The organism is Kitasatospora sp. NPDC051984, assembly GCF_044593455.1.
GTDB lineage: Bacteria > Actinomycetota > Actinomycetes > Streptomycetales > Streptomycetaceae > Kitasatospora.
In genome coordinates, this window is record NZ_JBIUCB010000006.1 from 1 (window position 1) to 111,638 (window position 111,638).

107 protein-coding genes are annotated in these 111,638 nt (G+C 72.1%); 63 read left to right on the forward strand and 44 right to left on the reverse strand.

Going from position 1 to position 111,638, the window contains the following annotated elements; genetic code table 11:
- Positions 1-129: 129 nt before the first annotated feature.
- Positions 130-1,746: an MDR family MFS transporter gene (locus tag ACIHEI_RS13600; protein ID WP_392949772.1), complete on the reverse strand. Its 1,617-nt coding sequence runs from the start codon at positions 1,744-1,746 to the stop codon at positions 130-132.
- A 210-nt stretch (positions 1,747-1,956) separates the two neighbouring features.
- Here ACIHEI_RS13600 and ACIHEI_RS13605 point away from each other — a divergent pair, with 210 nt between their 5' ends.
- The gene (locus ACIHEI_RS13605; RefSeq protein ID WP_396606759.1) at positions 1,957-2,565 is read left to right on the forward strand and encodes a TetR/AcrR family transcriptional regulator; all 609 of its coding nucleotides are present in this window, start codon (positions 1,957-1,959) and stop codon (positions 2,563-2,565) included.
- Positions 2,566-2,612: 47 nt separating this feature from the next.
- On the opposite strand, the gene ACIHEI_RS13610 is transcribed toward ACIHEI_RS13605, so the two are convergent.
- The gene (locus tag ACIHEI_RS13610; protein ID WP_396606760.1) at positions 2,613-3,572 is read right to left on the reverse strand and encodes a M23 family metallopeptidase; all 960 of its coding nucleotides are present in this window, start codon (positions 3,570-3,572) and stop codon (positions 2,613-2,615) included.
- Between the two features lie 341 nt (positions 3,573-3,913).
- On the opposite strand from ACIHEI_RS13610, the gene ACIHEI_RS13615 reads away from it, so the two are divergent.
- Positions 3,914-5,023, forward strand: a complete 1,110-nt coding sequence (locus ACIHEI_RS13615) for a threonine aldolase family protein (protein ID WP_396606761.1) — start codon at positions 3,914-3,916, stop codon at positions 5,021-5,023.
- Between the two features lie 104 nt (positions 5,024-5,127).
- Here ACIHEI_RS13615 and ACIHEI_RS13620 read toward each other — a convergent pair whose 3' ends face one another.
- Both ACIHEI_RS13620 and ACIHEI_RS13625 read right to left on the reverse strand, forming a co-directional pair.
- Positions 5,128-7,461 carry an immune inhibitor A domain-containing protein gene (locus ACIHEI_RS13620; RefSeq protein ID WP_392950018.1) on the reverse strand — a complete coding sequence of 778 codons (2,334 nt, stop codon included), beginning with the start codon at positions 7,459-7,461 and terminating at the stop codon, positions 5,128-5,130.
- 375 nt (positions 7,462-7,836) lie between these two features.
- On the reverse strand, positions 7,837-10,356 hold the full coding sequence (locus ACIHEI_RS13625; protein WP_387644068.1) for an ATP-dependent Clp protease ATP-binding subunit: 2,520 nt from the start codon (positions 10,354-10,356) through the stop codon (positions 7,837-7,839).
- Positions 10,357-10,822: 466 nt separating this feature from the next.
- On the opposite strand from ACIHEI_RS13625, the gene ACIHEI_RS13630 reads away from it, so the two are divergent.
- On the forward strand, positions 10,823-11,269 hold the full coding sequence (locus ACIHEI_RS13630; RefSeq protein WP_396606762.1) for a hypothetical protein: 447 nt from the start codon (positions 10,823-10,825) through the stop codon (positions 11,267-11,269).
- A 10-nt stretch (positions 11,270-11,279) separates the two neighbouring features.
- On the opposite strand, the gene ACIHEI_RS13635 is transcribed toward ACIHEI_RS13630, so the two are convergent.
- The 16 genes from ACIHEI_RS13635 to ACIHEI_RS13710 all read right to left on the reverse strand — a co-directional run bounded on the left by ACIHEI_RS13635 (position 11,280) and on the right by ACIHEI_RS13710 (position 26,713).
- A complete protein-coding gene (locus ACIHEI_RS13635) occupies positions 11,280-11,639 on the reverse strand; it encodes an Lsr2 family protein (protein WP_387644074.1) in 360 nt (119 codons plus the stop codon).
- A 104-nt stretch (positions 11,640-11,743) separates the two neighbouring features.
- On the reverse strand, positions 11,744-12,271 hold the full coding sequence (locus ACIHEI_RS13640) for an amino-acid N-acetyltransferase (protein WP_387644077.1): 528 nt from the start codon (positions 12,269-12,271) through the stop codon (positions 11,744-11,746).
- Between the two features lie 11 nt (positions 12,272-12,282).
- Complete coding sequence (locus ACIHEI_RS13645) at positions 12,283-12,675, reverse strand: BlaI/MecI/CopY family transcriptional regulator (protein ID WP_387644080.1); 393 nt, start codon at positions 12,673-12,675, stop codon at positions 12,283-12,285.
- A gap of 105 nt (positions 12,676-12,780) precedes the next feature.
- Positions 12,781-12,933: a hypothetical protein gene (locus ACIHEI_RS13650; RefSeq protein WP_387644082.1), complete on the reverse strand. Its 153-nt coding sequence runs from the start codon at positions 12,931-12,933 to the stop codon at positions 12,781-12,783.
- A gap of 4 nt (positions 12,934-12,937) precedes the next feature.
- Positions 12,938-14,503, reverse strand: coding sequence for a bifunctional lysylphosphatidylglycerol synthetase/lysine--tRNA ligase LysX (gene lysX / locus ACIHEI_RS13655; protein ID WP_387644084.1), 1,566 nt, complete (start codon positions 14,501-14,503; stop codon positions 12,938-12,940).
- 114 nt (positions 14,504-14,617) lie between these two features.
- Positions 14,618-15,895: a hypothetical protein gene (locus ACIHEI_RS13660; RefSeq protein WP_396606763.1), complete on the reverse strand. Its 1,278-nt coding sequence runs from the start codon at positions 15,893-15,895 to the stop codon at positions 14,618-14,620.
- A gap of 139 nt (positions 15,896-16,034) precedes the next feature.
- The gene (locus ACIHEI_RS13665) at positions 16,035-17,750 is read right to left on the reverse strand and encodes an LPXTG cell wall anchor domain-containing protein (protein WP_396606764.1); all 1,716 of its coding nucleotides are present in this window, start codon (positions 17,748-17,750) and stop codon (positions 16,035-16,037) included.
- A gap of 230 nt (positions 17,751-17,980) precedes the next feature.
- Entirely contained in the window at positions 17,981-18,673 is a 693-nt protein-coding gene (locus tag ACIHEI_RS13670) for a hypothetical protein (protein WP_392949752.1), read from the reverse strand.
- Between the two features lie 130 nt (positions 18,674-18,803).
- Complete coding sequence (locus tag ACIHEI_RS13675) at positions 18,804-19,598, reverse strand: type III pantothenate kinase (protein WP_035863765.1); 795 nt, start codon at positions 19,596-19,598, stop codon at positions 18,804-18,806.
- A gap of 23 nt (positions 19,599-19,621) precedes the next feature.
- Complete coding sequence (nadC, locus tag ACIHEI_RS13680) at positions 19,622-20,599, reverse strand: carboxylating nicotinate-nucleotide diphosphorylase (RefSeq protein ID WP_387644090.1); 978 nt, start codon at positions 20,597-20,599, stop codon at positions 19,622-19,624.
- Between the two features lie 53 nt (positions 20,600-20,652).
- Positions 20,653-22,266 carry an L-aspartate oxidase gene (locus ACIHEI_RS13685; protein WP_392949747.1) on the reverse strand — a complete coding sequence of 538 codons (1,614 nt, stop codon included), beginning with the start codon at positions 22,264-22,266 and terminating at the stop codon, positions 20,653-20,655.
- A gap of 16 nt (positions 22,267-22,282) precedes the next feature.
- Positions 22,283-22,732, reverse strand: coding sequence for an aspartate 1-decarboxylase (gene panD, locus ACIHEI_RS13690; RefSeq protein ID WP_396606765.1), 450 nt, complete (start codon positions 22,730-22,732; stop codon positions 22,283-22,285).
- A 43-nt stretch (positions 22,733-22,775) separates the two neighbouring features.
- Complete coding sequence (panC, locus tag ACIHEI_RS13695) at positions 22,776-23,681, reverse strand: pantoate--beta-alanine ligase (RefSeq protein WP_396606766.1); 906 nt, start codon at positions 23,679-23,681, stop codon at positions 22,776-22,778.
- Positions 23,681-24,595, reverse strand: a complete 915-nt coding sequence (locus ACIHEI_RS13700; protein ID WP_392949741.1) for a Rossmann-like and DUF2520 domain-containing protein — start codon at positions 24,593-24,595, stop codon at positions 23,681-23,683. Before ACIHEI_RS13700 ends, panC begins: the two co-directional genes overlap by 1 nt.
- Before the next feature lie 190 nt (positions 24,596-24,785).
- On the reverse strand, positions 24,786-25,475 hold the full coding sequence (locus ACIHEI_RS13705) for a response regulator (RefSeq protein WP_392949738.1): 690 nt from the start codon (positions 25,473-25,475) through the stop codon (positions 24,786-24,788).
- A 14-nt stretch (positions 25,476-25,489) separates the two neighbouring features.
- Entirely contained in the window at positions 25,490-26,713 is a 1,224-nt protein-coding gene (locus ACIHEI_RS13710; RefSeq protein ID WP_396606767.1) for a sensor histidine kinase, read from the reverse strand.
- A 105-nt stretch (positions 26,714-26,818) separates the two neighbouring features.
- Here ACIHEI_RS13710 and ACIHEI_RS13715 point away from each other — a divergent pair, with 105 nt between their 5' ends.
- Positions 26,819-27,820, forward strand: a complete 1,002-nt coding sequence (locus tag ACIHEI_RS13715; protein WP_396606768.1) for an SAM-dependent methyltransferase — start codon at positions 26,819-26,821, stop codon at positions 27,818-27,820.
- Between the two features lie 14 nt (positions 27,821-27,834).
- On the forward strand, positions 27,835-28,998 hold the full coding sequence (locus tag ACIHEI_RS13720; RefSeq protein ID WP_392949730.1) for an NADH-quinone oxidoreductase subunit D: 1,164 nt from the start codon (positions 27,835-27,837) through the stop codon (positions 28,996-28,998).
- 191 nt (positions 28,999-29,189) lie between these two features.
- Here the strand turns inward: ACIHEI_RS13720 and ACIHEI_RS13725 are convergent, their stop codons facing one another.
- The gene (locus ACIHEI_RS13725) at positions 29,190-30,089 is read right to left on the reverse strand and encodes a hypothetical protein (RefSeq protein ID WP_396606769.1); all 900 of its coding nucleotides are present in this window, start codon (positions 30,087-30,089) and stop codon (positions 29,190-29,192) included.
- Positions 30,090-30,268: 179 nt separating this feature from the next.
- On the opposite strand from ACIHEI_RS13725, the gene ACIHEI_RS13730 reads away from it, so the two are divergent.
- The 10 genes from ACIHEI_RS13730 to ACIHEI_RS13775 all read left to right on the forward strand — a co-directional run bounded on the left by ACIHEI_RS13730 (position 30,269) and on the right by ACIHEI_RS13775 (position 44,043).
- Positions 30,269-30,613 carry a WXG100 family type VII secretion target gene (locus ACIHEI_RS13730; RefSeq protein ID WP_392949725.1) on the forward strand — a complete coding sequence of 115 codons (345 nt, stop codon included), beginning with the start codon at positions 30,269-30,271 and terminating at the stop codon, positions 30,611-30,613.
- Between the two features lie 65 nt (positions 30,614-30,678).
- The gene (locus ACIHEI_RS13735) at positions 30,679-33,936 is read left to right on the forward strand and encodes a toxin glutamine deamidase domain-containing protein (RefSeq protein ID WP_396606770.1); all 3,258 of its coding nucleotides are present in this window, start codon (positions 30,679-30,681) and stop codon (positions 33,934-33,936) included.
- On the forward strand, positions 33,933-35,210 hold the full coding sequence (locus ACIHEI_RS13740; RefSeq protein ID WP_396606771.1) for an SUKH-4 family immunity protein: 1,278 nt from the start codon (positions 33,933-33,935) through the stop codon (positions 35,208-35,210). Before ACIHEI_RS13735 ends, ACIHEI_RS13740 begins: the two co-directional genes overlap by 4 nt.
- A gap of 49 nt (positions 35,211-35,259) precedes the next feature.
- Positions 35,260-36,213: a Ppx/GppA family phosphatase gene (locus ACIHEI_RS13745; RefSeq protein WP_396606772.1), complete on the forward strand. Its 954-nt coding sequence runs from the start codon at positions 35,260-35,262 to the stop codon at positions 36,211-36,213.
- Positions 36,214-36,346: 133 nt separating this feature from the next.
- Positions 36,347-39,256, forward strand: a complete 2,910-nt coding sequence (locus ACIHEI_RS13750) for a hypothetical protein (RefSeq protein WP_396606773.1) — start codon at positions 36,347-36,349, stop codon at positions 39,254-39,256.
- 217 nt (positions 39,257-39,473) lie between these two features.
- Positions 39,474-40,277, forward strand: a complete 804-nt coding sequence (locus ACIHEI_RS13755; RefSeq protein ID WP_396606960.1) for a sugar phosphate isomerase/epimerase family protein — start codon at positions 39,474-39,476, stop codon at positions 40,275-40,277.
- A gap of 89 nt (positions 40,278-40,366) precedes the next feature.
- Positions 40,367-40,765 (forward strand): VOC family protein, encoded by a 399-nt coding sequence (locus tag ACIHEI_RS13760; protein WP_396606774.1) that lies wholly within the window; start codon positions 40,367-40,369, stop codon positions 40,763-40,765.
- Between the two features lie 14 nt (positions 40,766-40,779).
- The gene (locus ACIHEI_RS13765; protein WP_396606775.1) at positions 40,780-41,535 is read left to right on the forward strand and encodes a class I SAM-dependent methyltransferase; all 756 of its coding nucleotides are present in this window, start codon (positions 40,780-40,782) and stop codon (positions 41,533-41,535) included.
- A 118-nt stretch (positions 41,536-41,653) separates the two neighbouring features.
- On the forward strand, positions 41,654-43,498 hold the full coding sequence (gene ilvD / locus ACIHEI_RS13770; RefSeq protein ID WP_396606776.1) for a dihydroxy-acid dehydratase: 1,845 nt from the start codon (positions 41,654-41,656) through the stop codon (positions 43,496-43,498).
- A gap of 47 nt (positions 43,499-43,545) precedes the next feature.
- A complete protein-coding gene (locus ACIHEI_RS13775; RefSeq protein ID WP_396606777.1) occupies positions 43,546-44,043 on the forward strand; it encodes a hypothetical protein in 498 nt (165 codons plus the stop codon).
- Between the two features lie 7 nt (positions 44,044-44,050).
- On the opposite strand, the gene ACIHEI_RS13780 is transcribed toward ACIHEI_RS13775, so the two are convergent.
- The gene (locus ACIHEI_RS13780) at positions 44,051-45,151 is read right to left on the reverse strand and encodes a hypothetical protein (RefSeq protein WP_396606778.1); all 1,101 of its coding nucleotides are present in this window, start codon (positions 45,149-45,151) and stop codon (positions 44,051-44,053) included.
- A gap of 55 nt (positions 45,152-45,206) precedes the next feature.
- Complete coding sequence (locus ACIHEI_RS13785) at positions 45,207-45,635, reverse strand: hypothetical protein (RefSeq protein WP_396606779.1); 429 nt, start codon at positions 45,633-45,635, stop codon at positions 45,207-45,209.
- A gap of 144 nt (positions 45,636-45,779) precedes the next feature.
- Here ACIHEI_RS13785 and ACIHEI_RS13790 point away from each other — a divergent pair, with 144 nt between their 5' ends.
- The 10 genes from ACIHEI_RS13790 (at position 45,780) to ACIHEI_RS13835 (ending at position 54,311) form a co-directional block, all read left to right on the forward strand.
- Complete coding sequence (locus tag ACIHEI_RS13790; RefSeq protein ID WP_396606780.1) at positions 45,780-46,406, forward strand: DUF6461 domain-containing protein; 627 nt, start codon at positions 45,780-45,782, stop codon at positions 46,404-46,406.
- Between the two features lie 88 nt (positions 46,407-46,494).
- Positions 46,495-47,322: a pyrroline-5-carboxylate reductase gene (proC, locus tag ACIHEI_RS13795; RefSeq protein ID WP_387644147.1), complete on the forward strand. Its 828-nt coding sequence runs from the start codon at positions 46,495-46,497 to the stop codon at positions 47,320-47,322.
- Between the two features lie 11 nt (positions 47,323-47,333).
- The gene (locus tag ACIHEI_RS13800; protein ID WP_387644150.1) at positions 47,334-47,984 is read left to right on the forward strand and encodes an HAD family hydrolase; all 651 of its coding nucleotides are present in this window, start codon (positions 47,334-47,336) and stop codon (positions 47,982-47,984) included.
- A 97-nt stretch (positions 47,985-48,081) separates the two neighbouring features.
- The gene (locus ACIHEI_RS13805; RefSeq protein ID WP_396606781.1) at positions 48,082-49,347 is read left to right on the forward strand and encodes an MFS transporter; all 1,266 of its coding nucleotides are present in this window, start codon (positions 48,082-48,084) and stop codon (positions 49,345-49,347) included.
- A gap of 124 nt (positions 49,348-49,471) precedes the next feature.
- The gene (locus tag ACIHEI_RS13810; RefSeq protein ID WP_396606782.1) at positions 49,472-50,656 is read left to right on the forward strand and encodes an acetoin utilization protein AcuC; all 1,185 of its coding nucleotides are present in this window, start codon (positions 49,472-49,474) and stop codon (positions 50,654-50,656) included.
- Positions 50,653-51,501: a phosphatase gene (locus ACIHEI_RS13815; RefSeq protein WP_396606783.1), complete on the forward strand. Its 849-nt coding sequence runs from the start codon at positions 50,653-50,655 to the stop codon at positions 51,499-51,501. Before ACIHEI_RS13810 ends, ACIHEI_RS13815 begins: the two co-directional genes overlap by 4 nt.
- A 117-nt stretch (positions 51,502-51,618) precedes the next feature.
- On the forward strand, positions 51,619-51,822 hold the full coding sequence (locus ACIHEI_RS13820) for a helix-turn-helix domain-containing protein (protein WP_035863710.1): 204 nt from the start codon (positions 51,619-51,621) through the stop codon (positions 51,820-51,822).
- A 123-nt stretch (positions 51,823-51,945) separates the two neighbouring features.
- Positions 51,946-52,044 carry a 30S ribosomal protein bS22 gene (locus ACIHEI_RS13825; protein ID WP_003948845.1) on the forward strand — a complete coding sequence of 33 codons (99 nt, stop codon included), beginning with the start codon at positions 51,946-51,948 and terminating at the stop codon, positions 52,042-52,044.
- Between the two features lie 210 nt (positions 52,045-52,254).
- Positions 52,255-53,310, forward strand: coding sequence for an NAD-dependent epimerase/dehydratase family protein (locus ACIHEI_RS13830; RefSeq protein ID WP_387644160.1), 1,056 nt, complete (start codon positions 52,255-52,257; stop codon positions 53,308-53,310).
- On the forward strand, positions 53,307-54,311 hold the full coding sequence (locus tag ACIHEI_RS13835; protein ID WP_396606784.1) for a lysophospholipid acyltransferase family protein: 1,005 nt from the start codon (positions 53,307-53,309) through the stop codon (positions 54,309-54,311). The genes ACIHEI_RS13830 and ACIHEI_RS13835 overlap by 4 nt, the downstream gene beginning before the upstream one ends.
- A gap of 108 nt (positions 54,312-54,419) precedes the next feature.
- Here ACIHEI_RS13835 and ACIHEI_RS13840 read toward each other — a convergent pair whose 3' ends face one another.
- From ACIHEI_RS13840 to ACIHEI_RS13850, 3 genes are all read right to left on the reverse strand, one after another.
- Positions 54,420-55,577: a DUF5667 domain-containing protein gene (locus tag ACIHEI_RS13840; protein WP_396606785.1), complete on the reverse strand. Its 1,158-nt coding sequence runs from the start codon at positions 55,575-55,577 to the stop codon at positions 54,420-54,422.
- Positions 55,578-56,000: 423 nt separating this feature from the next.
- A complete protein-coding gene (locus tag ACIHEI_RS13845) occupies positions 56,001-56,849 on the reverse strand; it encodes an ECF subfamily RNA polymerase sigma factor, BldN family (RefSeq protein WP_392949688.1) in 849 nt (282 codons plus the stop codon).
- A 465-nt stretch (positions 56,850-57,314) separates the two neighbouring features.
- Positions 57,315-58,253, reverse strand: a complete 939-nt coding sequence (locus ACIHEI_RS13850; protein ID WP_392949685.1) for an HAD family hydrolase — start codon at positions 58,251-58,253, stop codon at positions 57,315-57,317.
- Positions 58,254-58,352: 99 nt separating this feature from the next.
- On the opposite strand from ACIHEI_RS13850, the gene ACIHEI_RS13855 reads away from it, so the two are divergent.
- The 7 genes from ACIHEI_RS13855 to hemB all read left to right on the forward strand — a co-directional run bounded on the left by ACIHEI_RS13855 (position 58,353) and on the right by hemB (position 65,534).
- Positions 58,353-58,631: a glutaredoxin family protein gene (locus ACIHEI_RS13855; protein WP_387644174.1), complete on the forward strand. Its 279-nt coding sequence runs from the start codon at positions 58,353-58,355 to the stop codon at positions 58,629-58,631.
- 145 nt (positions 58,632-58,776) lie between these two features.
- Positions 58,777-59,463, forward strand: coding sequence for an exonuclease domain-containing protein (locus tag ACIHEI_RS13860; protein WP_396606786.1), 687 nt, complete (start codon positions 58,777-58,779; stop codon positions 59,461-59,463).
- A 101-nt stretch (positions 59,464-59,564) separates the two neighbouring features.
- On the forward strand, positions 59,565-60,437 hold the full coding sequence (locus ACIHEI_RS13865) for a redox-sensing transcriptional repressor Rex (protein ID WP_387644179.1): 873 nt from the start codon (positions 59,565-59,567) through the stop codon (positions 60,435-60,437).
- 31 nt (positions 60,438-60,468) lie between these two features.
- Positions 60,469-61,854 (forward strand): glutamyl-tRNA reductase, encoded by a 1,386-nt coding sequence (locus tag ACIHEI_RS13870; RefSeq protein ID WP_387644182.1) that lies wholly within the window; start codon positions 60,469-60,471, stop codon positions 61,852-61,854.
- A gap of 41 nt (positions 61,855-61,895) precedes the next feature.
- On the forward strand, positions 61,896-62,870 hold the full coding sequence (gene hemC / locus ACIHEI_RS13875) for a hydroxymethylbilane synthase (RefSeq protein ID WP_387644185.1): 975 nt from the start codon (positions 61,896-61,898) through the stop codon (positions 62,868-62,870).
- On the forward strand, positions 62,867-64,486 hold the full coding sequence (locus ACIHEI_RS13880; RefSeq protein WP_396606787.1) for a uroporphyrinogen-III synthase: 1,620 nt from the start codon (positions 62,867-62,869) through the stop codon (positions 64,484-64,486). The genes hemC and ACIHEI_RS13880 overlap by 4 nt, the downstream gene beginning before the upstream one ends.
- A 67-nt stretch (positions 64,487-64,553) precedes the next feature.
- On the forward strand, positions 64,554-65,534 hold the full coding sequence (gene hemB, locus ACIHEI_RS13885) for a porphobilinogen synthase (protein ID WP_392949676.1): 981 nt from the start codon (positions 64,554-64,556) through the stop codon (positions 65,532-65,534).
- Between the two features lie 196 nt (positions 65,535-65,730).
- Here hemB and ACIHEI_RS13890 read toward each other — a convergent pair whose 3' ends face one another.
- The 3 genes from ACIHEI_RS13890 to ACIHEI_RS13900 form a co-directional block, all read right to left on the reverse strand.
- The gene (locus tag ACIHEI_RS13890) at positions 65,731-65,988 is read right to left on the reverse strand and encodes a hypothetical protein (protein ID WP_387644194.1); all 258 of its coding nucleotides are present in this window, start codon (positions 65,986-65,988) and stop codon (positions 65,731-65,733) included.
- 194 nt (positions 65,989-66,182) lie between these two features.
- The gene (locus ACIHEI_RS13895) at positions 66,183-66,530 is read right to left on the reverse strand and encodes a rodlet layer protein (RefSeq protein WP_387644197.1); all 348 of its coding nucleotides are present in this window, start codon (positions 66,528-66,530) and stop codon (positions 66,183-66,185) included.
- Between the two features lie 146 nt (positions 66,531-66,676).
- Positions 66,677-67,021 (reverse strand): rodlet layer protein, encoded by a 345-nt coding sequence (locus ACIHEI_RS13900; protein ID WP_387644199.1) that lies wholly within the window; start codon positions 67,019-67,021, stop codon positions 66,677-66,679.
- 255 nt (positions 67,022-67,276) lie between these two features.
- On the opposite strand from ACIHEI_RS13900, the gene ACIHEI_RS13905 reads away from it, so the two are divergent.
- Positions 67,277-68,032 carry a hypothetical protein gene (locus ACIHEI_RS13905; RefSeq protein WP_396606788.1) on the forward strand — a complete coding sequence of 252 codons (756 nt, stop codon included), beginning with the start codon at positions 67,277-67,279 and terminating at the stop codon, positions 68,030-68,032.
- A 93-nt stretch (positions 68,033-68,125) separates the two neighbouring features.
- Here the strand turns inward: ACIHEI_RS13905 and ACIHEI_RS13910 are convergent, their stop codons facing one another.
- The 3 genes from ACIHEI_RS13910 to ACIHEI_RS13920 form a co-directional block, all read right to left on the reverse strand.
- A complete protein-coding gene (locus ACIHEI_RS13910; protein WP_387644205.1) occupies positions 68,126-68,509 on the reverse strand; it encodes a hypothetical protein in 384 nt (127 codons plus the stop codon).
- A 173-nt stretch (positions 68,510-68,682) separates the two neighbouring features.
- Positions 68,683-69,075 (reverse strand): chaplin, encoded by a 393-nt coding sequence (locus ACIHEI_RS13915; protein ID WP_392949670.1) that lies wholly within the window; start codon positions 69,073-69,075, stop codon positions 68,683-68,685.
- An 82-nt stretch (positions 69,076-69,157) separates the two neighbouring features.
- On the reverse strand, positions 69,158-69,400 hold the full coding sequence (locus ACIHEI_RS13920) for a chaplin (RefSeq protein WP_396606789.1): 243 nt from the start codon (positions 69,398-69,400) through the stop codon (positions 69,158-69,160).
- 408 nt (positions 69,401-69,808) lie between these two features.
- Between ACIHEI_RS13920 and ACIHEI_RS13925 the strand changes: the two genes are divergently transcribed.
- Both ACIHEI_RS13925 and ACIHEI_RS13930 read left to right on the forward strand, forming a co-directional pair.
- The gene (locus ACIHEI_RS13925) at positions 69,809-70,048 is read left to right on the forward strand and encodes a chaplin (protein ID WP_380471543.1); all 240 of its coding nucleotides are present in this window, start codon (positions 69,809-69,811) and stop codon (positions 70,046-70,048) included.
- A gap of 260 nt (positions 70,049-70,308) precedes the next feature.
- Entirely contained in the window at positions 70,309-71,958 is a 1,650-nt protein-coding gene (locus ACIHEI_RS13930) for an RICIN domain-containing protein (protein ID WP_396606790.1), read from the forward strand.
- Positions 71,959-71,985: 27 nt separating this feature from the next.
- On the opposite strand, the gene ACIHEI_RS13935 is transcribed toward ACIHEI_RS13930, so the two are convergent.
- Positions 71,986-72,564, reverse strand: a complete 579-nt coding sequence (locus ACIHEI_RS13935; RefSeq protein ID WP_387644218.1) for a DUF4291 domain-containing protein — start codon at positions 72,562-72,564, stop codon at positions 71,986-71,988.
- A 194-nt stretch (positions 72,565-72,758) separates the two neighbouring features.
- Between ACIHEI_RS13935 and ACIHEI_RS13940 the strand changes: the two genes are divergently transcribed.
- From ACIHEI_RS13940 to ACIHEI_RS13955, 4 genes are all read left to right on the forward strand, one after another.
- Complete coding sequence (locus ACIHEI_RS13940; RefSeq protein ID WP_396606791.1) at positions 72,759-72,881, forward strand: hypothetical protein; 123 nt, start codon at positions 72,759-72,761, stop codon at positions 72,879-72,881.
- A gap of 9 nt (positions 72,882-72,890) precedes the next feature.
- Positions 72,891-73,742: a hypothetical protein gene (locus tag ACIHEI_RS13945; RefSeq protein WP_396606792.1), complete on the forward strand. Its 852-nt coding sequence runs from the start codon at positions 72,891-72,893 to the stop codon at positions 73,740-73,742.
- A 107-nt stretch (positions 73,743-73,849) separates the two neighbouring features.
- Positions 73,850-74,605: a sugar isomerase domain-containing protein gene (locus tag ACIHEI_RS13950; RefSeq protein WP_387861052.1), complete on the forward strand. Its 756-nt coding sequence runs from the start codon at positions 73,850-73,852 to the stop codon at positions 74,603-74,605.
- Positions 74,602-75,573, forward strand: a complete 972-nt coding sequence (locus tag ACIHEI_RS13955) for an N-acetylglucosamine kinase (protein ID WP_392949658.1) — start codon at positions 74,602-74,604, stop codon at positions 75,571-75,573. The genes ACIHEI_RS13950 and ACIHEI_RS13955 overlap by 4 nt, the downstream gene beginning before the upstream one ends.
- Before the next feature lie 15 nt (positions 75,574-75,588).
- On the opposite strand, the gene ACIHEI_RS13960 is transcribed toward ACIHEI_RS13955, so the two are convergent.
- Entirely contained in the window at positions 75,589-76,128 is a 540-nt protein-coding gene (locus ACIHEI_RS13960; protein WP_396606793.1) for an ATP-binding protein, read from the reverse strand.
- Between the two features lie 189 nt (positions 76,129-76,317).
- Between ACIHEI_RS13960 and ACIHEI_RS13965 the strand changes: the two genes are divergently transcribed.
- Positions 76,318-77,076: a GntR family transcriptional regulator gene (locus tag ACIHEI_RS13965; RefSeq protein WP_387861058.1), complete on the forward strand. Its 759-nt coding sequence runs from the start codon at positions 76,318-76,320 to the stop codon at positions 77,074-77,076.
- A gap of 98 nt (positions 77,077-77,174) precedes the next feature.
- Here ACIHEI_RS13965 and ACIHEI_RS13970 read toward each other — a convergent pair whose 3' ends face one another.
- Positions 77,175-77,993 (reverse strand): NAD(P)-dependent oxidoreductase, encoded by an 819-nt coding sequence (locus tag ACIHEI_RS13970; RefSeq protein ID WP_396606794.1) that lies wholly within the window; start codon positions 77,991-77,993, stop codon positions 77,175-77,177.
- A gap of 65 nt (positions 77,994-78,058) precedes the next feature.
- Here ACIHEI_RS13970 and ACIHEI_RS13975 point away from each other — a divergent pair, with 65 nt between their 5' ends.
- Complete coding sequence (locus tag ACIHEI_RS13975; protein ID WP_396606795.1) at positions 78,059-78,949, forward strand: LysR family transcriptional regulator; 891 nt, start codon at positions 78,059-78,061, stop codon at positions 78,947-78,949.
- A 127-nt stretch (positions 78,950-79,076) separates the two neighbouring features.
- A complete protein-coding gene (locus tag ACIHEI_RS13980; protein WP_396606796.1) occupies positions 79,077-80,960 on the forward strand; it encodes a DUF4419 domain-containing protein in 1,884 nt (627 codons plus the stop codon).
- A gap of 36 nt (positions 80,961-80,996) precedes the next feature.
- Here ACIHEI_RS13980 and ACIHEI_RS13985 read toward each other — a convergent pair whose 3' ends face one another.
- Positions 80,997-81,602 carry a hypothetical protein gene (locus ACIHEI_RS13985; RefSeq protein WP_387644982.1) on the reverse strand — a complete coding sequence of 202 codons (606 nt, stop codon included), beginning with the start codon at positions 81,600-81,602 and terminating at the stop codon, positions 80,997-80,999.
- A 250-nt stretch (positions 81,603-81,852) separates the two neighbouring features.
- On the opposite strand from ACIHEI_RS13985, the gene hemL reads away from it, so the two are divergent.
- The 7 genes from hemL (at position 81,853) to ACIHEI_RS14020 (ending at position 88,762) form a co-directional block, all read left to right on the forward strand.
- Positions 81,853-83,193 carry a glutamate-1-semialdehyde 2,1-aminomutase gene (gene hemL / locus ACIHEI_RS13990; RefSeq protein WP_387861067.1) on the forward strand — a complete coding sequence of 447 codons (1,341 nt, stop codon included), beginning with the start codon at positions 81,853-81,855 and terminating at the stop codon, positions 83,191-83,193.
- Positions 83,194-83,225: 32 nt separating this feature from the next.
- The gene (locus ACIHEI_RS13995) at positions 83,226-83,876 is read left to right on the forward strand and encodes a histidine phosphatase family protein (protein WP_380484498.1); all 651 of its coding nucleotides are present in this window, start codon (positions 83,226-83,228) and stop codon (positions 83,874-83,876) included.
- Positions 83,877-84,028: 152 nt separating this feature from the next.
- Positions 84,029-84,619, forward strand: a complete 591-nt coding sequence (locus tag ACIHEI_RS14000; protein WP_396606797.1) for a TlpA family protein disulfide reductase — start codon at positions 84,029-84,031, stop codon at positions 84,617-84,619.
- Positions 84,616-85,395, forward strand: a complete 780-nt coding sequence (locus ACIHEI_RS14005; RefSeq protein ID WP_387861070.1) for a cytochrome c biogenesis CcdA family protein — start codon at positions 84,616-84,618, stop codon at positions 85,393-85,395. Before ACIHEI_RS14000 ends, ACIHEI_RS14005 begins: the two co-directional genes overlap by 4 nt.
- A 3-nt stretch (positions 85,396-85,398) precedes the next feature.
- Positions 85,399-87,159 carry a cytochrome c biogenesis protein ResB gene (locus ACIHEI_RS14010; RefSeq protein ID WP_396606798.1) on the forward strand — a complete coding sequence of 587 codons (1,761 nt, stop codon included), beginning with the start codon at positions 85,399-85,401 and terminating at the stop codon, positions 87,157-87,159.
- A 3-nt stretch (positions 87,160-87,162) separates the two neighbouring features.
- On the forward strand, positions 87,163-88,284 hold the full coding sequence (gene ccsB, locus ACIHEI_RS14015) for a c-type cytochrome biogenesis protein CcsB (protein WP_392949632.1): 1,122 nt from the start codon (positions 87,163-87,165) through the stop codon (positions 88,282-88,284).
- Between the two features lie 73 nt (positions 88,285-88,357).
- A complete protein-coding gene (locus tag ACIHEI_RS14020) occupies positions 88,358-88,762 on the forward strand; it encodes a hypothetical protein (RefSeq protein ID WP_043914717.1) in 405 nt (134 codons plus the stop codon).
- Positions 88,763-88,824: 62 nt separating this feature from the next.
- On the opposite strand, the gene ACIHEI_RS14025 is transcribed toward ACIHEI_RS14020, so the two are convergent.
- From ACIHEI_RS14025 to ACIHEI_RS14035, 3 genes are all read right to left on the reverse strand, one after another.
- Entirely contained in the window at positions 88,825-89,028 is a 204-nt protein-coding gene (locus tag ACIHEI_RS14025) for an acyl-CoA carboxylase epsilon subunit (protein WP_387644255.1), read from the reverse strand.
- A gap of 59 nt (positions 89,029-89,087) precedes the next feature.
- Positions 89,088-90,680 (reverse strand): acyl-CoA carboxylase subunit beta, encoded by a 1,593-nt coding sequence (locus ACIHEI_RS14030; protein WP_387644985.1) that lies wholly within the window; start codon positions 90,678-90,680, stop codon positions 89,088-89,090.
- Positions 90,681-91,028: 348 nt separating this feature from the next.
- Positions 91,029-91,442 (reverse strand): PLD nuclease N-terminal domain-containing protein, encoded by a 414-nt coding sequence (locus ACIHEI_RS14035; RefSeq protein ID WP_387644258.1) that lies wholly within the window; start codon positions 91,440-91,442, stop codon positions 91,029-91,031.
- Positions 91,443-91,517: 75 nt separating this feature from the next.
- Between ACIHEI_RS14035 and ACIHEI_RS14040 the strand changes: the two genes are divergently transcribed.
- The 3 genes from ACIHEI_RS14040 (at position 91,518) to ACIHEI_RS14050 (ending at position 94,497) form a co-directional block, all read left to right on the forward strand.
- Positions 91,518-92,975, forward strand: a complete 1,458-nt coding sequence (locus tag ACIHEI_RS14040) for a menaquinone biosynthesis decarboxylase (RefSeq protein WP_387644261.1) — start codon at positions 91,518-91,520, stop codon at positions 92,973-92,975.
- Entirely contained in the window at positions 92,972-93,871 is a 900-nt protein-coding gene (gene mqnP, locus ACIHEI_RS14045) for a menaquinone biosynthesis prenyltransferase MqnP (protein WP_396606799.1), read from the forward strand. The genes ACIHEI_RS14040 and mqnP overlap by 4 nt, the downstream gene beginning before the upstream one ends.
- A gap of 248 nt (positions 93,872-94,119) precedes the next feature.
- Entirely contained in the window at positions 94,120-94,497 is a 378-nt protein-coding gene (locus ACIHEI_RS14050) for a VOC family protein (RefSeq protein ID WP_387644267.1), read from the forward strand.
- A gap of 5 nt (positions 94,498-94,502) precedes the next feature.
- Here the strand turns inward: ACIHEI_RS14050 and ACIHEI_RS14055 are convergent, their stop codons facing one another.
- The gene (locus ACIHEI_RS14055; RefSeq protein ID WP_387644270.1) at positions 94,503-95,213 is read right to left on the reverse strand and encodes an MOSC domain-containing protein; all 711 of its coding nucleotides are present in this window, start codon (positions 95,211-95,213) and stop codon (positions 94,503-94,505) included.
- A 63-nt stretch (positions 95,214-95,276) separates the two neighbouring features.
- Positions 95,277-96,017, reverse strand: coding sequence for a cyclase family protein (locus ACIHEI_RS14060; protein WP_396606800.1), 741 nt, complete (start codon positions 96,015-96,017; stop codon positions 95,277-95,279).
- Between the two features lie 124 nt (positions 96,018-96,141).
- Here ACIHEI_RS14060 and ACIHEI_RS14065 point away from each other — a divergent pair, with 124 nt between their 5' ends.
- The 6 genes from ACIHEI_RS14065 to ACIHEI_RS14090 all read left to right on the forward strand — a co-directional run bounded on the left by ACIHEI_RS14065 (position 96,142) and on the right by ACIHEI_RS14090 (position 101,767).
- On the forward strand, positions 96,142-96,819 hold the full coding sequence (locus tag ACIHEI_RS14065) for a UbiX family flavin prenyltransferase (protein WP_396606801.1): 678 nt from the start codon (positions 96,142-96,144) through the stop codon (positions 96,817-96,819).
- A 118-nt stretch (positions 96,820-96,937) separates the two neighbouring features.
- Entirely contained in the window at positions 96,938-97,399 is a 462-nt protein-coding gene (locus tag ACIHEI_RS14070) for an Lrp/AsnC family transcriptional regulator (protein ID WP_030462120.1), read from the forward strand.
- Positions 97,400-97,442: 43 nt separating this feature from the next.
- On the forward strand, positions 97,443-98,408 hold the full coding sequence (locus ACIHEI_RS14075; RefSeq protein ID WP_396606802.1) for a threonine/serine dehydratase: 966 nt from the start codon (positions 97,443-97,445) through the stop codon (positions 98,406-98,408).
- A 51-nt stretch (positions 98,409-98,459) separates the two neighbouring features.
- The gene (gene mqnE, locus ACIHEI_RS14080; protein ID WP_387644281.1) at positions 98,460-99,623 is read left to right on the forward strand and encodes an aminofutalosine synthase MqnE; all 1,164 of its coding nucleotides are present in this window, start codon (positions 98,460-98,462) and stop codon (positions 99,621-99,623) included.
- A gap of 195 nt (positions 99,624-99,818) precedes the next feature.
- Positions 99,819-100,727 (forward strand): L,D-transpeptidase family protein, encoded by a 909-nt coding sequence (locus ACIHEI_RS14085; protein WP_396606803.1) that lies wholly within the window; start codon positions 99,819-99,821, stop codon positions 100,725-100,727.
- A 95-nt stretch (positions 100,728-100,822) separates the two neighbouring features.
- A complete protein-coding gene (locus tag ACIHEI_RS14090; RefSeq protein ID WP_396606804.1) occupies positions 100,823-101,767 on the forward strand; it encodes a beta-ketoacyl-ACP synthase III in 945 nt (314 codons plus the stop codon).
- A 185-nt stretch (positions 101,768-101,952) separates the two neighbouring features.
- On the opposite strand, the gene ACIHEI_RS14095 is transcribed toward ACIHEI_RS14090, so the two are convergent.
- On the reverse strand, positions 101,953-102,594 hold the full coding sequence (locus ACIHEI_RS14095) for a TetR family transcriptional regulator (RefSeq protein WP_387644289.1): 642 nt from the start codon (positions 102,592-102,594) through the stop codon (positions 101,953-101,955).
- 307 nt (positions 102,595-102,901) lie between these two features.
- Here ACIHEI_RS14095 and ACIHEI_RS14100 point away from each other — a divergent pair, with 307 nt between their 5' ends.
- Positions 102,902-105,193 carry a PQQ-binding-like beta-propeller repeat protein gene (locus ACIHEI_RS14100; RefSeq protein WP_396606805.1) on the forward strand — a complete coding sequence of 764 codons (2,292 nt, stop codon included), beginning with the start codon at positions 102,902-102,904 and terminating at the stop codon, positions 105,191-105,193.
- A gap of 191 nt (positions 105,194-105,384) precedes the next feature.
- Here the strand turns inward: ACIHEI_RS14100 and galE are convergent, their stop codons facing one another.
- Positions 105,385-106,359: a UDP-glucose 4-epimerase GalE gene (gene galE, locus ACIHEI_RS14105; RefSeq protein ID WP_396606806.1), complete on the reverse strand. Its 975-nt coding sequence runs from the start codon at positions 106,357-106,359 to the stop codon at positions 105,385-105,387.
- Between the two features lie 113 nt (positions 106,360-106,472).
- Between galE and ACIHEI_RS14110 the strand changes: the two genes are divergently transcribed.
- Positions 106,473-107,588 (forward strand): S1C family serine protease, encoded by a 1,116-nt coding sequence (locus ACIHEI_RS14110; protein ID WP_396606807.1) that lies wholly within the window; start codon positions 106,473-106,475, stop codon positions 107,586-107,588.
- Positions 107,589-107,667: 79 nt separating this feature from the next.
- Here the strand turns inward: ACIHEI_RS14110 and ACIHEI_RS14115 are convergent, their stop codons facing one another.
- Positions 107,668-108,819, reverse strand: coding sequence for a sensor histidine kinase (locus ACIHEI_RS14115; RefSeq protein ID WP_396606808.1), 1,152 nt, complete (start codon positions 108,817-108,819; stop codon positions 107,668-107,670).
- Positions 108,820-109,095: 276 nt separating this feature from the next.
- Between ACIHEI_RS14115 and ACIHEI_RS14120 the strand changes: the two genes are divergently transcribed.
- From ACIHEI_RS14120 to ACIHEI_RS14130, 3 genes are all read left to right on the forward strand, one after another.
- Positions 109,096-109,503, forward strand: coding sequence for an NADH-quinone oxidoreductase subunit A (locus ACIHEI_RS14120; RefSeq protein WP_380484421.1), 408 nt, complete (start codon positions 109,096-109,098; stop codon positions 109,501-109,503).
- On the forward strand, positions 109,494-110,138 hold the full coding sequence (locus ACIHEI_RS14125) for an NADH-quinone oxidoreductase subunit B (protein ID WP_392949599.1): 645 nt from the start codon (positions 109,494-109,496) through the stop codon (positions 110,136-110,138). Before ACIHEI_RS14120 ends, ACIHEI_RS14125 begins: the two co-directional genes overlap by 10 nt.
- Positions 110,135-111,638, forward strand: a 1,504-nt coding sequence (locus ACIHEI_RS14130; protein WP_396606809.1) for an NADH-quinone oxidoreductase subunit C, incomplete at its 3' end; no start/stop codon positions are given. The genes ACIHEI_RS14125 and ACIHEI_RS14130, both read left to right, overlap by 4 nt.

The window sequence follows — 111,638 nt, forward strand, 5'->3', positions numbered from 1 at the left end:
GCGCCCGGCACCCCCGGTTCACAGACCGGTCCCGGATCTCGAAGTCCATCGCTCCCCCTGCACTGGGGTGTTGCGACGATCTCTAGAACCTAAGGTCGGTCCCGGGCCGTCGTCATGCCTGGACGGGCGTTACATCGCGCCTTCCAGCGCGGCGTCGGCCTTCGCCTCGGCGGCGTCCGCGCCACCGCGCAGCTTGACCTCGCGGAGGAACAGCGAGGCGACGACGGCGACCAGGCTGATCACCGCGCCCCACAGGAAGACGGTGTGCATGCCGTTGGAGATGCCGTGCTGGTAGGCGTCCAGCACGTTGGCCGGGAGCTTGCTCAGGGTGGCCGGGTTCATCGCCGACATGCCCTCGCCGCCACCACCCTGCTGCATGTGCTGCAGGACCTCCGGCGGGAGCTTCTTGATGGCGTCGTTGACCTGGTTGATGTACAGGGTGCCGAACAGGGCCACACCGAAGGAGCCGCCGATGGTGCGGAACAGGGTGGCGGAGGACGAGGCGACGCCCATGTCCTTCATCTCCACGCTGTTCTGCGCGACCAGCATGGTGACCTGCATCAGGAAGCCCATGCCGGCGCCGAGCACCACCATGTAGCAGGACGAGGCGAAGCTGGAGGTGTCCACGGACAGCGTGGACAGCAGCAGCGAGCCGCCACCCATCACCACGGTGCCGATGATCGGGTAGATCCGGTACTTGCCGGTCTTGGTGATGGCCTGGCCGACCACCAGCGAGATCACCAGCATGCCGAACATCATCGGCATCAGCAGCAGGCCGGAGTTGGTCGCCGAGGCGCCCTGGACGATCTGCTGGTAGGTGGGCAGGAAGGTGACCGCGCCGAACATCGCGAAACCGACGATGAAGCCGATGATCGAGACCATGGTGAAGTTGCGGTTGCGGAACAGCGCCAGCGGGATGATCGGCTCGGCGACCCGCTGCTCGACGTAGCAGAAGCCGATGATCGAGGCGACGGACAGCGCGCCCAGGCCGAGGATCTGCTTGGAGCTCCAGGCGTACTCGTGGCCGCCCCAGGTGGTGATCAGCACCATCGAGACGATGCCGATGGTGAGCAGCGCCGCGCCGAGGTAGTCGATCTTGGCGTTGGAGCGGACCTTGGGCAGCTTCAGCACCACGACGATGAAGACCAGCGCGATCGCGCCCAGCGGCAGGTTGACGTAGAACGTCCAGCGCCAGTTCAGGTGGTCGGTGATGAAGCCGCCGATCAGCGGGCCGCCGATGGTGGCCAGCGCCATGACGGCGGCGAACATGCCCTGGTACTTGCCGCGGTCGCGGGGGAGCACCAGTGCGCCCATGATCGACATCACGCCGACCATCAGACCGCCGGCGCCCAGGCCCTGGACGGCGCGGAAGGCGATCAGCTGGGTCATGGTCTGCGACATGCCGGACAGCGCCGAGCCGAGCAGGAAGATCGCGATCGAGACCAGGAACGAACCCTTGCGGCCGTACAGATCGCCGACCTTGCCCCAGATCGGGGTGGAGGCGGCGGTCGCCAGGGTGTAGGCCGTGACCACCCAGGACATGTGCTCCGCGCCGTTCAGCTCACCGACGATGGTGGGCATCGCGGTGCCGACGATCAGGTTGTCGAGCATGGCGAGCAGCATGGTGATCACCAGGCCGATCATCACCAGGCGCACCTCACGGTGCGGCCGCTGCTCGAATCCGTCGTCCTTGCCGAGGGCGACGGCAGGCTCCTCCGGAGCCGCCTCGGACTGCTGAGTTGTCATGGTGCGTCTCTCCCGGGGCGCAGTGCCGCGGTGCTGTCCGCGACGGTACTTACTTGACGACCGGCTAGTTAATTGCCGTTCGGCACGGTAAGTTGTTCCCTAGCCGGTCGTCAAGCCAGTTTCGATGCATCCCCCCTGGGCAGGGAGAATGCGAACAAGAAACGGACTTTGACACCCGTCCGCACCGCTTCATGAGGCAGGCCGCCAGCGATGACCACACCCCAGAGCCCCCGCAGCGACACCAGAGCGCGGATCATCGACGTGGCGCTGGAGCTGTTCGCCGAGCACGGCTACGAGAAGACCTCGCTGCGCGAGATCGCCGACCGCCTCGGCGTCACCAAGGCCGCCCTGTACTACCACTTCAAGACGAAGGACGACATCGTCCGCGGCATCGTCGAGAAGATGGCCGCTCCGCTGGACGACGCCATCGCGTTCGGTGAGGACAAGGACTGGTCGCCCGAGCTGCGCGACGAACTGATCCGCCGGTTCGCCGCCGGCATGGGCGAGCGGGCGCCGCTGCTGCGCTTCTTCCACGAGAACCAGCCCGCGCTGCGGGAGTCCGAGGCCGGGCTGGCGTTCAAGGAGCGGATGATCAAGATGATCACCCTGCTGCACGGGCCGGAGCCGAGCTTCCGCGACAAGCTGCGCGCCACCGTCGCGCTGACCGCCATGCACTCGGCGATGTTCCTGCTCAGGACCGACCTGTGCGAGCGCGGCCAGGAGCCGGCCGAGCCGACCAGCAGCCTGGAGGAGGCGACGGAGGCGGCCCTGGAGGTCGCCCTGGAGGTCGCCGCACACATCGAGCCGCCCGCGCACTGACGCGGACGGCTCGAGGGGCCCCGGCGACGGGGCGGGGGTGCGGCGGATCAGAAGTTGTTCGCGCCGTGGCCCTTCAGGTAACCGATCGGGTCGGTCACCTTCGCGTACTGGTTGACGGTACGGATCTCGAAGTGCAGGTGCGGGCCGGTCGAGTTGCCGGTGCTGCCGGACTTGCCGATCTGGTCACCGGCATTCACGTGCTGCCCGGCCTTCACCCCGAGCTGCGACAGGTGCGCGTACTGGGCGAAGCGGCCGTCGGACAGCTTCAGCACGACCTGGTTGCCGTATGCGCCGGCCCAGCCGGACGACACCACGGTCGAGTTGCCGACCGCCACCAGCGGGGTGCCCACGGACACCGCGAAGTCGGTGCCGGTGTGGTAGCCGGCCGCGTACGACGGGTTGGTCTTGTGGTACGGGTTGCTGATCGGCGCGCCCGGGGCCGGGGAGGACCAGTCGACCTTGGCCGGCGCGGGGGCCGGGGCGGGCTCGGGCGCGGGAGCGGGCTCCGGCGCGGGCTGCTCGGCCGGGGCGGCGGGCTGCTCGGCCTGCGGCGCCTGGTCCTGGTGCCCGTCGGCGGGGTGCGCGTCGGCCGTGTGCTCGTCCGCGGGGTGCGCGTCGGCCGGGTGCTCGTTCGCGGCGTGCTCGTCGGCGGGGTGCTCGTCGGTCGGGATCGCGAGGTGTTCCAGGTTGTTGGCCACCACGGCCAGCGGGCTGGCGTCGTCCTGGTGGGCCACCGGCGCGGACAGATCGAGGGCGCCGCCCTCCAGGTGGGTGTCCGCCGCGAACGGGGAGCTGGCGAGGGTGTCCGGCACGGTCTGCGCGGAGGCGTGTCCGGCGGGGATCAGCATGGCGCCGAAGGCGACCACGGCGATGCCGGCGGCGGCCTTGGCGGGGGTCCGGCGGGCCGGGGCCGCAGCGGCGGTGGAGTCGGAAGCGGTGACGGCGTGGACGTGGCGGGTGCTGATCGCCTGGAGAATCCGGCGGCCGGTGGCGGGGAAAGAACGCATCGGGAGTCGGTACCTCACGGACGGGGCCAGAGCGGGGCCGAGCCGGTGTGGCTCGCCGAACTGGTGGAACGACTCCAGGTGTAAACGAGCCCCGGGGGCAGGCCCAAAGGTGTGACGTACGACGGTGGGTAGTGGATGAAGCTCACGAAATAGCGACCTCGGGTGTCGGACAAACAGGCAGATAAGCCCGTAAACCTCCTACTGTCGGTCGTAGGTCGTCGAAGCCCTGTGAGCATCGCCACCGGCAAGCGGCCGGTTTGATCCCGAACCGCCCCGGGTAAAACCGGCTTTCGAACCAGCTGCGCCATCCGATCCACCCAGCCGTCGGAGATGATCAGCTGATGAACGACACCCCGGTGCAGGATCGCCGCTTCGCCGCCCGCCGCCAGGCCCACCGACTGCTGTCCGGCGGCCGCCCGCAGACCGTCCGCGAGTCGCTCGCCGAACTCGCCGCACTGGCCGACGGCCCCTACCCGCTGGACGAGCCCACCGACCTGTACGGCGACGGCATCGTCCGCACCCTGGAGCGCCGCACCGCAGACCTGCTCGGCAAGCCCGACGCCGCCTACTTCCCCACCGGCACGATGGCCCAGCAGGCCGCCCTGAAGACCTGGGCCGACACCCACGGACCGGTGGTCGCGATGCACCCGCTCGCCCACCCCGAAGTGCACGAACGCCGCGCCCACCAGGTGCTCAGCGGTCTGCGCTCCGTCCCGCAGGCCACAGGCCCGCGTCAGCCCACCGCTGCGGGCCTGGCCGCCCTGGACGAGCCGTTCGACGTGCTGATGCTGGAACTCCCGCTGCGCGACGCCGGCTTCCTGCTGCCCAGCTGGGAGGAACTGTCCGCGCTCTACGACTTCGCCGCCGACCGCGGCCTGCCCGTCCACCTGGACGGCGCCCGGCTGTGGGAGTCCGCCCCACACCTGGGCCGGAGCCTGCCGGAGATCTGCGCCCGTGCCGGGTCGGTGTACGTCTCCTGCTACAAGTCGCTGGGCGGACACAGCGGCGCCCTGGTCGCCGGCGAGGAGGAGTTCGTCCGCCGGATCAAGGTCTGGCGGCACCGCTTCGGCGGCAAGCTGTGGCAGCAGTGGCCCGCGGTGCTGTCCGCCCTGGCCGGCCTGGACCGCGAGCTGCCCCGGCTGCCCGACTACGTGGCGCACGCCAAGGTGGTCGCCGCCGCGCTCGCCGAGACCCCCGGCGCCCGGATCAACCCGGAGCCGCCGCACACCCACCAGTTCCAGCTCTGGCTGCCGCACCCGGCCGAACAGCTGATCGAGGCCGGCCATCGGCAGGCCAAGGAGCAGGGCGTGTCGCTGTTCGGCGGCTGGTTCGAGCCCGGCCCGCAGCCCGGCGCGGCGATGACCGAGGTGACGGTGGCCGCCGCCGCCCTGGAGTGGAGCGCCGAGGAGATCACCGAGGCGATGACGGATTTCCTCGCCCTGCTCCGATAACGCCCTCCGACAACACCCTCCGACAACGACAAAGAGCCCCGGCGGTCCGAAAACCGCCGGGGCTCTTCGCTCAGTCCTGCTGTTCAGCCGTCCTCAGACAAGCGTCACTTGGAGCGCTTGACCTGGATCAGGGCCTCCAGCTCGTTGTGCGACTGCCACAGCACCTCGATCTGGGTACCGGTGTTCGGCACCTGGACAGAGCTGTACTTGTTGCTCTCGTCCCAGTACTTGTTGGTGCGGTCGTTGAAGACCGTCACGCCGCGCTCGCTGGGGATCTTGGTGAGCGCGTCGGCCCGGTGCAGCTGCAGACCGGTGGTGCGGTCGAAGCGGAAGGTGGAGTCGTAGCCCTGGAAGCGCGGGCGCATCAGGGTGCCGTCGTTCCACTTCAGCGGGGCCGGGTGAGCGTCGATCGGGAGGATCAGGCCCTGGCCGGGGTGGTTGGCGACGTTGTTGTCGGACTGCGAGGAGTCCCACAGCCAGATCAGGATGCCGTTCTGGTTGGCGTAGTGCTCGACCCAGTCGGGGCGGGCGGCCGAACCGAAGTTGTACGGGCCGGTCTTCAGCGTGCTGTCGAAGGACACGTACTGACGGTTCTCGACCAGGTAGTGCTGGTCGTAGTCCTTGTTGAACTTGCCGGAGATCCGGGAGAAGCCCGACGCGGTCCAGCCGTTGTCACCGTTCTCGGCCCCGTCGGTGAAGATCGTCGCACCGTTCGCGGTGATCGCGATCTCGTCCAGGGCCAGGCCCTTCATGTGGACGCCCGGGTCGGTGGTGTTGTGGAAGCGCAGCTTGATCGCCTTGCCGGCGTACGCGTCCAGCGAGAACGCCAGGTCGCCCCAGCCGGCCGAGTTGCCGGTGATGGAGTTCTCCGGCAGCGCCTTGCCGTTGAAGGTGCCGGCCAGCGAGGACCAGTTCTTGCCGCCGTCGGTGGAGACCTCGGCGTACGCGAAGTCGTAGTCCTGCTCCAGGTCGTACCAGGCCTTCGCGGTGAGCGAGGCCGAGGTCTTCCCGGTGAGGTCGACGTCACGGGTCAGGGAGACGTTCAGGTTGTCGGCGCTGCCGCTCCACCACTCGTTGCCACCCGCGAACGGGGTGTTGATCTCGGTGGTGACGGTCTTCGCCGGCAGGTCGACGACCAGACCCTGCTTGCGCTTGTTGTTGTACTCGGCCGGGCCGAGCAGGCTGACAGCGTTCTTGCCGGCCTTGGCGGTGTCGTAGTCCAGCCAGCCGAGCTTCAGCTTCGACCAGATGTCCAGGTCGTTCGGCATGTCGCCGATCTCGTTGCGGCCCTCGCCCAGCCAGGAGCCCGAGGACATCAGGGACCAGAAGCCGACCGAGTTGTCGATGCCGGTGCCGGAGGTGTCGTACAGGTCCGGCAGGCCCAGGTCGTGGCCGTACTCGTGGGCGAACACGCCCAGGCCGCCGTTCTCCGGCTGCATGGTGTAGTCGCCGACCCACAGGCCGGTGTCGCCGATCGGGGTGCCGCCGAGCTTGTTGTTCGCCGGACCGGTCTTGCCGGCCTGGTTGGCGTACACGTACGAGCGGTGCGCCCACAGCGCGTCCGTGCCCTGGGCGCCGCCGCCGGCCGACTGGTCCTCACCGGCGTGGACGATCTGGAAGTGGTCCAGGTAGCCGTCGGGCTCGTTGAAGTTGCCGTTGCCGTTGTAGTCGTAACGGTCCCACTGGTCGTACTGCGCCAGGTCGGCCTTGATGTCCGCGTCGGTGCGGCCCTTGGCCTTCTGGTCGGCGACCCAGGCGTTGATGCCGTCGCGGATCAGGTCCTGCGCGTTGGCGCAGATGTGCTGGCCGCAGTAGTCCGAGCCGTAACGGGCCTCGTTCCACGGGACCCGCACCCAGTCGGTGACCAGGCCGTCGACCGAGTAGCGGCCCGAGGACTGCTTCTCGTAGTAGGTCTTCAGCGACGGCTTGTTCGCCGCGAAGTACAGGTCCTGGTAGTGGGCCTGGTTGTAATCCGCCTGCCAGGCAGTGGAGTTGTCCTTGGCGCGGTCCGGGGATTCGATCTTGTTGTGCGCCGGGCCGGGGGTACCGCCGTACTTCACCTTGCCGTCGGCGGTCTTGGTGGTGTTGTCCACCTGGTCGCCGAAGTCGACCAGAATGGTGAAGATCCGGTCGGTGCGCTCACGGGAGAGTTCGACGTACTTGTCGCGGCCGAGCTTCACCGCGCTGCTGTTGCCGTGCTTCTCGATCTTTGCGGTGCCGTTGATCAGCTGCTCTATCGCAGCCTTCTGCTCGCCCTCAACCTTGTCGATCAGCGGGCTCTGCAGTTCGCGCGGCACCGTGTCGTTCTGAATGGCGTCGGCCGGGTCCTTCAGGACCGGCGTCGCCGGCGCGGCGGTAGCCGTGCCCGGCAGCATGCCGACACCAAGCGCGGCGGTCACCGCGATGGCGGCGGAGGCCGCGGCGACCTTCTTGGTCATCTTCAACGTGGGACGTCCTCCCCTTACCGGGTGCGGCGGATGGCCGATCCGGTGAACCAATGCAAGACAGGTGGACGACATTTGACCCAAGGTCGGGTAAAAAAGAAAGACCTTGACCTTGCCATGGCCACGCCGCTATGCTCCGGCAACTCAAATGATCTGACGATCCGTCAATCTACCTACGGCGCTGGCAGGAGGAGGGTCGGTCGCACTCGCACCGCGCCGGAACCCACCCGTTCGGCCTTCCAAACGTCCGCATTCACAGCGCACGGAAACCTAAACAGTTTTTCAACTGAAAACCCGAACGCAGAAAAGCCTCCGCCCCCGACCTGATCAGGTCGGGGGCGGAGGCTTGGATCGCGCTTTGTGGCGCTATTACTTCGTCAGATCCGGACCGGTCGCCGAGACCGCCGCCGGAGTGTCCGCCACCGGGGACTTCTCCTCGCCGCGGAAGGTGAACTTGGCAGCCTTGCCCTCACCCTCCACGCCGACCACCACGATGTGGCCGGCCCGCAGCTCACCGAACAGGATCTTCTCGGACAGGTGGTCCTCGATCTCCCGCTGGATCGTGCGACGCAGCGGACGGGCGCCCAGGATCGGGTCGTAACCGCGCTTCGCCAGCAGGCTCTTCGCCTCGGCGCTGAGCTCGATGGCCATGTCGCGGTCCTTCATCCGCTGGTCCACCTTCGCGATCATCAGGTCGACGATCTCGATGATGTTCGCCTCGGACAGCTGGTGGAACACCACGATGTCGTCGACACGGTTCAGGAACTCGGGACGGAAGTGCTGCTTGAGCTCCTCGCCGACCTTCGCCTTCATCCGCTCGTAGCCGGTCTGGACGTCACCCGTGGCCGCGAAGCCCAGGTTGAAGCCCTTGGAGATGTCCCGGGTGCCGAGGTTGGTGGTCATGATGATGACCGTGTTCTTGAAGTCCACGACCCGGCCCTGGGAGTCGGTCAGGCGACCGTCCTCCAGGATCTGCAGCAGCGAGTTGAAGATGTCCGGGTGGGCCTTCTCGACCTCGTCGAACAGCACGACCGAGAACGGCTTGCGGCGCACCTTCTCGGTGAGCTGGCCGCCCTCTTCGTAACCCACGTATCCGGGCGGGGAGCCGAACAGCCGCGACACGGTGTGCTTCTCCGAGAACTCGGACATGTCGAGCGCGATCAGCGCGTCCTCGTCCCCGAACAGGAACTCCGCCAGGGTCTTGGACAGCTCGGTCTTACCGACACCCGAGGGGCCGGCGAAGATGAACGAACCGCCGGGGCGCTTCGGGTCCTTCAGGCCGGCACGGGTACGGCGGATCGCCTGGGAGAGCGCCTTGATGGCGTCCTCCTGGCCGATGACCCGCTTGTGCAGCTCGTCCTCCATGCGCAGCAGACGCGAGGACTCCTCCTCGGTCAGCTTGAAGACCGGGATGCCGGTGGCGGTGGCCAGGACCTCGGCGATGAGCTCCTCGTCCACCTCGGCCACGACATCCATGTCGCCGGCCTTCCACTCCTTCTCCCGCTTGGCCTTCGCCTGGAGCAGCTGCTTCTCGTTGTCGCGAAGCGACGCGGCCTTCTCGAAGTCCTGCGCGTCGATCGCGGACTCCTTCTCCCGGCGAACCTCGGCGATCTTCTCGTCGAACTCGCGCAGGTCCGGCGGCGCGGTCATCCGGCGGATGCGCATCCGGGAACCGGCCTCGTCGATCAGGTCGATCGCCTTGTCCGGCAGGAAGCGGTCCGAGATGTACCGGTCGGCCAGGGTGGCGGCGGCGACCAGGGCGGCGTCGGTGATCGAGACGCGGTGGTGCGCCTCGTACCGGTCGCGCAGGCCCTTGAGGATCTCGATGGTGTGCGGGAGCGAGGGCTCGGCGACCTGGATCGGCTGGAAGCGGCGCTCCAGCGCGGCGTCCTTCTCCAGGTGCTTGCGGTACTCGTCCAGCGTGGTGGCACCGATGGTCTGCAGCTCACCGCGGGCCAGCATCGGCTTCAGGATGGAGGCGGCGTCGATCGCGCCCTCGGCGGCGCCCGCACCGACCAGGGTGTGCAGCTCGTCGATGAACAGGATGATGTCGCCGCGGGTGCGGATCTCCTTGAGCACCTTCTTCAGGCGCTCCTCGAAGTCACCGCGGTAGCGCGAGCCGGCCACCAGGGCGCCGAGGTCCAGCGTGTAGAGCTGCTTGTCCTTCAGCGTCTCCGGGACCTCGCCCTTGACGATCGCCTGGGCCAGGCCCTCGACGACGGCGGTCTTGCCGACGCCGGGCTCGCCGATCAGCACCGGGTTGTTCTTGGTGCGGCGGGACAGCACCTGCATGACCCGCTCGATCTCCTTCTCGCGCCCGATCACCGGGTCGAGCTTGGCCTCGCGGGCGGCCTGCGTCAGGTTGCGGCCGAACTGGTCGAGCACCAGGGAGGTGGACGGGGTGCCCTCGGCGGGGCCACCGGCGGTGGCGGACTCCTTGCCGCCGCTGGTGGAGTAGCCGGACAGCAGCTGGATCACCTGCTGGCGCACCCGGTTCAGGTCGGCGCCGAGCTTCACCAGGACCTGGGCGGCGACGCCCTCGCCCTCGCGGATCAGGCCGAGCAGGATGTGCTCGGTGCCGATGTAGTTGTGGCCGAGCTGAAGGGCCTCGCGGAGCGACAGCTCCAGCACCTTCTTCGCCCGGGGAGTGAAGGGGATGTGGCCGGACGGGGCCTGCTGGCCCTGGCCGATAATCTCCTCGACCTGCTGGCGGACCGCCTCGAGCGAGATGCCGAGGCTCTCCAGCGCCTTGGCGGCGACACCCTCGCCCTCGTGGATCAGGCCCAGGAGGATGTGCTCGGTGCCGATGTAGTTGTGGTTGAGCATCCGGGCTTCTTCCTGTGCCAGGACGACAACCCGCCGCGCGCGGTCGGTGAACCTCTCGAACATCGTTAATCGCTCCTCAGAGCGGTCGGTCAGTTCGGGGGCCGTCCCCGCCCTGTCCTTCCGCATGCTAGTCCCGCTCAGCGGCGCGGCTACGGAACTCCCACCGGAGCGGGAGAAACATGCTGCGCGACCAGCCGACACCTTTCCCAACCTGATGCTGGGAGACGGTGTTCCCAGCGGCGGGCCCGATGCACCGGATACCGCTACGCCAACGGCGAACACAGTCCGGTGGAACCGGTGAACCGGCCCCGCGCAGTGCTGCGGCCGGGCTCCTGCGACCCCGTCCACCTGCATTCATACCCGGTTGGGCGGCGGGTTTCGCGCGGTTTACGGGGGGTGCTTGTTCGCCTGGCGAGAAGTCGGCCGACCGGGCACCCGGAGTGACGGCCGGTCAGGTTGCCCGCGCGTGACGTACTGCCACACCGGTGGCGGTCGTGACCGGGTCGCTCACTCCAGCGTTGCACAGGTCGTGACCAGTCCGCCGCCGGCCGCCGCCTGCACCTCGAGGGCACCTCGGACGACCGTCCCCGGCCGGGCCGGAACGGACCTGGTGATCGCACCGCTGCGGCCCGCACTGGCCGCCCTCGGCCGCCTCGACCGGCTCGGCCGCACCACCGGACCGGTGCTGCGGCGCGGCGGCCGGGCCGCCTTCCTGCTCGCCCCCGGAGCCGCCGAGCCGGTGCCCGACCTGTTGGGCTGGCTCGGCTGGGGCCCCGAACTGCGGCTGCCGATCGACGCCGTCACGGCGCACCCGGGAGAGCCCCGGGTGCCCGAACCGCGGACCGCCGACTGGCTGCGGGTCGGCTCCGAGCGGCCCGCACTGGACCTGCGCTCGCCCGACCTGCTCTGCCTGCTGGACGCCCTGGCGGACGCCTGTGCGCGGGAGCGGCTGGGGTTGCCGCCCGCGCGGTGGTGAGCCGTACGCCTCAGGAGGCGTTGGCCTTCTCGTACGCCTCGCGCACGTTGCTCGGGACACGGCCGCGGTCGTTGACCGGGTAGCCGTTCTCCTTCGCCCAGTTACGGATCTTGGCGGTGTCGGCCTGTCCGGTCGAGGCGGCGGAGCGACCGGCGCCCCGGGTGCTGCCGCCGCGACGCGGGGCGGTCAGCCGACCGCTCTGCTTGCGGCCCTTCTCGACGTACGGGGCAAGCAGACCGCGGAGCTTGTCCGCGTTGTCGCTCTTCAGGTCGATCTCGTAGGCCACGCCGTCCAGGGCGAACGTCACCGTCTCGTCCGCGGAGCCACCGTCGAGATCGTCTTCCAGAATGACCTGAACCCTCTGTGCCACGGGCTTCCCTTTCCGCGATAACGGTCCATTGCCTAGTGAAAGGAAAGCGCCTTTTCCCGGAAAACACAAACCCCTGTGCCGCTCGCCGTGCCCGCAGAGCCGGATCAGAGGTGCAGCAGCATGCGCGAGTTGCCCAGCGTGTTCGGCTTCACCCGCTCCAGGTCGAGGAACTCGGCGACACCTTCGTCGTACGAGCGCAGAAGTTCTTCATAGACTTCTGTGGCCACGACCGCCGGGTCTGCCGTACGATCGTCGTTTTCGCCGATCTCGACGAAGCCGTGTTTCGAGAAGAACGGCACCTCGAACGTCAGGCAGAAAATCCGACGGACGCCGAGCCAGCGCGCCGTCTCCAGCAGCTTGTCCAGTAGCTGGTGGCCGATGCCGAGGCCTTTGCAGATCGGATCGACCGCGAGGGTGCGCACCTCGGCCAGGTCCTCCCACATCACGTGCAGCGCGCCGCAGGCCACCACGCGGCCGTCCTCGTCGCGTTCGGCGACCCAGAACTCCTGGACGGATTCGAACAGCGTGACGGTCGGCTTGTCGAGCAGAATGCCGTTGCGGGCGTACGTGTCGATGAGCCGACGAACGGCGCGTACGTCGGTGGTCCGCGCACGGCGGATGGTGACCTCCATGCCTGGGAACGTTATCGTGCCTCGGGCGGGCGGGTCTCCTCGGTATCGGCCCCGGCCACTCGGAGAGCGTCCCGCAGCCACTCGCGCTGTTCCGGCGACATCATCCCGAAGAAGTGCACCAGGGCCGCGGCCGGATTGTCACTCGTCGCCCAGGCGTCGTTCATCAGCGCGGCGGTGTAAGCCTCGCGTGAGGACACCGGCTCATATCGGTATGCGCGCCCGGCGCGCTCCCGGCGCACCCAGCCCTTTCGATAGAGCTTGTCGAGCACCGTCATCACTGTTGTGTACGCGATTTCACGTTCCGAACGCAGATCCTGCAGAACCTCCCGAACGGTGACCGGGCGGTTCCACTGCCACACCCGGGTCATGATGTCGTTCTCGAGTTCTCCGAGTTGCCGCACCATAGTGCGGCCCAGGATAGGACCGAATCGGACAAAGGGCGGCAAATGGCAAACAGACCGGCGCGCCGCTCCCCGAAAGAGGGAACGGCGCGCCGGTCTGCGGTCGGACTATTCGGCGGAGGAACGCGACACCATCGCCTCGGCGGCGGCGTCCTCCTTGGCCTTCTGGGCGCCGCCCTGGCTGCGGATGATGGCCCGCACCAGGAAGGCGAAACCGATCGCCATGACCAGTGGCGGCACGATCGCGCTGACGTACTCCATGGTTTTACTCCTCGGTGTCCTCGTCGGCTTCGGCGGCCTTGTCACTCTTACCGGCCTTCTCCGGCTTCACCAGCGGGAACAGCACCGTCTCGCGGATGTTCTTGCCGGTCAGCAGCATGATCAGGCGGTCCACACCCAGGCCGAGGCCGCCGGTGGGCGGCATCGCGTACTCCAGGGCGCGCAGGAAGTCCTCGTCCAGCTGCATCGCCTCGACGTCGCCGCCGGCCGCCAGCAGCGACTGCGCGGTCAGGCGGGCGCGCTGCTCGACCGGGTCGATCAGCTCGGAGTAGGCGGTGCCGATCTCGGTACCGAAGATCACCAGGTCCCACTTCTCCGCGACACCCTCGATCGAGCGGTGCTGGCGGGTCAGCGGGGACACCTCGGTCGGGTAGTCCTTGATGAAGGTCGGCTTGATCGCGTGGTGCTCCAGCAGGCGCTCGACCATCTCCAGGACGATCTGGCCGTGGCCCCACTCCTTCTCGTACGGGATGCCGGCTTCGTCGGCGAGCTTGCGCAGCTCGTCCACCGTGGTGGCCGGGGTGACCTCGGTGCCCAGGTGGGCGGAGATGCCCGGGTAGACCGAGACCTCCTGCCAGGGCTCGGCGAGGTCGATCTCGTGCTCGACGCCGTCCGGGCCGAGACCCTTGACCACGGTGGTGCCCAGCGCGTCCTGCGCGGCGTTCACGATGATCGCCCGGATCAGCTCGGCCTGGGTGTCGTAGTCGCCGTACGCCTCGTACGACTCCAGGGCGGTGAACTCCGGGTTGTGGGTGGCGTCCGCGCCCTCGTTGCGGAAGTTCCGGTTGATCTCGAAGACCTTCTCGGCGCCGCCGACCACCAGCCGCTTCAGGTACAGCTCGGTCGCGATCCGCAGGTACAGCTCGATGTCGTACGCGTTGATGTGCGTCCTGAACGGACGGGCGTTGGCGCCGCCGTGGATCGGCTGCAGCATCGGGGTCTCGACCTCGAGGTAGCCGCGGTCCTCGTAGGTGCGGCGGATCGAGCGGATCACCCGGGTGCGCAGGTGCAGCATCTCGCGCGCCTCGGGGTTCACGATCAGGTCCACGTAGCGCTGGCGGACCCGGGCCTCCGGGTCGGTCAGGCCCTTGTGCTTGTCCGGCAGCGGGCGCAGGCACTTGGCGGTGAGCTCCCAGCGGTCCACCATCACGCTCAGCTCGCCGCGGCGGGAGGTGATCACCTCGCCCTCGACGCCGACCTGGTCGCCGAGGTCGATGTCGGCCTTCCAGGCGGCCAGCCGTTCCTCGCCCAGCTTGTCCAGGGACAGCATCACCTGGAGGTCGCCGGAGCCGTCGCGCAGGGTGGCGAAGCAGAGCTTGCCGCCGGTGCGGGCCAGGATGACCCGGCCGGTGATGCCCGCCCGCTCGCCGGTCGCGGTGTCCGGCGCCAGGTCCGGGTGCTTGTCGCGCAGCTCGGCGATGGTCGAGGTGCGGGGGAAACCGACCGGGTAAGGGTCGATGCCGGCGGCCCGCAGCCGGTCCAGCTTCTCGCGCCGGACGCGCATCTGCTCGGGAAGGTCGTCGGTCGCGGGGAGAGTGCTCTGATCGCTCACCCCACCAGGGTAGCCAGGCTCACGGGCTGTTCCGCCACGGGATATCGCCCCACGCACCCGACAACGCCGGAACCCCGGACCGCGATGGGCGGCCCGGGGTGTCCTGGCGTCCGGTCAGCTCTGGGTGGCGGTGGTGCCGAGCGCCAGCGAGGTGGTGTTGTTGGCGTCCACGTCGTCGTACGGCAGCGGCTGGACGGCGTTCTCGTACAGGCCCTGCTCGGTGGTCACCCCGATGGTGACGGCCGGGGCGGCGGCCGGGTCGGCGACCGCGAGCGGCAGGTCGAAGGTCCGGTCCGCGCCGTTCAGCAGGAAGGTCGGCAGGTAACAGTGGACGAGGCCCGGGTTGACCTTCCCGCAATCGGCGGGCAGCTTGCCGGAGACCGTGACACCTGCCGGCAGCGTCACCAGGACACCGCCGATGGGGTTGCCGCTGCGCAGGTACTCGACCGAGGCGGGGCCGCCGTTGTGCACCTTGACGGACACGGTGCCCTTGGTGCCGCCGTCGGTCGGGGCCCAGGCGCCGTGGGCTGAGAAGTCCGCGTGGTTGTCGACCCGGTACTGGACGACCGCGTAGTCCCGCGCCTGGCCGAGGGTCGGCGGCCCCGACTGGGCGTTGTCGTCCTCCGGGAGGCCGGCGGTGAGCCGAGGGCCGGTCTGGGAGGCGGGCGTGAAGGCGTAGCTGCCGCGGACGAACCTGAGGGCGTAGTCGTCGTCGGAGGAGAGGGTGTACGAGATGTCCGAGTACAGCGCGTCGGAGCCGACGAGGGCCTGGATCGGGTCGACGGTGACGGTCTGGCCGGGCTGGACCGAGGTGTTGACGGTGCAGATGGCCGCCTCGGCCGACTTGAACGGCTCGGTGGTGCCCGTGTAGGTGCCGTACGAGCAGTTCGCGAAGTGCTGAGTGAAGCTCAGGCCTGGCGAGAGCTGAGCCGCGACCACCAGCCGGCCGCTCGCCACGGTGCCGTTGTTGGTCACCTGGAGCGGCTGGCCGATGACCGCGCCGGGCTGGGTGTCGTACGGCTGGCTGTCCAGGTTCGGGTCGAGTTCCAGCTTCGGGCCGCCCGCGTACACCGCGACGTCGGTGGCTGGGCCGACAGGGCTGCCCGCCCAGCCCTGGCTGATCTTCAGGTGTCCGGCCTGGCCCTGGGGAGCGCCGACGATCGCCGTCAGCGTCGGGTTGAAGTTCTGGGTGAAGGTGGTCTCGCCCGGCCAGGGGCGCACGTTGAAGGTGCAGGTGGACACCTGACCGGTGGTGGTGCAGCTGGAACCCCAGCCGGCACCCCAGTTGGGGTTGAGCGCGAAGCCGGCGATGCCGTCCAGGCCGGTCGCGTCGAACCTCACGACGAGGTCGCGCGAGGTGTTCGCGGCGATCGGGCCGGACGAACTGACCATCAGCTCCACCGGAGCAGCGCCGCCGGCGGGTGCCGCCGGGATCGAGAAGGTTGGCGCGACGTTGAGCCGGAGCTCGTCCGCGGCGTGTGCGGGCGCCGAGGTGAGGGGCAGACGGGTAATCAGGCGCCGGGCGCGCGGGTCACTGGTGGGTGCCGGCCCTGCGGCGCCGTGCGGTCAGCGCCAGGACGCCGCCGCCCACCACGATGGCGCCCGCACCCAGCCAGAGCATGGTGTCGGTGCCCTCGCTGCCGGTGGACGCCAGCCCGCCGCCGGTGCCGGCGCTCGAGGAGGCGCTGCCACTGGTGGCCGGGGCCGCCCCGCCGGCCGAGGCCGAGGCCGAACCGGTCGAGCCGCCGCCGGCGGGCGGGGTGGACTGGCCGCCCCCGGTGCTCGGGGGGCTCGGCTCGGCGGTGGTGGCGGTGCTGCCGAGCGCCAGCGTGATCGAGTTGTTGGTGTTGTCGGGGTCGTACGGCAGCGGCTCGACCTTGTTCTCCCACCCGCCCTGTTCGGTGGTCAGCGCGATGGCGGCCGTCGGGCCGGCGGCCGGATCGGAGACCGCGAGCGGCAGGTCGAAGGACTTGTCCTCGCCGCTGGCCAGCCACATCGGGAGGTTGCAGGCGACGACGTTCGGATGCTGGTCGCGCACGAAGCAGCCGTCGGGCAGCTTGCCGGCGACGGTGACCCCGGAAGGCAGCGTCACGAGGAACTCGGCGATGGTGTTGCCACTGCGCAGGTAGTCGACCGAGGCGGGGCCGTTGCTGTGCGCGGTGACCTTCAGGGTGCCCTTCTTGCCGCCGTCGGTCGGGGCCCAGACAGCCCAGGAGGAGAGGTCCGCGTGGCTGTCGACCCGGTACTGGACGATCGCCCTGTTGTGCGCGCGGTCCAGGTTCGGCGGACCGGGCTTGGCGGCGGGGTCCTCCGGCAGCCCGCCGGCGGTGAGCCGCGGGCCGCTGCCGGAGGCGGGCGTGAAGCGGTGGGCGCCGCGCAGGTACTCCAGGCCGACGTCCGCGCGGGGCAGGACGTCGAACTCGATGTCCGGGTAGAGCGCGTCGGCGTCGACGGTGGCCTCGAACGGGTCGATGGTGACCGTCTGACCGGGCTTGACCGAGGTGTTGATGGTGCAGATCGCCGCGCTGCGCCGGGAGGCCGGCGGGGAGCTGTCCACCGGGGTGCCGTACGAGCAGTTCGCGAACTTCTGCTTGAAGCTCAGACCCGGTCCCAGTTCGGCGGACACCACCAGCTGGCCGCTCTCCAGCGTCCCGTTGTTGGTGACCTTGAGGGACTGCTTGACGGTCGAGCCGGGCTTGCCGACGTTGGCCGGGTCGCGGTCCAGGGCGGCGTCGAGCTCCAGCTTCGGGCCGCCCGCGTACACCGCGACGTCGACGCTGTTGGGCTGGCCGTCGACCCAGCCCTGACTGATCTTCAGGTGGCCGGCCGTGCCCTGCGGCGCGCCCTTGAGAGCCTTCAGCACGGGGTGGAACTGGCTGTTGAAGTCGGGGTGCTGCGGCGTGGGGTACTGACGGTAGGTGCAGGTGTACACCTGCCCGGCCGTGGTGCACTTGGCGTCCCACGCGGTGTCCGGCGCGAAGGTCGCGATGCCGGCCAGCCCGGTTGCGTCGAAGGTGAGGACGATGTCCCGCGGGCTGGAACCGGTGAGCGTGCCGCGCGAGTTGAGGCTCAGCTGGTACGCGGTGGCGTCGCCGCTGTCGGGAGCGGCCGGGATGGAGACGGCCGACTGAACGTCGAGCCGGAGATCGTCCGCGGCCTGCGCGGGCGTCGAGACGAGAGCCAGGATTGCGGCGGCGGCCACTGGTGCGGCGAGGGCGGCCGGACGCGTGATGCGCGAATTCCCCACGGTGATCCTTCGATCTTTCGGATGCGATCGACCCAGACGATAGGGGGACTCTCGGCCATCGGAGCGGTGCTATTCCGGACAGTTCGGGACGCGGCCGCCGCTATCGCCCGCACCTGTTATCGAATCTTGACCGTCACTCCTTCGCCGGGGCCTCACCGAATCGACACATCTCCATGTGGCCACGCGAAAAGCCCCCTCCGGGGAGGGGGCTCGGGCGAGTTGACGGTGGATCAGCCGTCGGTGCCGGTGGCGAGTTCCGGGTGGTCGGTGTCGGTGGGGGGTTCGGGGGCGGGGCGGGTGCGGCGGCCGAAGAGTTCGGCGGGGGTGGGCATCCGGCGCGGCCGGGGGCGATCGGCGGGGGGCTGCGGGTGCTGGTCGCTCATCGGGAACCGTCCTCCAACTGGGATGGCGGGCTGGGGTTCGGGCGCGGGGCTCGGTACGGCGGCGAGGTGCCGCTGTCCGGAGCCGAGGGAGAGGCGCTCGCGGACCTCCGCCTCGGCGAGTGCGTGGCAGCGTCCGGCGAGCCGGGAGCGGCGGGCGTGTTCGGGCGGGCCGCACGGCTGGCGGGACAGGGCGCGAAGGGCGGAGAGGTCTTCGGCGGTGGGCAGGTAGCCGTCGGTGACGGCTTCCTCCAGGCGTTCCAGGTAGCCGCCCGCGCTGCCGGGCAGGGCGGCGCGGTAGCGGCCCAGGTCGGCCAGCAGGAAGGTGCGCAGCCGGCCGCCTTCCTGGACCGCTTCGTCGATGGCCTCGGTGAGTCGAAGCGCGTCCTGGACGTCCTCGGCCCACAGTTCGCCGGTGGCGGTGGGCAGCGGGAGCCGGTCGGGCGCGGCCGGATAAAGGGCTTGGGCGAGGGCACGGCGCAGCACCCGGACTTCGTCGGCGCTGAAGGCCATACCGCCGCGCGATCCGTGAGGCGTTGGCATGGCTCGACAGTACGTGCCGTACGTCCGACTTATGGCGATTGAGGACGTGTTTGTCCCGATTGGCCTATGAGATGGTGCATCTGACGCCCGGTCGGCCGTCCAATAGCGGCCGGCCGGGCGTCAGGGGCCGTCAGGCGGTGGCGGGGCGGTTGCGTTCGAAGATCAGGCGGAGGCCGATCAGGGTCAGCCACGGCTCGTGCACGTCGATCGAGTCGGCCTCGCCGAGGACCAGCGGGGCCAGGCCGCCGGTGGCGATCACCTGGACGTCGTTCGGGTCCTTGGCCAGTTCCTTGGCCATCCGGTTGACCAGGCCGTCGACCTGTCCGGCGAAGCCGTACAGGATGCCCGACTGCATGCCCTCGACGGTGTTCTTTCCGATCACGTTGCGCGGGCGGGCCAGCTCGATCTTGCGGAGCATCGCGGTGCGGCCGCCCAGGGCGTCGACCGAGATCTCGATGCCCGGGGCGATCGCGCCGCCCACGTAGTCGCCGCGCGCGTTGATCGCGTCGAAGGTGGTGGCGGTGCCGAAGTCGACCACGATGCACGGCCCGCCGTAGAGGTGGTTGGCGGCCAGCGCGTTGACGATCCGGTCCGCGCCGACCTCCTTCGGGTTGTCCATCAGCACGTGCACGCCGGTCTTCACACCCGGCTCCACGATCACCGCCGGCACGTCCCCGTAGTACCGGCGGGTCACCTCGCGCAGTTCGTGCAGCACCGCCGGCACCGAGGAGCAGATCGCCAGGCCGGCCACCCGGTCGTCCGCCGAGACGATCGGGTGGGCGCCCATCAACCCCTGGAGCAGCACCGCCATTTCGTCGGCGGTGCGGCGCGGGTCGGTGGAGATCCGCCAGTGCTCGACGATCTCCTCGCCGTCGAACAGGCCGAGCGTGGTCTGGGTGTTGCCGACGTCGATGGTGAGGAGCATGGGGCGCTTTCTGCTTGGAAGGGTCAGGAACTGCGGAGGTCCAGGCCGATGTCCAGGATCGGCGAGGAGTGCGTCAGGGCGCCGACGGCCAGGAAGTCGACACCAGTCTCCGCGACCTCGCGCGCCGTGGCCAGGGTCAGGCCACCGGAAGCCTCCAGCTTCGCCCGGCCCGCGACCAGGGCGACCGCCTCGCGCAGCTGCTCGGTGCTGAAGTTGTCCAGCAGGATCAGGTCCGCGCCGGCCTCCAGCACGGGGGTGATCTGGTCGATGGTGTCCACCTCGACCTCGATCGGCAGCTCCGGGAACGCGGCCCGGACGGCGGTGAACGCCTCGGCGACGCCGCCGGCCGCGACCACGTGGTTGTCCTTCACCAGGGCCGCGTCCGAGAGCGCCATCCGGTGGTTGGCGCCGCCGCCCGCGCGGACCGCGAACTTCTCCAGCGCGCGCAGGCCCGGGGTGGTCTTGCGGGTGTCGCGGACGACCGCCTTGGTGCCCTCCAGGGCGTCCGCCCAGGCGCGGGTCGCGGTGGCGATGCCGGACAGGTGGCAGAGCAGGTTCAGCGCCGAACGCTCGGCGGTGAGCAGGTCGCGGGTGCGGCTGCGCACCGAGAGCAGCACCTGGCCGGCCTCGACCGCCGCGCCGTCCTCGACGTGCCGCTCGACCTCGAACTCGTCCTCGCACACCAGCGAGACGACCGCCTCGGCAACCCGCAGGCCCGCGACGACGCCCGCCTGACGGGCCGTGAAGTCCGCGGTCGCGACGGCTTCGGCGGGGACGGTCGCCACCGAGGTGACGTCCTCGCCGCCGGCCAGGTCCTCGGACAGGGCCATCATCGCCACGTCCTCGACCTCGACCGGGTCCAGGCCGGCCTCCTCCAGCAGCTCGGCCAGCGCCGGGTCGAGCCCGGTCTCGTACACCTCGCCGTCACCGCACGCGCAGCCGTCACCACAGCCGCCTTCGGCGGATTCGGCGGAGAGCAGGGGGAGTTCGTCGTGGGACATGAAGAGGGCTCCAAAGGGGGATGCGGGGCGCGAAGAGCGGGATGCGGGAGACGTCAGCTGCTGAGCGGGTGGGTCACGTGGCGGTGCCAGGTGGTGTCGTCGCGGTCGGGGAAGTCCTCGCGCCAGTGGCAGCCGCGGGTCTCCTCGCGGAGGGTGGCGGCGGCGGTGAGGGCGGTGGCGACCTGGTGGAGGTTGGTGGCTTCCCAGGTCTCGACGGACGGGGAGGCGGGGTGGGCCGGTTCGGGCAGGGCCTCCAGGCCCTTCGCGGTAGCGGCCAGCGAGTCCGCGGAGCGGATCACGCCCGCGCCGGTGGACATCAGGTGCTGGATCGCGCCGCGGCTCTCCGCGGGCAGCAGCGGCACCGGCGCGGCGGCCTGGGCGGCGTCCGCGTCCACGGTGCGGGCGGGGAGCCGGCCGGCCTCGGCGAGCTCGGCGAGGTCGGCGGCGATCCGTTCGGAGAACACCAGGCCTTCGAGCAGCGAGTTGGAGGCGAGGCGGTTGGCCCCGTGCACGCCGGTGCAGGCGACCTCGCCGCAGGCGTACAGGCCGGGGACGGTGGTGCGGCCGTGCAGGTCGGTGCGGATGCCGCCGGAGGCGTAGTGCGCGGCGGGGGCGACCGGTATCGGCTCGGTGACCGGGTCGATGCCGTGGCTGCGGCAGGCGGCCAGGATGGTCGGGAAGCGGTTCTCCCACATCTCGGCGCCGAAGTGCCGCCCGTCCAGGTACATGTGCCGGGTGCCGTGCTCGTGCATCCGGCGGGTGATGGCCTTGGCGACGATGTCGCGCGGGGCGAGCTCGGCGAGTTCGTGCTGACCGGTCATGAAACGCACGCCGTCGGCGTCCACCAGGTACGCGCCCTCGCCGCGGACGGCCTCGGAGACCAGCGGCTGCTGGCCCTGCGCGTCCGCGCCGAGGAACAGCACGGTGGGGTGGAACTGGACGAACTCCAGGTCGGTGACCTCGGCGCCGGCCCGCAGGGCGAGCGCGACGCCGTCGCCGGTGGAGACCGCCGGGTTGGTGGTGGCCGAGAAGATCTGGCCCATGCCGCCGGACGCCAGCACCACGGCGCGGGCCAGGATCGCGCCGACGCCGTCCCGCTGGCCCTCGCCCATCACGTGCAGGGTGACGCCGGAGGCGTGGCCGCCGGCGTCGGTGAGCAGGTCCAGGACGAGGGCGTGCTCGATGAGTTCGAGGCCGGGGTCGGCCTCGACGGCGGCGACCAGGGCGCGCTCGATCTCGGCGCCGGTGGCGTCGCCGCCGGCGTGCGCGATCCGGCGCCGGTGGTGGCCGCCCTCGCGGGTGAGGACGATCTCGCCGTCCTCGTCCAGGTCGAACTCGGCACCCACCTCGATGAGCCGGCGCACCGCGTCCGGCCCCTCGGTGACCAGGGTGCGGACCGCTTCCTCGTCGCACAGCCCGGCGCCCGCGACCAGGGTGTCCTGGAGGTGCTGCTCCGGGGTGTCGCCCTCGCCCAGGGCGGCGGCGATGCCGCCCTGGGCCCAGCGGGTGGAACCGTCGTCGAGCATCGCCTTGGTGACCACCATGGCCCGCAGACCGGCCTTGCGGACATTGAGCGCGACGGTGAGTCCGGCCACGCCGGAGCCGACCACGACCACGTCGGTGCTCGTGGTCCAGCCGGGGGCAGGGGCGGTCAGGCGGTGCGACATGGCTTCAGCTGCTCCTTCAGTGCGCGGCGGCGACGGCCACGCCGTCCGCCCCACCGTACGCGGCGTCGCCGCGCAGCAGTCCGCTGCCCTCGGGGGCGTCCGCGGGGTCGCCGCCCAGGCCGGTGATCCGGTTGTGCTCGTCCACGAACACCACCTTCGGCAGGTACGCCTTGGCCTCGGCGGTGTCCATCTGCCCGTAGGCGATCAGGATCACCAGGTCGCCGGGGTGGACCAGCCGGGCGGCCGCGCCGTTGATGCCGATGATGCCGGAGCCGCGCGGGCCCGCGATGGTGTAGGTCTCCAGCCGGGCGCCGTTGTTGATGTCGACGATGTGGACCAGCTCGCCGGGGAGCAGGTCCGCGGCGTCGAGCAGGTCCTCATCGACCGTCACCGATCCCACGTAGTGCAGGTCGGCCTGGGTGACGGTGGCTCGGTGGATCTTGGACTTGAGCATGGTGCGGAGCATGTGGTCACGCCTCTCTGAGTGCATGCCTGGGCTACAGCCGTACTTATCGGACGATGATGCTCACGTTGTCGATCAGCCGGGTCGGACCGACCTTGGCCGCCAGCGCGAGCACCGCCTCGCCCCGGTAGTCGTCCGGCGCCTCGGTGAAGGACATCGGATCGATCAGGGCGAGGTAGTCGAGGGAGATGCCCTCCGCGCCGTCCAGCGCGGCGGCGGCCGCCTCACGGACGGCCTTGGCACCCTGGGCGCCGGCGTCGCGGCCGGCGAACAGGGCGCGGGAGAGGGCGAGCGCCTGGGTGCGCTCCTCGTCGGAGAGGAAGCGGTTGCGGGAGGACAGCGCCAGGCCGTCCTCCTCGCGGACGGTCGGGACACCGACGATCTCCACGTCGAAGTCCAGGTCCGCGACCATCCGGCGGATGATCGCCAGCTGCTGGGCGTCCTTCTCGCCGAAGACCGCGAAGTCCGGGTCGGTGATGTGCAGCAGCTTGGCGACGACGGTCAGCATGCCGTCGAAGTGGCCGGGGCGGGACGCGCCCTCGAAGCCGGCGCCCATCGGGCCCGCCGAGAGGCGCACCAGCGGCTCGCCGTTCGGGTACACCTCGTCCACGGACGGGGCGAACACCACGTCCGCGCCCATCTCCTCGGCGAGCGCGACGTCCGCGTCCAGGGTGCGCGGGTAGCTGTCCAGGTCCTCGCCGGCGCCGAACTGCAGCGGGTTCACGAACACCGTGACGGCCACCCGGCCGTCCTTGCCGACCTGGCGGCGGGCCTCCCGGACCAGCGCCGCGTGGCCCTGGTGCAGGGCGCCCATGGTCATCACCACGGCGTTGTCCACCGGCTGCTCGTCCGGCCAGAACGCGGCCTCGAACTCCTCGACGGTGCGGGTCAGCACCGCCTTGCGGACCTTCGCCGCCTTCGGGGCCTTCGCCGGGCGCCTGTCGCGTGCCATCAGTGGTTCTCCTCGTTCAGTACGTCCAGCAGTGCTGCCGCCGGTTCCGGCTTCAGCGATCCGTTGGCGACCGCCCGTTGCGCGGTCGCCTTCGCCATCGCCCGGTACGCCTGGCCGATGTCCGGGGTCACCGTAGCGAGTCGGTCCAGGTGCTTGCGCACCGTTCCCACATCACCCCGGGCGACCGGGCCGGTCAGGGCCAGATCGCCGGAGCGCAGGGCGTTGTCCAGGGCCGCGCCGAGCAGCGGGCCGAGCATCTGGCCGGGCTCGGCGACACCCGCGGTGCGCAGCAGCTCCATCGCCTGCGCGACCAGCGTGACCAGGTGATTCGCGCCGTGCGCGAGAGCCGTGTGGTACAGCGGCCGGACGTCCTCCGGGATCCACGACGGCTCGCCGCCCATCTCCACCACCAGCGCCTCGGCGACCGGACGCAACCCCTCGGGCGCGGTCACACCGAACGGGCAGCCGGCCAGCCGGGCCACATCCACCGAGGTGCCGGTGAACGTCATCGCCGGGTGCAGCGCCAGCGGCAACGCGCCCTTGCGGGTCGCGGGCTCCAGCACGGCCACGCCGTGCGCGCCCGAAGTGTGGACGAGTATCTGGCCGGGACGGACGGCGTCGGTCGCGGCCAGACCGCTCACCAGATCCGGCAGGGCATCGTCCGGGACGGTCAGCAGCACCAGATCGGCCGCCGCCATCACCTGCGGCGGCGTCACCAGGCGGACACCGGGCAGCAGGGCCTCGGCGCGACGCCGCGAGGCGGCGGAGACGCCGGACGCGGCAACTACGCGATGGCCGGCCAGCTGCAGGGCCGCACCCAGGGCAGGACCGACCCGGCCGGCCCCGACCACACCGACAGCGAGCCGGGCCGGGCGGTTACCGGGGTCGGAGGGGTCTCCGAAGTCGTGCAGCACTCTTCCGTTCCAGTCCTCGGCGGGTACCAGACGTACCGCTCAATGGTACGGGCTGCGGGGGTGCACGTTACTGCGCCTGCCCACCCACCCGTGACCCGACAGCGGAACGGAGACGGGCGGGGTGTGCGCTGCTGCGGCCGGCCGCGGCGCAGCGGCTGCGCCGTTGGCCAGGTGGGTGCTCGGGTGGGGGTCAGGGGGTTTCGCCGGCGCGGACCAGGCCGTTCTCGTAGGCGAGGACGACGGCCTGGACGCGGTCGCGGAGGCTGAGCTTGGCGAGGATGCGGCCGACGTGGGTTTTGACGGTGGCTTCGGAGAGGACCAGCCGGCGGGCGATCTCGCCGTTGGAGAGGCCCTGGGCGACCAGCAGGAAGACCTCGCGTTCGCGTTCGGTGAGCGGGGTGAGGACGGCGGAGCCGGGCGTCGCGGTGGGAGTGGGCAGAACCTCGGCGAAGCGGTCGATCATGCGGCGGGTGGTGGTGGGTGCGACCACCGCGTCGCCGCCGTTGACGGCGCGGATCGCGGCGACCAGTTCGGCCGGCGGTACGTCCTTGAGCAGGAAGCCGGACGCGCCGGCCTTGAGCGCGGCGAAGGCGTATTCGTCGAGGTCGAAGGTGGTGAGGATGAGGACGCGGGGGGCGCCCTCGATCGGGGTGCCGCGGTCGTCGAGGCAGATGCGGCGGGTGGCCTGGACGCCGTCGAGGCGGGGCATCCGGACGTCCATCAGGATCACGTCGACGTCGGCGGTGCGCAGGACGTCGAGTGCCTGCTGGCCGTCACCGGCCTCGGCGGCGATCTCGATGTCGCCCTGCGATTGCAGGACCATCCGGAAGCCGGTTCGCAGCAGTTCCTGGTCGTCGACCAGCATTACGCGGATCGGCATCGGTCGGGTCTCCTTCACTTGGACACTTTGAGGGGGAGGACGGCTCGGATCCGGAAGCCGCCGCCGGGCCGGGGCCCGACGTCCAGGCTTCCGCTGACCATGCCGACCCGTTCGCGCATGCCGATCAGACCGTGGCCGAGACCGTCGGTGCCGCCGGTGGCGAGCTGTTCGCGGGTGCTGCCGCGGCCGTCGTCCTCGACCAGGACCTCCAGGTCGCCGTCCCGGAAGTCGACGGCGACGGTGGCGTGGGCGTCGGGGCCGCCGTGCTTGCGGACGTTGGTGAGGGCTTCCTGGACGATCCGGTAGACCGTGAGCTCCAGGCCGCGGGGCAGTTCGCGGGCCTCGCCGGTGGCGGTGAACTCGACCGGCAGGCCGGCCGTGCGGACCTGTTCGAGCAGTTCGGGGAGTTCCTCGACGCCGGGCTGCGGCACGTACTCGCCGGTGGTGTCGGCGGTGCGCAGCACGCCGAGCAGGCGGCGCATTTCGGCGAGCGCCTGGCGGCCGGTGGAGGCGATGGTGCCGAGCGCTTCCTTGGTCTGCTGCGGGGAGGAGTCCATGACGTACGCGGCGCCGTCGGCCTGGACGATCATCACGGAGACGTTGTGCGCCACCACGTCGTGCAGTTCGCGGGCGATCCGGGCGCGCTCGGCGGCGACCGCGACCTGCGACTGGGCGTCCCGTTCGCGCTCCAGTCGGGCGGCCCGGTCCTCCAGCTCGATCAGGTAGGCGCGGCGGACCCGGGTCAGCCGGCCCCACGCCCAGCACAGTACGAACGGGGTGGTCATCAGTGCGGCCACCAGGACCCGCTTGGCGAAGGTGTCGTTCGGGGCATCGGGCGACGTCGGCATCAGCCGCCAGACGGTGAGCGGCCCGGCGGCCAGGCTGGCGACCAGTGCCAGCCAGGGCGTCCAGCGTCTGCCGAAGGCCGCGCCGGTGTAGGCGAACACCAAGTAGCCGATGCTGGCCGCGCCGGGTTCGATCACGAGGGCGACCTGGCCGATGCCGAGGACGACGGCCACCGCGGTGGTGACGTCGGGCCAGCGCCGCCGGACGACCATCAGTCCGGGCAGGATCACCGCGACCGCGACGGCCAGGAACCTCGCGGCGCCGGAGAGCCGATATCCGTCGGGCGTGGCCTGGTCCAGCGCGACGAGCACGCCCGGGAACAGCACCATCAGTGCCCAGGCGGAGTCGACCACCATGGGATGTCGGCGGAGCCAGGCGTTGAGTCGATGCACAGGTCCAGCCTAGGGAGTCGGATGGCGTGTTCAGGTCCGTCGGGAGAGCGATCCGGTGCTACTCCCCAAGGTGGAGATCCCCTCCTCCGGGTAACGTCGCCCGCTATGACATGGATGCGGTGGCGGCCCGCGATCGAACACGCGCTGTACCGGCCCGACGGCGGCTTCTACCGCAGGCCGGAGGGCCCGGCCGGGCACTTCCGCACCTCCGTGCACGCCTCCGCCCGGTTCGCCGGCGCGGTGGCCCGCCTGTTGGCAGGGGTCGACGCCGCGCTCGGCTCGCCGGACCGGCTGGCCTTCGTGGACGTCGGCGCCGGCCGCGGCGAACTCACGGTCGCCGTCCGTGACGCACTGCCCGCCGAACTGCGCGCCCGGGTCGCGTTCCACGCCGTCGAATTCGCCGACCGCCCCGCCGGCCTGCCCGACGGGATCGGCTGGGGCCCCGAGCTGCCGTCCGGCGTCACCGGCCTGCTGTTCGCCAACGAGTGGCTCGACAACGTCCCCCTTGACCTCGCCGAACGCGACGAGGACGGGCAGCTGCGGTACCTCGAGGTCGCCCCCGACGGCTACGAACGGCTGGGTGAACCGCTCGATGCGGACGACGCGGCCTGGGCCGCACAGTGGTGGCCCGGGGAACGGGTGGAGCTGGGCGGCCCCCGGGACGCCGCCTGGGCCGGGGCGGTCGGCGCCCTGGAACGCGGCCTCGCGGTGGCCGTCGACTACGCACACACCCGCGACACCCGCCCCCCGTTCGGCACCCTCACCGGCTTCCGGGACGGCCGGGAGACCGCACCCGTCCCCGACGGCAGCTGCGACCTGACCGCGCACGTCGCCCTCGACGCCGCCGCGGTCCCGGCTCATCCGGTGCTGCTGACCACCCAGCGCACCGCCCTGCGCGCGCTCGGCGTCAGCGGCGCCCGCCCGCCGCTCGCCCTCGCCAGCACCGACCCGGCCGGCTACCTGCGGGCCCTGGGCGGGGCCGGCGAGGCCGCCGAACTCACCGACCCGGCCGGGCTCGGAGCATTCCACTGGCTGGTCCAGGCCGTCCGCATGCCGGTACCGGACGACCTCGCGGGCCTGCCGGGATGGCAGACTCTCCCCTCATGAAGGAGTCGACGGGCATGACGGAGACCACGGTCGGCATCGGCCCGGGCGCGCAGACGCTCCCCGGGGAGCCCGGCAGCACCGACATGGTGCTCAACATCGGCCCCCAGCACCCGTCCACGCACGGCGTGCTGCGCCTGAAGCTGGTCCTCGACGGCGAGCGGATCATCTCCGCCGAACCCGTGATCGGCTACATGCACCGCGGCGCGGAGAAGCTCTTCGAGGCCCGTGACTACCGGCAGATCATCATGCTGGCCAACCGGCACGACTGGCTGTCCGCCTTCGCCAACGAACTCGGCGTGGTCCTCGCCGTCGAGCGGATGCTCGGCATGGAGGTCCCCGAGCGCGCCGTCTGGCTGCGGATGCTGCTGGCCGAGCTGAACCGGGTGCTCAACCACCTGATGTTCCTCGGCTCGTACCCCCTGGAACTGGGCGGCATCACGCCGATCTTCCACTCCTTCAACGGCCGCGAAGAACTCCAGCACGTCCTGGAGGAAGCCTCCGGCGGACGCATGCACTACATGTTCAACCGGGTCGGCGGCCTCAAGGAGGACCTCCCGGCAGGCTGGCTCGGCCGGGTCCGCGCGGCCATCGGCGTCGTCCGCTCGCAGCTGCCGGTCTTCGAGAACCTGGTCCTCGGCAACGAGATCTTCCGCGGCCGGACGGCCGGCATCGGCGTCCTCTCCCGCGAACACGTGCACGCGTACGGCGTCACCGGGCCGATCGCCCGGGCCAGCGGCGTCGACTTCGACCTGCGACGCGACGAGCCGTACCTCGCGTACGGCGAACTGCAGGACGTACTGCGGGTGCCGGTGCGGGAGGAGGGGGACTGCCTGGCCCGGTTCGAGTGCCTGCTCGAACAGACCGAGAACTCGCTCGCGCTGGCGGACGCGTGCCTGGACCGGCTGGTGGAGATGCCGGCCGGGCCGATCAACCTGCGGCTGCCCAAGGTGCTCAAGGCGCCGGAAGGTGAGACGTACGCGTGGACCGAGAACCCGCTCGGGGTGAACGGGTACTACCTGGTGTCGCGCGGGGAGAAGACGCCCTGGCGGCTGAAGCTTCGGTCCGCGTCGTTCAACAACATTCAGGCGCTGACGGAATTGCTGCCGGGGACGCTGGTGGCGGACATGGTGGCGATTCTGGGGTCGATGTTCTTCGTGGTGGGGGACATCGACAAGTAGGGAAGGCGGACGGGGAGGCAAATCAGGGGCCCGGGGAACGGCGGGGCCGGGCTGCTGGTGGTCGGAGACAGCGGGGGTCGTGTCTGCGGCGGGTCAAGGACGGGGACCAGAAACTACGGGGCCTTTTCGTGCCCCGTTGATCCTCCGCAGTCTCGGCCCCGCCGTTCCCCGGGCCCCTGAATGCACGCCCCCTAGATGCCTGCGGGGTGCGGCGCCAGCTTGGGGTTGTGGGCTTCGCAGAGGGTGACGAGTGTCGCGTACGCCTCGGGGCCCATGAGTTCGATGAGTTCGGGGCGGTAGGAGACGTAGACGGGCTTGGCGGCGTTGTGGGCCTCGGGTGAGCTGGTGCACCACCAGTGGAGGTCGTGGCCGCCGGGGCCCCAGCCGCGGCGGTCGTATTCGCCGATGGAGACCTGGAGGTAGCGGGTGTCGTCGGGGCGGTCGATCCAGTCGTAGGTGCGGCGGATCGGGAGTTGCCAGCAGACGTCGGGCTTGGTTTCCAGGGGTTCGAGGCCCTCGCGGAGGGCGAGGACGTGCAGGGCGCAGCCGGCGCCGCCGGGGAAGCCGGGGCTGTTCAGGAAGAGGCAGGCGCCGTTGACGCGGCGGGTCTGGCGGTCGCCGTCCTCGTCCAACATGGTGATGCCGCCGTCGCGGCGGATCCGGCCCTTGGCGTCGGTGCCTTCGGCGTGGTGTTCCCAGATGTCGGGGGTGAGGCGGGCGGCGTGTCCGGTGACGCGCTGTTCGTCGTCCTCGTCGGAGTAGTGGGCGCCGAGGGTGCAGCAGCCGTCGGAGGCGCCGCGGCCGGGCTGGATGCCGTGGCAGCCCTTGCCGAAGATGCAGCCCCAGTTGGAGGTGAGCCAGGTGAGGTCGCAGCGGAACACCTGGTCCTCGTCGGCGGGGTCGGTGAACTCGACCCAGGCGCGCGGGAAGTCGAGGGCGACTTCGCGGACGGTGGGCATCGCCAGGTCGACGACCGGGGCCTTGGCCGCGCCGTCGGCCTTGCCTGCCTTGCCGGACTTCTTGGACTTCTTGTTCTCAGCTGGTGCCACCCGGCAAGGGTATGGCCTGGCGGGGCGAGGGCGGAGGGGCATCGCGGCTTTTGGTCCGGTTTGCCGGGGTTGGGGGGTTTTCCGGGGCTGCCCGTGGGCGGCGTAGGTGAAACGGCTGTGAAAAGGGCCGCAGCCCGGGCGGCGGCGGCCGTGCGCGGCCCTAGGATGGCCCAGCCGGGGGTAGGTCGGGCGCATGAGCGCCCTTGCACGGGGGAGTGCACATGGGCGACAAGGTCGTCATCCGGTCGTGGGAACTCCACGGCGAGGCAAAGGAGTTCGAGACAGTCTCGAACGAGTTCGGCAGTGCGGCGAAGCAGTTGGAGAGCGGGCTGGCGGCGCTGGGTGCGCCGTGGGGCAGCGACGCTCCGGGCAAGCCGTTCGGTACCGCGTACGGCGAGGCCCGGGAGGGCGTGCTGGCGGGGCTGCAGGGTCTGTCGGAGCGGCTGGGCCGGATCGGCCAGGGGCTGCACAGCATGGCGGACAGCATGGAGCGCACCGACAGCGAGGTCAGCGCGGACTTCAACGCGCCTTCGTCGAACCACCCGACCGCAACCGGCCGGGCCTGAACCGCAGTCAGAGCACGCGGCGGGCGGCTGTGCACGCCGAACCGCACCACCCGAAGGGGGAGCACGTGTCCAGGAACCTGCCGGAGGAACTCGCCCCCGCGCTGGCACGGACCGGCCACGCGTGGCCACAGGCGGACGAGGACGGGCTGCGCCGGGCGGCCGGCCTGTGGCGGGAGTTCGGTTCGGAGGCGGACGCCCTGGTGCGGCGCGGCAACACGGCCGCGCAGCGGGTGTCCGGGGAGAACGAGGGCCCCGCGGTGGACGCGTTCACCACGCACTGGCGGCAGTTCAGCGGCGGCGGCCGCGGCCAGCTGGACGACGCCTCGGCGGCGGCGGGCCTGGTGGCCGGCGCGCTGGACAAGGCGGCCGGCGTGGTCGACCACAGCAAGGCCGAGATCATCGCGGTGCTGCAGGAGCTGACCGAGAAGATCCGGGCGGCGGACGCGGCCGAGGCGAAGGCCAAGGCGCAGATCGCCCAGGCCGGCAAGGACATCGTCTCCGGCGGCCTGATCTCCGGGCTGGTGTCCGGCGCGGCCGGCCTGGTGAAGGAGGGCGTCGCCGAGGCCGAGGAACTGGCCGCCGTCGAGCACGCCAAGCTGAAGATCGGACAGCTGCTGGAGCAGCTCGAGCGGGACATGGCGGAGGCGGCGAAGTCGCTCGCCAAGGAGCCCCCGCTGATAGCCCTGGAGCGGATCGCCCAGGCCGACGGCCGCGGCCTGCACGGCGAGAAGCGCGAGAGCTCGATGGCCGCCCGGTCCGGTCAGGTCACCGGCGTCCTGGCGAAGTCCGGAGTGGCCCGCTCGGTGGAGGTCGCCGGCGTGGCCGGCGTGCACGCCGAGCTGAAGGCCGACGGCACCGTCAAGACCGACCGGCACGGCAACCCGATCCTGGTCGGCGACGACGGCCAGCGGGTCAAGGGCGTCGAGGGCCTGAAGGTCACCCAGGGCACCGACGGCACCCAGCAGCTGGTCGGCCCGGACGGCACCCCGGTGGGCGGCGTGGCGATGGGCGAGGACGGCAAGCCGCTGCTCGGCAAGGACGGCAAGCCGGTGCTGGTCGGCCTGACCGGCGCGCTGGTCGGCACCGGCATCGTGCTGGCCCTCGGCCTGGACGGCCACCCCAAGCTCGACGACGACGGCCACCCGGTGATGATGGCCGCCAACGGCACCCCGGTCTCCGGCCTGGTCGCCGACCAGAAGGGCCACCTGCTGATCGGCAGCAACGGCCAGGCCGTCACCGTCAACGCGGACATGCAGGCGGTCGGCCCGAACGGGCAGATCGTGCAGTTCGGCGCCGACGGCCGCCCGCTCGACGTGCTCGGCAAGGACGGGCAGCCGCTGCCGATCGGCGACGGCCAGAACAACAGCCCGTACGGGGACGGCACGCGCGGCCACAACGGCCAGGGCGGCCACGACGGCCACGACGGCCACAACGGCCACGACGGCCAGGGCAACGGCAACGGCAACGGCCAGGGCAACGGCCGCGGCAACGGACCCGGCAGCAACATGTCCGGTGGCAACTCCCCGCTGAACGGGCTCCCGGGCAAGCTCGACGGCGCGATCTTCGACCAGCAGGGCGGCCAGGACCAGGGCGGCGGCCAGTCGCAGTCCGCTCCGGCGGGCGGCGGTGGGCACCGCGGTGGCGGCAACTCCGGCGGCTACCAGAACAACTCGGCTCCGGTGTACGGCAATTCGCACAGCGGCTCGTCCGGTGGCGGCGGCGGTGGCGGTGGCGGTTCGTACGGCGGCGGTGGCGGTGGCGGTGGTTCCTACGGTGGCGGTGGCGGCTGGTCCCCGAGCGACTCGCCCTCGCCCTCCTCGTCGCACGGGCCGGTGTCGGTGCACGTCGACTCGGTGCTGACGCCGCCCGCGCCGCACCTCCCGCCGTCGGTGGACAGCAGTGACATCTGGTCGTCCGGCGGTAGCGGTGGCGGTGGCGGTGGTGTGCACCGCGGCGACCCCGGTTCGGTGTTCGGCGGTTCGGGCGGTTCGGGTGGCGGCTCGTCCATCCAGCTCGGCCCGGTCGGCGGCGGTTCCGCCCCGGCCGGCGGCGGCGTGCCGGTCGGCGGTTCGGTCGGCGGTTCGGTCGGCGCCGGCCCGGTGGCCGGTGCGGGCCCGGTCGGCGGTGCCTCCGGCGGCACTCCCGGCGCGGCCGGTACCCCCGGTGCCCCGGGCGCTGCGGCCGGTGCCGCCGGCGCCCCCGGTGCTGCGGCCGGTGCGGCAGCCGGCACCCCGGGTGCTCCCGGCGCTGCGGCCGGTACCCCCGGCGCCCCCGGCGCGGGTGGGCAGGGCGGCGGTGCGGCCGCGGTGGTCGGTGTCGGCCAGCACGCGGCGGACGGCCGCCCGGTGGCGGCCCGTCCGGTGACCGGCCCGGTCCCGCCCACGGGCGGCGGCGGCATCGGTCAGCAGGCCCCCGGTGGTCCCGTCCGGCACGACCCGCTGCCGGACGTCCGGCGGCACAGCCCCGCCGACGAGTCCGGCGCGCCGCTCCACCAGGCGTCCGCGGCCTGGCTGGTGCTCTCCGGCGGCGGGCAGGGCGGCGTGGTGCGGCCCGGCTCCGCCGAGCAGGTGGTGCGCACCCTCGCCGACAGCCGCCCGTACGGGCTGCCCGGCGGGCTCGGCCCGGTCGATCCCGCGCACCAGGCCGAGGTGGTGCGGCGCACCCCCGCGCCATTCCCGGACCCGATGGTCGGCGAGTGGATCGAGGTCCTCAACGGCGGCGGCCCGACCGAGAGCGGACGCGCCAACAACTGTGTGGACGTGGCACTTTCGGCCGTCGACACGCTCGGCACCGCACCCACCTGCGCCGCGCCGCGACTGCCCGACGGCCCGGCCGGCGAGCGCGGCGGCCGCGACCGCGCCGAGCTCGAACTCGGCACCCGCTTCCTCGACCTGGGCGACGGCGCCGAGGCGCACGGCAAGCTCGGCCAGGCACTGCTCGCGCACGGCACCGGCACCCGCGCGGTGCTGCTCACCGTCGACGGCTTCGGCCGCTCGCACACCTGGAACGCCGTCAACCACAAGGGCGTGCTCAGCTACCTCGACCACCAGACCGGCTACGCCGCGCCGACCCCGCTCTACCCGGCCGACCACGGCCTGTGGGCGATCGCGGTGGACGCCGCCGACCGGCCGATCGACCTGTCCGCTCCGCTGCCCGTCACCGTCGCCGTCCCCACCGGGGACCGCGACGACGCGGTGGCCGAGCCGGTGCCCGCCATGGCCGGCGCCCCCGCAGAGGAACCGGCCGCGGACGTCCCGCCCGCGGCAGCGCCGCCGCGCTCCCGTCTCACCATCCACCGCACCGCCGGGAGCACCAACCGATGATCAGCCGTGAACAGGCCCTCGCCACCGCCCACCGCTGGGTCAACGGCGACCTCCCGCAGGAGGCTTCGCGGCCTGTCAGGTGCCACGAGTTCGACCTCGGCTGGGTGCTCTGGCCGGAGCCCGCGCCGATCCTCACCGACCCGCTCACCGGGGTGCGCCGCGCCCCGGAGGAGATCGGCGCGGCCTGCGCCGTGGTCGACCGGGTCAGCGGCGAACTCACCGTCTTCCCGTCCGTCCCGGTTCCCGAGGTGGAGCGGCTCTACCGCGACCGCCTCGGCGCCGGCAGCCACCACCCGGCGCTGCCGCCCGTCACCGGCCCCGGCACCCGGGCCGCGCTCAGCTACCGGGACGGCAAGGGCGTCACCCAGTCGCTCGCCGTGCACTCCGCGCACGGCCACCCGCACCCCGCGCTGCGCGCCTGGCAGCAGCTGTCCGCGCAGGGCGTCGCCCTCGACGACCTGATCGCGCTCCGCACCGACCTGCGGCTGTCGATGCTCCCCGGCGGCTACTGGGAGCACGTCATCGCGGCCCGGCTGCCTGGCGTCCGGATCGAGTTCGAGCAGCCGTACGGCCCGCGCCACGACCACCGGGCGGCCGCCGTCCGGGCGCTGGCCGCCCGCACCGGCCGGCACTGGAACCGGGTGCCGTTCCCGCTCGCCGTGCCGCCCGCCCAGCCCGAGGACGAGAACGGCCTCGGGCAGCGGTTGGCCGCGCTGTTCGGCGAGGACGGCGCGCACCGCTTCGAGCAGACCGCGGTGCTCGCCGCCGACCTGCCCGAGGCCGCCGCCCGCGCCCTGCAACGTACCGGCCTGCCGCGGGTGGTGGCCGGGTTCTTCACCCTCCACCTCCCCGAGAGCGACGGCATCGCCGGGCAGGCCGGACCCGTCCTGCCCGACCTCACCGAACACCTCGGCGCGCTCGGCCGCGGCCGCCGCGCCACCGCCGCGGCCCGCGCCGCGCTGATCGGCCAGCGGCTGCTCGGCACCGACGGCTGGGCGCTGTTCACCGTCGACACCGCGCAGGGCCGGATCCGCGCCGTCGACCCCGACACCTGCGAGGCCCGCTACACCAACGCCGACCTGACCGCCTTCACCCGCTGCCTCGCGCTGCTCGCCGAGCGCTACCCGCGCCTGCGCGACCTGCCGCCCGAGCAGGCCGGCCCGGCCGTCGCCGAGTTCCAGTGGGCGCTGGCCGCACTCGACCGGACCGCGCTGCGGAACCCCGAGAACTGGTGGGCGGTCATCGTCGAACAGCTCTGGGACGGACTGCTGTGACCCCACCGGTACCCCGGGAGGTCACCGGTCTGGGCTAAGTTGGACGGTCATGCGACTCGGTGTGCTCGACGTAGGCTCCAACACCGTCCACTTCCTCGTGGTGGACGCCCACCCCGGTGCGGCCCCCCTGCCCGCCTACTCCCACAAGGCCGACCTGCGCCTCGCCGAGCTGCTGGACGCGGACGGGGCGATCAGCCCGATCGGCATCGAACGGCTGGTCTCGATGGTCGCCTCCTCGCTGCGGGTCGCCGAGGACAAGGGCGTCGTCGACCTGCTGCCGTTCGCCACCTCCGCCGTCCGGGAGGCCAGCAACGGCGAGGAGGTGCTGCGCCGGGTCGAGGACGAGACCGGCGTCGCGCTCACCGTGCTGTCCGGCCAGGACGAGGCCCGGCTGACCTTCCTCGCCGTCCGCCGCTGGTTCGGCTGGTCCTCCGGCCGGCTGCTCAACCTCGACATCGGCGGCGGCTCCCTGGAGATCGCCTGCGGCCTCGACGAACAGCCCGACGTCGCCACCTCCCTGCCGCTCGGCGCCGGACGCCTCACCTCCCGGCTCCCCGGCGACGTCGCCGACCCCCGCGACATCCGCGAACTGCGGCGGCACATCCGCGCCGAGATCGCCGGCGCGGTCGGCGAGATCGCCCGCCTCGGCGCGCCCGACCACTCGGTGGCCACCTCCAAGACCTTCAAGCAGCTCGCCCGGATGACCGGCGCCGCCCCCGAGGGCGCCGGCGTCCGCGTCCCCCGCAAGCTCACCCGGGCCGGCCTCTCCGCCTGGCTGCCCCGCCTCGCCGCCATGACCCCCGCCGAACGCGCCCGCATCCCCGGCGTCTCGCTCGGCCGCGCCCGCCAGCTGCTGGCCGGCGCGCTGGTCGCCGACGCCGCGATGGACCTGTTCGGCCTGGACGAGCTGGACATCTGCCCGTGGGCGCTGCGCGAGGGCATCATCCTGCGCCGCCTCGACACCATGGACGGCCAGGACAGCCGGGTCGCAATCGAAGCGTGACCCGGCGGGCGGTAGCAACTCGCCTTTTCCCCTGGGGGATTCGTGTGCGAGCGGCTAGGATCCCGGTGGTTTCAGGGGATCGTTCGCTGGGGGGATCGCGATGTCCGTGCCGTTTCTTGCCGACCGCCGAAGAGTGACCCGCTGGACAGCCGTGATCGGCAGGCTTCCGGTGGTCGCCGTGCTGGTGTCGATGGCCATGCTGCTGCCGGGCAACGGCCCGCAGCCGGTCGCGGCCGGGGCCGCTCCGGTCTCCGCACCACTGTCCGCCGTCCCGGCGCCGCCGCCCGGCGGCGTGGGCAACACCGGTAACGGCGGCGGGCCGGTCCAGGCCGGCGACGGCGCGACCCCGTCCTCCCCCCAGGGCCTGTTGGCGTCCGGCGTTCCCACGCCGAGCCGGCCGCCGCGTCCGGTCTCGTATCCCACCGGGTCGCCCGGTTCGACCGGCCCGTGCCCGACCGGGCTGGCGCCCCAGGTGCTGGTGTACTGCGGTGCCGCTCCGAACGCACCGACAGAGTTCAAGTTCTACGTGACGGCGGACCGGGACATGGTGATCGTCCAGGTGGCCAGCACGCAGTACGGCCTGGTGCCGCGGCTGTTCGGCCCGGACGGCGAGCAGGTGACGTGCGACATCAAGCCCGAGAGCTACACCTTCGGGCCGGTGCGGTGCGTCACCGGCAAGGCCGGCACGTACACGCTGCGGCTGGTCAACCCCGGCTCGTGGGTCCTGCCCATCGCGCTGTCGTACCTGCCGGTGTTCTCCACCGACAAGTGCGTGGCCATGCGCGGCAAGGACAGTTCGCTGGGCGATCCCACCGTCTACTCCGGCACCGTGCCGTCGGGCATGGCGGGTGACTGCTGGACGACCGACTTCGCCACCGGCGATGTGGTGCGGCAGCTCGGCAGCAACCTGAGCCAGAGCGTGTTCGACGCCACCGGCCGGGACGTGTGCGCCCCCGGCAGCCCGCAGGTGTCCGGGCCCGACTGCCGGCTGGCCGGCACCGCCCCCTACCGGCTGGTCGTCCAGTACGGGTACGAGTCCACCACCCCCGGCGAGCCCAGCACGCATGCCTACAAGATGGCCATGTCGCGGCTGTCGCGGCCGGAGGGCTGCGCGGTGGTCGAGCCGCAGACGTACGGGGTGGCCCCCGACCTGACGGACACCACCCGCTGCCGGATCCTGCGGGTGCCCGCCGACGGCCACTACATGTTCCGCGGGACCCGCGAGAGCGGCCCCACGGGCGGCACCCTGTACCGGTCCGACCTCAGCACGCTCTGCCCGTCCGGGGACTGCGACCTGACCGCCGGCGACTACCTGTTCACGCCTCCGCCGAGCACCAGTGCGACCCCGTACGGGATGGTCCTCCGCTCGGCCACCGAGACCCGCGGCTGCACCGCCGGCCGGGACGACCAGATGGCGTCGGGCGCGCCCGTCGAGAACTTCGGCTCGGCCGGACACGACCTCTGCCGCACCCTGCCGACCGCGTCCGGCCGGGCCGTGTACGTGCTGAACGGGACGGCCAACGGCGGGACGGCGCGCTACCGGGTGCTGGACGCCACCGGCGCCGAGCAGTGCCACGGCTTCACCGTCAACGACACCTACCAGGTGTGCCGGCTGACCGGCACCGCCCCGTTCCGGCTGGTGGCGGATGCCCAGGGCCCGTTCGACTACCGGCTGCTGGTCCAGCGGGTCGACGAGACCGCCGGCTGCACCCCCTGGGGCGCCGCAGAGTACGGCACCGGCAGCGGCCTGCGCACCGGCCTGTCCGGGAAGCCGGCCGACGGGGCGCTGGAGAGCTGCTTCGCCGTCCCGGCCGACCACCCCGCCACCGAACTGGTCGGCTTCCGGCTGCCGGGGACCCAGGTCGGTGCCGCCCTCCACCTGGTCGGCCCGTCCGGTGAGGAGTTCTGCCAGGTCGTCGTCGGCGGTGAGGGCACCTGCCGACCGCCCGTCGGCAAGGCCTACACCGCCGTGCTGACCTACGGCCGCGCCCTGGGCGACTACACGCTGGTCCGCCGCGACGCCACCCCGTCCGCCGCCTGCGACCTGCCCGCCGCCACGGGCCAGGTCGGCGGCCCGTCCACCGGCTTCACCTTCGACAGCACCGTCGACGCGCACTGCACCGCCTTCGACGCGGCCGCCACCGACCTGCTGCAGGCGAGCACCCACACCAACACCAGCCAGGTGTCCGCCGGGGTCACCGTGCTGGACGCCGACGGCAGGACGCTGTGCAGCGGCTGGGGCGCCGACTGCCGGGTCACCGGCTCGACCCGCTACCTCGCGGTGGTGGCCGCCCCGGACCCGCTCGGCCGGGCCGCCGCGCCCGGCGGGCTGGACGTCTGGCGGCTGGCCACCGCGGCCGGCTGGGCACCCGAGTGCGCCGCCCACCCGGTCTCGGCCGACGGCTTCGACCAGCGCAGCGGGGTGCTGACCTCCGACGCCCCGCTGTACTGCGCGGTACTGGAGATGCGCCCGGGCCAGAAGGTGGACGTCGCCTCCGTCACCGACGACTACAGCACCTGGGCGCGGCTGACCGTCGCCGGCCGGGAGAACTGGGCCGACGGCGACACCGCCTACAAGTGCACCCAGGACAGCGCGGTCACCGGCCTCAACACCGTGTGCACGTACAGCGGCACCACCACCGGGCACGCCGTGCTGCTGTTCAGCCCGGGCCACGCGCACCTCCCGCTGCCCTACACGCTGCAGGGGGCCAGGCCCGGCACCGGCACCGCACGCTCCGGCCTCCCGGAGTCGGTCACCCCGGCCGAACTGCACTTCGGCGGCTCCCCCGAGGTGACCGTCCACGGCACCGGGCTCAGCCTCAACACGCAGATGCAGCTGTCCGTCGGAGACTTTCCCGGCTGGTGCACGGTGCTGAGGTGGCGCCCGCTGCGGGTGAACGCGGACGGCACCGAGCTGGTCATCCAGGTCGACCTGGCCAGTGGCTGCGTGGGCACCTACGACCTGGTGATCCAGGGCGCCCCCTACCAGCGCGGAGTCCCCTCGCCCGGCTACCTGCCCAAGGCGCTGAAGGTGATCGCCTGACTCCCGGGTGCCGCATCGCACACTGATCGGCATCCCGACGGGGCCGCGCGTTGCGCTTAACCTGGTTCGCGTGGCGGATTCAGCGGATCAGCGAAAGCCGAGGCGCGGCCCCCTGCCGTTGAAGGCGGCGCGGGCCGCCCGTGCGGCGCGGCGGAAGCTGGAGCGGCCGCCGCTGCTGCGCACCACGGACCGGCTGGTGCTGCCGCCGCACCCGGCGCTGCACGTGCCGGACACCAAGGTGGCGCTGTCGACGGCGTCCGTGTACCCGTCGACCACCGAGACGGCGTTCGAGCTGGCCTCCCGGCTGGGCTACGACGGCGTCGAGGTGATGGTCTGGAACGACCCGGTGAGCCAGGACGTGGAGGCGCTGCGGCGGCTCTCCGACACCTACGAGGTGCCGATCCTCGCGGTGCACGCCCCGTGCCTGCTGATCACCCAGCGGGTCTGGAGCACCGACCCGTGGACCAAGCTGGTGCGGGCCCGGAAGGCGGCCGAGCGGCTGGGCGCGGACACCGTGGTGGTGCACCCGCCGTTCCGCTGGCAGCGGCAGTACGCCAGGGAGTTCGTGGCGGGCATCGACCGGATGGCGGGGGAGACGCCGGTCCGGTTCGCGGTGGAGAACATGTACCCGTGGCGCTACCGGGACCGCGAGATGCTGGCGTACGCGCCCGGCTGGGACGTCACCGACGAGGAGTACCGGCACTTCACCGTCGACCTGTCCCACGCGGCGACCTCGCGGGTGGACGCGCTGGAACTGGCCGCCCGGATGGGGGACCGGCTGGCGCACGTGCACCTGGCGGACGGGTCCGGGTCCGGCAAGGACGAGCACCTGATCCCGGGGCGCGGCAAGCAGCCGTGCGCGGAGCTGCTGGAGCGGCTGGCCCGGACCGGCTTCGACGGGCACGTGGTGCTGGAGGTCAACACCCGCAAGTCCGGCTCCCCGGCCGACCGGGAGGCCGACCTGGCGGAGGCGCTGGCCTTCACCCGGCTGCACCTGGCGGCGGTCCGGCCCATGATGTGACGGATTGTCAGTTCACGGATCACCGGACAGCCCGGCGGGCCCGCGCCTAGAGTCGCCAGCATGATCAACCACCGAACGGCGGTCCCGGCGTGATCGGCCCCGGCACCCACGTCCGGCTGGCCCGCCCGTCCCTGGACCTGGCGGCCGCCGAACGCTTCTACGTCGAGGGCCTCGGCCTGTCCGTGCTGTGGCGCAGCACCGTGCGGGTGTCCGGGCAGCACGACCTGCTGATGGTCGGATTCCCGGGCGGCACCTGGCACTTCGAGCTGGCCCTCGACCCGGAGCGCCCGGTCGCGCCGGCCCCGACGGTCGAGGACCTGTTCGTGCTGTACCTGGGCGAGCCCGTCGACGAGGCGCTGGTCGAGCGCCTGGTCGCGGCGGGCGGCCGCCGGGTGCCCGCGCACAACCCGTACTGGGACGAGTTCGGGGTGACGGTGCTGGATCCGGACGGGTACGGCCTGGTGCTGTGCTCGCGCACCTGGGAATGACGGGAGACGAATCGATGACTGACAAGCAGGCCCACGCGAACTCCTTCGGCGCGGTCGCCGCCGAGTACAACGCGGCCCGGCCGTCCTACCCGGACGAGCTGCTTGACGAGCTGGAGCGGCTGTCCGGCCGCCCACTGAAGGGCGCGGACGTCCTGGACGTCGGCGCCGGCACGGGCATCGCCACCCGGCTGCTGGCCGGCCGCGGTGCCCGGGTGGTCGCGGTGGAACCCAGCGACGGCATGGCCGCGGTGCTCCGCGAGGTCAGTCCCGGACTGCCGGTGGTGAAGGCCGGCGGCGACGAACTGCCGTTCCACGACGCCTCGGTGGACCTCGTCACCTACGCGCAGGCGTTCCACTGGACCGATCCCGAGCGGTCCATCCCGGAGGCGTTGCGGGTGCTGCGCCCGGGCGGGGCGCTGGCGGTGTGGTGGAACATCAAGGACTACGAGACGCCCTGGCTGGCCGCCCACCAGGAGCGGATGGCGGCCGCCCTGCCCGGCTACCACTACTACGGCGGGGTGATCGCCGGGCACGAGAAGTTGACCGAGGCCGGCCTGGAGGTCCGCGAGGCCACGGTGCGCTGGGAACGGCAGGTGACGGTCGACCAGCTGATCACCGACCTGACCTCCCGCTCGTACGTCGCGGTGCTGGACCCGGAGCTGCGGGCCCCGATCCTGGCCGCCGAACGGGAGGCGCTGCTCGCCGAGTTCCCGGACGGGCAGCTGGTCGAGCCGTACCGGCTGGAGCTGTTCGTCGCCCCGAAGCCTTAGGGCCTGTCCGGCACCGGCAGCCGCCCGCGCTGACCGCATCGCGGACACCTGGTCCGGTTCCGGTCGGCGCGGGCGTAGGCTCGACGGACCCCCGAAATGTCCCGAAGGAGCGGCTCCGATGCCCCAGCTGAGGTCCAACACGGTCACCCAAGGTCGCAACATGGCGGGCGCGCGCGCCCTTCTGCGCGCCGCGGGCGTAGCCCGCGAGGACTTCGGCAAGCCGATCATCGCGGTCGCCAACTCCTTCACCGAGTTCGTCCCCGGCCACACCCACCTGCAGCCGGTCGGCCGGATCGTCTCCGAGGCGATCAAGCAGGCGGGCGGCATCCCGCGCGAGTTCAACACCATCGCGGTGGACGACGGCATCGCCATGGGCCACAACGGCATGCTCTACTCGCTGCCGTCCCGCGACCTGATCGCCGACTCGGTCGAGTACATGGTCAACGCGCACTGCGCGGACGCGCTGATCTGCATCTCCAACTGCGACAAGATCACCCCCGGCATGCTGATGGCCGCGCTGCGCCTCAACATCCCCACCGTGTTCGTCTCCGGCGGCCCGATGGAGGCCGGCCAGGCCACCCTGGTGGACGGCACCGTCCGCAAGCTGGACCTGGTGGACGCGATCTCCCAGGCGGTGAACGAGAACGTCTCCGACGCGGACATCTCGATCATCGAGGAGAACGCCTGCCCGACCTGCGGCTCCTGCTCCGGCATGTTCACCGCCAACTCGATGAACTGCCTGACCGAGGCGATCGGCCTGTCGCTCCCGGGCAACGGCTCGGTGCTGGCCACCCACACCGCCCGCCGCGCGCTGTACGAGCAGGCCGGCCGCACCGTCGTGGACATCGCCAACCGCTACTACGGCGGCGACGACGCCTCCGTCCTGCCGCGCAACATCGCCACCCGCGCCGCGTTCGAGAACGCCATGGCGCTGGACATCGCGATGGGCGGCTCCACCAACACGATCCTGCACCTGCTGGCCGCCGCCCAGGAGGCCGAGGTCGACTTCGACATGCGGGCCATCGACGCCATCTCGCGCAAGGTGCCGTGCCTGTCCAAGGTCGCCCCGAACGGCAAGTACTACATGGAGGACGTGCACCGGGCCGGCGGCATCCCCGCCATCCTCGGCGAGCTGTACCGCGGCGGGCTGCTCAACGAGGAGGTGCACACCGTGCACTCCGACTCGATCGCCGAGTGGCTGAAGACCTGGGACGTGCGCGGCGGCTCGCCCTCCGAGCAGGCCGTCGAACTGTGGCACGCCGCCCCGGGCTGCGTCCGCTCCGCCGAGGCGTTCAGCCAGTCCGAGCGCTGGGACACCCTGGACACCGACGCGGCCGGCGGCTGCATCCGCAGCGTCGAGCACGCCTACTCGGTCGAGGGCGGCCTGGCCGTGCTGTACGGCAACATCGCCGAGGACGGCTGCGTGGTGAAGACCGCCGGCGTGGACGAGTCGATCTGGCGCTTCCAGGGCAAGGCCGTGGTCTGCGAGTCCCAGGACGAGGCCGTCGAGAAGATCCTCGCCAAGCAGGTCACCGAGGGCGACGTGGTGGTCATCCGCTACGAGGGCCCCAAGGGCGGCCCGGGCATGCAGGAGATGCTCTACCCGACGTCCTTCCTGAAGGGCCGCGGCCTCGGCAAGGCCTGCGCGCTGATCACCGACGGCCGGTTCTCCGGCGGCACCTCCGGCCTGTCCATCGGCCACATCTCCCCGGAGGCGGCGTCCGGGGGTGCCATCGCCCTGGTCGAGGACGGCGACCCGATCACCATCGACATCCCGGCCCGCACCATCAACCTCGACGTCTCCTTCGAGGACCTGCACGAGCGCCGGCTCAAGCTGGAGGCGGCGGGCGGCTACCGCCCGAAGTCCCGCGACCGTCAGGTCTCGGCCGCCCTCAAGGCGTACGCGGCGATGGCCACCTCCGCCGACAAGGGTGCCGTCCGGGACGTCAGCAAGCTCGGCTGAGGCGCGCCGCCCGGGGCGGGTAGTTCGACGTGGCGATAATCGGGCCCGTGAGGACCACCACTGAGGACGCGCCGGCCCCCGAACCGATCCGCTTCTTCGGCACCACCTGGGTCGACCGCGGCGCCGCCTACTGGCTGCGCCGCGTCCTGGTGCCGCTCGGCGCCCTGGCGGCCACCACCGCCGGGGCGCTGCTGCTGCGCCTGGGCGTCTCCGGCGTCCGGATCTCCGGCGCCGCCCCGCTCACGGTGCTGCTGACGCTCGCCATCGGCATCTGCACCGCGCTGGCGGGCCTGCGCACCTGGAAGATCCTCACCGAGGGCCGCGAATCGCTCACCGGCTGGATGGCCGAGGACAAATCACTGGCCGGCGTCTGGCTGGTCGGCTTCACCGGCTCGCTCGCCGTCTACTTCCTGCGCAGCCTGGTCGAGGCCCCCGGCGAGGGCCTGCGGCGGGCCGTCCACGACCAGCAGACCGCCACCTGGCAGCGCCGCCGGGCCGCCCGTGCGGAGCGCGACGCCCGCAAGGCGGCCCGGCGGCGGGCCTGAGATTCCGTCAACTACGGCTGGCGGTACCACACTTGCCGTCGCTGTTCAGCGGCTTGCTCCAGTCGTACGGGTCGCTGGTCGGCCCGGCCCCGGGCGAGGCGCTCGCGGCGCCCCGGTCAGCCCGGAAGGCGGGCCGCAGGTAGCCGCCGCCGAAGGTGCACAACGTGTTGGCGCGCTCGCTGCTCCAACTGACCAGCGACACCTTGTCCTTCTTCACCTGGAAGCGCGCCGGGTCGGCGAACCGGAAGTCGATCTTGCGGCGGACGATCTCCCGCTCCACCTCGACCCCACCCGGCTCGGCCCGGACGAAGCCCACCGCCTTCGCACCCGCGCTGCCGGACGGCTGCGCCCCGGTGCCGCGGCCCGAGGGCTGCGCCGACGGCGAGGCCTGGCCGACCTTCGGGCCCGGCTTGAGCGCGTAGACGAAGGTGACGTCGGCGTGCACCAGCAGGCCCTGCTCGCCGTCGCCCTCGAAGGTGATCAGGCCCTGCACCTTCACCTGGTCGGTCACCGGCACCGCCCAGTCCGGGTCGAAGCGGCTCACCCAGTTCGCCGGGTCGCGCTCCTCGCTCGGGTGGGACAGCTCCGACGTCATCCGGTCGCCGGTCTCCCGGTTCGCCAGGTCGAGCGCGCCCTGCGGGTACCCGCCCGCCACCACCTTCGGATCCAGGTTGGTCGCCACCAGGTAGGCCTTGGCCAGCTCCAGGTCCTTGGCCACCCGGTCCTGGTCGAACACCCCGACCGCGGTGGCCTCCGGCAGCTTCAGCCCCTCCGGGCCGGCCGGCCACGCCTCGGCGGGCGAACCCGCCCACGGCCGGTCCACCGTCGCGGTCTCCGGCGCCAGGCTCGGCGGCGCGCTGCTGGGCGCCGCCGTCGCCGCACCCACCGACGGCAGCGCCGAGGACTTGGCCGCCGGCTGCTCCGACTTCTGGTGGTTCAGCGTCACCGCCACCGTCACCAGCGCCATCGCCGCCAGCCACGCCAGCAGCGCTTTGCGCCCCGGACGCGGCTTCTTCGCCGGCTGCTCGTTCTGCACCAACCCCGCGAAGGGGTCCCCCTCTTGTCCGGGGACGCCGTTGTCCGGCCCCGGCCCGTCTATTCTCGGCACGGCCGGAAGTATGCCGATCACCTCCGACACGCCCGACACCGGGGGCCGGAAACGGCTACTCCTTGCGGGCCGCCTTCACCGAGCCGACCACACCCGCCACAGCCAGCAGCAGACCTGCGGGCAGCAGCGAGGTGAACAGCGCCGCGAACAGGCCCCAGTCGCCCAGCAGCCACAGGTTCACGGTGTTCGCCAGCCACAGCGCCGCGGACGCCGGAACCACCGACTGCCACGGGTGCTCGTCCGCCCAGCGCCGCAGCCGCCGGTCCCCGCTCTTGCGCAGCCGCCCGCCGACCGTGCCCACCAGGAAGAAGAAGAACAGCCCGAGGCCGACCGGCCCCGCCAGGATGTCCATCGCCCAGTGCCCAGTCACCACATCGACCGCGAGTGCGGCGCCGCCGACCACCGCACCCACCGCCGTCGCCGTCCGCCACGGCCCGAGCGTCGCGGCGGCGACGGCGACCTGGCGGTTCTCACGTCCTGACAACTCTCCGTGTCCCATGTCTCCACGGTGCTCCTCGGCCGCCCCGGAATCCAGCATCGGGGCCCCTGAGATTCCCCCTACGGGCCGATACCCGCACCGGCACACGGCCGGTGACGCCCTGTCGGTCCGCCCGGGCAGACTGGCCCGATGACTCCGACCGCGAACGACTACGCCTGGCTCGACCACTCCCAGTGGTTCGGGCGCTGCGACCAGGACGGATACTCCCTCACGCTGGTGCGCGGCCGCACTCCGCAGCAGGTGCTCGAGGCGATCGGCGCCGTCCCGCAGGGCTTCGGCGACGGCTTCGACGACCTGCTCGACTGCCACGAGGAACTGCGCGAGTGGGTCGACGACTACCAGGACGACTCGTTTGCCGCGGCCGCCGTCACCGTCCCGGGCGAGGGCGGCGACTGGACGCTGCTGCTCGCCCTCGACTCCGGCGTCGGCATCAGCGGCCACCTGCCGGCGCTCTCCGCGGGCGGCGTCACCGTCACCCACGACAGCAACGCCGGCAAGCCCATGCAGCGGTTCACCCACTACCGGGACGGCGAAGTGCTCACCAGCTTCGAGGGGCCCGAGCGGTCCCACGGCAGCGCCCCGGGGGCCCTCGGACCGCTGCTGCGCGAGGTCGGCTACGACGGGTCCGGCAAGCAGGCGGCGTTCTTCGCGCTGGCCGAGCGGCTCACCGGCGTCCGGATCACCGACGAGACCGTCCGCGACGCCGAGTTCCTGCTCGGCGTGGTGGCCGACGAGGACGAAGAGGGCACCGACTGATCCCGACCGCAGGGTGGACGCCTGCCCCGGAGCGGAGGCGTTCCGGGGCAGGATGGGGGCCAGGAACCGCAGCGCACGGAGGGCCTCCATGAGCAACACCACCACCGCCGGCCAGAAGATCGCCTTCCTCGGCACCGGAAAGATCGGCGAAGCCCTGCTCTCCGGCCTGCTGCGGGCCGGCGCCGACCCGGCCGACGTCATGATCACCGCCCGCCGCCCCGAGCGCGCCACCGAACTCGCCGACCGCTACGGCGTCGCCACGGCCACCAACGCCGAGGCCGCCAAGCTCGCCGACACCCTGATCCTCGCCGTCAAGCCGCAGGACATGGGCACCCTGCTCGACGAACTCGCCGAGCACGTCGCCGCCGACAAGCTGATCGTCTCCGCCGCCGCCGGCATCCCCACCGCCTGGTTCGAGGAGCGCCTCGCCCCCGGCACCCCCGTGGTCCGCGTCATGCCCAACACCCCGGTGCTGGTGGACGAGGGCATGAGCGTGATCTCCGGCGGCTCGCACGCCACCGAGGCCCACCTGGAGCGCACCGAGGCGATCTTCCGCTCGGTCGGCAAGGCGCTGCGCGTCCCCGAGAACCAGCAGGACGCCGCCACCGCGCTGTCCGGCTCCGGCCCCGCCTACTTCTACTTCCTGGTCGAGGCGATGATCGACGCCGGCATCCTGCTCGGCCTGCCCCGCCAGGTCGCGCACGAGCTGATCGTGCAGTCCGCGATCGGCGCCTCGGTGATGCTCCGCGACTCCGGCGAGCACCCCGTCAAGCTCCGCGAGGCCGTCACCTCCCCGGCCGGCACCACCATCGCCGCCATCCGCGAACTGGAGAACCACGGCGTCCGGGCCGCCATGCTCGGCGCCCTGGAGGCCGCCCGGGACCGCTCCCGGGAACTCGCCACCGGCGGAAAGTAGTCTGGAGCAACGTGAGCTACGACCTGCTGATCCTCGACAATGACGGCGTGCTGGTGGACAGCGAGCCGATATCCAACCGGGTGCTCGCCGAGTACCTCACCGAACTCGGCTTCCCCACCACCGTCGAGGACTCCTACCGCGACTTCATGGGCACCGCCGCGCACCACGTCCACGACGTGATCGCGCAGCGGTACGGGGCCACCCTCCCCGAGGGCTTCGACGACCTGTTCCACGACCGGGTGTTCGCCGCCTTCGACGGTGAACTGCGGCCCGTGCGCGGCGCCGAGAAGTTCCTGACGCACCTCCAGGAACGCGGCATCCGCTACTGCGTCGCCTCCTCCGCCCACCACTCCTGGATCCGCACCGCGCACCGCCTCACCGGCCTGTCCGGGTACTTCACCGACGAACTGCTGTTCTCCGCCCAGGACGTCGGCATCGGCAAGCCCGCCCCCGACCTGTTCCTGCACGCCGCCCGCACCATGGGCGCCGACCCGGCCCGCTGCCTGGTCCTGGAGGACAGCGCCAACGGCGTCCTCGCCGCCCGCGCCGCCGGAATGGACGTGTACGGGTACGCCGCGCTCACCGACCCCGAGAAGCTCAACTCCGCTGGGGCCACCGGCCTTTACGCCGACCTGCAGGGGGCGGTCGATCTTCTGAACTGATCGCGCGCGACCCCTCCCGCCGACGCCGCCCACCGCCTACGCTCTGGCCCAACGTCCTTCGTACCGGCCGGTAGCGTCGGTGGTGAGCGAGGTTTTGATGCAGGCCGAACCGACCCCCCGGCTCCGCCAGGCCCGGGCCGCGCTCGCCGTCTCGTTCTTCCTCCAGGGCACCACCTTCGCGCTGCTGGTGGCCTGCATCCCCGAACTCCAGAAGCGCTACGGCCTCAGCGACGGCCTGCTGCCGGTCTTCCTGGCCGCCGTCCCGATCCTGGCCGGTATCGGCTCGATCGGCTCCGAGGCACTGGTCAAGCGCACCACCGCACGTGGCGTGCTGCGCGTCGTCCAGCCCGCCGTCTGCCTCACCCTCGCGCTCACCGGTCTCGGCAACCAACTGTGGCAACTCGCCATCGCCCTCGGCCTGTTCGGCCTCCTGGTCGGCGCCCTCGACGCCTCCATGAACATGCTCGGCGTCGGCCTCCAGCACCGCTACGGCCGCAGCATCATGATCGGCTTCCACGCCGCGTTCAGCCTCGGCGGCATCCTCGGCGCCGCACTGGCCGGCCTCGGCGCCCACTGGGACGCCGGCCTGCCGCTGCTGTTCGGCGGCGCGGCCGCCCTGCTGATACCCGCCGCCTTCGTCGTCGGCCGCCACTTCGCCGGCCCCGCCGAACTCGGCGACGCCGTCCGGGAAGCCGCCGAACTCGCCGCCCGCCGCATCCCCTGGCGGCCGCTGCTGCCGCTGTGCGCCGCGATGGCCTTCGCCTACATCGCGGACGCCTCGGTCTCCAACTACAGCGTCAAGTACCTCACCGACGGCCTCGGCAGCCGCGAGGACCTCGCCAAACTCTCCTACCTCGGCTACATGGTCGCCATGCTGCTCGGCCGCGCCGTCGGCGACCGCGCCGTCCAGCGCTTCGGCGCGACCGCCGTCGTCCGCACCGGCGCGAGCCTGGCCGGCGCCGGCTTCCTGCTCGCCGCCACCGCCCCCAGCACCTCGGCCGGCATCCTCGGCTTCACCGTCCTCGGCTTCGGCATCTGCGCGATCATCCCCCAGGTCTTCGCCGCCGGCGGCCGTCTCCTCCCGCACGCGAGCGACGCCGCCGTCGCCCGCCTCAACCTCTTCAACTACGCCGGCTTCCTGATCGGCGCCCCGCTCGTCGGCACCCTCGCCGAACTCTCCAATTACCGCTGGGCCTTCGGCGCCCCCATGCTGCTGATCCTCGCGATCATCCCGCTCGCCCCGCACTTCGCCCCGGCGGCGAAGCAAGTGGTTGCGCACACAGAGGCGCAGGCGGGTGCGCAACCGGGGGCGCAGGTGGGTGCGAAACCGGGGGCGCGGGGAACTGCGCGAAACGGAAGCTGACCGGCGGAAAGATCGCGCCACGGACAATGACTTGCACGTGAGCGCGCCCCCGCAGGTGCCCAGGATTCGCGCCTCGTCCCATACCCTCGCGCCCCCGCCGGACCCGCCCCGATACGGTGGCCCCATGGCGGAAACTTGCGGACTGCACCTGTTCTGGGACGAGGACGAAACCGGCTACGACTTCGGCCCCGGCCACCCCATGGACCCGACCCGGCTAGCCCTGACGATGCGTCTGATCGAATCTCTCGGCCTCACCAAGCACCCGTCCGTGACGGTGCGTTCCGCCCCCGCCGCCGGTGACTCCACGCTCCGCCTGGTGCACACCGCCGACTACCTCGCCGCGGTGAAGCGCGCCGCCGCCGACCCGTCCGCCACCGATCCGGCGCACGGTCTCGGCACCGACGACAACTGGTCGTTCCCCGCGCTGCACACCGCCTCCGCGCTGATCGCCGGCCAGTCGGTGGCCGCCGCCGAGGCGGTGTGGCGCGGACAGACCCCGCACGCCGTGAACTTCGCGGGCGGACTGCACCACGCCATGCCCGGCCAGGCGTCCGGGTTCTGCATCTACAACGACCCCGCCCTCGCCATCGCCCGTCTGCTGGAACTGGGCGCGGAACGGGTCGCCTACATCGACGTGGACGTCCACCACGGCGACGGCGTGCAGCAGACGTTCTGGAACGACCCCCGGGTGCTCACCGTCTCGGTGCACGAGAGCCCCAGCACGCTGTTCCCGCAGACCGGCTGGGCCACCGAGACCGGCGGCCCGGACGCCGAGGGCACCGCCGCCAACCTGGCGCTGCCAGCCGGCACCGGTGACGCAGGCTGGCTGCGTGCCTTCCACGCCGTCGTCCCGGACCTGCTGGCCGCGTTCCGCCCGCAGGTGATCGTCAGCCAGCACGGCGCGGACACCCACATCGAGGACCCGCTCGCCCATCTGGCCGTCACCGTCGACGCCCAGCGCCTGATGGCCGAGTCGGTGCACCGCCTGGCCCACCAGTACGCGGACGGCCGCTGGGTGGCCACCGGCGGCGGCGGGTACGCGGTGGTCGACGTGGTGCCCCGCACCTGGACCCACCTGGTGGCCACCGCCGCCGGGAACCCGGTCGATCCGGCCACCGAAACCCCCGAGGATTGGCGCGCCGAGGTCTACCGGCTGACCCGCCGCCCCGCCCCGCTGCGGATGACCGACGGCGCCACCCCGCACTGGGCGGACTTCCACGACGGCGGCTACGACCCCGCCGACCGCCTCGACCAGGCCGTCCTGGCCACCCGCCGCGCCGTCCTCCCGCACCACGGACTGATCCCGTGACCGCCCGCGACAATCTCCGCGCCCACCTGCTGAAGCACCGGCTGGCCGGCCCGGACGTGCCCACGCCCCGGCAGAACAACCTGCGCCACTACCGGCTCTTCGCCCAGGGCGACCCCAAGGCGCTGATGGGCCTCGAACCGGAGCCCCGCCGCGACCCGGACGCGGTGCTGCGCCTGATGGCCGAACGCGTCGGCGTGCACCCCGACCCCCGGTACACCGAGGGCCCCGACACCATCGACCCCGACCTCACCATCGCCGCCCTGGACCGCCTCGCCCTGCTGCTGCGCCGCACCGCCGCCCGCCGCGGCAGCGTGCTGGCCGGCACCGGGCACCCGACCAAGCTGGCGGGCTTCCACGGGGCGCTCGCAAGGGCGCTCGAAGCCGCGGGCTGCCCCGTGCACACCCCTGCGCGGGGCGTGCACTTCCGTGAGCCCACCCCGGACGGTGACCGCCCCCGTTACCTCGACGTGGTCGACCGGGTGCTGGTGATGCGCGCCCTGGACGGCCCCGACCGCCCCGGCCGCCCCGGCCGCCCGGCTGTGGGCGAGCTCGCCCACACGCACTCCCCGCTGCCCGTCCGCCTCGCCCTGACCGCCCTCGCCGACGCCGGGCACCGCCCGCCCGACCTGGTCCTGGGCGACCACGGCTGGCTGTGCGGCGCCGGCCGCCTCGGCATCCCGGCCGGCGGCGTCGCCGACTGCAACGACGTCGCCCCGTTCGCCGCCGAGGCGGACGGCCTGGTCGCCGTGGTCGTCCCGCTGGAGGACGGTTCGGACCCGTCCTGCTACAGAGCGCTGAGCGACTACGTACTGCAACGGGCGGATCTCGCACCGTACAACAGTTGACGGCCACCCTCTTCCCACCCGTACCACCCATAACTACTCTGGGGATACACGTGTGCCGGTGGAGTCACCGGAGGGGAAGCCGGTGCCTTGCACACGGGTAAGGGTCGGGTGAGGGTCATGAGCGAGCGTCCCCTGCAGGATGTGGTCTTCCTGACCGTCGCCGAGGTCGCCTCGGTGATGCGGGTCTCGAAGATGACGGTCTACCGCCTTGTGCACAGCGGCGAACTTCCGGCCATCAGGGTCGGACGCTCGTTCCGGGTGCCCGAGCAGAAGGTGCACGAATACCTTCAGGAGTCCTACGTGCGGCTGCAGAGCGCGTAGTCCGGAAAGGCCGACGGACTCCGATTACGGCAAACGCGAGGTGGACGGTAGGCTAGGCCCTCCGTCAGTCGTATGGACTCCCGTTCCTCACGGGCGCGGGTCCGAGTGAGCGAGGAATGTTCCGTGGGCTCTGTCATCAAGAAGCGTCGCAAGCGTATGGCCAAGAAGAAGCACCGCAAGCTTCTGAAGAGGACCCGCGTTCAGCGTCGCAACAAGAAGTAACACCGTTCGGCGCCATCCTCGCTCACGCGGGGGTCAACCCCGCACACGCGTTCAGCGACGCAGGAAGAACTGGCGCCGAAGGTGCACCACTGCCCGTCCCCGGATGATTTCCGGCGGCGGGCAGTGGCGTTTCCGCTCCCGCCTTCGCGGCGCGGTACGGTGCAGCCCAGGGGGAAGGCAGCAACGGCAGCCATGGGAGGTCGCGGCAACGTGGGCAGGGTCGTGCTCGTCACCGGCGTGTCGCACCGGCTCGGTGCGCGTTTCGCCGGGCAGATCGCCGAACAGCCGGGCGTGGACCGGGTGGTGGGAGTGGACGCCGGCCCGCCGCCGGCCGCGCTGCCGTCCGGCGTCCAGTACGCGCAGGTCGACCTGCGCCGGCCGGCGATCGCCCGGGTGATCGCCGAGCACGAGGTCGACACCGTGGTGCACCTGCACGTCACCGCGCTCGGCCACGGCGGCCGGGCGCTGGTGAAGGAGACCAACGTCATCGGCACCATGCAGCTGCTCGGGGCCTGCCAGAAGGCCCCCGGCGTGCGCCGCCTGGTGGTGAAGTCGACCACCGCCGTCTACGGCTCCGCGCCGCGCGACCCGGCGGTGTTCGGCGAGCGGATGCAGCCGAAGGCGCTGCCGGCCGGCGGCTTCGCCCGGGACGCCGCCGAAGTGGAGGGCTACGTACGGGGGTTCGCCCGCCGCCGCCCCGACGTCGCCGTCACGGTGCTGCGGTTCGCCAACATCCTCGGCCCGCACGGCGACACCCCGCTGACCGCGTACTTCCGGCTGCCGGTGCTGCCGACCGCGCTCGGCCACGACCCGCGCCTGCAGTTCGTCCACGAGGACGACGCGCTGGAGGTGCTGCGGATGGCCGCGCTGGACGCGCCGACCGGCACCTACAACGTGGCGGGCGACGGCGTGCTGCTGCTCTCCCAGTGCGCCCGCAGGCTAGGCCGGCCCACCGTGCCGCTGCTGCGGCCCGCGCTCGGCCTGGTCGCCCAGCTGGCCCGGCAGCTGACCGCCCCCGCGGACCGCGCGTTCTCCCAGGAACAGCTCCAACTGCTCACCCACGGACGGGTGGTGAGCACCGCGCTGCTGCGCGACACGTTCGGCTTCACGCCCCGCTGGACCACCTCCGAGGCGTTCGCCGACTTCGCCGCACACGTGGTGCCCGGCCCGCTTCCGCCGGCCCGGCTGACCGCCGTCACCGACCGGCTCACCGATCTGCTCGCCGACCACCGTCCCACCCAGCCCGAGGAGTTGAGGCCGCGATGACAGCCGCGCGGGAGCCCGCCGACCCGGCGGCCAAGGTCATCCCGATCGAGTCCGCGCCGAGCTGGTCCGGCCCCGAGCCGCGCCCGGCGCTCGCCGACCGGCTGGCCGACAGCGTCGGCGCGGCCCTCTCCGGCCGGCTCGGCGCGACCGCGACCCAGCTGTTCGGCAAGGGCTGGGAACAGCGCGCCGCCGGCGGACTCGGCTTCCTGCGCCGCCGGTTGACGGGCGACTACGAGGTCGACGACTTCGGCTTCGACCGGGAGCTGACCGAGGAGGTGTTCCTCGCGATGCTGCGGCCGCTGGCGGAGAAGTACTTCCGGATCGAGGTCCGCGGCACCGAGCACATCCCCGCCGAGGGCGGCGTGCTGATCGTCGCCAACCACTCCGGCACCATCCCGCTGGACGCGCTGATGACCCAGGTCGCGGTGCACGACCACGCCGACCGGCACCTGCGGATGCTGGCCGCCGACCTGGTGTTCGTGCTGCCGGTGGTCAACGAGCTGGCCCGCAAGGCCGGGCACACGCTGGCCTGCAACGAGGACGCGCAGACGCTGCTGGAGCGCGGCGAGGTGGTCGGGGTCTGGCCGGAGGGGTTCAAGGGCATCGGCAAGCCGTTCGCCGACCGGTACAAGCTCCAGCGGTTCGGCCGCGGCGGCTTCGTGGCGTCCGCGCTGCGGGCCGGGGTGCCGATCGTGCCGTGCTCGATCGTCGGGGCGGAGGAGACCTACCCGATGATCGGCAACTTCCGGACGCTGGCCCGGCTGCTCGGCCTGCCGTACGTGCCGATCACGCCGACCTTCCCGTGGCTGGGCCCGCTCGGGGCGATCCCGCTGCCGACCAAGTGGACCATCCAGTTCGGCGAGCCGATCCCGACGGACAGCTACCCGAAGGACGCCGCCGACGACCCGATGCTGGTGTTCAACCTGACCGACCAGGTGCGGGAGACCATCCAGCACACGCTGTACAAGCTGCTGGTGCAGCGCCGCTCGGTCTTCGGCTGACGGGCCGGCGGGCTGACGGGCCGGCGGGCCGGCGGGCCGGCGGGCCGGCGGGCCGATGCTTCGCCGATCGCCCCGCGCCCCCGGTGCGGGGCGCGGGGCGATCGGGGCTCAGCCGAGGGTGAGCCCGGGCAGCAGCCCCGGGAGGAGCGGCGGGAGGTTGAGGCCCTGGTTGCCTCCCGGGGGCGCGGCCGGTGAGGCCGACGGGGCCGGAGCGCCGCCCTGGGCCGGCGGGGCGGTCGGCGAGGGCGCGGAGCCGGTGAGGCCGCCCAGCAGATCGCCCAGACCGGGCTTGGCGGACGGGCTGGCCGACGGGGTGGCCCCCCGCGCGGACGACCCGTCGGCCGGGCCGTTCCCGGTGCCGCCGTTGGCGCCCGTGGTGGTGCCGCCCGGCTGCTGCTGGCCGGCCCCCGTGCCGGAACCGCCGGTGGTTCCGCTGCCGTCGCTGCCCTGGCCGGAAGGCTGCACCAGCCGCAGGGGCGCGACGTCCTCGCTTATGTCGCTGAACAGGCGGTCCACCTTGTCGGCCTGACCGGCCAGGCCGGACGGCAGCCGGGACTGCAGGGCCGACCAGCGCTCGTCCTGCCCGGCGAAGCCGGCGAGTTGGCGCATCGGGGCGAGCGAGCCGTTGGAGCGGTAGACCGCGCGCAGCAGGGCGCGGCCGCGCAGCGCCTCGGCGTGCATGTCGTCGAGGGCGCGGCGGACCTGGTCGACCGTGGCGGGGCTGAGCGTGTTGCCCGGGTCGGTGCGGCCGACCAGCGACTGCGCCTCGTCGAGCCGGGTGGAGGCCTGCTGGAGGAGCAGGGCGCCGCGCTCGGAGTCGCTGTCGGCCAGGTCGAGGCGCAGCCCTTCGAGGCCGCGCTTCATGCCGTACAGGGCGTCCCCGGGCAGGGCGTTGGTGGAGGCCGCGGCGACCCCGCCGAGGGAGCCGACGGCGACACCCGCGACCAGTCCGCCGATGGCCAGGCGGCGGCCCCACCGGGTGCGGCGGGTGCGCCTGGCGCGCTGGACGGGGAGGACCGCCGTGGGGGCGCCTTCGGCCCACTGCTGTTCGAACGCGGCCATCAGCCGGGCGCGCTGGACCGTCCGCGTCTCGGCGGCGAGCCCGGGGGCGGGGAGCGCGCCGAGGGCGTCGGCCATGGTGAGCAGCTCGGTCATGGCGGTGGAGCCGGCCCGGTGCGCGCCGCTCCTCCGGTGGTCACTCTGGTGGGCCTCCAGCGCCTCGGCGAAGGACTTCGCCCGCCGGTGCTCCAGCACATTTGCCGTCACGGGCCACACCTCCCTTCGTCGTTTTCGACACCGTGGCCCGTCGGTTGGTTGTCCCGACAGGCCGAAACCACACCATCGGGTGACAGCTCGAAATCCCACTTGACTGCGGGCCCGGTGGCGGGATGCACGCTGGCCAACGAGCGGTGTCGGGAGTCGGTTACGCACGACCCCCCTGGCGTATTAAGCAGAGCAGATGACCGTCCCATCACCCGGACGGGCAAGCGCCCGCGCGGGGTTGACGGCGCATCACGGCCCGGGCGATCCGGCGGCACGCCCGCCGGGCCCGGGCGCGCCGCCAACGGGCGCGCCGGGCAAGGTCGTTCGCGCCGGGGCCTGCCGGGCGAGGGTCTGCCGGTCCGGGGTCTGCGGGTCGGGGGTCTGCGGGTCGGGGGTCTCTCGGGTGTCGCGTCCACGGCCCGCGGATCACCGGGCGTCGGGCGGTAGCAGGCGGGCCAGCGTGCGCACCGCCCGGTACTGCAGCGTCTTGATGGCGCCCTCGTTCTTGCCCATGATCCGGGCCGTCTCGGCGACCGAAAGCCCTTGCAGGAAGCGCAGCGTGACGCACTCCTGCTGCTGCGGGTTGAGCCGCCGCACCGCGTCCAGCAGGGCGGCGTTGGAGAGCGACTCCAGCACCGACTCCTCGGGGCTGCGCTCGCACTCGTTGGAGTCGAGCATCTCGCCGGTGGTGACCTCCAGCCGGAACCGGCTGGACTTGAAGTGGTCGGCCACCAGGTTGCGGGCGATGGTGACCAGCCAGGCCCCGAAGTCGCGGCCCTGCCAGGTGAAGGTGCCGATCCGGCGCAGCGCGCGCAGGAAGGTCTCGCTGGTGAGGTCCTCGGCGGTGGCCCGGCTGCCGACCCGGTAGTAGATGTACCGGTAGACGGTGTCGGCGTAGTGGTCGTAGAGCCGCCCGAAGGCCTCGCTCTCGCCGTTCTGGGCACGTTCGACCAGATCGACGACGGGGTTGTGCTCGGTGTCGTAGCCGGGGCCGGCGGGCGCGGTGCGGGTGCGGCCGCGGGTGCCGGGGGAGGGCACGGTCCGGCTGCGCGGGGCGGCGGCGGGGCTGCCGGCGGCGGTGGAGCGCAGCAGTGGCGCGGCGAACGCGGCGGGGGCGGGCGTGGTGAACGCGGGGCCGGCCACCGCGGGTTGGGGCACCAGCAGTTCGAACTCGCGGATCGCGGCCCACAGTCGCTCCAGGCGCACACTGCGGCGGAGGCCGGCGCTCGACGGGCGGGAGGTGGCTGGCGCGTCGTTCCGGACGGGTGGGTACACGGGACTCCCAGAGGCAGAACTGTGGACGGATCACCTCCGCCTGTGCGGAGAGGCACGCCGCATTGACCACCCGTCACGGGGACGTTCGGGGTGGCGTGCATCCAAGAGAGAATAACGCTTTGTGCAATGACAGCTACACCCCGTGGTCGAAGTGGTCGAAGGAAGTCCACTTCTCGCGCAAATTCGGCTGCCGATGACCGGAGTTGACGCCATTTCTCCGGCTCAATGCGACCGCTTGTGCGCACCTGGTGACCGACTGGTGATGGATGGCCCGGGTTTCCCCGGTCGGGGCGTGCCCAACCCACGACTTTGACCGACTGCCGAACGATCACTTCCGGTCACGGCCGCGGCGCCTGCTCAGGGCCTGCCCGGGAGGGTCCGCGGGCATGCCGGGACCACCCGTCGGGGGGCGTGTCGGCGGCGGCGGGTTGACGCCCGGTCAAGGGCGGGGCGGGTGATGCCGGGTCAGGCCCGCTGGCGGCGGCGCATCGCCACCGCGGCGGCGGCCGCCCCGGCCGCGACGCCGAGCGCGGCCGCCGCGGGGATGCCGATCCTGGCTGCCTTGCGCCCGGTGCGGAAGTCCCGAACCCGCCAGCCCATCGCGCGGGCGTGCCGACGCAGCGCCGCGTCCGGGTTGATCACGTACGGGTGGCCGACCAGGCTGAGCATCGGGATGTCGTTGGCGGAGTCGCTGAACGCGGCGCAGCGGGCCAGGTCGAGGTGCTCGCGGCGGGCCAGGGCCTGGACGGCGGCGGCCTTGGCGGGGCCGTGCAGCATGCCGCCGACCAGCCGTCCGGTGTACTCGCCGGCGCGGGTCTCGGCGACGGTGCCGAGGGCGCCGGTCATGCCGAGCCGGCGGGCGATCAGCCGGGCGACCTCCTGCGGGGCGGCGGTGACCAGCCAGACCCGCTGTCCGGCGTCCAGGTGCATCTGGACCAGGGCGCGGGTGCCGGGCCAGACCTTCTCGGCCAGCACGGGCTCGAAGATCTCCTCGCAGATCCGTTCCAGGTCGGCGGTGCGCTTGCCCGCGACCAGGCCGAGCGCGCTGTCCCGGGCGTCGGCGATGTGTTCGGCGTTCTCGGCGCCGCGCAGCCGGAACGCGGCCTGCTGCCAGGCGAACCGGGCCAGGTCGCGGCGGGTGAAGAAGCGCCGCCGGTACAGGCCGACGCCGAGGTAGAAGATCGCGGCGCCGCGCAGGATGGTGTTGTCGCAGTCGAAGAACGCGGCGGCCCGGACGTCGCCGGGCACCGGGGTGTGGTCGCCCTCGGGGGCCTTGGGGCGGCCCGGTTCCGTACCGTCGGGGGTGAGCTGTTCCTGAGCGGCGTCGGCCGCGGCCTCGCCCGCCAGGACGGTCCGTTCGTCGGTGGAACGCCTCGACCGGGTGAGCCTTCGCAGCGCTGCCATGGGACGAGCATAGTCAGCCGGGGCGCCCGTCCCCGTGACCGAGGAGTGCCGCACCGGTGAACGAGGGGCATCCGGGGCGGCGCCGTGAGCGCCTGCACAATGAGTGGGGTGAGCCTGCTGCGACGTGCGAAGAAGAACCCGGCCGACACCACGGTGACGCTGATCGGCAAGCCCGGCTGCCATCTGTGCGAGGACGCCCGGGCGGTGATCCTCAAGGTGGTCGGCGAGCTCGGCGTCGGCTTCGAGGAGAAGGACATCCTGCAGGACGCGGCGCTGTACGAGCAGTACGCCGAGCAGATCCCGGTGACGCTGATCGACGGCCGCCAGCACGACTTCTGGCGGGTGGACGAGAAGCGGCTGCGCAAGGCGCTGGCCTGACTCCCCGGCCGGCGGGCCCCGAGGGCCTGTCCTCGCTCCGGCGGTCCTTCGTAGGCGCTCGACGCCCTCGGCCCTAGGAGTTCCAGCGGCTCCCGGCTTACCATCGAACGGTTGTCCACCGGGGGCCGTGCAAGAGGAGGGCGCGATGAACGGCTATGCCGTCGTCGACGTCGAGGCCACCGGTCGCAGCCCCTGGCGCCACCGGGTGGTCGAGGTCGCCGTGGTGCAGCTGGACGCCGCCCTGCGCACCGAGCGGGTGTTCGCCACGCTGCTCGACCCGGCCGGGCCGGTGGGGCCGACGCACGTGCACCGGATAGCGCAGGAGGACGTGGTCGGCGCACCGCGGTTCCGGCAGATCGCGCCCTGGCTGCTGGAGCTGCTGGCCGACCGGGTGCTGGTCGGACACCACGTGACCTGCGACCGGGCGTTCCTGGAGCGGGAGTTCGCGCGGATCGGCGTGGTGCTGCCGGTGCTGCCGGCGGTGTGCACGATGCGGCTGGCCCGGCGGCTGATGCCGCAGGCGGGCGGTTTCGGACTGTCGGCGTGCGTGGAGGCGGCCGGGCTCGGCTGGTTCCCGGCGCACACCGCGCTCGGCGACGCCCGGGCCACCGTCGAACTGCTGCGCCACTGCCTGCGGCTCGGATCCCCGATGGACGAGCTGGTTCCGGAGGCTGGTCGAGCCACAGCGGTGCCGTGGCCGCGGCTGGCGGCGGCCCGTTCGGCCCGTGCCCCGGGGTCGGTCCCACTGCTGCGCCGGTGGGCTCCGCTGGGTCCGTGGCCGGCCGGAGCGGAAGGGTCGCGTCCGCTGGTCGGTGCGGCGGGTTACGAGTGATGCGTGTCACTGTTCGGGGACAAATCGGACACCATCTTTGTGCACACGTTCACAAACGCATAGCCTGGCGGTCCAAGCCCAGCTTCACCCACAGGAGCACCGTGGCAATCGGCCGACCCTCACCCCACAGTTCGCAGACGCCCGATCCGGGCGCCGCGCGCCGGACCTCGCGTGCGCGGGGCATTCCGGAGGCGACGGTGGCCCGTCTCCCGCTCTACCTGCGGGCGCTGACCGCGCTGTCCGAGCGTTCCGTGCCGACCGTCTCCTCCGAGGAGCTGGCCGCCGCGGCCGGCGTGAACTCCGCCAAGCTCCGCAAGGACTTCTCCTACCTCGGGTCCTACGGCACCCGCGGCGTCGGCTACGACGTGGAATACCTCGTCTACCAGATCTCCCGCGAGCTCGGCCTCACCCAGGACTGGCCGGTCGTCATCGTCGGCATCGGCAACCTCGGCCACGCCCTCGCCAACTACGGCGGCTTCGCCTCCCGCGGCTTCCGGGTCGCCGCCCTGCTGGACGCCGACCCCAACGTGGTCGGCAGCACCGCCGCCGGCCTGCCGGTGCGGCACATGGACGAGCTGGAGGACATCGTCGTCTCCCAGCACGTCTCCATCGGCGTGATCACCACCCCGCCCGGCGCCGCCCAGCTGGTCTGCGACCGCCTGGTCGAGGCCGGCGTCACCAGCATCCTCAACTTCGCCCCCACCGTGCTGACCGTTCCGGACGGTGTGGACGTGCGCAAGGTCGACCTGTCGATCGAGCTGCAGATCCTCGCCTTCCACGAGCAGCGCAAGGCCGGCGACGAGCCCGCCGCCGGCGACTCGGTGCTCGACCGCGCCCCCGGGCCGGTCCGCGCCGCCGCCGCCAAGCTGCGCCGCGCCGCCGGTGGTGGCAAGGGCGAGCAGGCGAAGAGCACCCCGGCCGCCAAGGGCACCAAGGGCCCCGAGGACGACCTGTCCGCGGTGATGCCGGCGTGAGCACCAACATCCGTCACGACGAGGTGGGGGCATGAGTCTTCTGGTAGTCGGTCTGAGTCACCGGACCGCACCGGTCGGCGTACTGGAGCGCGCCGCGCTCACCGGCGAGAGCCCGACCCGGCTGCTGCACGACGCCGCCGCCTCGGCGACCGTCGCGGAAGCGGCACTGGTCAACACCTGCAACCGGATCGAGCTGTACGCCGACGTGGACAAGTTCCACGCCGGCGTCGCCGAGCTGTCCCAGATGCTCGCCGGGCACAGCGGCGTCGACCTCGACGAGCTCACCCCGCACCTGTACGTGCACTACGAGGACCGCGCCGTCCACCACCTGTTCTCGGTGGCCTGCGGCCTGGACTCGATGGTCGTCGGCGAGGGCCAGATCCTCGGCCAGCTGCGCGACGCCCTGGCCAAGGCCCAGGACGAGCACACCGCGGGCCGCGGCCTCAACGAGCTGTTCCAGCAGGCCCTGCGGGTCGGCAAGCGGGCGCACAGCGAGACCGGCATCGACAAGGCCGGCCAGTCGCTGGTCACCTTCGGTCTGGAGCAGGTCGCCGTCGGCGCCGGCCCGATCGCCGGCAAGCGCGCCCTGGTGGTCGGCGCGGGCTCGATGAGCTCGCTGGCCGCCGCCACCCTGGTCCGGGTCGGCATCACCGACCTGCAGATCGCCAACCGCACCCCGGCCCGCGCCGAACGCCTGGTGGAGATCCTCGGCGGCGCCGCCCGTACCCTGGACTTCGACAAGGTCCCGCAGGCACTCGCCGACGTGGACCTGGTGATCTCCTGCACCGGCGCCGCCGGCACCGTGATCGACGCCGCCGAGGTGGCCGCCGCGGTCGCCGCCCGCAGCGCCGAGCAGCCGCTCGCCTTCCTCGACCTCGCCATGCCGCGGGACGTCGACCACGCCGTGCACCAGCTCGACGGCGCCCTGCTGGTCGACCTGGAGAGCCTCTCCCACGCGCACGCCGCCACCCCCGGCGCGGGCGACGTGGACGCCGTCTCCACCATCGTCGGCGACGAGGTCACCGCATTCGGCCAGGCGCAGCGCGCCGCCCGGATCGCCCCCACCGTGGTCGCCCTGCGCGCCATGGCCTCCGAGGTGGTCCGCAGCGAACTCGCCCGGCTCACCTCCCGGTTGCCCGACCTCGACGAGCGCTCCAGCGCGGAGATCTCGCAGGCCGTCCGCCGGGTGGTCGAAAAACTGCTGCACGCCCCGACCGTCAAGGTCAAGCAGCTCGCCGCCGAACCCGGCGGGGCCTCCTACGCGGAAGCCCTGCGCGAACTGTTCGACTTGGACCCCGCGGCAGTGCACGCTGTCTCCGGCACCCCGACCGGCGACCGGGCCGGGTCCTCGATCCCGGCCGGCGGTATCCCCGCCGCCCAGGCCGCCGTCGCCCCGCCCGCCGGAGCACCCAGATGAACACCCCGTCAGCCCCCCAGCACGACCAGGACGATCACCTCATGAATGGTCCAGAGACAGTGACGCCGCTGCGCCTCGGTACCCGCCGCAGCGCCCTCGCCATGGCCCAGTCGGGCATGGTCGCCGAGGAGGTGGCCAAGATCACCGGCCGCCGGGTGGAGCTGGTCGAGATCACCACCTACGGGGACGTCTCCCGGGAGTCGCTGGCGCAGATCGGCGGCACCGGTGTGTTCGTCTCCGCGCTGCGCGACGCCCTGCTGGAGGGCCGCATCGACCTGGCCGTCCACTCGCTCAAGGACCTGCCGACCGCCGCCCCCACCGGGCTGCTGCTGGCCGCCGTCCCCGAGCGCGAGGACGTCCGGGACGCCCTGATCGCCCGCGACGGCCTCACCCTGGCCGAGCTGGTCGGCAAGGCCGACGGCCGCACCGTCCGGATCGGCACCGGCTCCCCGCGCCGGATGGCCCAGCTCAACGCCTGGGCCCGGGCGCACGACGCCGACCTCGAGACCGTCGCCATCCGCGGCAACGTCGACACCCGCATCAACTTCGTCACCTCCGGCGAACTCGACGCCGTGGTGCTGGCCACCGCGGGCCTGAACCGGCTCGGCCGCCACGCCGAGATCACCGAGCACCTCGACACCGCGCTGATGCTGCCCGCCCCCGGGCAGGGCGCGCTCGCCGTCGAGTGCGTCGACCCGACCCTGGCCGCCGTGCTGTCCCGGCTCGACCACGTCCCCACCCGGGCCGCCGTGGTCGCCGAGCGCGCCCTGCTGGCCACCCTGGAGGCCGGCTGCTCCGCGCCGGTCGCCGCGCTGGCCACCTGGGCCGGCACCGAACTGCGCCTGGAGGGCGTGGTCGGCACCACCGATGGCGCCGAACTGCTCAAGATGTCCGCCAACGGCCCGCTCGTCCTCGACGAAGCCGCCGAGGAGCAGGCCGCGGCCCTGGGCCGCGCCCTGGCCACCCGGCTGCTCGACGCCGGAGCGGCCGACCTGATGGGGGAGCGCGCCCGATGACCGCCGCCGGATTCCACCCGCCCGCAGGGCGCTGCACTTTCCTCGGCGCCGGCCCCGGCGACCCCGGACTGCTCACCCTGCGCGCCGTCGACGTGCTCAGCACCGCCGACGTGCTGATCGCCGACCCGCTGACCGCCGCCGCGGTCCGCACCCACTGCCCCAGCGGCGTCCAGGTGATCGACCCGGCCGACGCCGGCAAGGAGCTGTGCGACCTGGCCGCCGACGCGGTCCGGGCCGGCCGCCACCTGGTCCGCACCGTCGACGGCGACCCCGGCCTGGACGGCTGCGCCGCCCAGGAGATGCTGCGCTGCGCCAAGGCCGGCGTCCCGTTCGAGGTCGTCCCCGGCGTCGCCCAGTCGGTCGGCGTGCCCGCCTACGCGGGTGTCCCGCTCCGCGGCGACCAGGGCGCGGACGTCCGGTTCGTGGACGGCGAGGCGCTGCTCGGCGGCCAGCTGGTCGACCTCGGCGCGCCCGAGACCACCCTGGTGGTGCGCACCACCCTGGGCCAGCTGCCCGCGACCGCGAACGCCCTGGTGGCGCACGGCCGCAAGCCCGACGCGGCGCTGTCCGCGACGCTCTCCGGCACCACCACCCGCCAGCGCACCTTCACCTCCACGCTGGCCGCCATCGCCGCCGACCTGAAGGCCGCCCGGGTGCTGCCCTCGCCGGTCTCCGCCCCGGTGGACCCGGCGACCTCGGTGATAGCCGTGGTGGGCGAGCAGGTCGCCCACCGCGCCTCGCACTCCTGGTTCGAGACCAAGCCGCTGTTCGGCTGGAACGTGCTGGTGCCGCGCACCAAGGAGCAGGCCCACGGCCTGTCCGAGCAGCTGCGCTCGTACGGCGCGGTGCCGCAGGAGGTGCCGACCATCGCGGTCGAGCCGCCGCGCACCCCGCAGCAGATGGAACGCGCGATCAAGGGCCTGGTCACCGGCCGCTACGAGTGGATCGCCTTCACCTCGGTGAACGCCGTCAAGGCCGTCCGGGAGAAGTTCGAGGAGTACGGGCTCGACGCCCGCGCCTTCGCCGGCATCAAGGTCGCGGCGGTCGGCGAGACCACCGCGCAGGCGCTGGTCGACTTCGGCGTGAAGCCCGACCTGGTGCCGTCCGGCGAGCAGTCCGCCGCCGGCCTGCTGGAGGACTGGCCGCCCTACGACCCGGTGTTCGACCCGATCGACCGGGTGCTGCTGCCGCGCGCCGACATCGCCACCGAGACCCTGGTGGCCGGCCTGGTCGAGCTCGGCTGGGAGGTCGACGACGTGACGGCGTACCGGACGGTGCGCGCCTCGCCGCCGCCGGCCGAGACCCGCGAGGCGATCAAGGGCGGCGGTTTCGACGCGGTGCTGTTCACCTCGTCCTCGACCGTCCGGAACCTGGTCGGCATCGCCGGCAAGCCGCACAACGTGACCGTCATCGCCTGCATCGGCCCGGCCACCGCCAAGACGGCGGAGGAGCACGGCCTGCGGGTCGACGTGATGGCCCCGGCCCCGTCCGCGTCCGCGCTCGCCCAGGCGCTGGCCGACTTCGGGGCCAACCGCCGGGACGCCGCCACCGCGGCGGGCGAGCCGGTCTACCGGCCGAGCGAACGCCGCCCCGGTTCGCGCCGCAAGGCGCGCTGACCCTCCGTCGGGGGAGGCCGACCAAGCCTCCCCCGGCGTCTTTTTCGTGACTCAGGGAGCCTTCGAAGTGTCCGCCGAATTCCCGTCCGTCCGCCCGCGCCGCCTGCGCTCCACCCCCGCGATGCGCCGCCTGGTCGCCGAGACCCGGCTCCACCCGGCCGAGCTGATCCTGCCCGCGTTCGTCCGCGAGGGCATCGCCGAGCCGAAGCCGATCACCTCGATGCCCGGCGTCGTCCAGCACACCCGGGACACCCTGCGCCGGGCCGCCGTCGAGGCCGCCGAGGCCGGGCTGGGCGGCATCATGCTGTTCGGCGTCCCCGAGGTGCAGGACGCGGTCGGTACCGAGGGCACCAACCCCGACGGCATCCTGCAGGTCGCCATCCGCGACGTGGTTTCCGAGGTCGGCGACGCCCTGGTGGTGATGTCCGACCTGTGCCTGGACGAGTACACCGACCACGGCCACTGCGGCGTGCTCGCCGAGGACGGCTCGGTCGACAACGACGCCACCCTGGAGCGCTACGCCGAGATGGCCGTCGTGCAGGCCGAGGCGGGCGTCCACCTGGTCGGCCCGTCCGGGATGATGGACGGTCAGGTCGCCGTCATCCGCCGCGCCCTGGACGACGCGGGTTACCAGGACACCGGCATCCTCGCCTACACCGCGAAGTACGCCTCCGCGTTCTACGGCCCGTTCCGGGAGGCCGTCGGCTCCTCGCTCAAGGGCGACCGCAAGACCTACCAGCAGGACCCGGCCAACGCCCGCGAGTCGCTGCGCGAGTTGGAGCAGGACCTCGCCGAGGGCGCGGACATGGTGATGGTCAAGCCCGCGATGGCCTACCTGGACGTCCTGCGCCAGATCGCCGACGCCTCCCCGGTGCCGGTCTCCGCCTACCAGGTCTCCGGCGAGTACTCGATGGTCGAGGCCGCCGCCGCCAACGGCTGGATCGACCGCGAGCGCACCATCCTGGAGACGCTCACCTCGATCCGCCGGGCCGGCGCCGAGCAGATCCTCACCTACTGGGCCACCGAGGCCGCCCAGTTGCTGCGCTAGCAGCAAGAAGGGGCGCGGGGTACTGCGCGGCAAGCGCAAGGCCGGTCCGCAAGGTCGCGATCACGTGCAGGTCATTGTCCTGCGTTGCGATCTTGCGGTGGGATGCCTTCCGCTGCGCGCAGTTCCCCGCGCCCCTGTTCTCGCGCCCGCAAGCCTTCGCGCCCGCAGGCCTTCGCGTCCGCAGGCCTTTGCGGGGTCAGCCGATGGCGATGATGCCGCCCTCGCCGCCGCCGATCGCGGTGGAGGTGGCCCAGCCGTAGCGGCCGCCCGCGGTGAAGATGTGGTCGGTCGCGGCGAAGCCCGCTCCGTGGCCCGCGATGAAGGGCTCGTGGGCGGTGATCACGCCCTCCTCGCCGCCACCGGCAGCGACGTGCGCACAGGCGGGGGAGGCGATGCCGGCCAGGGCGAGCGCGGCGACAGTGGTGACGACGGCCTTGCCCAGCTTGCTCTTCATAAGAGTTCCTCTCTGCGTCGGGTGGTGTCTCTACGTCAACACGGGGGTGCGGCTGGCGGGGCGCTGCACGCGCTCGCCGGTGCTCCGATCACCCGGTCGCGCCGCGGACGAACGGGTGGGGGTACGGCCGGAGACACGGAACCGCCGGGCCCGGGGCTGGCCCCGGACCCGGCGGTCGGCTGTGACCGGGAAGATCAGCCGATCAGGTGGCTGACGCCACCGTCGCCGGCGGTGGCGGTGTTCTGGCCGATGTCGCAGGTCTGCTTGGCACCGTTGTTGAGCGCGTCGACCTCGACCGGGACGACGATGCCGATGAGGGCACCCACGCCGATGTTGTGGATGTCGGGCAGGCAGATGTTCGGGTTGTCCAGCACGTGGTTGTTCGGGCTGTGGTTGCCGTGGGTGCCGGTGGCGTTGGTGCCGCCGTCGCCCTGCAGGGAGACGGCGGAGCCGTCCGCGTCGCCGATGGCCATCGCGGGGGAGGCGGACATGGCGAAACCGGCGGCGACGACGCCGACTGCGGCGAGAGCCTTCTTGATCATGGGGTCATTCCTTTTCGGATCTGATGGAGTGGAGCAGCGCCCCTTGCGCGTGGCTCGCGCCGGGGCCACCGCCCGGCCGGGGGAACGGCGCGGGCGGATCGTGGGGCGCGGAGCGGGAGGCTCCGCGCCAGGGCGGTGACGGGACGTCAGCCGACCAGGTGGGAGACGCCGCCGTCGCCGCTGCCGACGGTGCCCTGGCCGACCACACAGGTCTGCTTGGGCTCGTTGTTGAGCGCGTCGACCTCGACCGGGATGGCCACGCCCAGCACTGCCACGCCGATGTTGTGGATCTCCGGCAGGCAGATGTTCGGGTTGTCGGCGAAGTGGAAGTTCGGGCTGTGGTTGCCCCAGGTGCCGCTGGAGTTGGTGCCGCCATTCCCCTGGATGGTGGCGGCCGAACCGTCCGCGTCGCCGATCGCGACGGCGGGGGAGGACACTGCGGCCAGCGCGGCGGCGGCCAGGCCGACGGTGGCCAAAGACTTCTTGAGCATGGTCGAGATACCTCTCTGAAATACCGTTCGAGGGGTGCTGCCCCGTCGTCGTCGGGATCAAAGAATGGCGAACAGGAAAGTTACGGGGGCGGAGAAAATTCGTCGAGGATCATCGATTTCTCCGCGCGCCAGTCGGATTATTAGGCCGTTCCGGTTAACTGCCGCTATCCGGGGGGAGGTGGCTCGTTCGCCAGGGTGTGCGCGACGCACCCGAAGTACCTCCCGGGCTGCTGGCGGCACGAGAAGTCATACGGAATGACCGACGTACCGAATTACCGGATACCCGAACGAACGGCGAACACCATGAAGCTCTCCAAGCGGGCCGCGGGCGCCCTGCTGCTGGCGGTCGGCGCGGGCGTGGCGGCGACGCAGGGCGTGGCCCAGGCCGCGGCGAAGACCCCGGCCGAGGTGGCCGCGCTAGAGGACGGACTGGCCACCAAGCAGGTGCCGTTCAGCATTCCGCTCAGCACGCCGGACTCGCCGCTGCCGCTGCTCGCGGACGGCGGCGAGATCCACGGCGGCATCCCGTCCTCGCCGCTGCTGCCGCCGAGCGGGACCGGCCAGAGCCCGACCGAGCCGATCCCGGACCACGTGCTGCCGGCCCTGGGCGGCACCAAGCTGGGCCCGTCGCTGGGCGCCACGCTGCCGCTGCCCGAACTGGACCAGGGCGCGCGGCTCGGCAGCCTGGACCTGGACGCGCCGCCCGCCCCGCTGAACGTGGCCGGCCCGGCGGTCGGCCTGGGCCGGCCGGTCAGCTTCGTGCAGGGCGAGAGCGGCCGGCTGACCGACGCCGCACTGACGCTGGACAAGGTGGACCCGCACCTGGTGACCGCCCCGGTGCAGGCCGTGCCGGGCGCCAAGGCCTCGCTCGGCGGCGAGCAGGACCAGATCTCGGTCACCGACTCGGTGAAGACGCTGGCCGGCACCACCACCGCCATGGCCGGCGAGATGCTGAACCAGGCCAACCCGGCGCAGACCCTCACCGGCGCGCTGGACCAGTCGCAGATGTGACACCAGTCGCAGATGTGACGCGGCACCACCACTCGTTCGTACGGCCCGGTTGCTCCGTATGGAGCAGCCGGGCCGTACGGGTGTCCGGGGACGTCAGAGCGGCAGCGCGTTGAGCAGCGGGCCGGCCAGCGGGAGGTCCTTGGCCCCGCCGCCGGCGGACAGCGGCTTGGTGACCGTGCCGGTGCCGATCGGACCGGGTCCGTTGTCGGGGATCACCGTGACGCCGTTGTTGAACACGTCCGCACCGGATCCGGCCCACGGGTCGAGCCGCAGGTCCTTGGCAGGGGCGACCGCGTAGCCGAGCGCGGAGGTGGTGCCACCGAGCGCCGCCTGGGCGTCGGCGGGCTGCAGGTGGGGGGCGGGCAGCGGGAGCCCGGCGAGCTGGTCGGTCTCGGCGTGCGCGGTCTGGGCGGTGAGGCCGCCGAGCAGCAGCGCGGCGCCGAGCGCGGCCAGCGCTCCGGTGGTCGTCCGGGACATCGGCCATTCCTTCGGGGAGGGGACTTCGGGTGACAGGTACGTCGGGTTAACGAGTCGCCGGGGCGCTGGGTACTCCGAGGCGACGAGTACGTGGGTGCGGCGGGGACGAGCACTGCCCCCCGGCCGGTGGCCGAGGGGCAGTGTGCGCGGGGCTGGCGATCGGCCGGGACCGGTCAGTCGCAGTCCTCGTCCACCGGCTCCTGGTGGTGGTGGTGCCCGTGGTGGTGCTCGTGCTCCGCCGGCGGCTCGGAGTGCTCGTGCTCGGCCGGCTCGCCGTGCTCGTGCTCGACCGGCGCGGCCACGGGCTCCACACCCTCGGTACCGCCGTCGCCGTTGATGCAGGTGTTGCCGAACGCCGGGTTCAGCAGGGCGATGATGCCGATCGAGTTGCCGCATACGTTGACCGGGACGTGGACCGGGACCTGGATCAGGTTGCCGGAGAGCACACCGGGGGAGTTGGCGGCGACGCCCTCGGCCTCGGCGGAGGCGTTGGCCAGGCCGGCCGAGCCGAGGACCAGGCCGGCGGCGGCGACGGTCAGGACCGCGGCCTTCTTGAAGTTGCGCATGAGGGGTTGATCTCCTAGATCGCAGCGGGGAGTTGGTGTGCCGCGTGGCGCGGGCGTACGGCGCGGTACGGCGTCGGGCGGTTCAGCCGCCGTTGATGCAGGTGTTGCCGAAGGCCGGGTTCAGGACGCCGACGATGTCGATCGTGTTGCCGCACAGGTTGATCGGGATGTGGATCGGAACCTGGATGTCGTTGCCGGAGAGCACGCCGGGGGAACCGGCGGCGACGCCCTCGGCCTCGGCGGAGGCGTTGGCCAGGCCGGCCGAGCCGAGGACCAGGCCGGCGGCGGCGATGGACAGGACCGCCGCCTTCTTGAAGTTGCGCATGGCTCTTTCTTCCTCACGTTCTGCCCGACTGTGGAAGGTCGGGTGTCGGGCGATTGGCATCATCGCCCGCTGTTTTCCGGATGCGCCGTGAATGTCACTCACGCGGCTCAAGACCCGCGTGTCGCCCGTGGCTTGGGCGGTGCGTGCTGCGTCGGGGGTGCGCCGGCGGCTGTTCACGTCAGCGGGGTTCGCCAGGAAGAACGAACCAGTACGGCGGGGGAAACGGTCGAGTTCGCCGATCGTCCGGGCCGTTCACCCGAATGCTGCGGTTACGCCGGACGGGTGATTGTCCGAAGAGCATCGCAACTGATTCGGAGTGGCTTCGTTGGCTGAGTGCACGTCCCGTGTGCTTCCTTCCGGTAGCCCCGGCGCGGCAATTGGAAGATCTGATTTATCGAGGAGACTCAAATGAGCATCAAGAAGGCCGCCGCTGTCGGCGCCGCTGTCGTGGGCATCGTCGCCGCCGGTGCGGGTTCCGCCATGGCGAGCAGCGAGGCCGAGGGCGTCGCCGCCGGTTCCCCCGGTGTCGTGTCCGGCAACCAGGTCCAGGTCCCGATCCACATCCCGGTCAACCTGTGCGGCAACTCGATCGACATCATCGGCCTGCTGAACCCGGCGTTCGGCAACACCTGCGTCAACGGCGGCTGACAGCACCCGCTGGTTGACCAAGCCGTCGTCCACATCCTCCTGGTGGGGTGTGGGCGGCGGCTCAGCTGCGTTTGCGGGCCGAGCTCCTGACGGGCCGTCGCGGGTGCCGTAGCCGTTCGCTCCGCGAGTCTTGTTGTGTTACCTGTCAGTACCTAGCATGTGAGCCTGCCTCATGTTCGCCGGGTTCCGGCCCGGTTCCCCCATGCTCCGCGCCGCCCGGCACCCGCCGGGCGTACCCCCACCCCCGCAAGGAGTCATGAGTGTCCAGGACACCAATGGTCCGCCGCAGGTCCCCCGCCCTGCTCGCCACCGCCGCGCTGCTGGCCTCCCTCGGCCTCGGCTCCGGCCTCGGCACCGCGGCCACCGCCCAGGCCGCCTCGCCCAGCGCGGGCAAGCCCGCCGCGATCGTCGCCCTCGGCGACAGCGCGATCTCCGGCGAGGGAGCCGGCACCGACACCAACGACGACTACGTCACCGGCACGGACAGCCCCACCAACTACTGCCACCGCTCCACCAAGTCCGAGATCTTCGTGACCCAGCTCCCCGGCGTCACCCCGATCGACCTGGCCTGCTCCGGCGCGCAGACCGGCGACCTGGTCAGCGACCCCGAGCTGGCGAAGATCACCGGACCGGGCAGCGGCGACTTCGGCGAGGCCAAGCAGGACGTCCAGCTGGCCGCCACCGCCGCCAACTACGACGTGAAGATGGTCGTCGTCACGATCGGCGCGAACGACGACTTCGAGTTCGCCGGCATCATGATGTCCTGCCTCGCCCAGTACTTCCCGATCCCGCAGTCCCAGGGCTGCCGGGACACCATCGGCAGCGCCGAGATCACCCGGCGCGCCGCCGGGGTCAAGCCCAAGGTGACGGCCGCGCTCACCAACGTCCGCAACACCATGCGCAAGGCCGGCTACTCCGACGACTCCTACCAGCTGGTCTACCAGTCGTACTTCAACCCGATCACCCCCGACATCCGGCGCAACGACTACGTCGGCAAGGTCGCCGACGGCTGCCCGGCCTTCCCCGAGGACCTCGCCTGGGGCCACAACTGGGGCGTCCCCACGCTCAGCGACGCGCTGCGCGACGCCGCCTCCGGCGTGCCGGGCGTGCGCTACCTCGACCAGCGGCGGGTCGCCTTCGGGCACGAGGTGTGCGCGGAGTGGACCAGCTCGCCGTACGAGTACACCAACGGCGACGTGATCGACCTGTCGGAGAGCACCCGCAACGGCTGCGACAGCCCGATCTCCATCCCCGGCCTGTGCATGAACAACGTCCGCCAGTCGTACCACCTGCGGGTCGCCGGCTACGCGGCCGAGGCGGCCTGCCTGCGGCAGTTCTACCAGCAGGCCGGGCTCGGGCAGGCGTTCTGCTCGCTCAACCAGCAGAACACCACCTCGATCACCGCGCTCACCCCCGGCAAGCCGTTCCCGGACACCCCCGAGGACGGCGCCTGGTACCAGCTCACCAACCAGGCCAACGGCAAGGCGCTCGACCTGTCCGGCGGCGGCACCTACGGTGACTCCACCAACGGCCGCCCCGCGATCACCTATCCGGCCACCGGCGGGCTGAACCAGTCCTTCGTGTTCGAGATCAAGGCCGGCGGCTCCTTCGAACTCGACTTCAGCGGCAACCGCAACATGTGCCTGGACGTGTCCGGGGCCTCCACCGCGCCCGGTGCCAAGATCCAGCAGTGGGGCTGCAACGGCGGCGGCAACCAGCACTGGCTCCTGCAGCCGGTCGGTGACGGCACTTATAAGCTGGCCGACTCCCAGGACGCCACCAAGCTGGCCACCGCCACCACCCAGACCGACGCCCAGGGCAACCCGCTGGTGCAGCTGGCCACCGACAACGGCTCCGCCGCGCAGCACTGGCAGCTGACCAAGCTCGGCATCGTCTACCTGCACGGCTGATCCTGCCTGCGGGCCGGCGGCTCGCCGTCAGCCCGCACCCAGTCGGGCGGCCGCACCCGGTGGCATCGGGTACGGCCGCTCCGGCGGCAGCAGCGCCGCGTCCCTGGTGGCGTGCAACTCGTGGGCCAGCGGCGTCAGGTCCTCGATCCGCACCAGCCACTCCCCGGCGTAACGCCGCACCAGCTCCCCGCTCAGCCCCAACTGCAACGACCGGTGCGGCAGCGGCTGCAGGTGCAGATCCCGCTCCGGATCCCACTGCACCCGGGCCGGACTGCGCCGCAACGCCCGCTGCCACTCCGCCTTCGACGCGTGCAGCCCCGGCTCGTACCCGCTCAGCACCGCCGCCTCCAGCGCCGCGTCGAACCCCTGACGCGTGATCACCACCCCGACGATCCGCTCCTGCCCCGGGCTCCGCGCCCAGTCGCTGCGGTACATCAGCCAGCGGAACGACGGCTTGATCCACGTCATCCGATCCCGCGAGAACGCCTCCGGCCACCGACCGTCGGCCACCGCCGGGTCCGCGATCTCGGGCCGGAACGCCTGGTAGACCGTCACCGTCTCCTCGTCGTAACGGGCTCTGATCTGCTTCTTCGGTACCTCGTCCATCCGGCCATCCTGTCCGTCGGGGCCGCCGCGCGCCCGCGAATATTCGGTCAGGTCGCGAAGACCGGGGCGCGGGGAACTGCGCGAGGCGGAAGGCACTCGTCGGGAAGATCGCGACGCATGGCGATGACCTGCACGTGCTCGGGACCTGACGGGCCGGTGAGCGTTTGTCGCGAAGTTCCGCCAGTATCGGCGCCATGGACCTTCTCGCCCAGCTCGACCCCGTCGGCCCGCTCACGCCCTTTGCGGCGGACCGGGTGGCCGTCGAGTCCTGGCCCGGGGTGCTACTGCCGGGCGAGTACTGGGAGTTGACGCGGTAAGGGACGGTGGTGATCGGCGGGGAGATCGCGCTGGCCGCGCCCACCCGGGAGCAGCTCGGGACGCTGGCGTGGTCCAAGCACGACCTGCGGGTCGAGCTGCGTGAGGCGGGAGTCGTCCCGCCCCGCCTGTATCCGGCGCCCGGCGGGCTGCTGCCCTGGGGGAGTGTCGTGAACGGCCGGACGTTCCTGTGTTGGAACACCGCTGATCCGGATCCGGACCACTGGACGGTGGTGCTGTGCGCTCCGACCCGGCCCGAGCCGTTGCTCGACTCGGGGCTGACGTTGGCCGCCTTCCTGGAGGCGGTGATTCTCGACCGGGTCGGCCACCTGGGCCCGCTGCCGGCCACTATCGCGCCGTCCTGGCAGCAGGACGTTCGGTGGAGCCCGTCGCCGCGCCGTGAACCCACCGGGGACGAACGCGAGTTCGCGTTGCGCGGGCCGGCCGGGCTGGCCGCGTTGCGGCTTCTGGTGCCGCCCCCGGAGCGGCCGATTGCGGACCTATTTGGTGCCCGACTGCCTTCCGATTACCGGGAGTTGATGGCGCTGTACGGCAGGGGCACCTGGTCGGAGTGGCTGGGGCTGCCTTCGCTGTCGCGCGGGTTGGACGCCCCGGCGGACGGCTTCCTGGTGATCGGGACGAGCATCGACGCCGACCGGCTGGGCTGGCTGGTCACCGGCGCGGACCCGGACACCTGGCCGCTGGTGGTCCGGCCCCGGCACGTGTGGGGTGAAGTGCCGCTGTCGGGTGGGCTGGTGGCGGTGCTGGTGGGCTGGCTGCGGGGGGAGCTGGACGTGCCCGGACTGCCGGGGCTGGATCCGGAGGACGACCCGTTCGAGTGTGCGGGGTTCGAGCCCTGGTGACGGAAGCCGGGTTGATTCCCTGCACTGGTCTAGTCCTGTCGTTGACAGCGGTGGCGGACCGGGCCGACCATGTGAGCCGTCCCACAGTGCTCTGCCTGGAGGTTCCCGTGACCAGCCCTTCTGCGGCCGACTTCGTTGCTGCCGCCCATGCCGCCATCGACAAGGTCAGCAGCTCGCAGGCCGGGGAGGTGGCGCGGGCCGCTGAGCTGATTGCGGATGCGCTGGCTGCGGACGGCATTGTGCAGGCGTTCGGTACCGGGCACTCCGAGGCGTTTGCGATGGAGATCGCCGGGCGGGCCGGCGGGCTGGTGCCGAGCAATCGGATCGCGCTGCGTGATGTGGTGCTGTTCGGCGGGCGGCCGGTGGAGATCCTGTCCGGCTCGGAGCTGGAGCGCGGTACCGAATCCGCCGCGATGCTCTGGGAGTTGACCGACCCGCACCCGGCGGACGTGTTCATTCTGGCGTCCAACTCCGGCGTCAACGGCTGCGTGGTGGAACTCGCCCGGCTGGCGAAGGAGAACGGCCACCCGCTGATCGTCGTCACCTCGGCCGAGCACACGGCGGGTGTTCAGCCCAAGCACCCGTCCGGCCTGCGGCTGCGCGACTACGCGGACGTGGTGCTGGACAACGGCGCGCCGTTCGGTGACGCCGTGCTTCCGATGGCGGGCGGCGGCCGGGCCTGTGGCATTTCGTCGATCACGGCCGCGCTGCTCGGTCAGCAGATCGTCGCCGAGGTGATTCGCCGGGTCGAGGAGAGCGGCGGCGTTCCGCCCGTCTACCTGTCGGCGAACATTCCCGGCGGCGACGAGCACAACAACAAGCTGGAAGCGCTGTACGCCGGCCGCATCCGTCGCACCGCATGACCGGCACGCCGCTGGTGCTCGGCCTCGACGTGGGCGGCACCAGCACCCGGGCGCTGGTCGCGACCCTGGACGGGCAGATCCTCGGCACCGCGCACGGTGCCGGGGGCAACCCGGTCGCGCACGGTGCGGAGGTTGCCGTCCGGGAGATCGGCGGGGCTGTGCGGGCCGCGCTGGCCGGGCTCGATCCGGCGCGGGTGGCGGCGGGTGTGATCGGTCTCGCGGGCGGTTCGCTCGCTCCGCCGGAGGTGCTGGCGCTCTGGCCCGCCACCGGACTGACCATCACACCTCGCCTGGTCGGCGACGCCGAACTCGCCCACGCGGCCGGGACCGCCGCCGCCGACGGCACCCTGCTGCTCAGCGGCACGGGCGCGATCGCCGCGGAGATCCGCGACCACGCGCTGCGCCGCACCGCGGACGGCCACGGCTGGCTGCTCGGCGACCGCGGCTCCGGCTTCTGGCTGGGGCGCGAAGCGGTCTCCGCCGCGCTCACGGCCGTGGACCGCGCGCTGCCGTTCGACGGATCGTCACTTGAACTGCCCGGCCTGGCGGGTGCGATCGCCGACGCGCTGGTCGGGCCCGGCGGCCTGGGCCGCGAGCCGCGTTCCGCGCTGATCGCCGCCGCCCACGCCGAGGCGCCGGCCCGGCTGGCCCGGTTCGCCCCGATCGTCCTCGACCGGGCGGCGACCGGTGACCCGGTGGCGCTCGCCCTGGTCGACCGCGCCGCCGACCACCTGATCGACACGCTCGCCCTGGTCCGCGAACCCGACTCGTCGCTGCCGCTGGTGCTGGCCGGCGGTCTGCTCGCCTCCGAGACGCCGCTGGTCGCTCACCTGCGTCCCCGGCTGGCCGCGCGCTGGCCGGACGCGGAGGTCTTCACCGCCCGCAACGGCGCCGGTGCCGCCGCCTGGCTCGCCGCCCGGACCTTGGGCCACGGAACGGAGGAGCTCCACGGCCGCCTGACCGCGTGAGTGGTCGAGCGGGCGTCAGTGGCAGGTCATGGCTCCGGGCCCGACCCGGTCGGCCGGGGTCTTCCGCGGGACGCCCTCCTCCGGGCTCCGACCGGGCCCCCGGTGTTCCTTCGTGCTCCGGTGCCGGGCCGGCCACCACAGGCGGTCGGCCCGCCCGGCCGGGAGGGCTATCTCGGCCCACACCCATTTCCCGGTGCGCTTGCGGATCACCCCGTGGGCGAGGGCGAGTTCGGCGATCAGCAGGATGCCGCGGCCGGACTCGGAGTCCCGGTCGGGGCGCCCGGCCATCGGGACGGTGGGGGCGGTGTCGTAGACCTCGATGACGGCCCGGTGGTGCAGCGGGTCGGCGTGCACGCCGACGGTGACGACCGGGCCGGACGCGTGGCGGACGGCGTTGCCGAGCAGTTCGGAGGTGACCAGATCGACGGTCAGTTGGGTGTCCTCGTCCAGGGGCGTGCCGCCCCAGGCGGTGATGAGCGCGCGGACCCGGCGGCGTCCGGCGGCGACGGTGGCGGGCTCGCGGGGCAGTGAGAACCATCGACGGTGCACGGACATGGTGGGCTCCTCACGCGGTTTCGTTCGATGAACGCTGGTGAAACGCCCATGAACGGGAGACTCGGCAGCCGATATGAGGGTATGTCAGATTGCAGCATCTCTAGACAAGCTGAAATCTCTAGAGATGTCAATGCATCGGGGGGCGTACCGTGCGTAGGATGTCTAGAGAAGGGAAGGAAGCCCGCCGCCATGACCAGTCACCCCCGCGCCACCCAGCCCAAGTACCAGCGGATTGCCGAGGATCTCAAGCGCGACATCGACTCAGGCCGCTACCGACCGGGTGACCGGCTGCCGGGCGAGAACGATCTGATGGTGACGTACGGCGTGGCCCGGATGACGGCCCGCCAGGCGCTCGGCGTGCTGCAGACCGAGGGGATCGCGGAGGCCCGCAAGGGGGTGGGGGTCTTCGTCCGGGAGTTCCGGCCGATAAGGCGCCGCGGCATCCAGCGGCTGTCCGACCGGAACTGGGGCGGCGGCTTCTCGGTCTGGTCGACCGACATAGCGGCCCGCGAACTGACGGTGGACCAGCTGACCGTCACCGAACGCGAGGTGCCCGAGCAGATCGCCGCCGTCCTCGGCCTGAAGCCGGGCGAGTCGGCCTGCGTGCGCAGCCGCCGCTTCGTCCTGGACGGCAAGCCAGTGCTGCTCTCCGAGTCCTACCTGCCGGCCGCGCTGGTGGCGGGCAGCCGGATCACCGACCCGGACACCGGCCCCGGCGGCACCTACGCCCGGCTCGCCGAACTCGGCCACAAGCCGGTGCACTTCCAGGAACACATCCGCTCCCGGATGCCCGCCGGCAACGAGGCCGAGCGCCTCGCCCTCGCGCCCGGCACGCCGGTCTTCCTGGTGAACCGCACCGCCTTCGCCGAGGACGGCCAGGTGGTGGAGTTCAACGAGATGGTGCTCGACTCGGCCTCGTACATCCTCGAATACGACTTCGACGCCTGAGCATCCACAGCCGACGGGCAACTGAGCGCAGTTGTCCACAGGGCTGTGGACAAGTCCGCTACCCGTGGTTTCGACGGAACTCGATCCGTCTGGACCAATCAGGGGTGGAGGGCGTGCCCGGCGGGCCGGGGGCGGTGGGTGGTGGCGATGGCGGAGAGGTCGTGCTCGGCGAGGGCGGGGTCGGCGAGCAGGGTGGTGCGGGCGGCCTGGAGGACGGGTCCGCCGTTGGCGAGGGTCAGGTCCTTCGCGGCAAGGCGGATCGGGAAGTCGGCCTCCGTGCTCCCGGCCCGGGCCATGATGCCGGCGAGCGGGCCGGCGGACAGCGCGCGACGCGCCAACTCCTCGGATACGCCCAGCTGTTCGGCGACGGTGAGCGCCTCGCCGACGGCGGTCACCGACGCGACGACCGCGCCCATCACCACCAGCTTGAGCGCCGCACCCGCGCCGGGGCCGCCGCAGCGGAGGACCCGGCCGAGGCGTTCCAGGACGGGCTGGGCCCGGTCCAGATCCGCCGCCTCGCCGCCCGCGTACACCACCAGGTCGCCGGTCGCGGCGGGACCGACGCTGCCCAGCACCGGGGCGTCCACCATTGTGACGCCGTCCGGGAGTTGAGCGCGCAGCCCGGCCGCGGCCTGCGGGCCGATCGAGGACATCTCGATCCACAGCGTGCCGGGCTCCAGGGCCGGGAGGAACCGCTTCGCGACCTCGGCCACCGCCGCCGGGTCGGACAGCATGGTGACGACGACCCCGGCGCCGCGTACGGCCTCCGCCGGGGCGGCGGCCTCGCTGAGGCCCTCGGCCCGGCCCGGTGTGCGGTTCCACACCGCCAACTCGGGCGTGGCGCCCGCGAGTCGGCGGGCCATCGGGAGGCCCATCCGGCCGAGTCCGAGAAAGGCAATGCGCTCCGTGATCTCCATGGCCGCCACGCTAGGGGCGGCCCAGGCAGGCGACAAGCGAATGTCTCGCATGGTAACCATGCCGAATGGACATGGCTTGGCTCGACGTCTTCCGCACCGCCGCCCGGCTCGGCTCGTTCACCGCGGCGGGGGAGCAGCTGGGGTTCACCCAGTCCGCGATCTCCCGCCAAATCTCCACGCTGGAAGCCGAGTTCGGCGTCCCGCTGTTCGACCGGCTGGCCCGCGGAGTGCGGCTCACCGAGCACGGGCGGGCCCTGCTGCCGCACGCCGAAGCGATGCTGGACCGGCTGGACGGCACCCGCCGCGACCTCACCGCGCTGACTCAACTCGCCTCCGGCCAGCTTCGGTTGGGCGCGTTCGACAGCGCCAACGCGGCCCTCGTCCCGGCCGCGCTGGCCGCGTTCCGGGCCGCACACCCCGGCATCGCGCTCACCCTCACCGAGGGGCTGTCCGCGCAGCTGCTGGAACTGCTCGCGGAGGGCGCGATCGACCTCGCACTTGTCACCGCCTACCCGGAACACCCGTACGACACCGAGCAGTTCGAGCTCCACCGGATCGCCGACGACCCGGTTCTGGTGGCCCTGCCGCGCGGACACCGGCTGGCCCGGCGCCGCCGCCTGCGACTGGCCGACCTCGCCGAAGAGCCGTGGATCACCGCCAGCCGCCGCATCGAGACCACCCTGCTCGCCGCCTGCGCCCGCAGCGGCTTCCAGCCCCGGGTCGAGTACGAGGTGGCCGGCTGGACGGCCAAACTCGGCCTGGTGGCAGCCGGGTTGGGCATCACCCTGATCCCGTCCCTGGCCGCCCGCGCCGCCCGCCCGGACCTCGCCCTCGTCCCGCTGCACCCGGACGACACCCCGGTCCGCCACGTCCACACCGCCATCCGCCGGGGCCACCGACCCGCACCGGCGGTCACGGCCTTCCTCCCCCTGCTGCGCGCCGCAGCCGCCGAGTGACGGGGTGGTCAGGCCGTCTCTCCTCCAGGGGCGCCCACAGCAGCGGCTGGACCGCCCGGCAGTACTCGTCCACGCCCTCCTCCCGCGAAAGCCCGACGCCCGCCCTGCCGGGCCCTACCGTGTCGGCATGACCGGAAGACCCCGCATGTTCGCCTACGTCGGCCCGCCCGAACTGCTCGCCCGCGCAGACCGAAGCACCCTCGGCCGCGCCATTCCCGCCCTCGCCGAACTCGACCGCTGGCTGGCGGAGTTGGCCCCCGCCGAGCGCGACGAGCCGGTCACCTACGTGGTCGACCCCACCGGCATGCTGCGGCTGGCACCACGCCGCAGCGAGCACGTCGCGTGCGCAGGCGGGGCGGACGTCCTGGCGGCCGGTGAGATCCGCTTCGCCCGGCAGGACGGCGGCGGGTGGGCGGTCCGCGAGATCAGCAACCTGTCCACCGGCTACTGCCCGGACCTGGACAGCTGGTCGGCCGCCGCCGACGCCCTCGACCGGGCCGGCCTCACCGCCCGGCCGGACGGGTTCACCCATGCGTGCGCCTTCCGCCGCTGCCGGGCGTGCGCACAGATCAACCTGGTCAAGGACGATGACCTGACCTGCGCCGTCTGCGACACCGCCCTCCCCGCGGAGTGGAACCTCGCCGCACCACGCCCGGCCGCGGCCGTGATCGACCTGCCGCTGCCGCCGGACGACTGGGCCGTCGAACTCGCCGCGACCCTCCGGGCGGTCGACAACGCGCCGTTCCTGCAGGCCGTTTCGTCCCGCGAGGTGCGGGTCCACCACCGTTCCGCCACCACCCTCGTGGCGGCACCCCGCCCGCACGGCGGCCCCGAGCCGACCTGGAGCCTGCTGGTTCGCGCCGCCCACCAGAGCTTCTGCGCGCACCTCCCGCTCAGCCTCGCGCCGGACGTCCTCTGGTACGCCGTGGTGCACGAGGTGGCGATCCATGTGCGGCTCAACTCCGAGACGTACGCCGGGATCTTCACCGACACGCCCGCGCACCAGCAGGAGATCGCAGTCCAGGACGACAGCCTGCTCGCCCCGGATCCGGACTGGAGCCGGTCGATCCGGCTGGTGCTCGAACCGCTGCGCGAGAAGCTCGGCGCGGAGGTCACCGACCTCTTCCTGCCCCGCTTCAGCACCACCACCCCCGACGACCTGTCCTCGGCCCTGGTGGCGCTGATGTCCGTGGTCGGCCCGTACTACCGCTTCACCTGGACGACCCTGTGCGGCATCCCGCGGATCCGCCTGGAGGGCGCCGCCGAGGACTGGCAGCTGCTCGCCGGCCGGGTCGATTCCCTCGCGGCCCGGTTCGACGGCCTGCGCCCCTGGTTCGACGCGTTGCGCCCCGTCCTCGCCGAGATTGCCCGTACCGCCGCCGGCGGGCCCGCCGACGAGGACTTCTGGCGCTCGTTCTACAAGTGGGAGTCGCATTCCGGCGGCGAATCCGTCACCGGCTGGATCACCGCCCTGTTCGCCCACACCCAGACCCCGGACGGCCCGCGGCCCAAGACGTCCTTCGACTGGCGGGGCGGAAGGAGCTACCAGCAGAAAGACTTCCCGTCCCACGTCTCCAGCGCCCCGTTCCGCTGGCAACGCCCGGACGGCGAGGGCGAGATGACGTTCCTGGCCGGCCTGCTCGGCCTCGAACGCGACGGCGACTACCTCCGCCCGCGCCTCGCCCACGCCGTCCTGGAACTCCTCCCGGACCGGCCCCACCCCGCCGACCGCCTGCTCCCGGACGGCTGGACCCACGCCCGGCTCCGCGAAGTCACCGGCGACCCCGTCGCCCGGGCCCTCCCCCTCGACCGGACGGTCACCGACGACGACCCCACCCGAACCGGCGCCTTCGAGCCCAGCCACATCGTCCAGGTCGGCTCGGACTACTACGTCCGGTCGGCGTCCGACGGCCGCTGGCACCTCGGGGAATCCCTCCCCGACACCGGGGAGATCGAGCTCTACGACCGCTTCGGCCCGGACCTGGACGAGGCGCTGGGGTACCGCGACTGATCGATCACCGGGAACGGCCCTGCGCCTGGCGGAGCGTCAGGGCCAGACCAGGCAGTACAGCTGGTGCCCCGCCTCGTGCAGGCGGGAGGCGAAGTCCTGCCACTCGTGCAGCATCTGGTAGATGACGAAGGCGTCCCGCGGGCCGCGGCGGTCGGGGACGGTGGACCAGATGAACGCGGCGGCGCCGAGCTCGGGTTCGTCGGCCTTGCGGAGCGGTTCGACGACGGTGTGCGGGAGTTGGACCACCGCGTAGTCGGGGTGCAGGACCACCAGTTCGAGCGGCGGGACGTGGTGCAGCGGGACGCCCTGAATGCCCGTGAGGACCATCGCGCTCATCGTCTCGGGCTTGATCTTGGTGGAGAGGTGCCCGTTGCCGGAGCCACTGGTCTCCATCAGGTCGCCGAGCCGGCCCAGGGCGCCGAGCTCACCGGCGTCGAGGCCGAGGCCACCGGGGCCGAGGGCGGTGGGGACTCTGGCGGCGGTGGCGCGGTCCGGTGCGCCGAAGTACTTGTAGGTGACCCCCACTCTGCCCTCGCCCCTCCTTCCCCTGCCCGCTTCCCTGCCCCCGCCGGTCTCGTCCGGCCTGCGGGTACGCTCCGCGGCCTCGTCGAAACCGTCCTGCCTCTCGGACACTCGGACCATCCTCACCGGAACTCGCCGGAATCGACAGACCCCCGCATGTCCGACTTTCCCTCCGGACATGCCCCTTACCCGTCTGCTTGCGCGCTACACGAGCACGCGCTACACGACCTTACCTTCGCCACAGGCAGTGAGGGGAGCAGCACACGGATCATCGTTCCAGATGATCGGGCCCGACATGCAGAACGCAAAGACACGATTTGAGACCATGTTCGGGTAAGAGAGGCTCCAGGCCACCCCGCGGACCCAACGGATGAGCGAGCAGATGAGCTACCCGTACGAAGCACCCCAGTCCCAGTCGCTGTTCGAGCGCGCCTTGGCGGTCACCCCCGGCGGCGTCAACTCGCCGGTGCGGGCCTTCCGCGCGGTCGGCGGCACGCCCCGGTTCATGGTGTCGGGCAGCGGCCCGTACCTGACCGACGCCGATGGCCGCGAGTACGTGGACCTGGTGTGTTCCTGGGGCCCGATGCTGCTGGGCCACTCGCACCCGGCGGTGATCGAGGCCGTGCAGCAGGCGGTTTCCCGCGGCACCTCGTTCGGCACGCCCGGTCAGGGCGAGGTCGAGCTCGGCGAGGAGATCGTCGCCCGGATCGCCCCGGTCGAGCAGGTCCGCCTGGTTTCCAGCGGCACCGAGGCCACCATGTCGGCGATCCGGCTGGCCCGCGGCTTCACGGGCCGCGCCAAGGTGGTCAAGTTCGCGGGCTGCTACCACGGTCATGTGGACGCGCTGCTGGCCGCCGCCGGTTCCGGCGTCGCCACCTTCGGCCTGCCGGACACCCCGGGCGTCACCGGCGCGCAGGCCGGCGACACCATCGTGCTGCCGTACAACGACCTGGAGGCGGTGCGCGCCGCGTTCGCCGCGCACCCCGGCGAGATCGCCTGCGTGATCACCGAGGCCTCGCCCGGCAACATGGGCGTCGTCCCGCCGCTGCCCGGCTTCAACGGCGGCCTGGCCGAACTGTGCCGGGAGAACGGCGCGTTGTTCATCTCCGACGAGGTGATGACCGGCTTCCGCGTCTCCAAGGCGGGCTGGTACGGGCTGGAGGCCGCCCGCGAGGGCTGGGCGCCGGACCTGCTGACCTTCGGCAAGGTGATGGGCGGCGGCTTCCCGGCCGCGGCGTTCGGCGGCCGCGCCGACGTGATGGCGCACCTCGCCCCGGCCGGCCCGGTCTACCAGGCGGGCACCCTGTCCGGTAACCCGATCGCCACCGCCGCCGGCCTGGCCCAGCTGCGCAACTGCACCGACGAGGTCTACGCCACCGTCGACAAGGTCGCCGCCGAGGTGTCCGGCCTGGTCACCGAGGCGCTCACCAAGGAGGGCGTGGCGCACCGCCTGCAGACCGCGGGCAACATGTTCTCGGTCTTCTTCACCGATCAGCAGGTCACCAACTACGACGAGGCCCGCCGTCAGCAGGCGTTCCGCTTCAACGGGTTCTTCCACTCGATGCTGAGCCAGGGCGTCTACCTGCCGCCGTCGGCGTTCGAGTCCTGGTTCGTCTCGGCCGCGCACGACGCGCGCGCGATCGAGCGGATCGCCGCCGCCCTGCCCGCCGCCGCCCGTGCCGCCGCCGAGGCCACCGAGGAGTCGAAGTGAGCGAGAAGAAGGACATCACCGTCGTCCACGTGATGCGGCACGGCGAGGTACACAACCCGGAGGGCGTGCTGTACGGCCGGCTGCCCGGCTACCACCTCTCCGAGCTGGGGCGGCAGATGGCCGAGCGGGTGGCCGACCACCTGAAGGACCGTGACATCACCCACGTGGTGGCCTCTCCGCTGGAGCGCGCCCAGGAGACCGCCGAGCCGATCGCCAAGGCGCACGGCCTGACCGTCGCGGCCGACCCGCGGCTGATCGAGGCGGAGAACATCTTCGAGGGCAAGACCTTCGGCGTCGGCGACGGCTCGCTGCGCAACCCGGGGTACTGGAAGTACCTGACCAACCCGTTCAAGCCGTCCTGGGGAGAGCCGTACATCGACCAGGTGGTGCGGATGATGGGCGCGATCGCCGGCGCCCGGGACGCCGCGCGCGGGCACGAGGCGGTGTGCGTCAGCCACCAGCTGCCGATCTGGATCCTGCGCTCGTTCGCCGAGCGCCGCCGCCTGTGGCACGACCCGCGCCGCCGGCAGTGCTCGCTCGCTTCGCTGACCAGCTTCACCTACGAGGGTGACCGGATCGTCTCGATCGGCTACCGCGAGCCGGCCCGCGATCTGCTGCCGGCGCACCTGGTGGGCAAGGGCAAGAAGGGCGACAAGCCGGTCGGGAAGAGCTTCGGGGCGTAGCTCACATTGATGGTGCTCAGGTAAGCCTGGCCTGCCTGGAAAATGCCCGAATTAAGACGATCATAAATAAAGTATTCGCAGGTCAGAGGGGGTCCGGTCATCAACGCCGGACCCCCCTAAAACGGGCCGAAGAGCCATGCGAAACTTTTCACATGTCTTGGACGTCCAGCCGCCGCGCCCGCCTCACCGCCGCCCTCGGCGCGGCCACCGCCCTGGCCCTCACCGGGTGCTCCAGCTCCGGCTCCGGAGCCGGCTCGGTCGGCTTCATCACCGGCAAGGGCGGCATCGACACCGCCGCCGCCGGTCACCGGGTGGACGCTCCGGACATCAGCGGCACCGGGCTGGACAGCACCGCGCTCAAGCTCTCCGACTACCGCGGCAAGGTGGTCGTCCTCAACATCTGGGGCTCCTGGTGCAGCCCCTGCCGGGCCGAGGCCAAGGGCCTGCAGGAGAGCTCCCAGAAGTACGGCGACCAGGTCCAGTTCCTCGGCATCAACACCCGGGACACCGACCCCGCCAACGCCGTCGCGTTCGAGAAGAACTTCGGGATCACCTACCCGAGCATCTATGACCCGGACGGCACCCAGATCCTCAAGTTCCCCAAGGGCAGCCTCAACCCGCAGTCCATCCCGACCACCATCGTGATCGACAAGGACGGCAAGCTGGCCGCCCGCGCCATGCGCGCGATGTCCAGCGAGGACCTCGACAAGATGGTCGAACCGGTCCTCGCGGAGTCCAAGTGAGCGCCGCCCTGGCGGCGGCCGGGGTCGGCTACAACGACACCGTCGGCAGCGGCGCCCTGCTGGCCGCCCTGCCGATCGCGCTGGCCGCCGGTCTGCTCTCGTTCTTCTCGCCGTGCGTGCTGCCGCTGGTGCCCGGCTACCTCAGCTACGTCACCGGCTTCTCCGCCGCCGACCTCTCCGACGCCCGCGGCGCGCGCCGCGGCCGGATGCTGGCCGGCTCGCTGCTGTTCGTGCTCGGCTTCGCGGTGGTCTTCGTCTCCACCGGCCTGCTGTTCGGCTCCTTCGGGCAGACCCTGCAGGAGCACAAGCGGGTCATCTCGATCGTGATGGGCTCGCTCACCGTGCTGATGGGCCTGGCCTTCATGGGCCTGCTTCCCGGCTTCACCATGCGCGAGCTGCGTTCGCACCGCCGTCCCGCGGTCGGCCTGGCCGGCGCCCCGCTGCTCGGCGTGGTGTTCGGCCTGGGCTGGACGCCGTGCATCGGCCCGACCATGGCCGCCATCCAGTCGCTGGCGTTCAACCAGGCCAGCGCCGGGCGTGGCGCGCTGCTGATGGCCGTTTACTGCCTCGGCCTCGGCGTACCGTTCGTCCTGGCCGCGCTGGCCTTCCGCAAGGCGCTGGGTGCCTTCGGCTGGGTCAAGCGCCACTACCAGTGGGTGATGCGGATCGGCGGCGGCATGCTCGTCGCCGTCGGCCTGGCCCTGGTGACGGGGGCGTGGGACGCGCTGGTCAACCAGCTCCAGTACCTCACCCAGAACTTCTCGATCGGAATCTGAGCCGTGAGCGACACCAAGACCAGCCCCCAGCCGGCCGACGCCGCGGACCCGGACTCCCCGGACGTCGAGCGGCTCAGCACCGCACCCGAGGAAGGCGAGATCCCGACCGGCAGCATAGGCGTCACCGGCTGGCTGCGCTGGGTCTGGCGGCAGCTCACCTCGATGCGGGTCGCCCTGCTGCTGCTGTTCCTGCTGTCGCTGGCGGCCATCCCCGGCTCGCTGGTCCCGCAGGAGGGCCCCGACACGATGAAGCTGGTGGCGTGGAAGGAGGCCCACAAGGGCATCACGCCGCTGTTCGAGAAGCTCCAGGTCTTCCACGTCTACAGCTCGTCCTGGTTCTCGGCGATCTACATCCTGCTGTTCATCTCGCTGGCCGGCTGCATCGTCCCGCGTACCTGGCAGTTCGTCGGCGTGCTGCGCTCGCAGCCCCCTGCCGCCCCGCGCAACCTGACCCGGATGCCGGTGTACGCGGCCTGGCACAGCGGCGCCGACCCGGAGACCGTGCACGCCGCCGCCCACGCGCTGCTGAAGAAGCGCGGCTTCCGGGCCCACGCCAACGGCACGTCGGTCGCCGCCGAGAAGGGCTACCTGCGCGAGGTCGGCAACCTGCTGTTCCACTTCTCGCTGTTCGCGCTGCTGATCGGCGTCGCCTGGGCCGGCGTGGCCTCCGGCTCCGCCAGCAAGCTGGTGCTGGAGGGCCAGGGCTACTCCAACACCACCACCCAGATCGACGACTTCTACGGCTCGCAGTTCTACGGCGTGAACGACCTGGACAAGTTCGGCTTCAAGCTGGACGGCTTCACCGCCCGCTACCAGGAGACCGGCCCGCAGACCGGCACCGCCCGGCAGTTCACCGCCAACGTCCGTTACTGGACGGGCGACGACGCGACCAAGCTGACGAAGTCCACCATCGAGGTCAACCACCCGCTGGAGATCGGCGGCTCCAAGGTCTACCTGATCGGCCACGGCTACGCCCCGGTGGTGACGGTCAAGAACGCCAAGGACGAGATCGTCTTCCGCGGCCCGACGCCGTTCCTGCCGCTCGACGCCAACATGAAGTCGCGGGGCGTGGTCAAGGTCAACGACTACGGCCTCGACGCCAACGGCAACAAGACCCAGCTGGCCTTCCAGGGCTTCTTCCTGCCGACCGCGGCGCCGAACTTCCAGCAGACCGGTCCGATCTCGCTGTTCCCGGCCCCCGCGAACCCGGAGCTGGTGATCAACGCCTACGCCGGCGACCTGCGCACCGACAGCGGCCTGCCGCAGAACGTGTACCAGCTGGACGACAAGGCGATGACCCAGCTGAAGAGGGACGGCGACATCGCCAAGGCCCGCCTCAAGGTCGGCGAGAAGTGGGAGCTGCCCGACAACTACGGCTCGCTCACCTACGACGGCTACCAGCAGTGGGCGACGTTCACCATCTCGCACCACCCCGGCAACTCCGTCGCGCTGGTCGGCGCGGTCGCCGCGATCCTCGGTCTGATCGGCTCGCTGTTCGTCCAGCGCCGCCGGATCTGGGTCCGGGCCACCACCGGCGCCGACGGCCGCACCCTGGTCGAGGTGGCCGGGCTGGGCCGCAGCGAGTCCGCCCGCACCGCGGAGGAGCTCGCCGAGCTCGCCGTCGAGCTGCAGAACGACGCCCCGGCCACCGACGAGGAACCGGCCCCCGCCGGCCCCGCCGACGACACCGCTGACGACGACGCACCGACTGCGGCCGACTCCCCGGCCGCAGCCGCCCCCACCGCCCCGGAAACCAAGGAGTAGACGGTGCTGCTCGCGCAGGTCAACCATGAGTTGGCCGATATCTCCAACAAGCTGGTCTACTCGGCCATGGCCGTCTACACCTTGGCCATGTTTGCTCAGATGTTCGAGTGGACGTTCGGCGCCAAGGGCGGCGTCGCCGTCCGCTCCCGGCAGCAGGCCACCCTCGGGGAGTCGGTCAGCGACTCCGCCGACGCGGCGAAGGGCGTGCGCAAGGTCAGCGTCACGGTGGCCTCGCAGGGCGGCGGCACCGCCACCCTGACCCGCACCGCGCTGGCCGACGCCGGCGCCACCACGGTGACCAGCGGCCGCGGCGACGACACCCCGGCCGACGGCCTCGGCCCGGCCGGCAGCAGCGAGAAGGCCGACGTGGCCGGCCGGATCGCGGTCTCGCTGACCGTGCTCGGCATGCTGCTGCACATCGGTGGCGTGGTCACCCGCGGCCTGTCGGTGATGCGCTGGCCGTGGGGCAACATGTACGAGTTCTCCGTCGCGTTCGGCCTGATGATGGTCGCTTCGTACGTCGTGCTGCTGGCCACCAAGAAGAACGTGCGCTGGCTCGGCCTGCCCGTGGTGATCGCGGTCCTGCTGATCCTCGGCGTCGCCGTCAGCGTGCTGTACACCGAGTCCGAGCAGCTCGTCCCGGCGCTGCACTCCTACTGGCTGGGCATCCACGTCTCCACCGCGACGATCTGCGGCGGCGCCCTCTTCGCGGCGGCCGTCGCCACCGGCGCCTACCTGCTCAAGGACCGCTACGAGCACCGGATCGCGGCCGGCCTGACCGTCCGGGCCGCCAACTTCATGGACCGGCTGCCCGCGGCGAGCACCCTGGACAAGCTGTCCTACCGGATCAACGCCCTCGTCTTCCCGCTGTGGACGTTCACCATCATCGCGGGCGCGATCTGGGCCGAGGCCGCCTGGGGCAAGTACTGGGAGTGGGACCCGAAGGAGACCTGGTCGTTCATCACCTGGGTCGCCTACGCCGCCTACCTGCACGCCCGGGCCACCGCCGGCTGGCGCGGACGCAAGGCCGCCTACCTGGCCCTGCTCGCCTTCGCCTGCTGGCTGTTCAACTTCTACGGCGTCAACATCTTCGTCACCGGCAAGCACTCGTACGCCGGTATCTGACGCCCCGCCCCACCTGCTCCACCACCCCCTGATCCACCCCCGAGATCCACAAAGCCGCGAGGAGGGCCGCACCATGGAGTGCGACGAGGTCATCATGACCGTCCGAATCACCGCAGCGGAACGTGCGCTGCTGCGACGGCTCGCCCAGGGCCATCACAGCGATGTCTCCGAGGTCGTCGCCGACGGCCTGCTGGACGTTCTGCCCACGCTGCACTGCCCGGCGGACGCCCACCGGCTGCTCGCCGCGCTCGCCACCCCGGCGCCCTGCGCGCTCACGGTGTGGCTGCCGACCGAGCTCGCCGACCTGCTCACCATCGCCACCGCGCGGATCGCCCACTCCACCGGCGTCCGCCTCGGCTCGTCCTGCATCATGCTCGGGGCCGCGGTGCGGCTCTGGCTGGCCCAGGACCCGCAGCGGCTGGCGGCCAACCTCATCACCATGCACGCCGGCCGCCCTGCGGCGCTGGCCGCGGCGTAGCAGCACGCAACACGCGAGGGGCTCCGGAGGCACTGCCTCCGGAGTCCCTCGCGTGTTCACGCCTACGCGGCCTGCTGCCAGCTGACCGGGGAGAAGTACGCCGGGCGGCGCTCGATCCGGGACCAGGTGGCGATCGGTTCGACGACCTGGTTGGCGGCGGCGACCGCCGAGGCCTGCGCGGCGCGGGCGGCCAGCACGGCGGTCAGGGCGGCGAGCTCCTCGACGGACAGCGAGCCGCGGACGATGCGGACGAGAGGTTCGTTCATGGTTCCTGTTTCTCCCCCAGGCTGGCGGCTGAACGGTGGTGTCGGGCGCGACGCACCGGTTACATCGGCGGGTTGCCGTGCTTGCGGCTCGGCAGGTCGGCGTGCTTGGTGCGGAGCATGGCCAGCGAGGAGGCCAGCACGGCCCGGGTCTCCGCGGGGTCGATGACATCGTCGACGAGGCCGCGCTCGGCCGCGTAGTACGGGTGCATCAGCTCGCTCTTGTACTCCTTGATCTTCTGCGCGCGCATCGCCTCGGGGTCCTCGGCCCCGTTGATGTCACGGCGGAAGATCACGTTGGCGGCGCCCTCGGCGCCCATCACGGCGATCTCGTTGGTCGGCCAGGCGAAGGACAGGTCCGCGCCGATCGAGCGGGAGTCCATCACGATGTACGCGCCGCCGTAGGCCTTGCGCAGGATCAGCTGGATGCGCGGCACGGTGGCGTTGCAGTACGCGTACAGCAGCTTGGCGCCGTGCCGGATGATGCCGTCGTGCTCCTGGTCCACGCCGGGCAGGAAGCCGGGCACGTCCAGCATGGTCACCAGCGGGATGTTGAACGCGTCGCACATCTGCACGAAGCGCGCGGACTTCTCGGAGGCGTTGATGTCCAGCACGCCGGCCAGCGACTGCGGCTGGTTGGCGATGATGCCGACCACGTGGCCGTCCACCCGGGCCAGCGCGCAGATCACGTTGGTCGCCCAGCGCTCGTGGACCTCGAGGTACTCGCCGTGGTCGACGATCTCCTCGATCACCTTGCGCATGTCGTACGGCCGGTTGCCGTCGGCCGGGACGAGGTCCAGCAGCGAGTCGTTGCGGCGGTCCACCGGGTCGTCGTTGGCGACGGTCGGCGGCATCTCGCGGTTGTTCTGCGGCAGCAGCGAGAGCAGGTAGCGGACCTCTTCGATGCAGGACTGCTCGTCGTCGTAGACGAAGTGCGAGACACCGGACACCGAGGAGTGGACGTCGGCGCCGCCGAGGCCGTTCTGGGTGATCTTCTCGCCGGTGACGGCCTGGACCACGTCCGGGCCGGTGATGAACATCTGCGAGGTCTCACGGACCATGAACACGAAGTCGGTCAGCGCGGGGGAGTACGCAGCGCCACCGGCGCACGGGCCGAGCATCACCGAGATCTGCGGGATCACGCCGGAGGCGCGGGTGTTGCGCTGGAAGATGCCGCCGTAACCGGCCAGCGCGGTGACACCCTCCTGGATGCGGGCGCCGGCGCCGTCGTTCAGCGAGACCAGCGGGGCACCGGCCGCGATGGCCATGTCCATGATCTTGTGGATCTTCTGCGCGTGGGCCTCGCCCAGCGCGCCACCGAAGATCCGGAAGTCGTGGGCGTAGGTGAAGACGGTACGGCCGTGGACGGTGCCCCAGCCGACGATCACGCCGTCGGTGTGCGGCTTCTTCGCCTCCAGGCCGAAACCCTGCGCGCGGTGCCGGCGCAGCGGCTCGACCTCGCGGAACGAACCCTCGTCCAGCAGCAGCTCGATCCGCTCCCGGGCGGTCAGCTTGCCCTTGGCGTGCTGCGCCTCGGTGGCCTTCTCGCTCGGACCCCGGCGGACCTGCTCGCGCAGCTCGTGAAGTTCGGTGACCCGGCTACGGGCATCGGCCGGAGCCTCGCCGCCGACCGGCGCATCGTGCAGGACCGTCATCTCGAACCTCTCCAAGGTCACGTGAGCCAGCGAACACCTCTTCTGTTACGACAGTACGAGCCAGTGCGCCCGCGTTTCGGCGTCGGTTCCGTACAAGGTCGGACGCCGATCGCTGTAGAGGACGCACAGAAGGGGGCGCACGGGCCTACCGCCGGGTCACTCCGGGCGGGTGCTGGGGGATACCCCCACCGGGATCTCCCGGACCAGTGAATTGGCAGGTCAGCGGCAAGATGGAGGGCATACGAAGGCCGCCGGAACGAGGCCCCCGAAAGGGGCGCGCGAAGGCCGGCGGCCGGATGGAGCGGAACTGGAGAACGCCTGGATCGTAGGGATCCGCCAAAAGCGGGATCAGGCCTTGGAGCCGTCGCCTTCCTCGGGACGTTCGCCCCTTCGGCGCAGCTCCTCTTCGCGGCGCCGCAGGTCGGCCTCCCACTGCTCCAGCAGCTGCTCGTGCTGCTGGTTGCCGCGGTTCAGCGAAGCCAGGAACTCCGGGTCGTCGTCCGGCGCGAGCGGGCGCCCGCGCTCCGGGAACCCGGCGGCCGGGCCGGACGGCCACGACCCCCGCCGCCGTCGGGCGGCGGCCCGGTCCTTGCCGGCCACCAGCCAGGCGATCGAGCCGACCAGCGGGAACAGCAGCACGATGATCACCCACACCACCTTCGGCAGGTGGCGTATCTCGTCCTCCGGGGTGGTCAGGCAGTCGATGAACGCCCACACCCACAGGGCCAGCAGTGCCACCGTGGGGACGACTCGCAGAAGCACAGCGCAGAACTCCGAAGTACGTTCGAACAGGACCCTTGGCGGGCTCAGGTTAGCCCGTATCGGATACTGACAGGTATGGCATACGACGATCTCCGTTCCTTCCTCCGGGCCCTGGAACGCGACGGTGACCTGAAGCGGATCAAGGTGGAGGTCGACCCGTACTTGGAGGTCGGTGAGATCGTCGACCGGGTGCAGAAGGCCAAGGGCCCCGCGCTGCTCTTCGAGAACGTCAAGGGCTCGGCGATGCCGCTGGCCATGAACGTCTTCGGCACCGAGCGCCGGCTCTCCAAGGCCCTCGGCCTGAAGTCCCCCGACGACATCGCCGAGAAGATCGGCGGCCTGCTCAAGCCGGAACTGCCGCACGGCTTCACCGGCTTCCGCGAGGCCTTCGGCAAGCTCGCCTCGATGGCACACGTCCCGCCGAAGAACGTGAAGTCCGGCGACGCGCCCGTGCACGAGGTGGTGCTCACCGGCGACGACGTCGACCTTGAGCAGCTGCCCGCGCTGTTCACCTGGCCCGAGGACGGCGGCTCCTTCTTCAACCTCGGCCTGACCCACACCAAGGACCCGGACTCGGGCATCCGCAACCTCGGCCTGTACCGGCTGCAGCGGCACGACAAGCGCACCATCGGCATGCACTGGCAGATCCACAAGGACAGCCGCAACCACGCCGCGGTCGCCGCCAAGCGCGGCGAGAAGCTGCCCGTCGCGATCGCCTTCGGCTGCCCGCCCGCCGTCACCTACGCCGCCACCGCCCCGCTGCCCGGCGACATCGACGAGTACCTGTTCGCCGGCTTCGTCGCGGGCGAGCGGACCCGCATGGTCGACTGCAAGACCGTCCCGCTGCAGGTCCCGGCGGACGCCGAGGTCGTCCTCGAAGGCTGGCTGGAGCCCGGCGAGATGCTGCCCGAGGGCCCGTTCGGCGACCACACCGGCTTCTACACGCCGCAGGAGCCGTTCCCCGCGCTCACCATCGACTGCGTCACCATGCGCCGCCGCCCGATCCTGCAGTCCATCGTGGTCGGCCGCCCGCCGACCGAGGACGGCCCGCTCGGCAAGTTCACCGAGCGCTTCTTCCTGCCGCTGCTCAAGGTGATCATCCCGGACATCGTCGACTACGACCTGCCCGAGGCCGGCGGCTTCCACAACTGCGTGATCGTCTCGATCGACAAGAAGTATCCGAAGCACGCGCAGAAGGTCATGCACGCCATCTGGGGCGCCCACATGATGTCGCTGACCAAGCTGATCATCGTGGTGGACGCCGACTGCGACGTCCACGACTACCAGGAAGTCGCCTGGCGGGCCCTCGGCAACGTCGACTACAGCCGTGACCTGTCCGTCGTCGAAGGCCCCGTCGACCACCTCGACCACGCTTCCTACCAGCAGTTCTGGGGCGGCAAGGCGGGCATCGACGCCACCCGCAAGCTCCCCGAGGAGGGCTACACCCGCGACGGCGGCTGGCCCGAGATGGTCGCCTCCGACCCGGCGACAGCCGCCCGGGTCACCCGCCGCTGGAAGGAATACGGGCTGTGACCACCGCCGCCTTCGAAGCCCCGAAGAGCAGGACCAAGGCCTTCCTGCGCCTGGTCATGATCGAACACTCGATCTTCGCCCTGCCCTTCGCCTACATCGCCGCCCTCACCGCGATGTTCCTCGCCGACGAGTCCGTGCACTGGGGCCAGCTGCTGCTGGTCACCATCTGCATGGTCGGCCTGCGCACCTTCGCGATGGCCGCCAACCGGATCATCGACCGCGAGATCGACGCCCGGAACCCGCGCACCGCGAACCGCGAACTCGTCACCGGCGCCGTCTCGGTGCGCACCGCGTACATCGGCTCCGCCATCGCCCTGGTGGTCTTCCTCGGCTCCGCCGCCCTGCTCAACACCCTCTGCCTGGTGCTGGCCCCGGTCGCGGTGATCCCGATGGTGGTCTACCCCTACGGCAAGCGGTTCACCGACTTCCCGCAGGCCATCCTCGGCATCGCCCAGGCCATGGGCCCGGTCGGCGCCTGGCTCGCCGTCACCGGCAGCTGGTCCTGGGAGGCGGCCGTCCTCGGCCTTGCCGTCGGCATCTGGATCGGCGGCTTCGACCTCATCTACGCCTGCCAGGACGTCGCCGCCGACCGCGGCATGGGCGTCCGCTCCGTCCCCGCCCGGTTCGGCATCCCCGCCGCCATCAACGGCGCCCGGGTCTGCCACGCCCTCACCACCGCACTGCTGATCTGGTACGCCGTCCTCACCGACGCCGGCGCCTTCTTCTGGTGCGGCCTCGCCGTCGTCGCCGGCGCCTTCGTCTACGAGCACACCATCGTGAAGCCGCACGACCTGTCCCGCCTCAACCGGGCGTTCTTCCAGACCAACGGCTTCGTGGGCATCTCGCTGTTCGCCTTCGCCCTGATCGACCTGATCGCCCGGGGCCTCACCGTGTGACCGGCGGGCGCGAAACCAGGGAGAGCACAACCAGGGGCGCTGGGGGTACCCCCAGGCGAAGCCGAGGGGGCGGAACTGCGCGAAGCGGAAGGCACCGACCGCAAGATCGCGAAGCAGGTCAATGACTTGCACGTGATCGCGACCTTGCGGACGGGCTTGCGCTTGCCGCGCAGGATTGCCCGCCGCCCACCCTCTTGATGAGCCATGCTGGAGCGAGAGACCGACGAGACCCGGACGGGGAGCGCACGATGATCGGCACACTGCAGTGCGTGGTACTGGACTGCCACTACCCGGCGGGCCTGGCCCACTTCTACGCCGCGCTGCTCGGGGGCGAGGTCGACCGGCCCGATCCGCGCTGGTCGCTCCACGAGGAGTGGTCCACCGTCCACCTGCCGAACGGCCAGGTTCTCGGGTTCCAGCGGGTCGAGGACTACCGCCCGCCGATCTGGCCGGACCCGGGTCACCCGCAGCAGCTCCACCTGGACATCGAGGTCGAGGACGTCTCCGCCGTCGAGCAGCGGGTGGTGGAGCTCGGCGCCGAGGTCAAGGACCGGGAGGCGGGCTGGACGGTGTTCGTCGACCCGGCCGGGCACCCGTTCTGCCTGATCCCGCGCCGGGCCGGCTGACCGCCTCAGGCCAGCGTCAGCACGTCCCCGACCCGCAGCCGGCCGGGCCGGGAGACGGACGCCAGCGCGCCGAGCTCGGAGTCCCGCTCGTGCGCGACGGTCTTCAGGATCTCCGGCGCGTGCGGCAGCCCGGGCTGCGGCGCCCCGACCATCACGCACCGCACGCTGGCCCGGACGAACGCCAGCCGCACCCCGCCCTTCACCCGGCCCTCCCGGCCGTACCAGGCGTCCTCGGTGAACGGGGGCGTCCCGGGCGGGGTGCGCAGCAGCACGTTCGGCCGGAACCGGCGCTCGTCCACCACCGCGGACGGTACCGCCGCGGCCACCCAGTCCAGGGTGGCGGTGGTCAGCACGCTCACCGGCAGTTCGTCGAAGTGCGAGACGGCGTCCTCGCGGGCCAGGGCGACGTCCTCCTGCTCCAGGTAGGCGCGCAGGAAGGCGTCCGGGTCCGGGACCGGCATGCCCAGCGGGTCGAACAGCTCCGGGCCGTCGATCCGGCCGCCCAGCCGGGAGCTGAGCCGCAGCAGACCGTCCATCCGCCGGAACCGGCGGGTGCTCTTGCCCGATCCGAACTTCCCGGCGCCGTCGCGCACCGCGTAGAGGCGGTCGCCGACCAGGCCGCGTTCTTCCACCTCGACGGAGTCGAGCAACTCGCCGCCCGTGGATTTCACGGGGTAGCGCCACAAGCGCTCGACCACACCGACGATCTGAGGCATGGCGGGAGCCTAGCGGCGCCATGCCAAGGTGGTCTAGACCAAGTCGCGGACGGCGGCGGCCCGTCAGCCGATTCGCGCCACCGCCCGCACCGGCGCCCCGTCCGCCGCCGTCAACCGCAACGGGAACAGCGACACCTCCACCGGCACCCCCGCCGCCTGCGCCTCCAGCAGCAACGACAGGTCCGTCAGGTTCTCCGCGATCACCCCACCGCCCTCCGGCCCCAACAGCACCCGGTGCGCCGCCAGCGTCGGCAACTCCGGCGCCGGATCGTGCTCGTCCTTCAACTCGGCCAGCAGACTCGCCACTTCGGGATCGGACGGCCCCGGATCGGGCGTCGGATCCACCGACAGCGCGTCCACCCCGACGGTGCGCACACCCGCCGCGACAATCGCCGCCGCGGCCTCCTCGGACAGGTACGGATGCGCGAAGTACCGGTCCGTCCCCCAGTACTTGGGCCACCCCGTCGCCAACAGCAGCACCGTGCGCGGCCCCGAGACCGCGAGCGCCGCCGCCAAGTGCTCCGCCGTCACCTCCCCGCGGGCCGGCAACCCGCGCAGATCCACCACCACCGCGGGCCCCGTGAACAGCTCCAACGGCAACCCGTCCAACGTCGGCCACCGCACATCCAGGTGATACGGCGCATCCACGTGCGTCCCCGTCTGCGACCCCAGATGCACCGCCAGCACATTCACCCCCTCCACCCCGGCCGTCAACGCCGCCCGCAACTCCACCCCGGGATCCCCCGGATACACCGGCATCCCGGACACCACCGGATGCGTCAAATCCACCAACACCGCTGCCATGTACACATTCTGAACCCAAGAGGCGCGCCACCAGGGGCGCGGGGAACTGCGCGAAGGGGAACGCACCCGCCGGAAAGATCGCGATGCGGGGCAATGACCTGCCCGTGGACGCGACAATGGCGGTATGAGCAACAGCCGTCGCCCCTGGGTCATCGGCGTCTCCGGCGCCAGCGGCACCCCCTACGCCGCGTCCGTGATCCGTGCGCTGCTGGATGCCGGCGAGTCCGTCGACCTGATCGTGAGCAGGGCCGCCCGGCTGACCATCCTGGACGAGACCGGCATCTCGTTCCGGGACGCGCACTGGAAGGCCGATCTCGCGCAGTGGCTGGGCCGGGACGAGAAGGGGCTGGACGACGTCCGGTACTGGCCCGCAGGGGACTTCGCGGCCGGCCCGTCCTCCGGCTCGTACCCGGCAAAGGGCATGCTGGTCGTCCCGGCCACCACCGGCGCGGCGGCGGGCATCGCGCTGGGGCTGTCCAAGGACCTGCTCCAGCGCACCGCCTCGGTCACGCTCAAGGAGCGCCGCCCGCTGGTGATCTGCCTGCGCGAGACGCCGCTCACCGGCTCGACCCTGCAGCACCTGGTGACCCTCGACGCGCAGGGCGCGGTCGTGCTGCCGGCCTCGCCGGGGTTCTACGCGGGGGGCTCGACCGCCCAGGAGCTGGTGGATTTCGTGGCCGGCCGGGTGCTGGACGCGGTGGGCGTGCGGCACTCCCTGTACCGGCGCTGGACGGGCAGCCTCGGCGAGGCGGGCAGCACTCCCGGACGTTCCCAGGAAACCGGGCCGCGCCGGGGCGAGTGAGCGGCCGCGCTACGGGAGAGTATGTTCTCTGGGATACCCCGGTCGATCGGCGCTCGGCGCCTTGGAATCCAGAAAATGATCTGTGGTTCTGGAGTGGTTCGGAAGGACGCGGCAGGTAATGGACTCTGTGGACAGGCAGCTCATTCAGGCACTTCGTGAGAACGGCCGTGCCTCGTACGCCGAGCTGGGCCGTCTGGTGGGCCTCTCCGGGCCGAGCGTGACGGACCGGATCAACCGCCTTGAGCAGGCGGGCGTGATCACCGGGTACCGGGCGACGGTCAACCCGGCCACCCTGGGCTACGGCGTGACGGCGCTGATCGGTCTTCAACTGACCGACGCCGCCGACCACGACGACGTCTCGCACCGGCTGAAGGACCTCCCGGAGGTGGAGGACTGCTGGTTCATCGCGGGTGACGACTCGTACATGCTGAAGGTCCGGGTGCCGGACGTGGAGGGCCTGGAGTCGGTGGTCAAGCGGCTGTCGGGCACCAAGGGGGTGGCGCGCACCCGGACCACGGTGGTGCTCTCCACCAAGTGGGAGAACAGGGTCAGCGAACTGCCGCTGCACCTCGCCGAGTAGGGTCGCCACCTCACACCCCGTCAACTCCCGAGGATGGCCCCGGATGTCCCTGGTCGATCTGGAAGACCTGCGCGCCGCCCAACGCCGGATCGCCGGTGCGGCGGTCCGCACTCCGCTGCTGCCCTGCCCGTGGGCGGAGCAGCCGGACGGGCGCCGGCTGTGGATCAAGCCGGAGAGTCTCCAGCCGACCGGGGCGTTCAAGGTCCGCGGGGCGTTCAACCGGCTGGCGGCGCTGACCGAGGAGGAGCGTTCCCGGGGCGTGGTGGCGCAGTCCAGCGGCAACCACGCCCAGGCGGTGGCCTACGCGGCGCGGCGGCTCGGCATCAAGGCGGTCGTCGTGATGCCGGACACCTCGCCCGCCGTGAAGATCGAGAACACCCGTGCGTTCGGCGCCGAGGTGCTGGTCGTCCCGGCCGAGCAGCGTGACACGCTCCCGCCGCGGCTGGTCGCCGAGCACGGCTACGTGTGGGTGCCGCCGTACGACGACCCGTACATCGTGGCGGGCCAGGGCACGGTCGGCCTGGAGATCGCCGAGGACGCCCCGGACGACCTGGACACCGTGCTGGTGCCGGTCTCCGGCGGCGGCCTGATCTCCGGGACGGCGGCGGCGCTGAAGCTGGCCTGCCCGGGCGTGCGGGTGATCGGCGTGGAGCCGGAGCTCGCGGCGGACGCGCAGGAGAGCCTGCGCAAGGGCATCCGCACCGCCTGGCCGATGGCCGACACCTACCGCACCATCGCGGACGGCCTGCGCACTCCGTCGGTGGGCGTGCTCCCGTTCGAGCACCTCACCGCGTACGTGGACGACATCGTCACCGTCTCCGAGCAGGAGATCAAGGACACCGTCGCGCTGCTGGCCCGCCGCGGCCGGCTGGTCGCCGAGCCGTCCGGCGCGGTCGCCCCGGCCGCGTACTTCCACCGCGCGGACGAGCTCGGCGGCCGGGTGTTCGCGGCCGTCCTGAGCGGCGGCAACCTGGACCCTGCCCTGCTGGCCGAACTGCTGGCGGCCTAGGCGTAGTCTCGACTGGCAACGAACCGAAGGACCGAGGAGGCGGAGCGCCGCATGGACGCAGGGCTCAAGCGCGAGCTGGAGGCGAAGGTCTACGCCGGTGAGCGGCTGACCCGCGAGGACGGGATCGCGCTCTACGAGAGCGACGACCTGGCCTGGCTGGGCGGCCTGGCGCACCACGTGCGGACGCAGAAGAACGGCGACGTCGTCCACTTCAACGTCAACCGTCACCTCAACATGACCAACGTGTGCAGCGCCTCCTGCGCGTACTGCTCGTTCCAGCGCAAGCCGGGCGAGAAGGACGCGTACACGATGCGCATCGAGGAGGCCGTCCGGCTCGCCAAGGCGATGGAGTCGGAGTCCCTCACCGAGCTGCACATCGTCAACGGCCTGCACCCGACCCTGCCGTGGCGCTACTACCCGCGCTCGCTGAAGGAGCTGAAGGCCGCGCTGCCGAACGTCTCGCTGAAGGCATTCACCGCGACCGAGATCCACTGGTTCGAGCGGATCAGCGGCCTGACGGCCAGCGAGATCCTGGACGAGCTGATCGAGGCCGGCCTGGAGTCGCTGACCGGCGGCGGCGCGGAGATCTTCGACTGGGAGGTCCGCCAGCACATCGTGGACCACGAAACCCACTGGGAGGACTGGTCGCGGATCCACCGCCTGGCGCACGAAAAGGGCCTCAAGACCCCGGCCACCATGCTGTACGGCCACATCGAGGAGCCCCGCCACCGGGTCGACCACGTGCTGCGGCTGCGTGAACTGCAGGACGAGACCGGCGGTTTCCAGGTCTTCATCCCGCTGCGCTACCAGCACGACTTCCACGACTCCAAGGACGGCAAGGTCCGCAACCGTCTGATGGACCGCACCGAGATGGCCACCGGCGCCGAGGCGCTGAAGACCTTCGCGGTGTCCCGTCTGCTGTTCGACAACGTCCCGCACGTCAAGGTGTTCTGGGTGATGCACGGCGTCACCACCGCGCAGCTGGCGCTCAGCCACGGCGCGGACGACATGGACGGCTCGGTGGTCGAGTACAAGATCACCCACGACGCGGACAACTTCGGCACCCCGAACAAGCTGGGCCGCGACGACCTGCTCCAGCTGATCCGGGACGCCGGCTTCCGCCCGGTCGAGCGCAACACCCGCTACGAGATCATCCGCGAGTACGACGGGCCGGACCTGCTGCGCCGGGAGACCCCGCAGGCGATGCGCCTCTGACTTTCGCTCGGCCAGCGCCCGGCGGCCGGTCTCCGGCCGCCGGGCGCAGCTGTTTTTCCAGGGGCGCGCGGGACGGCCGTGCACCACCCGAAGTGCCTCTCACCACCGGAGAAGCATCGCCGGACGCGTATGCTCACAGGCTCATCACACAGCCCGGGTTCCACCGCGTCCCCCAGGTCTGGGAGGATCGACGGCATGTCCGGTTCCCATCGTTCCGCCTCGCACCGCCGCTCGGCCCCCGCGCCGGCCTCCCGGAGCGAGGGAGAGCAGCCCCAGGGCCGAGCCGAGAGCCGCCGCCGGCGCAAGCCGAAGCCGCGCCGCGCCGCCAAGCTCACCGTCGGCACCGCGACCCTGCTGGCCCTGACGGCCGGCTGGTTCACCATCGGCCCGGGCCGGTCCTTCCAGGGCGAGACCGCCAGCGCCGCCCCGGACCGCGAGCCCGAGACCGCCCCGATGAAGGCCGCCGACTCCCACACCGAGCCCCCGGCCGCCGACCGGTCCTCCCGCGACAAGATCACCAGCATCCCGGGCCTGGGCGCCGACTGGATGGCCAAGATCCCCGCCGAGACCCGCCAGCTGGTGGTCGCCAGCGGCAAGGGCAAGGACTCCTCCGACAACACCGTCACGCTGTGGACCCGCGGCGACGACGGCGGCTGGCAGGCCGGCGAGTCCTGGCCCGCCCACAACGCCCTCAAGGGCTGGACCACCAACCACCGCTCCGGCGACCTGCACAGCCCGATCGGCCTGTACTCGCTCTCCGACGCCGGCGGCCGCAAGGCCAACCCGGGCTCCAAGATGCCGTACGACGAGAACGCCAAGTTCGTGATGCCCGGCCGCGGCTTCAACAACGAACCGCTGGCCGGCTCCTTCGACTACGTGGTCGCGATCAACTACAACCGGGTGGTCGGCGCCTCCCCGCTCGACGGCCGCTTCCCGGAGGGCGCGGCCAAGGGCGGCGGCATCTGGCTGCACCTCGACCACGGCGGCCCCACCCACGGCTGCATCTCGCTGACCGAGGACCACATGGTCGCCCTGCTCAAGGCCCTCGACCCGGCCATGCACCCGATGATCGCCATGGGCGACGCCGAGTCCCTGGCGGCCTGACCTGTTTCGATTGTGAAGGCCCTACAGCATCCGGCGCCCGATCCTGTGCCAGGGCGTTACCGCCCGACTGACCGGTAACCCGGTTGAGTGGCAGTATGACCGCCTCCCGCATCGTGGCGCTGGGCCACTGCCAGCCGCCGAAGATCCTCACCAACGACGATCTCTCGGCGATGGTCGACACCGACGACCAGTGGATCCGGAGCCGGGTCGGCATCCGTACCCGGCACATCGCCGAGGGCGAGACCCTGGTCGACCTCGCCGCGGAAGCCGCCCAGAAGGCCCTGGCCCGCGCGGGAGTGACCCCCGACCAGATCGACCTGGTCGCCGTCGCCACCTGCACCGCCGTCGAACGCAGCCCCAACACCGCCGCCGCGGTCGCCGCCCGGCTCGGCATCCCCACGCCCGCCGCCTACGACATCAACACCGTCTGCTCGGGCTTCTCGTACGCCCTGGCCACCGCCGACCACGCGATCCGGGCCGGCGCCGCCACCCGCGCGCTGGTGATCGGCGCCGAGCGGATGTCCGACATCGTGGACTGGACCGACCGCACCACCTGCGTGATCTTCGCGGACGGCGCGGGCGCCGCCGTCCTGGAGGCCGTCCCCGACGAGCAGACCGGCATCGGCCCGGTGGTGTGGGGCTCCGAGCCGGAGAAGGGCGAGGCGGTGGTGATCAGCGGCTGGCAGCCGGTCATCAGCCAGCAGGGCCAGACCGTCTTCCGCTGGGCCACCACCCAGGTCGCCCCGCTGGCCCGCCGGGCCTGCGAGAAGGCCGGCCTGGACCCGTCCGAGCTGCGCGGCTTCGTCGCCCACCAGGCCAACCTGCGGATCATCGACGCGATCGCCGGGAAGCTCGGCCTGGCCGAGGACGCCGTGGTCGCCCGCGACGTGGTCGAATCCGGCAACACCTCCGCCGCCTCCATCCCGCTCGCGCTGTCCAAGCTGGTCGAGCGCGGCGAGCTGCACAGCGGCGACCCGGTGCTGCTGTTCGGCTTCGGCGGCGGCCTGGCCTACGCGGGCCAGGTGGTGCGCTGCCCCTGACCCGGGAGCGCCACGGACACGGCGCAGGGGCGGTCGGGAAACCTTTCTCCCGACCGCCCCTGCGCTTCGTTGTCGGTGCGGATGACACCCCTGCGGTACGTCGGCGAACCTCCCCCGAGGACACGGCCGCGTCCGACGCACCCCGGACAGGAACCGGGGCGGGCGTCACTGGACTGGACTGAGTGTTACTTCGGCGGCTTCTTTCCGGTGACTCCGAGGTACACCTGGAGCGCCAGGCTGGGCTTGAGGTCCTTGACCTTCACGCCCCACGAGGTGAACGCCTTCGAGTGCTCCGCGGCCCCGGCCAGCAACGTCACCAGGGCGCCGGCGATGGCCGACCCGTCGACCGTCTTGTCGGTCTTGCCCTGGGTGTTGCGAACCGCTTCGGCGAGCGGAGCCGCCACCGAGTTGAGGACCTTCATGCGGATCTTGAAGAACCGCTTGTCCCCTTCTGCGGCACCGAGTGTGATCACTCGGAGAATGGCGTCATTCTTGCGCCAGAAGGCGAGGAATCCGTCCACCAGTTCTTCGGAAGTGGTGAAGCCGGTCTTTCCCGCCCAGGACTTTCCATCGACGAGCTCTTTGAGCCCGGCGCTGTCCTCGGCCATTTCCTCGGCGATCTCAAGGACTGCGCCCTCGACATCCGGGAAGTACTGGTAGAAGGTCGCGGGGGAGGTACCCGCCATACGGGCGACGTCGATGACCTTGACGTCACGGTACGGCGACGTGCTGAGCATCTCGCGGAGGCAGTCGAGCAGCTTCTGCCGCGTCTCCTGTCCGCGCCGCCCGGCGACGCGACCGTCGACGGTGCGAACTTGTCCTGTCATGCCGTCAGCTTACCGTGGCACGATCTTGGCGCGATTCGGTAGTGCGACTATTAGTCCGCCCGTGCGGAGAATCAACGACTTTTCAGCGTGTGTTGTTGCCCCCCCGTGCACTGATGACCTCACAGCGTGACGACAAGTCAGCAGTGAAGGGTTCGGTGGGGGCCGCGGGACCGCCCGGCGTCCGGCCGGCCGCTCTACCACCCCGGGGGACACGGGCGGGGGAGATTGGCTCCAGGACGGCGGGCATTGGAGAATCGGGGGCGCGCCACCGCCGGGGGGCGTTGGCTGAAGGGGAGGTGGCTGCGGAGTGGACCAGCTGACGGCGCACGATCCGAGGCGGATCGGGCCCTTCGAGGTGCTGGCCCGGCTCGGCGCGGGCGGCATGGGTCTGGTGTACCTGGCCCGGTCGGCCTCGGGTCGCCGGGTGGCCATCAAGACCGTCCGCAGCGAACTGGCCGAGGACAACCTGTTCCGGGTCCGCTTCGCCCGCGAGATCGCCGCCGCGAAAACGGTCGGCGGCTTCTACACCGCCGCCGTGGTGGACGCCGACGCCGACGCGGCGGTGCCGTGGCTGGCCACCGCGTACGTGCCCGCGCCCTCGCTGGAGGACCTGGTCAACGACTGCGGGCCGCTGCCCGCCGACGCGGTGCGCTGGCTGACCGCCGGCATCGCCGAGGCGCTGCAGTCCATCCACGCCGCCGGGCTGGTGCACCGGGACCTCAAGCCGTCCAACGTGCTGGTGGTCGAGGACGGGCCGCGGGTGATCGACTTCGGAATCGCCGCCGGGGTCTCCAGCACCCGGCTCACCATGACCAACGTCGCGGTCGGCACCCCCGCCTACATGTCGCCCGAGCAGGCCCGCGACAGCCGCAGCGTCACCGGCGCCAGCGACGTGTTCTCGCTCGGCTCGCTGGTGGTGTTCTGCGCCACCGGGCACCCGCCGTACCGGGGCACCAACCCGGTCGAGACGGTGTTCCAGCTGCTGCGCGACCAGCCCGACCTGTCCGGGCTGCCGGCCGAACTGGTCGACCTGGTGCGGGCCTGCATGCGGCCCGCGCCCGAGCACCGGCCGACGCCCGCCCAGATCCAGGCCGAACTGGCCCCGCACCTGTTCTCCCGGGCCGACGCTTCCGGCGAGGCCGGGGACTGGCTGCCGCCCGCCGCGCTCGACCTGATCGAGGCCAAGCGCAGCAGCCGCCGCCCCGTCAGCCAGCCGCCGCAGCCGCCGCAGCCCCAGCCGGTCCCTGTGCCGCCGCAGCCGCTCGCCCCGCCGATGCCCGTAGTGCCGGTCGGGCCGCCGTCCGAGGAGGTGGCCACCGAGCGGGTGCGGCCGCACCAGCGGCCGGTGGCCGGCGTTCCCGGCGGCGACGGCGAGGTCCGGCTGGCCGGCGCGCACGTGCCGATAGGCCCCGGGCCGCGGGTGGAGCCGGTCGCGCCGTCCGCCGCCCCGGTCGGTACCGACTGGGTGCGCCGCACCCCCGCGCCGGCCGCCCCGCCGCAGCCGCCCGCCGCCCGCTGGCGGCCCTGGCGGTTCCGGATGTCCAACGACGTCTGGGGCACCCCGGTGGTCGCCGACGGGACGCTGTTCGTCTCCAGCTTCGAGGTGCACGCCCTGGACATCCGCTCCGGCGAGCGCCGCTGGAAGACCCGCGACGTGGCCTGGGCCCTGGCCGTGGACGGCGGCCGGCTGCACGCCGCCGACGGGCCGCACCTGTACACCGTGGACTCCGCCGACGGCACCGAACGCTGGCGCAGCTCGCTGGACGGCTGGGTCTACTCGCTGGACGCCGCCGACGGCGTGCTGTGCTGCGGCATCCGCGGCGGCGGGGTACAGCTGCGCTCGGCCGCCAGCGGCGCCGAACTGTGGCGCGCCGACGACGCTCAGCAGGAGTACGAGAACCCGCAGTCCGGCCCGGCGCTGATCGCCGGCTCCGCCTACTACCAGGGCGCCGGCCGGCTGCACTGCGTGGACCCGCGCGGCAGCGGCGTGCGCTGGGCGTTCCCGGTCAGCGGCAAGGTCCCGGCCCGGCCGGTGGAGCGGGCCGGCGTGCTGTACCTGACGTCCGGCCAGCGGGTGCACGCGCTGGACGCCGCCACCGGCGCCGAGCGCTGGCGGTTCGACGCCCCTGTGGTGCTGTTCACCCCGCCCGCGGTGGACGACCGGGCGGTGTACGTCGCCGACTACCTCGGCACCCTGTACGCGCTGGACGCCGCCACCGGGCACGGCCTGTGGCGGGCCGCCACCACCTCCCGGCAGGGCGCCGAACCCGCCGTGGTCGCCGACGGCACGGTGCTGCTGGGCTCCGGCGACACCCTGTTCGCCTTCGACAGCGCCACCGGCCAGGAACGCTGGCGCTACGCCGCCCGCGCCGACCTGGTCGGCTCCCCGGCGGTCGCCGACGGCCTGGTCCACCTGGGCAGCCGCGACCACTCGCTGCACACCCTGGAACTCGCCACCGGCCGCCTGCGCTGGGAACTCGGCACCAAGGGCGAACTGACCGGCTCCCCGGTCGCCGTCGACGGCCGGGTCTTCGTCGGCTCCAAGGACCGCTGCGTGTACGCGCTGGACTCGTTCTACGGCACGGCCGTCCCGCACTGACCTGCGGGCGGGCGATTTCTCCGCCACAGGAGGCGACCGCCGGTCGAGCTCTGGCACACCCCCCGAGTGATCATCGAGTTCGGTGGTCGCCGGCCGGTACAACGGCAGCACGGCCGACAGCGCGCCCTCCCGGCGAACTGATACGGCGACGGCCCCGGACCGGTGCGGTCCGGGGCCGTCGTGGTCGGCGGCTACGGGTGGCGGTGCTGCCAGCCGGCCCAGGCGGAGGCGACCATGGCGCGGACGTCGTGGCGGGCGGTCCAGCCGAGTTCGCGGTGGATCAACTCTGCGGAGGCCACCACACGGGCCGGGTCGCCGGCGCGGCGGGCGGTCACCTCGGGGGCGGTGTCGAGGCCGGTGACCTCGGCGATCTCGGCGAGCATCTCGCGGACGGAGACGCCGTGCCCGGTGCCGATGTTGAGGGTCAGCCGGACCTGCTCGCCGGACTCGGTGGCGCTCAGCCGGCGGACGGCGGCGACGTGCGCGGAGGCGACGTCCGAGACGTGGATGTAGTCGCGGACGCAGGTGCCGTCGGGGGTCGGGTAGTCGTCCCCGAAGATCAGCGGGGGCAGCCCGGCGGTGAGGCGCTGGAAGGCCAGCGGCACCAGGTTGGCCGCGCCCGGGTCGGACAGCTCGGGGAGGGCCGCGCCCGCCACGTTGAAGTAGCGCAGCGACACCGCGGACAGGCCGTACGCGTCGGCGCAGGCGTTCAGCAGCCACTCGCCGGCCAGCTTGGTCTCGCCGTACGGGTTCATCGGCGCGCACGGCGTGGACTCGGTGACCAGGTCGACGTCCGGCATGCCGTAGACGGCGGCGGAGGAGGACAGCACCACCCGGCGCACGCCCGCGTCGACCGCGGCGGCCAGCACGACCCGCAGGCCCTCCACGTTCTCGTGGTAGTAGCGCAGCGGCTGGGCGACCGACTCGCCGACCTGCTTGCGGGCCGCCAGGTGCAGCACGCCTCGGACGCCGTGTTCGGTGAGGACGCGGTCCAGCAGCGGGCGGTCCAGCGTGGAGCCCGTCACCAGGGGGACGCCGGGGGGCAGGTGGGAGGCCGCGCCGGTGCTCAGGTCGTCCAGGACGACCACGGACTCGCCGGCCGCGACCAGCTCCCGGACGACATGACCGCCGATGTAGCCGGCCCCGCCCGTGATCAACCAGGTCATGGCCCGATCCTAGACGGCCGCTTTCCGGGTGGTGGCTGGAGTGTCTGGGCGGCCATTCGGACATATCGCTGAAATGCTGACAAAGTTCTGTCCCGCGACCGGAGGTGGCAGTCGTGCGCCCGAAGAAGGAACCGACCCGCCCGCTTCCGGCCGGCCCCCGGCCCACCGGGCCCAGGCTGTGGCTCGGTCCGGCGGCAGTGCTGGTCTCGGCGGCCCTGCTGGTCACCGGCTGCTCCAGCGCCCACAAGGGTTCCGGGTCCAACACGGCGGCCGGCGCCACCACGACCGCTCCCGCCCCGTCCGCCAGCAACCAGACGGAGCAGGACTACCAGCAGGTGATCAACCAGGTGCTGCCCTCGGTGGTGCAGATCACCGCGGGTGACAGCCTCGGCTCCGGGATCGTCTTCGACGACAAGGGCGACATCGTCACCAACGCGCACGTGATCGGCACCGCGCAGACCTTCACCGTGACGCTGGCCAACAGCACCAAGCCGCTGAACGCCACCCTGGTGGGCAGCTACCCGCAGTCCGACCTCGCGGTGATCAAGCTCAGCAGCCCGCCCAGTGGGCTCAAGCCTGCCACCTTCGCGGACAGCGCGAAGGTGGCGGTCGGCCAGATCACGCTGGCCATGGGCAGCCCGCTGGGTCTGTCCAGCAGCGTCACCCAGGGCATCGTCTCGGCGGTCGGACGGACCGTCAGCGAGCCGTCGAGCTCCGGCTCGCCCGGCGCCACCATCGGCAACATGGTGCAGACCTCGGCCGCGATCAACCCCGGCAACAGCGGCGGCGCGCTCGTCAACCTCTCCAGCCAGGTGATCGGGATCAACACGCTGACCGCGGTGGACCCGGAGCTGGGCAACTCGGCCGCGCCCGGCATCGGCTTCGCCATCCCGGCCGTCACCGTGACCAGCATCGCCAGTCAGCTGATCGCCACCGGCACCGTCACCAACTCCGGGCGGGCCGCGCTCGGGGTGACCGTCCGCCCCTTCTTCAACGCGAACTTCCAGCCCGCCGGGGCGGTGATCGTCTCGGTGACCTCCGGCGGACCGGCCGACTCCGCGGGGCTGCAGGCGGGCGACGTGATCACGAAGATCAATGACACCGCGATCACCAGCCCCTCCGCGCTGACCAGCGCACTGGCCTCGTTCTCCCCGGGCGACAAGGTCACCGTCGGCTACCAGCGCAACGGGCAGGACCAGACCGCGGACGTCACCCTCGGGGCGCTCTAGCCCCGCTCGCTCGGGCCCGGGGTGCCGCACCGCGCAAGGGAGGCGGCACCCCGGGCCCGTCCATGACCTGGGCGGCCTGTCAGGCCCGGCCGGCCCTGGTGCGCCAGGGGAGTTCGACCGTCACCGAGGTCGGACCGGCGGCCGGGCTGTCCACCACGAACACGCCGTCCACCGACTCGGCGCGCTCGGCCAGGCCGGCCAGGCCGCCGCCGGGCCGGATCTCGGCGCCGCCCTTGCCGTCGTCCTGCACCGTCAGCATCAGCCGGTCCTCCTGGCGCCAGAGATCCACCGTGGCGGAGCGGGCGCCGGAGTGCTTGGAAGCGTTGGTGAGCAGCTCGCTGACGGTGAAGTAGGCGATGCCCTCGACCGCCGAGTCGGGGCGCTCCCCGCCCAGCTCGACCTGGACCTTGACGCCGCCCGGCAGCGTGCAGCGGGCCGCCACCGAGGACAGCGCGGCATCCAGACCGCGGTCGGTCAGCACCGCCGGGTGGATGCCCCGGGCGAGATCGCGCAGCTCCTGCAGGGCGAGCTTCACCTCGCCGTGCGCCGCGTCGACCATCTTCTGCGCGGCCACCGGATCCTCCGACAGCTTCTCCTTGGCCAGGCCGAGATCCATCGCCAGCGCCACCAGCCGGGCCTGCGCGCCGTCGTGCAGATCCCGCTCGATGCGGCGCAGATCGGCGGCGGCGTGGTCGACCACCGTGCCCCGGTCGTCCTCCAGCTCGCGGACCCGCTCCTCCAGCGCGCCCGGCGACAGCAGACCCTCCACCAGCAGCCGGGAGACCCACGCCAGCCCCCGCATCGCCCACGGCAGCACCGGCCAGCCGACGGTCAACAGCACCACCGTCAGCGTGAAGCTGAGGACGCCCCAGGGCAGCATCAGCAGGCAGTACAGCGCGCAGCGCCAGCTCAGCCCGTCCGAGAGCGAGGCTATGACCCAGCCCGCCGTGCCGGGACGGGAGACCACCAGCGGCCCCGGCTCGGCGACCCGGCTGTCCAGCGCGGCCCGGGCCCGGACCCGGCCCAGCCGGCCGAACAGACGGCAGCACGTCAGCCCGAAGGCCAGCAGCGGCAGCCCGATCACCGTCACCGCCAGGCCGACGCCCGTCCACAGCAGCGTCACCATCACCGTGAACGCGGCGATGCCGACCGGGAGGTTCAGCAACTCGTGCTGGACCTGTTGCCACAGCTGCGGCCCGTACAACGACGGGCGCTTCGCCTTGTCCTCCATGTCGGCGCCCTCTCCCTGGTGTTCGCCGGTTTCTTGACGATCACCAGCATCCCGGTTGCGGACAGCCGGCCGCCATGGTGCTGCACTCCGTCTTCGTCCGGGGGTTATCCCCACCCCCCGTGCTGAACCCCGCTCCCGACGGGCCGACAAGCGGAATTCCACCGGGCGTCCACCGGACGTCTTGCAGAACGGGCAGATGGGGGAGTAGACGAGCGGTGCACATAGACTCCCGCGATAGCGATGGTTATGGACGGGCAAAGAAGAAGGGCGTAATCCATGGAGTGGCAGCCGCTCGCTGCCGACCCCGCCGCCGGCAGCGGTTACTTCGACGCCTACGCGGCGATCGGCCTGCTGGCGGTCATCGGCGTCCTCTTCGTCACGGTGGCTTTCACCGCCAACCGCCTGCTGCGACCGGTGGTCGACACCCCGGAGAAACTGCTCGCCTACGAGTGCGGCGTCGATCCGGTCGGCGAGGGCTGGGCGCACACCCAGATCCGCTACTACGTCTACGCCTTCCTGTACGTGATCTTCGCAGTCGACGCGATCTACCTGTTCCCGTGGGCCACGGTGTTCGCCGCCGCCGGCTTCGGGGCGGTCACGCTGGTGGAGATGTTCGTCTTCATCGGCTTCCTCGCGGTCGGACTGCTCTACGCCTGGAAGAAGGGCGTTCTGGAATGGACGTGACGCACGCGCACGGGACGCCCGCCGACGGGCCGGTCCCGCTCGGCATCCCCGACCCGGCCAACCCCGGCGCCGCCGTCGAGCAGCGCCGCCTCGGCCCGCTCGCCCGGCTCGCCCCGGACCCGGTCAAGGTGGTGCTCAACTGGGGCCGCCGCTACAGCCTCTGGTGCTTCAACTTCGGACTCGCCTGCTGCGCGATCGAGTTCATCGCCGCGTCCATGGCCAAGCACGACTTCATCCGGATGGGTGTCATCCCGTTCGCGCCCGGCCCCCGGCAGGCCGACCTGATGATCGTCTCGGGCACCGTCACCGACAAGATGGCCCCCGCCGTCAAGCGCCTGTACGAGCAGATGCCCGAACCGAAGTACGTCATCTCCTTCGGCGCCTGCGCCAACTCCGGCGGCCCCTACTGGGACTCCTACTCCGTCACCAAGGGCGTCGACCAGATCATCCCCGTCGACGTCTACGTGCCCGGCTGCCCGCCCCGGCCCGAGGCGCTGCTCCAGGGCATCCTCAAGCTCCAGGAGAAGATCGCCGCCGAGGACATCCCGCAGCGCTACGCCGCACCCGCCGCCGCGCTGCGCCGCCCGCTGCGGACCGCGCCCGCGCCCGTGTCGGACGAGGGGGCCGAGCAGTGACCGACACCCCTGACGTTCCCGAGGTTCCGGCCGCCGAGCCGACCCCCGCCGAACGCACCGCCGCCGCGATCGGACCGTGGGCGACCGCCGCCGAGGCGTACGACCTGCTCACCGTCACCGTCCCCGCCGAGCACTGGATCGAGGCACTCACCGCCGCCCGCGACGGCCTCGGCCTGACGTTCCTGGACTGGCTGAGCGCCGTCGACGAACTCGCCGAGGGCTTCGCGGTCTGCGCCCACCTGGCCGCCGTCGGCGAGCCCGGCAGCGTGCGCCGACTGCTGCTGCGCACCCGGGTGCCGCGCGACAAGGCAGTGCTGCCGACCGCCGTCGGGGTGTACGCCGGCGCCGCCTGGCACGAGCGGGAGACCCGGGAGATGTTCGGCATCGAATTCCCCGGCCACCCCTACCCGGCCACCCTGCTGCTGCCGGACGGCTTCGAGGGCCACCCGCTGCGCAAGGACTTCGTGCTGGCCGCCCGGGTCGCCAAGGACTGGCCCGGGGCCAAAGAACCCGGCGAGTCCGACCACGGCGGCGGCCCCGCCCGCCGCAAGATGCTGCCCCCCGGCGTCCCCGACCCGAACGAGTGGGGCCCGCTCAAGGGCACCCTGCCGCCCGTCGCCGAACGCCCCGCGCGCGCCGCACGGGCCGGCGCCGGCGCCGGCGTCGACCGTCCGCGCCGCACCCGCAGCGTGGGGGAGGGCTCCGCCAGCCAGGCGGCGCCGGCCCCGGGCACGCCCGCCGCCGACGCGCCGCCGCCGGTGCGCGCCGACCGTCCGCGCCGCAGCCGCAGCGTCGGTGAGGGATCGGTCAGCCAGGCCGCCGATTCGGCTGCGCCCGCCGCTGAGCCGCCGTCGACTCCCGAGGCCCCGCGCCGCACCGCCCGGACCCAGTCGTCCGACGCCCCGTGGCACGCGCCCGTCCCGGCCCACGACGAGTCCGCGAAGCCTGCGGCCGCGAAGCCCGAGGCCGTGCAGCCCGAGCCTGCGGCGACCGGGCCCGCGAAGCCTGCGGCCGTGCAGCCCGGGCCCGCGAGGTCCGCCGACGCGAAGCCTGAGCCCGCGAAGGCGGCCGAGGTGCAGCCGGAGGCCGGGCAGGCCGAGCCTGCGGCCGCTGAGCCTGCGAAGCCTGGGGCCGTGGAGTCCGGGGGCGAGGAGGCGAAGCCCGTGCAGGCCGAGCCTGCGGCGACCGGGCCTGCGAAGCCTGCGGCCGTGCAGCCCGAGCCTGCGGCGACCGGGCCCGCGAAGCCTGCGGCCGTGCAGCCCGGGCCCGCGAGGTCCGCCGACGCGAAGCCTGAGCCTGCGAAGGCCGCCGAGGCACAGCCCGAGCCCGCGAAGCCTGAGCCTGCGAAGGCCGCCGAGGCACAGCCGGAGGCCGCGAAGCCCGAGCCCGCGAAGCCCGAGGCCGTGCAGGCCGAGCCTGCGGCCGCTGAGCCTGCGAAGCCTGGGGCCGTGGAGTCCGGGGGCGAGGAGGCGAAGCCCGTGCAGGCCGAGCCTGCGGCGA

What these genes read in the sequence shown, in the direction of transcription:
- ACIHEI_RS13600 (WP_392949772.1), bottom strand. Translation starts at nt 1,746, where the DNA reads ATGACAACTCAGCAGTCCGAGGCGGCTCCGGAGGAGCCTGCCGTCGCC.
- ACIHEI_RS13605 (WP_396606759.1), top strand. Translation starts at nt 1,957, where the DNA reads ATGACCACACCCCAGAGCCCCCGCAGCGACACCAGAGCGCGGATCATC.
- ACIHEI_RS13610 (WP_396606760.1), bottom strand. Translation starts at nt 3,572, where the DNA reads ATGCGTTCTTTCCCCGCCACCGGCCGCCGGATTCTCCAGGCGATCAGC.
- ACIHEI_RS13615 (WP_396606761.1), top strand. Translation starts at nt 3,914, where the DNA reads ATGAACGACACCCCGGTGCAGGATCGCCGCTTCGCCGCCCGCCGCCAG.
- ACIHEI_RS13620 (WP_392950018.1), bottom strand. Translation starts at nt 7,461, where the DNA reads ATGACCAAGAAGGTCGCCGCGGCCTCCGCCGCCATCGCGGTGACCGCC.
- ACIHEI_RS13625 (WP_387644068.1), bottom strand. Translation starts at nt 10,356, where the DNA reads ATGTTCGAGAGGTTCACCGACCGCGCGCGGCGGGTTGTCGTCCTGGCA.
- ACIHEI_RS13640 (WP_387644077.1), bottom strand. Translation starts at nt 12,271, where the DNA reads ATGGAGGTCACCATCCGCCGTGCGCGGACCACCGACGTACGCGCCGTT.
- ACIHEI_RS13645 (WP_387644080.1), bottom strand. Translation starts at nt 12,675, where the DNA reads ATGGTGCGGCAACTCGGAGAACTCGAGAACGACATCATGACCCGGGTG.
- ACIHEI_RS13650 (WP_387644082.1), bottom strand. Translation starts at nt 12,933, where the DNA reads ATGGAGTACGTCAGCGCGATCGTGCCGCCACTGGTCATGGCGATCGGT.
- ACIHEI_RS13660 (WP_396606763.1), bottom strand. Translation starts at nt 15,895, where the DNA reads ATGGTCAGTTCGTCCGGCCCGATCGCCGCGAACACCTCGCGCGACCTC.
- ACIHEI_RS13670 (WP_392949752.1), bottom strand. Translation starts at nt 18,673, where the DNA reads ATGCCAACGCCTCACGGATCGCGCGGCGGTATGGCCTTCAGCGCCGAC.
- ACIHEI_RS13675 (WP_035863765.1), bottom strand. Translation starts at nt 19,598, where the DNA reads ATGCTCCTCACCATCGACGTCGGCAACACCCAGACCACGCTCGGCCTG.
- nadC (WP_387644090.1), bottom strand. Translation starts at nt 20,599, where the DNA reads ATGTCCCACGACGAACTCCCCCTGCTCTCCGCCGAATCCGCCGAAGGC.
- ACIHEI_RS13685 (WP_392949747.1), bottom strand. Translation starts at nt 22,266, where the DNA reads ATGTCGCACCGCCTGACCGCCCCTGCCCCCGGCTGGACCACGAGCACC.
- panD (WP_396606765.1), bottom strand. Translation starts at nt 22,732, where the DNA reads ATGCTCCGCACCATGCTCAAGTCCAAGATCCACCGAGCCACCGTCACC.
- panC (WP_396606766.1), bottom strand. Translation starts at nt 23,681, where the DNA reads ATGGCACGCGACAGGCGCCCGGCGAAGGCCCCGAAGGCGGCGAAGGTC.
- ACIHEI_RS13705 (WP_392949738.1), bottom strand. Translation starts at nt 25,475, where the DNA reads ATGCCGATCCGCGTAATGCTGGTCGACGACCAGGAACTGCTGCGAACC.
- ACIHEI_RS13715 (WP_396606768.1), top strand. Translation starts at nt 26,819, where the DNA reads ATGACATGGATGCGGTGGCGGCCCGCGATCGAACACGCGCTGTACCGG.
- ACIHEI_RS13720 (WP_392949730.1), top strand. Translation starts at nt 27,835, where the DNA reads ATGACGGAGACCACGGTCGGCATCGGCCCGGGCGCGCAGACGCTCCCC.
- ACIHEI_RS13725 (WP_396606769.1), bottom strand. Translation starts at nt 30,089, where the DNA reads ATGCCCCTCCGCCCTCGCCCCGCCAGGCCATACCCTTGCCGGGTGGCA.
- ACIHEI_RS13730 (WP_392949725.1), top strand. Translation starts at nt 30,269, where the DNA reads ATGGGCGACAAGGTCGTCATCCGGTCGTGGGAACTCCACGGCGAGGCA.
- ACIHEI_RS13740 (WP_396606771.1), top strand. Translation starts at nt 33,933, where the DNA reads ATGATCAGCCGTGAACAGGCCCTCGCCACCGCCCACCGCTGGGTCAAC.
- ACIHEI_RS13745 (WP_396606772.1), top strand. Translation starts at nt 35,260, where the DNA reads ATGCGACTCGGTGTGCTCGACGTAGGCTCCAACACCGTCCACTTCCTC.
- ACIHEI_RS13765 (WP_396606775.1), top strand. Translation starts at nt 40,780, where the DNA reads ATGACTGACAAGCAGGCCCACGCGAACTCCTTCGGCGCGGTCGCCGCC.
- ilvD (WP_396606776.1), top strand. Translation starts at nt 41,654, where the DNA reads ATGCCCCAGCTGAGGTCCAACACGGTCACCCAAGGTCGCAACATGGCG.
- ACIHEI_RS13790 (WP_396606780.1), top strand. Translation starts at nt 45,780, where the DNA reads ATGACTCCGACCGCGAACGACTACGCCTGGCTCGACCACTCCCAGTGG.
- proC (WP_387644147.1), top strand. Translation starts at nt 46,495, where the DNA reads ATGAGCAACACCACCACCGCCGGCCAGAAGATCGCCTTCCTCGGCACC.
- ACIHEI_RS13805 (WP_396606781.1), top strand. Translation starts at nt 48,082, where the DNA reads ATGCAGGCCGAACCGACCCCCCGGCTCCGCCAGGCCCGGGCCGCGCTC.
- ACIHEI_RS13810 (WP_396606782.1), top strand. Translation starts at nt 49,472, where the DNA reads ATGGCGGAAACTTGCGGACTGCACCTGTTCTGGGACGAGGACGAAACC.
- ACIHEI_RS13820 (WP_035863710.1), top strand. Translation starts at nt 51,619, where the DNA reads ATGAGCGAGCGTCCCCTGCAGGATGTGGTCTTCCTGACCGTCGCCGAG.
- ACIHEI_RS13835 (WP_396606784.1), top strand. Translation starts at nt 53,307, where the DNA reads ATGACAGCCGCGCGGGAGCCCGCCGACCCGGCGGCCAAGGTCATCCCG.
- ACIHEI_RS13850 (WP_392949685.1), bottom strand. Translation starts at nt 58,253, where the DNA reads ATGGCAGCGCTGCGAAGGCTCACCCGGTCGAGGCGTTCCACCGACGAA.
- ACIHEI_RS13855 (WP_387644174.1), top strand. Translation starts at nt 58,353, where the DNA reads ATGAGTGGGGTGAGCCTGCTGCGACGTGCGAAGAAGAACCCGGCCGAC.
- ACIHEI_RS13860 (WP_396606786.1), top strand. Translation starts at nt 58,777, where the DNA reads ATGAACGGCTATGCCGTCGTCGACGTCGAGGCCACCGGTCGCAGCCCC.
- ACIHEI_RS13870 (WP_387644182.1), top strand. Translation starts at nt 60,469, where the DNA reads ATGAGTCTTCTGGTAGTCGGTCTGAGTCACCGGACCGCACCGGTCGGC.
- hemC (WP_387644185.1), top strand. Translation starts at nt 61,896, where the DNA reads ATGAATGGTCCAGAGACAGTGACGCCGCTGCGCCTCGGTACCCGCCGC.
- ACIHEI_RS13880 (WP_396606787.1), top strand. Translation starts at nt 62,867, where the DNA reads ATGACCGCCGCCGGATTCCACCCGCCCGCAGGGCGCTGCACTTTCCTC.
- ACIHEI_RS13890 (WP_387644194.1), bottom strand. Translation starts at nt 65,988, where the DNA reads ATGAAGAGCAAGCTGGGCAAGGCCGTCGTCACCACTGTCGCCGCGCTC.
- ACIHEI_RS13895 (WP_387644197.1), bottom strand. Translation starts at nt 66,530, where the DNA reads ATGATCAAGAAGGCTCTCGCCGCAGTCGGCGTCGTCGCCGCCGGTTTC.
- ACIHEI_RS13900 (WP_387644199.1), bottom strand. Translation starts at nt 67,021, where the DNA reads ATGCTCAAGAAGTCTTTGGCCACCGTCGGCCTGGCCGCCGCCGCGCTG.
- ACIHEI_RS13905 (WP_396606788.1), top strand. Translation starts at nt 67,277, where the DNA reads ATGACCGACGTACCGAATTACCGGATACCCGAACGAACGGCGAACACC.
- ACIHEI_RS13910 (WP_387644205.1), bottom strand. Translation starts at nt 68,509, where the DNA reads ATGTCCCGGACGACCACCGGAGCGCTGGCCGCGCTCGGCGCCGCGCTG.
- ACIHEI_RS13915 (WP_392949670.1), bottom strand. Translation starts at nt 69,075, where the DNA reads ATGCGCAACTTCAAGAAGGCCGCGGTCCTGACCGTCGCCGCCGCCGGC.
- ACIHEI_RS13920 (WP_396606789.1), bottom strand. Translation starts at nt 69,400, where the DNA reads ATGCGCAACTTCAAGAAGGCGGCGGTCCTGTCCATCGCCGCCGCCGGC.
- ACIHEI_RS13925 (WP_380471543.1), top strand. Translation starts at nt 69,809, where the DNA reads ATGAGCATCAAGAAGGCCGCCGCTGTCGGCGCCGCTGTCGTGGGCATC.
- ACIHEI_RS13935 (WP_387644218.1), bottom strand. Translation starts at nt 72,564, where the DNA reads ATGGACGAGGTACCGAAGAAGCAGATCAGAGCCCGTTACGACGAGGAG.
- ACIHEI_RS13940 (WP_396606791.1), top strand. Translation starts at nt 72,759, where the DNA reads ATGGACCTTCTCGCCCAGCTCGACCCCGTCGGCCCGCTCACGCCCTTT.
- ACIHEI_RS13955 (WP_392949658.1), top strand. Translation starts at nt 74,602, where the DNA reads ATGACCGGCACGCCGCTGGTGCTCGGCCTCGACGTGGGCGGCACCAGC.
- ACIHEI_RS13960 (WP_396606793.1), bottom strand. Translation starts at nt 76,128, where the DNA reads ATGTCCGTGCACCGTCGATGGTTCTCACTGCCCCGCGAGCCCGCCACC.
- ACIHEI_RS13965 (WP_387861058.1), top strand. Translation starts at nt 76,318, where the DNA reads ATGACCAGTCACCCCCGCGCCACCCAGCCCAAGTACCAGCGGATTGCC.
- ACIHEI_RS13970 (WP_396606794.1), bottom strand. Translation starts at nt 77,993, where the DNA reads ATGGAGATCACGGAGCGCATTGCCTTTCTCGGACTCGGCCGGATGGGC.
- ACIHEI_RS13975 (WP_396606795.1), top strand. Translation starts at nt 78,059, where the DNA reads ATGGACATGGCTTGGCTCGACGTCTTCCGCACCGCCGCCCGGCTCGGC.
- ACIHEI_RS13980 (WP_396606796.1), top strand. Translation starts at nt 79,077, where the DNA reads ATGACCGGAAGACCCCGCATGTTCGCCTACGTCGGCCCGCCCGAACTG.
- ACIHEI_RS13985 (WP_387644982.1), bottom strand. Translation starts at nt 81,602, where the DNA reads ATGGTCCGAGTGTCCGAGAGGCAGGACGGTTTCGACGAGGCCGCGGAG.
- hemL (WP_387861067.1), top strand. Translation starts at nt 81,853, where the DNA reads ATGAGCGAGCAGATGAGCTACCCGTACGAAGCACCCCAGTCCCAGTCG.
- ACIHEI_RS13995 (WP_380484498.1), top strand. Translation starts at nt 83,226, where the DNA reads ATGCGGCACGGCGAGGTACACAACCCGGAGGGCGTGCTGTACGGCCGG.
- ACIHEI_RS14000 (WP_396606797.1), top strand. Translation starts at nt 84,029, where the DNA reads ATGTCTTGGACGTCCAGCCGCCGCGCCCGCCTCACCGCCGCCCTCGGC.
- ACIHEI_RS14020 (WP_043914717.1), top strand. Translation starts at nt 88,358, where the DNA reads ATGGAGTGCGACGAGGTCATCATGACCGTCCGAATCACCGCAGCGGAA.
- ACIHEI_RS14025 (WP_387644255.1), bottom strand. Translation starts at nt 89,028, where the DNA reads ATGAACGAACCTCTCGTCCGCATCGTCCGCGGCTCGCTGTCCGTCGAG.
- ACIHEI_RS14030 (WP_387644985.1), bottom strand. Translation starts at nt 90,680, where the DNA reads ATGACGGTCCTGCACGATGCGCCGGTCGGCGGCGAGGCTCCGGCCGAT.
- ACIHEI_RS14040 (WP_387644261.1), top strand. Translation starts at nt 91,518, where the DNA reads ATGGCATACGACGATCTCCGTTCCTTCCTCCGGGCCCTGGAACGCGAC.
- ACIHEI_RS14050 (WP_387644267.1), top strand. Translation starts at nt 94,120, where the DNA reads ATGATCGGCACACTGCAGTGCGTGGTACTGGACTGCCACTACCCGGCG.
- ACIHEI_RS14055 (WP_387644270.1), bottom strand. Translation starts at nt 95,213, where the DNA reads ATGCCTCAGATCGTCGGTGTGGTCGAGCGCTTGTGGCGCTACCCCGTG.
- ACIHEI_RS14060 (WP_396606800.1), bottom strand. Translation starts at nt 96,017, where the DNA reads ATGGCAGCGGTGTTGGTGGATTTGACGCATCCGGTGGTGTCCGGGATG.
- ACIHEI_RS14065 (WP_396606801.1), top strand. Translation starts at nt 96,142, where the DNA reads ATGAGCAACAGCCGTCGCCCCTGGGTCATCGGCGTCTCCGGCGCCAGC.
- ACIHEI_RS14070 (WP_030462120.1), top strand. Translation starts at nt 96,938, where the DNA reads ATGGACTCTGTGGACAGGCAGCTCATTCAGGCACTTCGTGAGAACGGC.
- ACIHEI_RS14075 (WP_396606802.1), top strand. Translation starts at nt 97,443, where the DNA reads ATGTCCCTGGTCGATCTGGAAGACCTGCGCGCCGCCCAACGCCGGATC.
- mqnE (WP_387644281.1), top strand. Translation starts at nt 98,460, where the DNA reads ATGGACGCAGGGCTCAAGCGCGAGCTGGAGGCGAAGGTCTACGCCGGT.
- ACIHEI_RS14085 (WP_396606803.1), top strand. Translation starts at nt 99,819, where the DNA reads ATGTCCGGTTCCCATCGTTCCGCCTCGCACCGCCGCTCGGCCCCCGCG.
- ACIHEI_RS14090 (WP_396606804.1), top strand. Translation starts at nt 100,823, where the DNA reads ATGACCGCCTCCCGCATCGTGGCGCTGGGCCACTGCCAGCCGCCGAAG.
- ACIHEI_RS14095 (WP_387644289.1), bottom strand. Translation starts at nt 102,594, where the DNA reads ATGACAGGACAAGTTCGCACCGTCGACGGTCGCGTCGCCGGGCGGCGC.
- galE (WP_396606806.1), bottom strand. Translation starts at nt 106,359, where the DNA reads ATGACCTGGTTGATCACGGGCGGGGCCGGCTACATCGGCGGTCATGTC.
- ACIHEI_RS14115 (WP_396606808.1), bottom strand. Translation starts at nt 108,819, where the DNA reads ATGGAGGACAAGGCGAAGCGCCCGTCGTTGTACGGGCCGCAGCTGTGG.
- ACIHEI_RS14120 (WP_380484421.1), top strand. Translation starts at nt 109,096, where the DNA reads ATGGAGTGGCAGCCGCTCGCTGCCGACCCCGCCGCCGGCAGCGGTTAC.
- ACIHEI_RS14125 (WP_392949599.1), top strand. Translation starts at nt 109,494, where the DNA reads ATGGACGTGACGCACGCGCACGGGACGCCCGCCGACGGGCCGGTCCCG.